General features: G+C 70.8%; 82 protein-coding genes and 2 pseudogenes (2 of these 84 cut by a window edge). 31 read left to right on the top strand and 53 right to left on the bottom strand.

The window, feature by feature from the left end:
• On the top strand, positions 1-69 hold the final stretch of the coding sequence (gene arsN2 / locus WMF44_RS04295) for an arsenic resistance N-acetyltransferase ArsN2 (protein ID WP_437297846.1). It extends 372 nt beyond the left edge of the window; 69 of the gene's 441 nt are visible here — the last part of the coding sequence; the start codon falls outside the window, past its left edge; the stop codon is at positions 67-69.
• Positions 70-205: 136 nt separating this feature from the next.
• Here arsN2 and WMF44_RS04290 read toward each other — a convergent pair.
• Positions 206-367: pseudogene (locus WMF44_RS04290) on the bottom strand (zinc-binding dehydrogenase); the annotation flags it as partial.
• Between the two features lie 65 nt (positions 368-432).
• Here WMF44_RS04290 and WMF44_RS04285 point away from each other — a divergent pair.
• Positions 433-1,608, top strand: a complete 1,176-nt coding sequence (locus WMF44_RS04285) for an STAS domain-containing protein (protein ID WP_437297845.1) — start codon at positions 433-435, stop codon at positions 1,606-1,608.
• Between the two features lie 12 nt (positions 1,609-1,620).
• On the opposite strand, the gene WMF44_RS04280 is transcribed toward WMF44_RS04285, so the two are convergent.
• Positions 1,621-3,870: a prolyl oligopeptidase family serine peptidase gene (locus tag WMF44_RS04280; RefSeq protein ID WP_437297844.1), complete on the bottom strand. Its 2,250-nt coding sequence runs from the start codon at positions 3,868-3,870 to the stop codon at positions 1,621-1,623.
• Positions 3,871-4,252: 382 nt separating this feature from the next.
• On the opposite strand from WMF44_RS04280, the gene WMF44_RS04275 reads away from it, so the two are divergent.
• Positions 4,253-4,519, top strand: a complete 267-nt coding sequence (locus tag WMF44_RS04275) for a hypothetical protein (RefSeq protein WP_437297843.1) — start codon at positions 4,253-4,255, stop codon at positions 4,517-4,519.
• Between the two features lie 77 nt (positions 4,520-4,596).
• On the opposite strand, the gene WMF44_RS04270 is transcribed toward WMF44_RS04275, so the two are convergent.
• Complete coding sequence (locus tag WMF44_RS04270; RefSeq protein ID WP_437297842.1) at positions 4,597-7,479, bottom strand: hypothetical protein; 2,883 nt, start codon at positions 7,477-7,479, stop codon at positions 4,597-4,599.
• Between the two features lie 1,047 nt (positions 7,480-8,526).
• Here WMF44_RS04270 and WMF44_RS04265 point away from each other — a divergent pair.
• Positions 8,527-9,504, top strand: coding sequence for a peptidase dimerization domain-containing protein (locus WMF44_RS04265; protein ID WP_437297841.1), 978 nt, complete (start codon positions 8,527-8,529; stop codon positions 9,502-9,504).
• Positions 9,505-9,527: 23 nt separating this feature from the next.
• Here WMF44_RS04265 and WMF44_RS04260 read toward each other — a convergent pair whose 3' ends face one another.
• Positions 9,528-10,163 carry an HD domain-containing protein gene (locus tag WMF44_RS04260; protein ID WP_437297840.1) on the bottom strand — a complete coding sequence of 212 codons (636 nt, stop codon included), beginning with the start codon at positions 10,161-10,163 and terminating at the stop codon, positions 9,528-9,530.
• Between the two features lie 329 nt (positions 10,164-10,492).
• Here WMF44_RS04260 and WMF44_RS04255 point away from each other — a divergent pair, with 329 nt between their 5' ends.
• Complete coding sequence (locus WMF44_RS04255; protein WP_012233393.1) at positions 10,493-10,936, top strand: helix-turn-helix transcriptional regulator; 444 nt, start codon at positions 10,493-10,495, stop codon at positions 10,934-10,936.
• Positions 10,937-10,989: 53 nt separating this feature from the next.
• Complete coding sequence (locus WMF44_RS04250) at positions 10,990-11,376, top strand: VOC family protein (protein WP_437297839.1); 387 nt, start codon at positions 10,990-10,992, stop codon at positions 11,374-11,376.
• 77 nt (positions 11,377-11,453) lie between these two features.
• Here the strand turns inward: WMF44_RS04250 and WMF44_RS04245 are convergent, their stop codons facing one another.
• From WMF44_RS04245 to WMF44_RS04235, 3 genes are all read right to left on the bottom strand, one after another.
• Positions 11,454-12,593: a hypothetical protein gene (locus tag WMF44_RS04245; protein WP_437297838.1), complete on the bottom strand. Its 1,140-nt coding sequence runs from the start codon at positions 12,591-12,593 to the stop codon at positions 11,454-11,456.
• An 80-nt stretch (positions 12,594-12,673) separates the two neighbouring features.
• On the bottom strand, positions 12,674-13,513 hold the full coding sequence (locus tag WMF44_RS04240) for a hypothetical protein (protein ID WP_437297837.1): 840 nt from the start codon (positions 13,511-13,513) through the stop codon (positions 12,674-12,676).
• Complete coding sequence (locus WMF44_RS04235; RefSeq protein WP_437297836.1) at positions 13,510-14,442, bottom strand: ABC transporter ATP-binding protein; 933 nt, start codon at positions 14,440-14,442, stop codon at positions 13,510-13,512. Before WMF44_RS04235 ends, WMF44_RS04240 begins: the two co-directional genes overlap by 4 nt.
• Positions 14,443-15,089: 647 nt before the next feature.
• On the opposite strand from WMF44_RS04235, the gene WMF44_RS04230 reads away from it, so the two are divergent.
• Positions 15,090-15,683, top strand: a complete 594-nt coding sequence (locus tag WMF44_RS04230; protein ID WP_272093450.1) for a hypothetical protein — start codon at positions 15,090-15,092, stop codon at positions 15,681-15,683.
• 70 nt (positions 15,684-15,753) lie between these two features.
• Here the strand turns inward: WMF44_RS04230 and WMF44_RS04225 are convergent, their stop codons facing one another.
• The 3 genes from WMF44_RS04225 to WMF44_RS04215 all read right to left on the bottom strand — a co-directional run bounded on the left by WMF44_RS04225 (position 15,754) and on the right by WMF44_RS04215 (position 18,905).
• Positions 15,754-17,112 (bottom strand): FAD-binding oxidoreductase, encoded by a 1,359-nt coding sequence (locus tag WMF44_RS04225; protein WP_437297835.1) that lies wholly within the window; start codon positions 17,110-17,112, stop codon positions 15,754-15,756.
• Positions 17,109-17,816, bottom strand: coding sequence for a FadR/GntR family transcriptional regulator (locus tag WMF44_RS04220; protein WP_437297834.1), 708 nt, complete (start codon positions 17,814-17,816; stop codon positions 17,109-17,111). The genes WMF44_RS04225 and WMF44_RS04220 overlap by 4 nt, the downstream gene beginning before the upstream one ends.
• Before the next feature lie 183 nt (positions 17,817-17,999).
• The gene (locus WMF44_RS04215; protein ID WP_437297833.1) at positions 18,000-18,905 is read right to left on the bottom strand and encodes a LysR family transcriptional regulator; all 906 of its coding nucleotides are present in this window, start codon (positions 18,903-18,905) and stop codon (positions 18,000-18,002) included.
• A 145-nt stretch (positions 18,906-19,050) separates the two neighbouring features.
• On the opposite strand from WMF44_RS04215, the gene WMF44_RS04210 reads away from it, so the two are divergent.
• Positions 19,051-19,830 (top strand): NAD(P)H-dependent oxidoreductase, encoded by a 780-nt coding sequence (locus tag WMF44_RS04210; protein ID WP_437297832.1) that lies wholly within the window; start codon positions 19,051-19,053, stop codon positions 19,828-19,830.
• 40 nt (positions 19,831-19,870) lie between these two features.
• Positions 19,871-20,163: pseudogene (locus WMF44_RS04205) on the top strand (glutathione S-transferase N-terminal domain-containing protein); the annotation flags it as partial.
• 102 nt (positions 20,164-20,265) lie between these two features.
• Here WMF44_RS04205 and WMF44_RS04200 read toward each other — a convergent pair.
• From WMF44_RS04200 to WMF44_RS04190, 3 genes are all read right to left on the bottom strand, one after another.
• A complete protein-coding gene (locus WMF44_RS04200; RefSeq protein ID WP_437297831.1) occupies positions 20,266-20,679 on the bottom strand; it encodes a hypothetical protein in 414 nt (137 codons plus the stop codon).
• A gap of 313 nt (positions 20,680-20,992) precedes the next feature.
• Positions 20,993-21,310 (bottom strand): hypothetical protein, encoded by a 318-nt coding sequence (locus WMF44_RS04195; protein WP_437297830.1) that lies wholly within the window; start codon positions 21,308-21,310, stop codon positions 20,993-20,995.
• 557 nt (positions 21,311-21,867) lie between these two features.
• A complete protein-coding gene (locus WMF44_RS04190; protein WP_437297829.1) occupies positions 21,868-23,277 on the bottom strand; it encodes an RICIN domain-containing protein in 1,410 nt (469 codons plus the stop codon).
• Positions 23,278-24,012: 735 nt separating this feature from the next.
• Here WMF44_RS04190 and WMF44_RS04185 point away from each other — a divergent pair.
• Complete coding sequence (locus WMF44_RS04185) at positions 24,013-25,194, top strand: hypothetical protein (RefSeq protein WP_437297828.1); 1,182 nt, start codon at positions 24,013-24,015, stop codon at positions 25,192-25,194.
• A 174-nt stretch (positions 25,195-25,368) separates the two neighbouring features.
• Here the strand turns inward: WMF44_RS04185 and WMF44_RS04180 are convergent, their stop codons facing one another.
• The 3 genes from WMF44_RS04180 to WMF44_RS04170 all read right to left on the bottom strand — a co-directional run bounded on the left by WMF44_RS04180 (position 25,369) and on the right by WMF44_RS04170 (position 28,176).
• Complete coding sequence (locus tag WMF44_RS04180; protein WP_437301527.1) at positions 25,369-25,914, bottom strand: DUF1003 domain-containing protein; 546 nt, start codon at positions 25,912-25,914, stop codon at positions 25,369-25,371.
• A 109-nt stretch (positions 25,915-26,023) separates the two neighbouring features.
• Positions 26,024-27,346: a hypothetical protein gene (locus WMF44_RS04175; RefSeq protein ID WP_437297827.1), complete on the bottom strand. Its 1,323-nt coding sequence runs from the start codon at positions 27,344-27,346 to the stop codon at positions 26,024-26,026.
• Positions 27,347-27,822: 476 nt separating this feature from the next.
• Positions 27,823-28,176 (bottom strand): hypothetical protein, encoded by a 354-nt coding sequence (locus WMF44_RS04170; protein WP_437297826.1) that lies wholly within the window; start codon positions 28,174-28,176, stop codon positions 27,823-27,825.
• Here WMF44_RS04170 and WMF44_RS04165 point away from each other — a divergent pair.
• Positions 28,157-28,852 (top strand): hypothetical protein, encoded by a 696-nt coding sequence (locus WMF44_RS04165; RefSeq protein ID WP_437297825.1) that lies wholly within the window; start codon positions 28,157-28,159, stop codon positions 28,850-28,852. The genes WMF44_RS04170 and WMF44_RS04165 overlap by 20 nt on opposite strands.
• Before the next feature lie 140 nt (positions 28,853-28,992).
• Here WMF44_RS04165 and WMF44_RS04160 read toward each other — a convergent pair whose 3' ends face one another.
• The 8 genes from WMF44_RS04160 to WMF44_RS04125 form a co-directional block, all read right to left on the bottom strand.
• Positions 28,993-32,886, bottom strand: a complete 3,894-nt coding sequence (locus WMF44_RS04160; protein WP_437297824.1) for a serine/threonine-protein kinase — start codon at positions 32,884-32,886, stop codon at positions 28,993-28,995.
• Between the two features lie 200 nt (positions 32,887-33,086).
• Entirely contained in the window at positions 33,087-34,085 is a 999-nt protein-coding gene (locus WMF44_RS04155) for a hypothetical protein (RefSeq protein WP_437297823.1), read from the bottom strand.
• A gap of 244 nt (positions 34,086-34,329) precedes the next feature.
• The gene (locus WMF44_RS04150; protein ID WP_437297822.1) at positions 34,330-35,397 is read right to left on the bottom strand and encodes a hypothetical protein; all 1,068 of its coding nucleotides are present in this window, start codon (positions 35,395-35,397) and stop codon (positions 34,330-34,332) included.
• Positions 35,398-35,610: 213 nt separating this feature from the next.
• Positions 35,611-36,105, bottom strand: coding sequence for a cupin domain-containing protein (locus tag WMF44_RS04145; protein WP_437297821.1), 495 nt, complete (start codon positions 36,103-36,105; stop codon positions 35,611-35,613).
• A 176-nt stretch (positions 36,106-36,281) separates the two neighbouring features.
• Positions 36,282-37,361 (bottom strand): STAS domain-containing protein, encoded by a 1,080-nt coding sequence (locus tag WMF44_RS04140; RefSeq protein ID WP_437297820.1) that lies wholly within the window; start codon positions 37,359-37,361, stop codon positions 36,282-36,284.
• A gap of 361 nt (positions 37,362-37,722) precedes the next feature.
• Entirely contained in the window at positions 37,723-39,012 is a 1,290-nt protein-coding gene (locus WMF44_RS04135) for a DUF1552 domain-containing protein (protein ID WP_437297819.1), read from the bottom strand.
• Positions 39,013-39,083: 71 nt separating this feature from the next.
• Positions 39,084-40,829, bottom strand: coding sequence for a DUF1592 domain-containing protein (locus tag WMF44_RS04130; protein ID WP_437297818.1), 1,746 nt, complete (start codon positions 40,827-40,829; stop codon positions 39,084-39,086).
• A gap of 400 nt (positions 40,830-41,229) precedes the next feature.
• Positions 41,230-42,036, bottom strand: a complete 807-nt coding sequence (locus WMF44_RS04125; RefSeq protein WP_437297817.1) for a hypothetical protein — start codon at positions 42,034-42,036, stop codon at positions 41,230-41,232.
• A gap of 805 nt (positions 42,037-42,841) precedes the next feature.
• Here WMF44_RS04125 and WMF44_RS04120 point away from each other — a divergent pair.
• Positions 42,842-43,333 (top strand): UPF0262 family protein, encoded by a 492-nt coding sequence (locus WMF44_RS04120; protein ID WP_437297816.1) that lies wholly within the window; start codon positions 42,842-42,844, stop codon positions 43,331-43,333.
• Between the two features lie 153 nt (positions 43,334-43,486).
• Here the strand turns inward: WMF44_RS04120 and WMF44_RS04115 are convergent, their stop codons facing one another.
• Complete coding sequence (locus tag WMF44_RS04115; protein ID WP_437297815.1) at positions 43,487-43,993, bottom strand: DUF1993 domain-containing protein; 507 nt, start codon at positions 43,991-43,993, stop codon at positions 43,487-43,489.
• Positions 43,994-44,395: 402 nt separating this feature from the next.
• Between WMF44_RS04115 and WMF44_RS04110 the strand changes: the two genes are divergently transcribed.
• Entirely contained in the window at positions 44,396-44,953 is a 558-nt protein-coding gene (locus tag WMF44_RS04110) for a hypothetical protein (protein WP_437297814.1), read from the top strand.
• A gap of 137 nt (positions 44,954-45,090) precedes the next feature.
• Here WMF44_RS04110 and WMF44_RS04105 read toward each other — a convergent pair whose 3' ends face one another.
• Positions 45,091-47,001 (bottom strand): response regulator, encoded by a 1,911-nt coding sequence (locus WMF44_RS04105; RefSeq protein WP_437297813.1) that lies wholly within the window; start codon positions 46,999-47,001, stop codon positions 45,091-45,093.
• Between the two features lie 350 nt (positions 47,002-47,351).
• On the opposite strand from WMF44_RS04105, the gene WMF44_RS04100 reads away from it, so the two are divergent.
• From WMF44_RS04100 to WMF44_RS04080, 5 genes are all read left to right on the top strand, one after another.
• Complete coding sequence (locus WMF44_RS04100) at positions 47,352-48,560, top strand: aminoglycoside phosphotransferase family protein (RefSeq protein WP_437297812.1); 1,209 nt, start codon at positions 47,352-47,354, stop codon at positions 48,558-48,560.
• 410 nt (positions 48,561-48,970) lie between these two features.
• A complete protein-coding gene (locus WMF44_RS04095; protein ID WP_437297811.1) occupies positions 48,971-49,210 on the top strand; it encodes a ComEA family DNA-binding protein in 240 nt (79 codons plus the stop codon).
• Positions 49,211-49,690: 480 nt separating this feature from the next.
• Positions 49,691-50,659: a lipase family protein gene (locus WMF44_RS04090; protein WP_437297810.1), complete on the top strand. Its 969-nt coding sequence runs from the start codon at positions 49,691-49,693 to the stop codon at positions 50,657-50,659.
• A 145-nt stretch (positions 50,660-50,804) separates the two neighbouring features.
• The gene (locus tag WMF44_RS04085; protein ID WP_437297809.1) at positions 50,805-56,432 is read left to right on the top strand and encodes an nSTAND1 domain-containing NTPase; all 5,628 of its coding nucleotides are present in this window, start codon (positions 50,805-50,807) and stop codon (positions 56,430-56,432) included.
• A gap of 795 nt (positions 56,433-57,227) precedes the next feature.
• A complete protein-coding gene (locus WMF44_RS04080) occupies positions 57,228-63,011 on the top strand; it encodes an nSTAND1 domain-containing NTPase (RefSeq protein WP_437297808.1) in 5,784 nt (1,927 codons plus the stop codon).
• 140 nt (positions 63,012-63,151) lie between these two features.
• Here WMF44_RS04080 and WMF44_RS04075 read toward each other — a convergent pair whose 3' ends face one another.
• The 6 genes from WMF44_RS04075 to WMF44_RS04050 form a co-directional block, all read right to left on the bottom strand.
• Complete coding sequence (locus WMF44_RS04075; RefSeq protein WP_437297807.1) at positions 63,152-63,952, bottom strand: matrixin family metalloprotease; 801 nt, start codon at positions 63,950-63,952, stop codon at positions 63,152-63,154.
• A gap of 53 nt (positions 63,953-64,005) precedes the next feature.
• On the bottom strand, positions 64,006-64,326 hold the full coding sequence (locus WMF44_RS04070) for a hypothetical protein (protein WP_437297806.1): 321 nt from the start codon (positions 64,324-64,326) through the stop codon (positions 64,006-64,008).
• Positions 64,323-66,047 (bottom strand): CHAT domain-containing protein, encoded by a 1,725-nt coding sequence (locus tag WMF44_RS04065; protein WP_437297805.1) that lies wholly within the window; start codon positions 66,045-66,047, stop codon positions 64,323-64,325. Before WMF44_RS04065 ends, WMF44_RS04070 begins: the two co-directional genes overlap by 4 nt.
• Positions 66,044-67,432 (bottom strand): hypothetical protein, encoded by a 1,389-nt coding sequence (locus WMF44_RS04060; RefSeq protein ID WP_437297804.1) that lies wholly within the window; start codon positions 67,430-67,432, stop codon positions 66,044-66,046. The genes WMF44_RS04065 and WMF44_RS04060 overlap by 4 nt, the downstream gene beginning before the upstream one ends.
• The gene (locus tag WMF44_RS04055; protein WP_437297803.1) at positions 67,429-68,808 is read right to left on the bottom strand and encodes a hypothetical protein; all 1,380 of its coding nucleotides are present in this window, start codon (positions 68,806-68,808) and stop codon (positions 67,429-67,431) included. Before WMF44_RS04055 ends, WMF44_RS04060 begins: the two co-directional genes overlap by 4 nt.
• A 104-nt stretch (positions 68,809-68,912) precedes the next feature.
• Positions 68,913-69,911, bottom strand: coding sequence for a hypothetical protein (locus tag WMF44_RS04050; protein WP_437297802.1), 999 nt, complete (start codon positions 69,909-69,911; stop codon positions 68,913-68,915).
• A gap of 491 nt (positions 69,912-70,402) precedes the next feature.
• Here WMF44_RS04050 and WMF44_RS04045 point away from each other — a divergent pair, with 491 nt between their 5' ends.
• Positions 70,403-71,971 carry a hypothetical protein gene (locus tag WMF44_RS04045; protein WP_437297801.1) on the top strand — a complete coding sequence of 523 codons (1,569 nt, stop codon included), beginning with the start codon at positions 70,403-70,405 and terminating at the stop codon, positions 71,969-71,971.
• A gap of 127 nt (positions 71,972-72,098) precedes the next feature.
• Here WMF44_RS04045 and WMF44_RS04040 read toward each other — a convergent pair whose 3' ends face one another.
• Positions 72,099-72,527: a hypothetical protein gene (locus WMF44_RS04040; protein WP_437297800.1), complete on the bottom strand. Its 429-nt coding sequence runs from the start codon at positions 72,525-72,527 to the stop codon at positions 72,099-72,101.
• Positions 72,528-72,824: 297 nt separating this feature from the next.
• Between WMF44_RS04040 and WMF44_RS04035 the strand changes: the two genes are divergently transcribed.
• On the top strand, positions 72,825-73,301 hold the full coding sequence (locus WMF44_RS04035; RefSeq protein ID WP_437297799.1) for a VOC family protein: 477 nt from the start codon (positions 72,825-72,827) through the stop codon (positions 73,299-73,301).
• Here the strand turns inward: WMF44_RS04035 and WMF44_RS04030 are convergent.
• From WMF44_RS04030 to WMF44_RS04000, 7 genes are all read right to left on the bottom strand, one after another.
• Positions 73,237-73,602 (bottom strand): aminotransferase class V-fold PLP-dependent enzyme, encoded by a 366-nt coding sequence (locus tag WMF44_RS04030; protein WP_437301526.1) that lies wholly within the window; start codon positions 73,600-73,602, stop codon positions 73,237-73,239. The genes WMF44_RS04035 and WMF44_RS04030 overlap by 65 nt on opposite strands.
• The gene (locus WMF44_RS04025) at positions 73,602-74,639 is read right to left on the bottom strand and encodes an aldo/keto reductase (RefSeq protein ID WP_437297798.1); all 1,038 of its coding nucleotides are present in this window, start codon (positions 74,637-74,639) and stop codon (positions 73,602-73,604) included. Before WMF44_RS04025 ends, WMF44_RS04030 begins: the two co-directional genes overlap by 1 nt.
• Positions 74,640-74,865: 226 nt before the next feature.
• Positions 74,866-78,777 (bottom strand): ATP-binding protein, encoded by a 3,912-nt coding sequence (locus WMF44_RS04020; RefSeq protein WP_437297797.1) that lies wholly within the window; start codon positions 78,775-78,777, stop codon positions 74,866-74,868.
• Between the two features lie 152 nt (positions 78,778-78,929).
• Positions 78,930-79,970, bottom strand: a complete 1,041-nt coding sequence (locus tag WMF44_RS04015; protein ID WP_437297796.1) for a metalloregulator ArsR/SmtB family transcription factor — start codon at positions 79,968-79,970, stop codon at positions 78,930-78,932.
• Between the two features lie 100 nt (positions 79,971-80,070).
• The gene (locus tag WMF44_RS04010) at positions 80,071-80,673 is read right to left on the bottom strand and encodes a glutathione S-transferase N-terminal domain-containing protein (RefSeq protein ID WP_437297795.1); all 603 of its coding nucleotides are present in this window, start codon (positions 80,671-80,673) and stop codon (positions 80,071-80,073) included.
• A gap of 95 nt (positions 80,674-80,768) precedes the next feature.
• Complete coding sequence (locus WMF44_RS04005) at positions 80,769-82,469, bottom strand: right-handed parallel beta-helix repeat-containing protein (protein ID WP_437297794.1); 1,701 nt, start codon at positions 82,467-82,469, stop codon at positions 80,769-80,771.
• A 133-nt stretch (positions 82,470-82,602) separates the two neighbouring features.
• A complete protein-coding gene (locus tag WMF44_RS04000; RefSeq protein WP_437297793.1) occupies positions 82,603-83,541 on the bottom strand; it encodes a helix-turn-helix domain-containing protein in 939 nt (312 codons plus the stop codon).
• A gap of 170 nt (positions 83,542-83,711) precedes the next feature.
• On the opposite strand from WMF44_RS04000, the gene WMF44_RS03995 reads away from it, so the two are divergent.
• The 4 genes from WMF44_RS03995 (at position 83,712) to WMF44_RS03980 (ending at position 86,099) form a co-directional block, all read left to right on the top strand.
• A complete protein-coding gene (locus WMF44_RS03995; protein ID WP_437297792.1) occupies positions 83,712-84,167 on the top strand; it encodes a nuclear transport factor 2 family protein in 456 nt (151 codons plus the stop codon).
• Positions 84,164-85,072, top strand: coding sequence for an NmrA family NAD(P)-binding protein (locus tag WMF44_RS03990; RefSeq protein WP_437297791.1), 909 nt, complete (start codon positions 84,164-84,166; stop codon positions 85,070-85,072). The genes WMF44_RS03995 and WMF44_RS03990 overlap by 4 nt, the downstream gene beginning before the upstream one ends.
• A gap of 153 nt (positions 85,073-85,225) precedes the next feature.
• Positions 85,226-85,453: a hypothetical protein gene (locus WMF44_RS03985; protein WP_437297790.1), complete on the top strand. Its 228-nt coding sequence runs from the start codon at positions 85,226-85,228 to the stop codon at positions 85,451-85,453.
• Complete coding sequence (locus WMF44_RS03980) at positions 85,407-86,099, top strand: STAS domain-containing protein (RefSeq protein ID WP_437297789.1); 693 nt, start codon at positions 85,407-85,409, stop codon at positions 86,097-86,099. The genes WMF44_RS03985 and WMF44_RS03980 overlap by 47 nt, the downstream gene beginning before the upstream one ends.
• Before the next feature lie 37 nt (positions 86,100-86,136).
• On the opposite strand, the gene WMF44_RS03975 is transcribed toward WMF44_RS03980, so the two are convergent.
• The 3 genes from WMF44_RS03975 to WMF44_RS03965 all read right to left on the bottom strand — a co-directional run bounded on the left by WMF44_RS03975 (position 86,137) and on the right by WMF44_RS03965 (position 90,783).
• Positions 86,137-86,769, bottom strand: coding sequence for a MarC family protein (locus WMF44_RS03975; protein WP_437297788.1), 633 nt, complete (start codon positions 86,767-86,769; stop codon positions 86,137-86,139).
• A gap of 119 nt (positions 86,770-86,888) precedes the next feature.
• Entirely contained in the window at positions 86,889-89,159 is a 2,271-nt protein-coding gene (locus WMF44_RS03970; protein ID WP_437297787.1) for a hypothetical protein, read from the bottom strand.
• Between the two features lie 52 nt (positions 89,160-89,211).
• Entirely contained in the window at positions 89,212-90,783 is a 1,572-nt protein-coding gene (locus tag WMF44_RS03965; RefSeq protein WP_437297786.1) for a dipeptidase, read from the bottom strand.
• 689 nt (positions 90,784-91,472) lie between these two features.
• Between WMF44_RS03965 and WMF44_RS03960 the strand changes: the two genes are divergently transcribed.
• Positions 91,473-92,759: a phenylacetate--CoA ligase family protein gene (locus WMF44_RS03960; protein WP_437297785.1), complete on the top strand. Its 1,287-nt coding sequence runs from the start codon at positions 91,473-91,475 to the stop codon at positions 92,757-92,759.
• Positions 92,760-92,855: 96 nt separating this feature from the next.
• On the opposite strand, the gene WMF44_RS03955 is transcribed toward WMF44_RS03960, so the two are convergent.
• Positions 92,856-94,061 (bottom strand): glycosyltransferase family 4 protein, encoded by a 1,206-nt coding sequence (locus WMF44_RS03955; protein WP_437297784.1) that lies wholly within the window; start codon positions 94,059-94,061, stop codon positions 92,856-92,858.
• A 768-nt stretch (positions 94,062-94,829) separates the two neighbouring features.
• Between WMF44_RS03955 and WMF44_RS03950 the strand changes: the two genes are divergently transcribed.
• Positions 94,830-95,276, top strand: a complete 447-nt coding sequence (locus tag WMF44_RS03950) for a hypothetical protein (protein WP_437297783.1) — start codon at positions 94,830-94,832, stop codon at positions 95,274-95,276.
• Between the two features lie 79 nt (positions 95,277-95,355).
• Positions 95,356-97,275 (top strand): DEAD/DEAH box helicase, encoded by a 1,920-nt coding sequence (locus tag WMF44_RS03945; protein ID WP_437297782.1) that lies wholly within the window; start codon positions 95,356-95,358, stop codon positions 97,273-97,275.
• A 49-nt stretch (positions 97,276-97,324) separates the two neighbouring features.
• On the opposite strand, the gene WMF44_RS03940 is transcribed toward WMF44_RS03945, so the two are convergent.
• The 3 genes from WMF44_RS03940 to WMF44_RS03930 all read right to left on the bottom strand — a co-directional run bounded on the left by WMF44_RS03940 (position 97,325) and on the right by WMF44_RS03930 (position 99,260).
• Positions 97,325-97,567: an anti-sigma factor family protein gene (locus tag WMF44_RS03940; RefSeq protein WP_437297781.1), complete on the bottom strand. Its 243-nt coding sequence runs from the start codon at positions 97,565-97,567 to the stop codon at positions 97,325-97,327.
• Positions 97,564-98,331: an RNA polymerase sigma factor gene (locus tag WMF44_RS03935; RefSeq protein ID WP_437297780.1), complete on the bottom strand. Its 768-nt coding sequence runs from the start codon at positions 98,329-98,331 to the stop codon at positions 97,564-97,566. The genes WMF44_RS03940 and WMF44_RS03935 overlap by 4 nt, the downstream gene beginning before the upstream one ends.
• Positions 98,332-98,411: 80 nt before the next feature.
• The gene (locus WMF44_RS03930; protein ID WP_437297779.1) at positions 98,412-99,260 is read right to left on the bottom strand and encodes an alpha/beta fold hydrolase; all 849 of its coding nucleotides are present in this window, start codon (positions 99,258-99,260) and stop codon (positions 98,412-98,414) included.
• Between the two features lie 294 nt (positions 99,261-99,554).
• On the opposite strand from WMF44_RS03930, the gene bioA reads away from it, so the two are divergent.
• Positions 99,555-100,856 carry an adenosylmethionine--8-amino-7-oxononanoate transaminase gene (gene bioA, locus WMF44_RS03925; protein WP_437297778.1) on the top strand — a complete coding sequence of 434 codons (1,302 nt, stop codon included), beginning with the start codon at positions 99,555-99,557 and terminating at the stop codon, positions 100,854-100,856.
• A 115-nt stretch (positions 100,857-100,971) separates the two neighbouring features.
• On the top strand, positions 100,972-101,817 hold the full coding sequence (locus WMF44_RS03920) for a GFA family protein (protein ID WP_437297777.1): 846 nt from the start codon (positions 100,972-100,974) through the stop codon (positions 101,815-101,817).
• Positions 101,818-102,003: 186 nt separating this feature from the next.
• Here the strand turns inward: WMF44_RS03920 and WMF44_RS03915 are convergent, their stop codons facing one another.
• The 3 genes from WMF44_RS03915 to WMF44_RS03905 all read right to left on the bottom strand — a co-directional run bounded on the left by WMF44_RS03915 (position 102,004) and on the right by WMF44_RS03905 (position 108,250).
• On the bottom strand, positions 102,004-106,056 hold the full coding sequence (locus tag WMF44_RS03915) for a serine/threonine-protein kinase (protein ID WP_437297776.1): 4,053 nt from the start codon (positions 106,054-106,056) through the stop codon (positions 102,004-102,006).
• A gap of 267 nt (positions 106,057-106,323) precedes the next feature.
• Positions 106,324-107,709, bottom strand: a complete 1,386-nt coding sequence (locus WMF44_RS03910) for a hypothetical protein (protein ID WP_437297775.1) — start codon at positions 107,707-107,709, stop codon at positions 106,324-106,326.
• Positions 107,594-108,250, bottom strand: a complete 657-nt coding sequence (locus WMF44_RS03905) for a hypothetical protein (protein WP_437297774.1) — start codon at positions 108,248-108,250, stop codon at positions 107,594-107,596. The genes WMF44_RS03910 and WMF44_RS03905 overlap by 116 nt, the downstream gene beginning before the upstream one ends.
• Here WMF44_RS03905 and WMF44_RS03900 point away from each other — a divergent pair.
• The gene (locus tag WMF44_RS03900) at positions 108,249-108,371 is read left to right on the top strand and encodes a hypothetical protein (RefSeq protein WP_437297773.1); all 123 of its coding nucleotides are present in this window, start codon (positions 108,249-108,251) and stop codon (positions 108,369-108,371) included. The two genes, WMF44_RS03905 and WMF44_RS03900, sit on opposite strands and share 2 nt — an antisense overlap.
• Before the next feature lie 458 nt (positions 108,372-108,829).
• Here WMF44_RS03900 and WMF44_RS03895 read toward each other — a convergent pair whose 3' ends face one another.
• From WMF44_RS03895 to WMF44_RS03885, 3 genes are all read right to left on the bottom strand, one after another.
• Entirely contained in the window at positions 108,830-109,255 is a 426-nt protein-coding gene (locus WMF44_RS03895; protein WP_437297772.1) for an STAS/SEC14 domain-containing protein, read from the bottom strand.
• Between the two features lie 167 nt (positions 109,256-109,422).
• The gene (locus WMF44_RS03890) at positions 109,423-109,848 is read right to left on the bottom strand and encodes an STAS/SEC14 domain-containing protein (protein WP_437297771.1); all 426 of its coding nucleotides are present in this window, start codon (positions 109,846-109,848) and stop codon (positions 109,423-109,425) included.
• 354 nt (positions 109,849-110,202) lie between these two features.
• Positions 110,203-111,696, bottom strand: a complete 1,494-nt coding sequence (locus tag WMF44_RS03885; RefSeq protein WP_437297770.1) for a B12-binding domain-containing radical SAM protein — start codon at positions 111,694-111,696, stop codon at positions 110,203-110,205.
• A gap of 757 nt (positions 111,697-112,453) precedes the next feature.
• On the opposite strand from WMF44_RS03885, the gene WMF44_RS03880 reads away from it, so the two are divergent.
• Positions 112,454-115,343: the 5' portion of a DNRLRE domain-containing protein gene (locus tag WMF44_RS03880; RefSeq protein ID WP_437297769.1), read on the top strand. The gene runs 548 nt beyond the window's last position; the window shows 2,890 of its 3,438 coding nt (coding positions 1-2,890); its start codon is at positions 112,454-112,456; the stop codon falls past the right edge of the window.

The following is a 115,343-nucleotide window of genomic DNA, read 5'->3' as shown; positions in this document are numbered from 1 at the left end:
CTCGCCGCCTCCCTGGAGTTCGCCGGCGCCTGCCCGGCCTCGGCGGCCTGCCTGGTGCTCCGCTTGTGAGGCCAGGAGGCCGCGCAGCTTCAACTCCGGGGTCCGCTCCTCGGGGCGGAGTCAGGCTCGGTCCTCGGACGCCACCGAGATGGCAACGCTCCCCCTCTTGCGCGCTCTGAAGAAGGATCGGCAGCGCGACCTGGGTCGAGAGAAACACGCCACCTTCCTTCAACGAGCCCTTGCAGCGCGAGAACGACGTCTTGCCCACGGCGTCGAAGAGGATGTCGTAGTCCTCGCCGCCCTTGGCGAAATCCTCCTTGGTATAATCGATGACGCTGTCTGCCCCCAGCGACTGCGCGACGTTCACCTGCTCGCCCGCTCGCCCGGTGCGGCGCTGGACAGCCCGGCGCCGCTCGGGGAACACTCGGGCATATGGGATACGAGGGGGACGACGATAGCGCTCAGCTGGCTCGCCGCCTGGAGGCGATGGAGCAGGAGATGGACTCGCTGCGGGCGGACGCACGCAGATGGCGCGCGCTGATGGCGGCGCGCTGCTTCAGCGTGTCGATCCACCACCCCGTCGGCAGGACCCACGCCGTCAATGCCGGCTGGGAAGCGCTCTGGCGGGCCCCAGCCGAGGCGTTCTTCCAGCTGAACTACAACATGCTGGAGGACCCGCAGCTCGTCGAGAACGGGATCATGCCGCACGTCGAGCGGTTCTTTCGCGGCGAGGAGGTCGCGATCCCGCCGATCAGCTACGACACCGACGCTGTCGAGGAGCTCACGGGCAAGGCGGGCGGCGCGGTGTGGGTCTGCTCCTTCGGCGTGCCGGTGCGCGACGCCGGGGACGGCTTCGAGGGCGTGCTGTTCCAGTTCGCCGTCCCGGAGGCGGCCGAGATCCAGCACAAATACGAGGCCCTGATCGAGGAGCAGCGGACGCTCCAGGCCTCGCTGGAGGCGCGGAACCGGGAGCTCGAAGAGACGGTGCGGGTGATCGCGGCGCAGCGGGACGCGATCCAGGCGATGAGCGTCCCGGTGATCCGCGTCGCGGACGGCGTGCTCTGCCTCCCCATCGTGGGCATGATCGACGACGCGCGGGCCAGCGCGCTCCTGGAGCGGCTGCTCGCGGCGATCGCCGCGCAGCAGGCGGCGCAGGTGCTGCTCGACATCACCGGCGTGCCGGCGCTCGACGCCCGGGCCGCCGCGCAGCTCGTCGGGGCGGCGTCCGCAGCGCGGCTGCTCGGCGCGTCCTGCACGCTGGTGGGCGTCTCGCCCGCGCTGGCGCAGACGCTTGTCGAGCTCGGCGTCGACCTCGGCGGCCTCGACACCGCGGCGACGCTGGCCGAGGGGCTGACCCGGGCCCTCGCCGCGCGCCGCGGGGCGGCGCAGCGGAGCGCGGCAGTCGCGGCGCAACGGAGCGCGGCGGTCGCGGCGCAGCGGAGCGCGGCGGTCGCGGCGCGCGCGCCCGAGCGAGGCGAACGGGGAGAGGCGCATCGGCCGGCGGCGCTGCCCCGTGGAGAGGCGCATCGGCCGGCGGCGCTGCCCCGCGGAGAGGCGCATCGGCCGGCGGCGCTGCCCCGTGGAGAGGCTCCGTCCCGCAAGCGGTGAGCGCTCGTCCTGCTACGGCGCCGCGTCGTCCTTGGCCGGCGGGGCGCCGAGCCCGAGCTCCTTGAAGAGGAACGCGAACACGTCGGCTTGCTCCTCGATCTCCTCGGAGAGCGGTGTCCCGGCCCCGTGGCCCGTCGAGCCGCTCGCCCGGAGCAGGATGGGCGCCGAGCCCGACGAGGCCGCTTGCATCCGCGCGGCCATCTTCCGCGAGTGCCATGGATCCACCCGCGGGTCGTTGGCGCCGGTCAGGAACAGGGTCGCCGGATAGGCGGTCCCGTCCTTGACGTGGTGATACGGCGAGTAGGCGTGAAGGGCCTTGAACTGCTCGGGGTCCTTCACCGTGCCGAACTCGGTCACGTTGAACGCCCCGTTCGGCGTGAGCTCCACCCGGAGCATGTCGTAGATACCGACGTGCGACACGACCGCCTTGACCATCTCCGGGTGCTGCGTGAGCTGCGCTCCCATCAGCAGACCGCCGTTCGAGCCGCCGCGGATGGCGAGCCGCGCCGGGCTCGTGAAGCGCCCGTCGACGAGGTGCTGCGCGCACGCCGCGAAGTCGTCGAAGACGTTCTGCTTCTTCGTCAGGTTGCCGCCGCGGTGCCACGCCTCCCCGAACTCGCCGCCGCCGCGCAGGTTGGCGATCGCGACCACCCCTCCTTGGTCGAACCACAGCCGGTAGAGCGGGTTGAACCCGGGCGCCATGCTCGTCCCGTAGCCGCCGTATCCCGTGAGCAGCGCCGGCGCGGTCCCGTCGAGCGGCGCGCCCTTCCGGCGCAGGATGTTGATGGGAACCTTGGTCCCGTCCTTCGAGGTGCACGCCTCCCGGGCGACCTCCACGTCGGCATAGGAGACAGGGGCCGTCATCGCGAGCGGCGTCTTCGTCACCTTGCCGTCCCTGGCCGAGTACGCGAACCAGGCCGCCGGCTCGGTGTAGCTCACGCCCCGAAAGAGCATGTCGTCGCCTTGCGTGCGCACGACCTGCCGCACCGAGGAGACCTGCGGGATCGGCACCGTCCCGAGCGCCTTGCCCTTCAGATCGAAGACGCGGACCTGCGACGGGCCGCCGAGCAGATCGCGGACGTAGAGCCGCCCTGTCGTGGGCAAGAAGTCCTGGATCACCGCCTCGCTCTCGGGCACGACGAGCTCCGCCCTGGCGAGGTCCAGCTTGCCCGGCGAGAGGCGCAGCACCTTGCCGCGCGGCGCGTCCTTGCGCGAAAGCAGGTAGAGCCGGTCGTCGGCGCCGAACACGACCCGGAGGATCTTGTCGGGCAGGTCGGCGAAGCGCGTCCACTTGCCCGAGGCGTCGAGGAGATAGTGCCAGTACTCGCCTCCATCACCGTTCTGCACGCTGGCGAGCACGAGCTTGCCGCTCTCGCTCGTCGTGAGCTCCACCTCGGCGATGCGGGGGAATTCCGTGCCGAGCGCGTACTTGTCGTCCTTGTCCGGCGTGCCGAGCTTGTGGAAGTAGATCTGCTGAAAGAAGCCCATGTCCTCTCGCGGGCGCTCCCCGGGCCGAGGGTGCCTTGTGTAGTAGAACCCCTTACCATCGCCGGTCCACGCCAGGCTGCCGCCCGCGGTGCCGCTGTTCGCGTAAGGGACTGTGTCGCCCGTCTCCTTGCCCGTCGCCACGTCGTAGACGCGCACGGTCCCGCTCTCGGTACCGCCTTCGGACAGGGAGACAGCCACCTTCTTGCCGTCGCGCGACGGGACGAACCAGTCGATGGTCGTGTGCCCTTTCGGGTCGATGGCCTCTGGATCGACGAGGGTCCGCGCGGAGGCGGGGTCGTTCACGGACCTCAGCACGACGAGGAAAGGCTGCTGCTTCGGCGGCTGGTCCTTGAGCGCGAAGATCTGCCCGCCGGCCTCGTCGAGCGCGTAGTGGTTCGCGGAGGTCGCCGACAGGATCTCCTGCACGCGCGCCCGGATGGCGCCGCGCGCCGGCACGGCGTCGAGGGTGGCGCGCGAGAGCTGGTTCTGCTCGGCGACCCAGCGCTCCACCTCGGGGGAGCTCCCGTCCTCCAGCCACTGGTAGTCGTCGACGACCCGGGTGCCATGGTACTCGCTCGCCACGGGCCGCTTCGCGGTCGCCGGATAAGGCAGCCGCCCCGGTCCGGAGGGCGCTGCCGGCGCGGCGTGCGGCGGCGGGGTCGCGGCGGCCGGGGACGCGGCCGGCTTGTCCAGCGGCCTCGACGCGGGGGCGCTGCACGCCGCGAGCAGCGGCAGCACCAGGGTGACGGCGGGGGTCGTACGCAGGCGGTTCATGTCGCAGACGCTAGCCGGCGACAGGGCGGTCACGGAAGAGGGCGAGCGCCGTCGCGATCCTGCAACCGTGCAAGCTGGCTCCTCGCAGAATCGAAACCCGCCCGATCGTCGCCCGAGACATAAGTAGGGGATTTTCCGAAGGGTGTACTTGGTACGGAGGATGCTTAGTCAGGGACCAGCTCCGCCGGCGGCCTCCGCCTAACACCCCGAGGCGCCCGGCGGCGCTGCTATTTTGTCCTCTTGATTTCGGGCGGCCGCTCTGGTCACGGCGCCTCGATGGTCGAGGCCGCGGGGCGCCGGCGTCCCTGCGTCGATGGCAGAGGTCGCCCGGGCACCCGGGCAGCGCGCGAGGCGCGGCGCCGTTCCTGCTACCGTGCGCCGCATGGCGACTCACGGGAACGAAGGGGCGGCTGCGAATGGCGAGGTCAGCGAGATCGACGAGAGCGTCCTGAGGGATCTCGAGTCGAGGTACGCCGACGTGGCTTGCCCGGTGCACGGCGGACCGCCGAGCTTCGAGCTCGCGCCCGACGGCTCCGTGATCGAGCGCTTCTGCTGTCCAGCGCTCCTCTCGATCGTCCGCGAGCTCCAGGTCGCCGCGGGCGAGCGCCCTCCGCCTCCAGAAGGCGAGGACGAAGAGGTCAGAGGCTAGCAGCTCCTCGTCCAGCGAAATTGCCGCGCGGAGCTCGTCGCACGTTCAACACCGGGCTTGGCGCGCAGCGGGTTCGCTCACCATTCTTGGTTCAGCTCGAACGGTGCGGCGTATTTTGAAACGCTGCATGTATATCCGTCGGGGCTACGACCATCGAGGACCAGCGCGCGCGCCGCCGGATCGAGGACACGGCGCCACGCGCTCAAATGAAGGTGCGCACAATCTGTCCCGGTGTCGCCCACCGCCACCGGAAGCTCGCCGGACGCAGCCACGGTCTGGCCGACCATCCCCGTGGCGTCGAACGGGGCTAGATGAGCGTAGCCCACAAAAAATCCGGGTATTCTGGAGCTCTCGATGATGAGCTGATACCCCCTCCCAGGATCGTTCGCGCTCTTGCCCGCGAATCGAATGATCCCGCTGATCGCAGAGCGCAAGCGCATAGGCCCCATCGTGATCTCCGTGTCGCAGCCGCCGAGCGTCGTGTTCCAGTCGTCCGCGGTCGCATCGGAGCACCCATGATAGGGGCTCCCCTCGACGCGCCTCCACGATTTTGATTCGAACGGCCAGGCAAGGATGCTCATGCCATCCTCCCGGATCGCCTCGCGGTCCGACGCCTGCACGGCCGCCGCCGGCCTGGCCTGCGCGGTGAACGTCACGCGATCGATGTTCACGTTGATGTGGTGGGCGCCGCCGGCCGCCTGGCATGCCCCCGGAGTCGGCTGATAGCCAAGAGGGTCATGGTCAGACACATGCACCTTGTACGACTGGCCCGACGTGAAATGGAACATCCCCAGAAGCGACGTGCGCGGCGTCAGCGTGGACGCCCACTGGTCGATGACCACCTCCGACGACTTGAAGTCGTCTTCCACGCCGTAGCGCACCGCGCGCGACTGGTCGCAGAAGGCGAAGTATTCGGCGTACACGGGCTGCTCGCCGCTCGATGGCGCCGAGATGGTGAACGTCGCCGTGCAGTCAGGAACGCTGACGCTATAGGTCCAGAACCAGCTGCCCTGAGGCCCCGCGTAGCACCCCACGAGGTCGGTGCCGCATGATTGCTTTGTGATCGACGCGTCGGACGTGCACGCGAACGACACCGACGGGAGCTCGTCGTCGACGGTCGTCTGCATCGGCTCGGTGTCGAGGTTGTATTTCATGCTCGCCAGCGCTCGCAGCCCTGCTTCAGCGGTGCTCGCCGCATCTCTCCAGAAGGAGATCGTCGCGTCCCGTTGGCCGCCGACAAAAGGATCCACGGCCAGGTAAACGAGCCAGTTGGTGAAGCCGAGCTCCTCTCCTTCGACGAACGACGACGCCGCGCGCGCGAGCTCCGCGAAGGCAATATACTTGAGCTCGGCCAGCTCCACGCCGTCGACCTTCACGTCTGCCCGCTCGAGGCCGTAGGCGTAGAGCGTCGACAGCGCGCACAGGGTGCTCGACCGCCGGTGCGCATCCCCATTCCCGAGGGCCAGATCGAGGGCGAGCCCTGCAGCTGCCGCCAGCTTGGTGCCCGCCGCCTGCGTGATGAGCTTCGCTTTCACGAGAGAATCGACGATCACGGCGGGCAGGCCGATCGTCACTCCAGCCTCCAGGAGCGTGTCGACGGTCACGACCCCGTGCTCAGCCGCCTTCGCCACCGCGACCACGAGCTCGTTCATCTGCGCGTCGTGACGAGCCGCAACGCGGCCTGCCGCCACCTCGAATCCGGCCACGACGGACGGATCGGTGCTCAGCCCTATCGAATCGAGGTAGGATCTCATCACCTCGATGCGCGTCAGGTCGGCGGCCTGCGAGAGGACCCAGAGCAGCTCCACCTGAGCGGCGCCCTCGTCGAGCTGCGCGCCGACGGCGACGAGCTGAAGCGCTGCGGATAGCTTGCTGAACCGCGCCTGAACGTTCGCGAAGGTCGTATGCTTGAAGGAGGCCGGCTGGTCGGCGTACCAGCCCCACAGCCCCCGCAGTCCCCGATTGACGTGCTTGCTGAGCAGAGCCTGTGAATAGAGGAGATCGGCGCTGGACGCGAGCTCGTTGCGCGCGGACGCGAGGATCTGAGCCGCGATGGCGTAATGCGCCCCGCCGTCGCCCACCGTCGGCCGGAGCAGGACCTGCTCGAACACGTCCGTGAAGACGCCGTGCCGGAAGATCGGGTCGCTATAGGCGGTGCGGAAGATATTATTGACTGGGGGGCCGTCCCACACGCCGAAATCGAAGTTGATAGGGCACACGTGAATCGCGCTTCGAACGGTGCCGATCTGGACGAGATCGAGCTCCGGCAGCTCGGGAAGGGCGACCGCATGAGACGAAAAGTGGTCCACGAGGAACGCGGCGTGGGCCCCATCCGACGTTACCATGGCGCTGGCGTACTCCCCCGTGGACATGAGGGAGCGCACCCACGCTCCCTGCACCGGGTCAAAATAAAGGGCTGTCAGGGGTCGCCCCGGCGTCAAGCGCCGCGTGAGCGGGACGAGGACGAGGGCGGGGGCATCGAAGACCGTCCCCTCCGGCAGGAGCTCCACGCCACCGACGAGGACCAGACCGTCGGGGAGAGGGCTGGCGGCCGCAGCGTCGCTCAACTTCGCTATCGTGATGTCCGTCGGCGCCGAGAGCGCGTCGCGGGGAATAGAAATGAGCCCTGGACCGCCGCTCGAGGATACAACGCCTCCCATGGGACCGACTGTGCCTGTCACCGGGTCGCCGCCCGTCTCGAGCTCGGCCGGGTCGACCAGGTCGACTATCTCGACGTCGACGAATGTTCCAGGCTTCGACGCGACTCGAACCTCGAGGCGGTGCTCTCCGTCGTACAATCCACGGACGAGCACGTTGAAGGCCGCGGGCCTGCCGTTGAAGTCGTCGGGCGAAGCGGCGCGCAGCGACGTATCCAAGGTGATCCACGCCGCGGCGGCCGCGTGGCCCTTCTCCCCGCCGGTCGAGACACGAAGGCAAATATCACCCGCTGCCGCAAACATGACCGCGCCGACATCTGGCGCCTTCTTCGCGCGATCGACCCGCACGTGAGCTAGGGCTGGCCCGTCGCATGGCCCTTGAAAGGATACATCCGGAATGGCAGCTGGTTGGGGAGCGTCGCCGCGCGGCGCTTTGCCGTCCAAGCAGCCGGCTGTGATCGCAACGAGAAGGCAGCAGATCACGCGAATGAGCGTGAACGATGGGTGACTCATGATTTCCCCCGCGCTCTGCGCTATTGGCCGGCAGATCGTATCGGCTCGAGATGGAAGAAAAAAGAATCAAAGCGATTCAGAAATGTCAAGAGCAGTTCACGTCGCTCACATGAGGCGACAGAGGGCTCCCTATGCGCCCGCTCTCCTCCTGAAGAGCGACACTGTGTCAACAACATACTCACCCGGGTTGCGGTACCTGAACCAGCATTTCTAGGTCACCGTCCTGAGCCGACGGGCATGACATGACGATGGACGACACGGCGCCCTCTCAAGAGCCCCTGTGTGTGTTGGCGCTCCATGTAATGTAGAGGATCGCTGTGGGCCGCCTTTCGCTCCAGCAGGACGACGGCTCGCTCACGCGCCCGATGCCCTGCCGAGGGGCCCTCGACACGCCCGAACACCGAGGCGCGCTCGGGTCGGTGATGGGCCGAGCATCACGCCCGTGGCGGAGGCCCGTTCGCCGGCGCGATGGCCATCAGCCGATCCGAGCAAGAGAGCATCGATTCCGCTGGATTCTCCGCTCCCCAGGCGAAGCCATCGACGAGGCTCTGCGCGCCTGCCCTCGCCTGCCGTACCGCCTCGGCCTTGCACCCAGGCGTGAACACCCTCCTCTTTCTCCGTTCGATCGATGCCTCCCGGTGACGTCGAGGTGTCCACGAAAGCAGGGGGAGGACCGTTCCTGCCCGGCGCGCTTTAAGCTGCGCGCCATGCTGGACATCGATCGCCGCACCTTCATCGCCGCCGCCGCGGCCTCCGGGCTGCTCGCCTCGTTCCCCCGCCTCGCCAGGGGCGCGGCTGGCAAGGCCGTCGACCTCTCTGAAGCTGCCGGTCAACCTGGTGGTGGTCGCCGAAGGGGAAGAGGAGCTCGGCTCTCCGCATTTCTCGCAGGTGGTGCGGAACGATGACGTGATGAAGGCGCTCGCGAGATGCCAGGGCGTGATGATGCCGGCGGCGGACCAATCGCTGTCGGGCACGGTCAACGTCGTCCTGGGCGCGAAGGGCATCGTCTACGTCGAGCTGGAGGCGAGCGGCGAGGCGTGGGGGCGCGGCCCCCGCGACGGGGAGATCCACTCCAGCATGAAGGTGGTCGTCGACAGCCCGGCCTGGCGGCTGGTGCAGGCGCTCGGCACGCTGGTCTCGGCGGACGGCAACGAGCCGATGATCGACGGCCTCACCGACGCCGTGCGCCCGGTCTCGAGCCAGCAGAAGAAGCTGCTCGACGACCTGTCGGCGCGCTGGGACGACGCCGACTGGAAGAAGGCCTTCGGGGTCGACAGGTGGGTGAACGACCTCGACGAGCGCGCCATGCTCGAGCGCTACGTCTCGCGCCCGTCGGTGAACATCGACGGCCTCTATGCCGGCTACATCGGCGAGGGCTCCAAGACCATTTTGCCGCACCGCGCCTTCGCCAAGATGGATATCCGCCTGGTGCCGGACATGACCGCATTGGACGTGCTCGCCAAGCTGCGCAAGCACCTCGACAGGCGCGGTTACAAGGACATCGCTATCAAGAACATCGGCAGCTACGACCCGACGGACACCGCGCTCGAGGCGCCGCCCATCCAGACCCAGCTGGCCGTCTACAAGGCCGCGGGCCTGGCCCCGGTGATCTGGCCGCGCCTCGCCGGCTCCTGGCCCGGCTACCTCTTCACGGGAAAGCCGCTCGAGCTCCCGGCCGGCCACGTCGGCCTCGGCCACGGCTCCGGCGCCCACGCCAAGGACGAATACCTCGTCATCGAGCCCGCCGCCGGCAAGAAGTACCTCGGCCTCGACGGCGCGACCCGCTCCTTCGTCGATTTTCTGTTCGCGCTCTGAAGCCCTCCGAGCTCCTGACAGCGCTACTCGTCGAACGCCGCGCCCGCGATGACGTCGCAGAAGTGGATGGGTCGAAACCCGTCGAGCCTGCGCTCGCCGACGTCGGCCACGACCGGCGAAGTGGCCGCGGCCGCCTCGTTTCGGCGGAGCAGCCCGCAGAACGCGGAGGTCATCGCCTCCTTGAAGCCGAGCCGCGGGTAGCGCCGGAGCGCCTCCTCGACGAGCCGATCGGGCAGGAGCGTCAAGGGCGCGTAGCCGACGTCGATGGCCGCGCCCATCTGGCAAAGGGCGATCTCGGGGCGCTTTCGCTGGGGTATCACCGTGGTGGTGTGCAGGGCGATCGCGTCCCAGACGATCTCCTGCTCGCGCGCGCCGACCCCGCGCGCGGCCAGGAAAGCCCTGGCCGCGTCGGCCCCCTCGACCTCGAAGCGCGTCTCGACGGGGGCCGAGTCGGTGAGGCCCAGATCGTGGAACACACACGCCAGATAGAGCAGCTCGCGGTCGTACGACAGGCCCATGTGCCGCCCCAGCGCGTCGCCGAAGACGTACGTGCGCGCCACATGGTTGAAGAGGAACGGGGCGCTGACGGCCCTGGCGTGCTCGGTCGCCTCGACACAAAGGGCGCTGTCCGGAATCTCGGGTAACTCGATCGCTTTCATTGGCTCCTCCCGGGTTTGCTTCGGACTGGCTCGGGACGTCATGAAGCGCCGTCACCGCGGCGCCGCGCCCGAGCTCGCCGGCGGGCTCGGGCGCGGCGCCGCGCCGCCGGCGCCCCGTCAGTGGGTACCAGACGGCGCGTCTGTCCCGAAAGACAATGAAGCTGCAAATTCGGCCACGGCCGACACACTCGCTCTGTCGCGCGCGCGGCCTGTCGACCTGGTTCCTCGCCTTCCCCGACCCCGAGCTGCTCGTCCGAGCGGCCCCTCGCGCGCCCCTCCGGTGGGTCGCTTGAGCCAGCCGCCGCCACGCTCTATCCTGGTCGCCGGCGATGCTGCTCGGACACGACGCGCTCAGGAACCTCTGCCGGGCGCGGGACCTGCTCTCCGAGGTGCGCGAGTCGAGGTTGTCGATCGAGGACGTGGCGCGGGAGGTGGCGATCTCGCCCTACCACTTCATCCGGCAGTTCGAGGCGGTGTTCGGCGTGACCCCGCACCAGTACCGCATCCGGCGGCGCCTTGATCTGGCCAAGCAGCTCCTGGCGGCCGGGCATCACTCGGTGACCGACGTGTGCATGGAGGTCGGGTTCTCCAGCCTCGGCAGCTTCAGCGCGCTGTTCGCGCAGCGGATCGGCGTGCCGCCGTCGGCGTACCGGCGCCGCGTGCGCGCGATGGTGCAGGTGCCGGGGAGGCTCCCGTGGGAGCTCGTCCCCGGCTGTCTCACCCTGATGGGCCGGCTGCCGCCGGGCGCGTTTCGCAGTTTTCGAGAAGCATGAGCCGGGCGGCCCTGGCAGAGTCGGCCCGAACCGTCAGCTCAGCGAGGCGATCGATGAGGATCAAGCTCAACAGCATCATGGTCGAGGACCAGACACGCGCGCTCACGTTCTACACGGAGGTGCTCGGCTTCAAGAAGAAGAACGATTTCCCGGTCGGCGAGTACCGGTGGATCACCGTGGTCTCGCCGGAGGGCCCCGACGACGTGGAGCTCGTGCTGGAGCCGAACGCCAACCCGGCAGCCAAGACGTTCCAGCAGGCGATGTTCGCGCAGGGCATCCCGCTCACCGCGTTCGAGGTGTCGGACCTCAAGGCCGAGTTCGCTCGCCTCAAGGAGCACCAGGTCGCGTTCACCCAGGAGCCCACCCCGATGGGCCCGGTCATGATCGCGGTGTTCTCGGACACCTGCGGGAACCTGATCCAGCTGTATCAGCCGCTCTGATACCCCATCGCCAGGGCCATCCCCGGCCCTGATAGGGTATCATCCAGGGACGCGCGGCTCGCGAGGCATTGCGCGCGTCACCGCGTCGGCGCTGGCTCGGGCTCGGGCACGGGCTTGATGTCGCGGTCCGGATCGCGGTCTCGACGACACGGGCCGAGGTTCTTCAGCAGCTCGACGGGCAGCGCCACGTCGACCGAGAAGCGCCCCTCCTCCGGCTTGCTCGCCCAGGGAGCGCGCCGCGCCTGCGTCTCCACCTTCGCGTGGTCGAGCAGCTCGGCGAGCTCGTCATTGTCTTCGCGCATCGCGTTGAGCCGCCCCATGGAGAGCGCGGCGCCGAACAGCTTCGACAGGTCCTCCATCTCCTGGCCAGGGGGGCCGGCGACCTCGGCGACGACGGCGACGTCCTCCGAGGCGTCGACGTGGATCTCCACCCGCTGGACGGTCTCCCGGATCCGCTCGGCGAGCTCGTCCTGCTCCGACGCCAGCATCTTCGAGAGATCGTCGGGCGACAGCACTCCATAAACGTCGCTGTAGGCCTGGTGTTCCTGGAGGATGGAGCCCTGCGCGGGATCGGTCGATTCGAGTCGATCGATCGCGTCCTCGACGAGATCGGGCTCGGCGCGCGGGTTCAAGAGCAGGACGTCAGGCCCCCACGTCGCGACGACCCTGCCCGTGTCCTTGTCCTCGTAGAGGATGCCTTTCTCCCCGTACGTCCGCGTGGTCCATCGCTCGCGCTCGAACGTTGCGCCCTCGAACGATCCCTGGAGCACCATGAGCCCCGCGCTCGACGAGGCGACGCGCTCCACGTCCTCCAGCACGTCGATCCCGAATCGGTCCTTCAGGCGCGCGACGCCGGCGCGCTCCTCGCCGCGCGACAGCATGCAATCGAGCCAGATCTGCATGATCGGCGACTCCTTGAGCGCCTCGATCTCGAACACCATGGCCGAGTGCTTCGGATCGGCGGGCAGGGCGGCGAGCACCGGGTCGCGCGTCCATTGCGGCGCTTCGACGCCAGGCGGCGGGGCAGACAGCGGCGGCAGGGTGCGGCGGCGGCTGGCGCGCTCCATCTCCGCCGGCTTCGGATAGCGCGGAAACTCGATCTTCCGGGGCCGGACCGTGGGCTTCTCCTTGTCACCGCGCGACATAAGCCACGCGGCGAGCGCGAGCAGGACCATCGCCGCCGCGAGCCACACGCCCCGCTTCTTCATCGGTCTCATCGGGTCGTCACCCCCACCCAGGCGCCGCGGAGCTGCCGATGTCGATCGCTTACCGCCTCGTCCAGCATCGCCGCTCCACCCTAGAAATCCTTCTCTTCGAACACGTGGATGCCCACCGCGAGCGCGGCCAGGCCGAAGATGAGCAGCCCCGCCACCTGGCTGGCGAGCACATCCGCCTTGATCGCCGTCGCCACCGCGATGTCCGCCGACGCGTCGGCGAGCGCCGACACCCGCGGCAGCACGAGCGTCGCCGCGCGGAAGGCCCCGCGGGCCAGGCCAGGCTCGAAGAACGAGTCGAGCTGCTCCCGGTACCCCGCGACGATGCCGAGGATGAACAGCGCGATCCCCACCGCCGCGGACAGGGCGGCGCTCCGCACCATCACCGCGGTCGTGAGCATCGCCCCGTAGATGCCGGCGAACGTCACGCTCGCGAGGAGCGCCGCCACGATCGGGCTCGCCATCCACACGCCCGCCCTCAGCCCGAAGATGACCGTGATCCCGAGGGCGCCGTACAGCGTGCTGAGGAGCGAGAGCGCGAGCACGCCGAGGAACGTGCCGAGCAGGAGCTCGAACCGCCGCACGGGCAGCGAGAGCAGGTGCTCGATGCGCCCCGGCGCCAGCAGGCTCGGGCCGAAATCGGCGCAGGAGACGATCCCGAACGCGAGCCCCCCGTAAAACAGCACGTACGAAAGCGCCCGGCTGACGTAGCGGAGCGCGACGTCGACCGAGCGGATCTCACCGCGGCCGAGCTCCTTGCCGAAGAGCCGCGTCGCCGCGAGCGCGCCGTCCACCACCTCGAGCTGCAGCGCGCCCCCGATCACCACGAGCGCCATCGTGACGCCGATCCCGAGGGCGAGGAACCACCGCCGCGACGAGGCCTCGCGCAGGAGGTCGCCGGCGACGCTCAGCGCCGCCCTCACGCCGCACCTCCGCGAGCGCCGCCCGCGCCCAGCGCCTCCGCCAGCACGTCCTCCAGGTCGCGCAGGTCCCGCGACAGCTCGACGAGCAAGGCGCCGGCGCGCCGCGCCTGGTCGAGCGCCTCGTTGAGCGCCGCGGGGCTCTCGGCCTCCAGGCGCCATGCCCCTTCCCCGTCGGCCGGGCGGAACCCGAGCGCGGCGAGCCTCGCCGCGTCGGCGCCGTCCGCGAACCGCGCGCGGTACGCCGTCTCGCTGCCGCACAGCGCGACGAGCGCGCCCTCGCGCACGAGCCGCCCGCCCGCGAGGATGCCGATGCGGTCGCAGATGCGCTCGGTCTCCGACAGGAGGTGCGAGTTCAGGAACAAGGTCGCCCCCCGCGCGCGCTCTTCGCCCAGGATCCTGCGGATCTCGGCCCGGCCGAGCGGGTCTACGCCGTCGGTGGGCTCGTCGAGCACGAGCAGCTCCGGCTGCCCGAGCAAGGCCGCGGCGAGCCCGAGGCGCTGCCGCATCCCCTTCGAGAACCCGCCGATCTTGCGGTCCGAGTCGACCCCGAGCCCTACCCTCTCGACCAGCGCGCGCAGCGCGCCCTCGCCCGGCGAGAGGCCCTTCATGCGGGCCACGCTCGCGAGGAACTGCCGCGGCGTGAACGCGCTGGGCAAGAAGAGCCGCTCCGGCAGGTACCCGATCCTGGCGCGCACGCCCGGGTCCTCCGGCTCGCCGCCGAGCACGCGCACGGCGCCGCTCGTGGGGCGCACAACGCCGAGCAGCGTCTTGATGAACGTCGTCTTGCCCGCGCCGTTCAGGCCGATGAGCCCGAACGCGGCGCCGCGCTGGATGGCGAGGTCGAGGCCCGCGAGCGCCGTCTGCCCGCCGCTCCGGCGGAAGAAGCCGCGGTAGACCTTCCTCACGGAGGACGCTTCGATGGCGAGCACGGCGGCGTAGTCTGGCCGGCCGACCGCCGCACGCAAGTGGAATGCCCGAGGAGAGAGAGTGGAGCTGGGATCCTCCAGCCGCGACGGCGCGACCAGGCCCGCGCCGAGTCGACCTCGAAACACGGGTCCAGAGCAGGACACATCGAGAGCGAGCGGGAAGTGAAGGCGCCCCGGAGGCGTTCCGGCCCCATCCTCCGCCCGCGGGCAGCGTCAAGCGCCAAGGAGCACGTGGTTATGACAGACCATGTCCGACCGGGTCCACGCCTCGATCACGCCCCGTCCTCTCCAGTTCTCCACAGGGGTTCTCCACAGGAGATCCCCTGGATAACAGCTGGATTCTGTCGATTACCTTTGCCGCGCGCGCCTCCTCTCGTCATGGCCACTCGCGCGGCCCGGAGGAGCCCGGCGCCTCCGGGTGAACCGCGCCCGATCACTCTCGTAAATATTCGTAATAACTACACTTTTTCGACCCACGGCGCATCCGTCCGCCCTCGACAGGCTGGGACAATGTCCGTCCGACCGATCCCTTTCCCGACGGGTCGAAGATGACTATCCATGGTAGACACCAAGGACGCGGCGCGACGGCGTGTCTCTCGTACGACGCGTGTCGATGGCGCGCCGGAATGCTTCGTTTTGCAGGAGACTTCATGGAAAAGATCTCGCTGACGTACTTTGTCGACTTCGTTCTCAAGGCCGGCACGCCCAAGCTGACCGGCGTCAGGGAGTTCAAGGAACGGAAGGACGAGCTCTACACGGACTTTTACAGGCAGGTGCGAGAGGCGATCGTCGACATGCACAGGAGCGGAAAGCCCACCAGCGTGCTCGACGGCTTCCTCGCCGCGCAGCACGACGAGCGGCGCCGCCGCATCTACCCGTCGGTGGTGAATGGATATCGCAAGTTCCTCGCCTCGACGAAGATGACGTGGTTCGAGCCGCCGGCGTCGACGTACCGCCTGGGCGATCTCGAGATCAACGTGAATCCGGAGCTCGGGCTCGTCATCGACGGGACGCCCCACGTCATCAAGATGTATTTCCGCGGCGAGCCGCTGTCGTCCAAGCGCGTCTCGGTCGTGCTGAACCTGCTGATGAACGGCCTCGCGGAGAGCACGCCGGGCGGCGCCTTCGCGGTGCTCGACGTGCGGAACGCCAAGATTCACACCTTCAAGGTGCCGAACCCGCGTCTCAGCCTGCTGCTCCGCGGCGAGGCGGCCTCCTTCGCCACCATCTACACCGGGCTGTGATGCTGTGATGGGCTGTGATCGCGGCGCCGCCGAGCGAGGCGGCGCCGCGCAGCGCGGACATCACGCCACGTCAGCTGTCGATCACCTTTCCGGGGTTGAGGATGCAGCCCGGGTCGAAGGCGTGTTTGATGCGGCGGTGCAGCGCGAGCGACGCCGCGCCGAGCTGGCGGGTGAGGAGGCCGCGCTTGAGCGTGCCGACCCCGTGCTCGCCGGTGATCGTGCCGCCGAGCTCGAGCGCCTGCGCCATCACCTCGTTGAAGGCCGCGACCGCGCGCGCCTCGGCCGCGGCGTCCTTTCCGTCGAACACGACCAGAGGGTGAAGGTTGCCGTCGCCCGCGTGCGCCACCGTCGCGATGGTGGTCTGCGTGGCGGCGGCGATCGCCTCGATTCGACGGAACATCTCCGGCAGCTGCGGCAGCGGCACGGCGACGTCGTCGACGAGCACCGTGCCCAGCTCCGCGAGCGCCGTGAGCGCGAGGCGGCGCGCGGTGAGCATCATCTGCCCCTCGCTCTCGTCCTCGGTGGTGGCGATCACCGCCCCGCCGGCGGCCTCGCAGGCCTCCTGCATGCAGGAGAGCTCGGCGGACCCGGGCGCGTCGCTCTGCGCAATCAGCATCGCGGCAGCCTCGGTATCGAGGCCGAGAGGGCGGTAGCGCTCGACGGCGCGGATGGCCGTGCGGTCCATGATCTCGAGCATCGACGCGTCGACCGACCGGACGATCGCCGCGACCGCCCGGCCCGAGGCCTCGAGCGAGGTGAACGTCGCGACGAGCGTGGTCGCCGGCGGGGGCCGCCGCCGCAGACGCAGCGTGATCTCGGTGATCAGCGCGAGGGTGCCCTCGGAGCCGACCAGGAGCCGCGTCAGATCGTAACCGGCAACGTCCTTGCGGCTCCGGCCGCCCGTGCGGAGCACCGTCCCGTCGGCGAGGACCGCCTCGAGGCCGAGCACGTAATCGGACGTGACACCGTATTTCACGCAGCACAGGCCGCCGGCATTGGTGGCGACGTTGCCGCCGAGGGTCGAGACGGCGTAGCTCGACGGGTCGGGCGGATACCACAACCCCCGATCGTGCACGGCGGCCTTGAGCTCGCCGTTGAGCACCCCCGGCTGGACGACGGCGAGCATCGCCGCCTCGTCGATCGCGAGGATGCGGTTCATGCGCTCGAAGCTCAGCACCACGCAACCGTCGCTGGCGGTCGCCCCGCCCGCCACCCCGGTCCCGGCGCCGCGCGGCACCAGCGCGGTGCGGTGCCGGGTCGCCCACTGCGCAAGCGCCTGCACCTCGGCGGTCGAGGCGGGCCGCGCCACCGCGACGGGCCAGCCGCCAGGCGCCCAGAGGGCCTGATCGCGGCGATAGCCCTCCAGGATGTCACGATCCGTCACCAGGCGGTCGCCCAGGATACGAGCAAGTTCGTCGAGCGGGCTCATGTGCCGTAGAACTCCGAGAGGTGCGCCCTGAGGAGCGTCGCCGCCGACTTCGCGTTACCGCGCTCGATCGCGCGCAAAAGCGCCCGGTGCTCCTCGACCACCCGCGGGCGGATCGCCGCGAACGAGCGCGGCCTCAGCGCCTCTTCGAGGTGGAGCCGGATGCTGTCCTTGACCGCGACCATCACGAGGGCGAGCGCCTGGTTGCCAGAGGCCGCGACCAGCGCGACGTGAAACGCGATATCGACGTCGTGAAACTCGGTGGGCGAGATCTGCTCCCGCTCCATCGCCTCGAGCGCGGCGCGCGCCTCGTCGAGGTGAGCGGCGACCGGCGCCGCCGCCGAGCGGGTCATCGCGGCGGTCTCGATCGCGACGCGCAGCTCGATGAGGTCCGGGAGCGACACGTTCCGGAGCTGGACCACGTGCGTGAGCGCCTCGCAGAAGCGGTCGACCGCCGCGTCAGGGCTCGCGGCCTGCATCGGCGAGGTCCGGCCGCGCGACGCGAGCAGCCCCTGCGCCTGGAGGTGGCGGAGCGCCTCGCGGATGGTCGCGCGGCTGACCCCGAACTGCTGAGCGAGCTCGCGCTCGGGCGGGAGGCGCTCGCCTGACGACAGCGAGCGACTGAGGATCGCGTCGCGGATCTGGTCGGCGACGTCGACGTAGATCGCCGAACGGGACACCGTCCGGAAGCGAGGGGTACTGGTCATGCTGTCCGTTGGTCAGACCAACGTACCGGCGGCAATGCTCGCCGTCAAGATAGAATCGGGAATCCATGCCGGTCAGGTGGGGGGCCCGGAGGGATGATACGCTCGCCCGGGAGTGGTCCGGTCGCGAGAACGGGGGACAGCCCGCGACCCGCCTCGCCGGCCTCGCCGCGGCGAGCGGCGCCATCATCGAACATCCCCCGCGAGCGCTCGCACCCGGTCCCGGAGCCAGGTGAGCGCCGGGTGCATGGCTGTCCTGTGGTGCCACGCCATGACGATGGCGAAGCCCGGCACGGGGACGGGGGGCGGAAGGAGCTCCAGCCGGTCGGCGCGGTCGCGCGCCAGGCGCTCGGGGACGAGCGCCGCCATGTCCGAGCGCGCCACGAGCTCTGGCACCATGAGGAACGAGGGCACGGACATGACCACCCGCCGCTCGCGCCCGAGCGCCGCGAGCGCGGCGTCGGTCGCGCCGGTGAAGCCGCCGCCGCGCGGGCTCACCACCACGTGGTCGAGCGCGCAGAGCTGGTCGAGGCTGATGGTGCGCGACACCAGCGGGTGATTGCGCCGGACGATGACGACGAAGCGCTCGTCGAGCACCTTCCTGCTCCGGAGGTGCTCGGGCGCGAGCTCGGGCGTCAGCACGGCGAGGTCCACCTCTCCGCGCTCCACCTGGCCCGCGAGCTGGGCGACGTCGAGGGCTCGCCACGCCAGCCGCACGCCCGGCGCCTCGCGCCGGAGCTGGAAGGCGAGCGGCATCAACAGCGCATATTGCACGTAGTCGGACGCGGCGATCGCGACCGTCAGCTCGGACGTCGCGGGATCGAAGCCCGCGCCGGCGGCGACCACGGCGCGCACGCCCTCCAGCGCCTCGTGCAGCGGCGCCTGCAGCTCCAGCGCGCGCCTCGTGGGCGTCATGCCGCGCTGCGCGGGGACCAGCAGCGGGTCGCCGAGGAGCTCGCGCAGCCGCTGGAGCTGCGCAGACAGCGCCGGCTGGCTGAGGTTCAGGCGCTTTGCAGCCCTCGTCACGTTGCGCTCGGCGAGCAGCGCGTCGAGCGCGACGAGCAGGTTCAGATCGAGGCGGCTGCTATCCACCGGGTCGATAGCAGCACAGAAGAACCGTGACTTCAACGATGCCGGGGAGAGACCTAGTTTCCTGGGCATCCACCCGGCCGCACCCGGGCCTATCCGCTGATTCACTGCAGGAGGAGACGAACACGCTCCTCGGAAAGGACATGCCATGAAGGTCCTCATCGTCTACGCGCATCCCGAGCCGCGCTCGTTGAACGGCGCGCTCCGCGACCGGATGGTCGCGACGCTCACCGCCGCCGGGCACGAGGTGCTCGTCTCCGACCTTTACGCGCAGGGCTGGAAGGCAGCGCTCGACGGCGTCGACTTCCCGGCCGAGCCGGCGGGCGCCCCCCTGCGCGTCATCGAGGCCTCCCACCGCGCGTTCGAGCATGGCACGCAGACGCCGGACGTGGCCGAGGAGCAGCGGCGCCTCCTCTGGGCCGACGCCGTCATCCTCCAGTTCCCGCTCTGGTGGTTTTCCATGCCGGCGATCCTGAAGGGCTGGGTCGAGCGCGTCTTCGCGCACGGCTTCGCCTACGGCGTCGGCGAGCACTCGGACCGGCGCTGGGGCGATCGTTACGGAGAGGGCGTGTTCGCCGGCAAGCGCGCCATGCTCGCGCTCACCGCCGGCGGCTGGGCCGACCACTACTCGGAGCGCGGCATCAACGGGCCGATGGACGACCTGCTGTTTCCGATCCAGCACGGCATCCTCTTCTATCCCGGCTTCTCGGTGCTGGATCCCTTCGTCGTCTACCGCGCCGAGCGGATGGACGAGGAGCGATTCCGGGCGATCGCGAACGATCTCGATCGGCGCCTCGAGCGGCTGTTCGTCGACAGGCCGATCGCCTACCGACCGCAGAACTACGGCGATTACGAGATCCCGTCAATGAAGCTGAGGGAGGGGCTCGGCAGCGCTGGGCAGCAGGGCTTGAGGCTGCACCGGTCATAGCTCTCGCCCGCAGGCTGTGGAGCGAAGAGGGAGCTGCTCGATGAAAATCTATGACATGGAAGCGACGCCGAACGCGGCCCGCATTCGTATCGTCCTCGCAGCCAAGGGCTTGAACGAAACGGTGAAATTCGAACGTGTGGACCTAATCTCCGCTGCACAGAAGCAGCCGCAACTCCTCGCCAAGAACCCGACCGGAAGACCCCGCTTCTCGCGCTGGACGACGGCTTGATCATCTCCGAGTCAACCGCGATCACGGAGCACCTGGACAACCTCGATGGAACCCCCTTGTTCACGGGGAGGACACCTCGAGAGAAAGGCGTCATCCACATGATGACGCTCGGCCCGTCCGCACACCAATGAGGCCCAGCTCGTTCAGCGTTCACCGACGTGCGGCTGAAGTACCAAGCCCATCATCGAGAGCCGCCGCGCGCCGTCTCAGAAGTCATACTGCCTGAAATAATCGACGTTAACGTAGGTCCCGCCGCTGACCGGCTCCTTCTGGTTCAGGACTTTCACCATGACAGTATGCACACCGGAGGGCATGTCATGCAGCGTGAGCTCACAATGATACACATTGCCTGGGTCATACAAGCTGATGGTGCCCAGACACTGTCCATCCCAGTACATCGCCGCCTTGCCGGCGTTCCTCATCTTGTGGTAGCCGTAGGTTATCGTCGATGACCATCCGCCCGTGGTGTTGAAGGTATGGGACACCTTGTTCCCGCCGATGTTGGTGATATGCTGTGTCGCCACATGGAGCCCGAGCCCGGGCGTCTCGGCCTTCCATGGGGACGAGTACACGACGTCAGAGCTCGTGTCATCGACGAAGGTGGACTCGGAGTCGTTCACGCTGCCGTTACACTCCGTGAAAGCCAGTGGGAGCCACGTGAGCTCCGCCCCATCGGAGCCCTCAGCAGCCTCCGAGAGCCCTCTCTACGGCGTCGTCAGCTCGGCCAGGCCGTCCTCGAAAGTGGCTTGACTCATGCAACCCGGCGCGATCAGCATAAGGGCTGCGAGGGCAGCCATACGAGTACCATCTGACAACATCACACACCTCCTTGAGAAGCGGACCTCATGGTGACGAAGAGGGTGGCCCCGAAGGATCCTGCCGGCGTCAGGCCATAGCCCTTCGGGCGCCGCGCTTGGATCATCGAACTTGGGCCTAAAGCTCGCACGCCAACTGGCACGAGCCGTAGGTGACCGTGCTGGGGCCCGCGCACATGTACATCCCCGTCCCAGGGAAGTACATCTTCGTCCAAGTCACGGTCTTTGCGCGGGACTTCCCTCCACCGCAACTCTCGCAGCTCCGCGCGGAGCAGTTCGAGTCCAAGGCCTCCGAGGCCTCCGCGATGTCCTCTGCCTCGGACTCGCTGGCCGTTTCGTTGACCTCCCCGCTTGCCTCGGGATCGGGGTCGGCCGCGACAGCGCAGCCTCCAACGACGATGCTGGCCAACAGGATCGTGATTGCAATGCTCTTCATGGAACCCTCTCCAGGAGGCAAGCCGAGGGCGGCTCCGACGATCCTGCGCGGTAGATCCGCGTCTCCTGGACCGAGAGCCGCCTGTCGCCAGCGGGTGCCTCATCCTCTCGCTGGCGTCGACCGCACCATTGACCATCGCAGCCTCCGTGCCAGCTTCACGGAAGACGTGGTCGGCGCCAGGGATCGAGCTCCGCGAGGCTGTCGGCAATTCGTGTCGCAGTCGACTGCCCGAGCCGGGCAACAACCCCGTCGCCGACGCAGCGAAGGCGCCCGCGCACCCGTCGCGGGGCCCCGCTGAACCGCTGAACCGCTCGAGCAACGATTGCCTACGTCAGCAAGACTTGCGTACGCCCCGCGCGCCAGGTGCGCAGGTCTTGCCGTTCCCAGGTGAGCCGCGTGGCGGGCGGCTCGGCCGAGCGCCCGCGACGTCCGCGGGCGCGCCTGCCGCGCCCGCGGCGGCGGCGAACCGTCGCGGTCCGTCGGGTCAAGCTCGCGGTCCGATCGGAGATCCACGTCTCCGTGCGGTCGTTCAGCCGCCGCGTCGGCGGGGCGGGAGGTCAGAACTGCGTGAAGAAGCTCCAGATGGACGAGCTCGCGAAGCTCGGCGTCTGGTGGTCACCGGGAAACTCGCAGCGGTGCACCGGGTACCCGTCCCGGCACCCTTGATAGGCGACGCACGAGTTGGAGCCCACGGGGCTCGTCTGGGTGCTGCAGCCGTTCTTGCGCACGAAGACGTCGAGCGCCGCCCTTCCGGCCGATACGGGGACGACGCTGTCGGACAGGCCGTGCGACATCCAGACGGCGACGGGCAGGGTGTTGGACTGGTTGCAGCCGCTGTAGAGGGCGCCGGACATCGGCGCGATGGCTCGGAAGACGTCGGGCATATCACAGCCGAGCGCGTTCGACATCATCCCCCCGTAGCTCCACCCGGTCGAGAAGACGCGGCTCGTGTCGACGCAGAGGTTGGCTTTGAGGGAGTCGACCATGGCGCGGGCGAAGGCGATGTCGCGCCCGCCCGAGTTGGCCCAGCCGTTGTCGATGCCGTTCGGCGAGACGAAGATGGCGCTGCCGTTCGCCAGCGCCTTGAGCCCATAGTACCCGTTGTTCACGACGTCGTTGGCCGACCCGCCGCGCCAGTGCCAGCCGAACACCAGCCGATACGCCCTGTTCGGGTCGTAGTTCGCCGGAATGTCGAGCACGTACTGGCGCGTGGTGCCGTTGACGTTGATGGTGCGGTTACCGCTGGTGAGGGAGGTGGGAATGCCGCAGCCGGCGCTGCGCGTGCCGGCGGAGCCGCCGCCACCACCACCACCGGAGCCGCCGGAGCCGCCGGAGCCGCCGGAGCCGCCGGTGCCGCCGGTGCCGCCGGTGCTGCCGGTGCTGCCGGTGCTGCCGGTTCCCGAGCCCACGGGCGTGAGGCGGAATTGCTGATTGGCGCCGCCGTTCGACGCCCATTGAATCACGGCGGTGCCGTCCGCGGTGCCGCGGCCGTAGACGTCCAGGGACTTGCCGCTGTGGCGCGCGGTGAGGCGCACGACGCCGCTGGCGACGTCCGTGAACGACCACTGCTGGTTTGACCCGCTCCAGCAGGAGTATTGCTGGATGGTGGCGCCGTCGCCGGTGGAGGCGCCCGCGACGTCCATGCAACGGTTGCTGTTGACGTTGCGGATGCGATAGTAGCCGCCGCCCGCCGATTCCATGCGGAACTGTTGCCGCGTCGAGCCGTTGCAGCTGGCGATCTGCATGGCCGCTGCATCAGCGGTGCTGCCTCCAGCCACCTGCACGCATTTTCCACTCTGGACGCCGACGATCGTGTAGACCGCGCTCGTGTCGATCGTGATGGCGCCCTCGAGCGAGCCTGCCTCCTCGATCTCGGCGTCGTACGCCTCCTCGGGGCCGATGACGCACGACACGGCGACGATGCCCGTCGCCACAGCAAGCAAGCTCTGCTGAATTCCGAATCTCATCTTGTCCTCCTCGTCAACTTAAGTAAGTAAAACTGGAATCATCCCACTGCTCAGCGCTGCCCTTGCGCAGGTCGGGGTCGCTCGCCGCGCGCTCAAGGCATCGAGCAGATGGCGTTGCCGTACAGCACAATCAGAATGTTCATGGTACAGCCCCCCGGAAAGCCTGCTGCTGGGCGGGATACGTCCGGTCGCTTCCGGGGTTCCCGTCGCTGCCGGCTGCGCCGGGGTCCCACCGCCGCTGGGATCGTTGCTGCAGCAACGGTCCCGACTGGCCAGGACCGCGATCCCAGCCGCGAGCGACATGACCGCTCGCTACTTCATGACCGTCTCCTGGATGCGCATGACGGCCCATCCGGAGCGAAGCAAAAGCATGACGACCGGCCGACAGTGTGAGCGTTCACATATCCGGTGTCAACTTCGATCGACAAGCCTGCCGCTCGGCTGGCGAGGTGCGCGCTGCTGTGAACATTCACAATTTCACAGCCAGCGCGCTCGCGGTTCCTCGCCAGGCGCGCCGCCCGGCTCGCCAGGAGCTCCAGCGGTAAGAACATCCCTGATGCGAAGGAGTGGAGGTGTGCCCCACACGTGACCACAACGAGATTCGTGAGCCGCGGCGCTCCGTCGGGCGCACTGCTGCAGGAAGTCGAGAGGATGCCACGACCGAGCCGGCGCTGGCCGGCGAGGCACAGGATGGCAACGGAGGAACCGATGATCCGTAGGACTCGAATTGCGCTGGTGTCTCTCACGCTCGCGCTCCTGCCCGCCTGCGGCGAGGCCACGGCGACGGCCAACGCGGAGATGGCGCTGAGCGAGGAGCTCGGCGCCGCGGCGCTGGTCGAGGAGCACGACGAGGGGAATGTCGCCTGGCGCATCGACGGCGACGGCCAGGTGAAGGCCGCGATCACCGCAAGCTCCGGTGTGCGCATCAAGGAGGACGTCGGCGGCACGCTCGTCTGGAAGCTGCCGTCCGGAGAGGCGCGGACGATCCCGCTCGCGATCGACGCGAGGACGGGGCTCCTCGTCGCGGCGGGGCCGAAGCTCGAGGCGGACCTGACGGAGATCAGCTACACGCTCACGATCTCGGGCAAGCCGTGGAGCGGCGTGCTGCACGTGCCCGCGGGCGGCACGGCGGAGCTCGTGGCGAGCGCCAGGGTGAGCGCGGAGAGCAAGGTGTCCGAGGTCACGGTGGGCCCCCACGGCGGCTCCGTCCAGGTGGTCGGCGACGACCGGCTCGAGATGGTCGCCAACGAGGCCACGGGAGAGGTGCGCGTCTATGTGCTCGATGCTCACCTCAAGCCGGTCGCCGTCGAGGGGCGAACGCTCAAGCTGGGTCTCGTGGCCGAGCGACCCGAGGTGCTCGTCCTCGCGCCGGCTTCTGCCGGATTCTACTTCGTGGGCAAGCTCGCGGCGGTGGTGAACCCGCTCCGACTGACGGTCGCGCTCGGATTCCGCGGCACGACGCGCGTGGCGCTCTGGGGCTACCGGCCCGGCGTGCGCGTGATCGCGACGGCCGCACGGGCGCCGCGGGTCAACATCCTCGTGAAGACCTTCGTCGATGGGCCTGACATCGACGTGCGCGCGGGCGCGCGCGCTGACGTGGATGTGAGGGTTCACGACCATGATCACGGCGGCGACAAGGTCAAGATCATGGTCCACGACAAGGACCATGGCGGCGGTGACAAGGTAAAAGTCATGATCCATGACAAGGACCATGGCGGCGGTAACACCAAGGTCATGATCCACGACAAGGAGCATGGCGGCGGCGGCACCAAGGTCATGATCCACGACAAGGACCGTGGCGGCGGCAACACCAAGGTCATGATCCACGACAAGGGCCATGGCGGCGGCGGCAAGGCGAACGCGCATGGGAGCAGCGGCGGCGCGGCCAAGGCAGGCGGCGCCAAGGGCAAGCGCTGAGCTGCGCCGAGCCCGCAGGCGCCGCCGTCGGGGCTTGACGTCCACGAGGCATTTGGACTTCCCTCCCCCGGCGCTGCCCGAGAACGATTCGATCGAGGTGACGCTGCACTTCGACATGCTCGGCTCGCCGCGCTGCGGGCTGGGCTCATCCAGGCCTCGCGCGCTCACGCGGCCTCACGTGCTGGGCCTGTCGCGCGCCGCCCGCTCGATCTCCTCGATGACCTCTTCGGGCCGGACATCCCTCTTCAATTCGTCCAGGGTTGCGCCCTCTCCGCTGGTGACACCGAGATGACGAGCGATGTCGTCCACGAGGCCGATCAACCGCGTGACCTCGTGCTCGGCGAGGAGGTTGATCTGGAGATCCAGATCAGCCCGTTTGTCCGCGAGCGCCTGCATCCGGTTCTGGCTGATGAGCACGAAGGTCGACAGGAAGATCGCCTCGACCGATGCGATCATCGCCAGCATCACGAAAGGGAATGGGTCGAAGGGCTGGATCCAGGGGACGACGCCCAGGTTCACCAGGATCCAGCCCCCGAACAGGAGAGCATGGATATAGACGAAAGGCATGCTCCCCGCGAAGCGGGTGATCGCGTCCGCCACCATCTCTTGGTGGGTCTTCCCACGTTCCATCTTCTCCCGTACGGCGATCAGGGTCTCTATGTTGCGCCGGACCAGGCTGTTCAGCTCGCTTGCGTTCTCGTGACGTCGATTCCGCTCCATCGGGGCCATGCGGGATGCAAGTTTCGCCCCCGCGGGGCGACCTGCGCCCTTCCCCGGCGTGGACCGTACCCGCAGGGACCTCGACCGTAGTCGCCGTGGTGTCGATCGCTCACGCGGCGACGAGCATCCGTTCCCCGTCGTGCCGCGCCGCCGCCCACGTCTCGTCCCAGGCGGCGTCGGCCTCGGCGCGCGGGAGCCGGCCGAAGGCCTGCACCTCCTTCCGCTCGCCCTCGATCTCGGCGTCGTCCGCCGGCGGCGCCGGCGCCGGTCCGGTCATCGCGTCGCCGACCGCCTCGCGCACCTCGCGCCCACCCTCGGCCAGGCAGTAGGCGAGCACGCGCCACCCGAGCTCGGCGTGCAGCGCCTCGTCGCGCGCGATCTCGCCGAGCGCCAGGCGCACGCCCTCGTCCCTCGCCCCCGCGAGCGACCGGCGCGCCCGGGCCGCCGCCGTGCCCTCGCCGAGACAGCCGTCGTGCCACGCCTCGAGCGCCATCCGCACGAGCGCCGCCTTCCGGTCCGCGTCGCGCGCCGCCGGAGGCGGGAGAAGCGCGGGCCTGAGGCGCCACCCCGCGAGCTCGCTCGCGATCTCGCTGCACCGCGCCGTGTGGCGCACCTCATCGCCGAGCGCGGCGAGCGCCCACGCCACGAGCGACGCGGGCGCGCCCACCGCCGCGAGGTCCCGCGCGAGGGCGAGGAACGCCGGGATCGAGCCGCACTCGGCCCGCGCGCTGTCCAGCCACGCTCCCGCGAGTGCCGCCCGGGTCGCGCGATCGAGCCGCGCCCGGCGCGGCGCGGCGGGGCCCAGCCCGAGCACCGGCGGGAGCACGACTCCATCGGCCGTGCGCCGCGGCCGGCCGTCGATGACATGGGACCGCTCTCCGAAAGGCCGATTGGCGCGGAGACCCATGCCCAACATCCCTTCGGGGACGAACAGCTCGCCCGACACCGGAATGACAGCGCGCGCCGAAAAATCGACGACCACCGGATCGAACAGGCTGGCCATCGCGCCGACGTGGAGGCCGTGCTGCGCCGGGAACTCGTCGCTGATGCGGGTGCGGTACGTCCAGCCGAGCTCACCGTCGACGCTGCAGGCGACGACCTGCTCGGAGTTGCCCGAGGTATCGCCGCCGCCGTGGCTGCCGACCGCGAAGCGGCCGGCAGAGAAATCGAGCCATGTCGCCTGCGCGAACGGACCGAATCCCATGTGACCCGAGTCGAACGCTCCGGCGAAGCTGCCCTCCATGAGGAACGTCGCCCGGAGGTCGGCGCCGAGACCGAAGGCGAGCCTCTGGCCGAAGGAGACCGACACGGAGAGCCCGACCGACATGGCAAAAGCATCGTCCTCGGCGCGCGCCTGGCCGGGCAGCGAGACGAGGGCGGCGACACCGAGGGCGGCGAGCGTGGGCGGGAGCGCGCGGGAACAAGAGGACATGGAGCCTCCGTAAGCCAAAAGGGGGACCAAGGATCGAACTTGGCTCCAAATTTACCAGAGGGCGCGAACCGGCACGACCGCGGTGGATGTCGGAAAGCGGCTCTGGAGGGCGCGAGCACGCGCCGCGCGCGGTCCGTTCGGAGCCCCATGTCGCCGTGCGACCGGCGACGAGCGAGCTCGCGGCGGAGAAGGCCCACGCGCAACAGAGCGCGACCTTCTGGGCGGAACATCCCATCCAGGAGCCCGCGAAAAAAGATTGACCCTCGATCCCGCGACGTCGCCACATATCCATCTGGGTGTTGCAAAAAGTTTGCCGAATTGAGAAATTCCCCTCGCCAGGCGGATGGGGCACCGGGCACCCTCGGCTGGGTTGTGGGCCCCCCGTCTCTCGCCTGCTCGACCTCGGGGGTGCGGCTGGCAGCAACGCTCCTGCTTAACACGAGAAAGGAAACGGAGACCATGACACGCACTTATCGTCACTTGATGCTGCCTCTGACCCTCGCGCTCTTCTCGCACGTGGTCGGCTGCGGTTCAGACACGGATGCGGACACCTCGAGCGACGGCTCGACCAGCGCCTCGTCCACCTCCGGCGGCAGCACCACCTCGTCCACCTCAGGCGGCGGCACCACCTCGTCCACCTCAGGCGGCGGCACCACCTCATCCACCTCAGGCGGCGACACCACCTCATCCACCTCAGGCGGCGACACCACCTCATCCACCTCGAGCGGCGACACCACCTCATCCACCTCGAGCGGCGACACCACCTCATCCACCTCGAGCGGCGGGACGACCGAAAAATTCAGCTTCTTCGTGACCAGCCTCGCCGCCATGCGGGAGCTGTCGGGCTCCCAGGACGGCTTCGGGGGCGACCTCCGCTTCGGGGAGACAGGGCCGGGCGCCGGTCTCCGCGGCGCGGACAAGATCTGCGCGACGATCGCCGAGAAGAGCCTCCCGGGCGCGGGAAGCAAGACGTGGCGCGCGTTCCTGAGCGCCACGGCAGGCGAGGACGGGAAGCAGGTCAACGCGATCGACCGGATCGGCGAGGGGCCCTGGTACGACCGGCTCGGCCGGCTGGTCGCGAACGAGAAGGCGGAGCTGCTCAACACGCGCCCCAGCGCGGCCGACGCGGCGATCAAGAACGATCTGCCGAACGAGGACGGCGTCCCCAACCACCAGCCCGACCCGGCCCAACCCGAGGTCGACAACCACGACACCCTGACGGGCTCCAACCCCCAGGGGCAGCTCCAGGGCGCCAACGCGACGTGCAAGGACTGGACGGCCAAGACGGGAGACAGGTCCGAGGGGACACCGCAGGTTGGACACTCGTGGCCAAGGGGAACCGGCGGCGGGGGCCTGAACTTTGCCCACTGGATAACGACCCACAATGCACCGGGGTGCGCGGCGGGGGTCAATCTCGTGGACGCGGGAGGCCCGGCGCCGGGCTCGAACACCGTCGGCGGCGGCGGCGGCTACGGCGGGATCTACTGCTTCGCCCTGACGCCCTGACGCCCTGACGCAGGCAACCCGGTGCGCGCCGCCTCCCGGCCGACAACGCCATGAGCCGCCCCGAGCTGCCGGCCGAACGACGAGCTCATCGAGCTCACCGCGGGGCCGTCGCGCTGGATCGGGCACCCCTCCTCCCGGCGTCAGCGACCGCCGAAGCCGGGAGCGAACAGGGCCGTCATCCGATCCGGACGGCTGGCGCCGAGGCGGACCATCACGTCGTCGGCCGTCCGGACGAGCGCGCGGCCCTCCTCGCCGCCAAGCACCTCCCCTAGCCGCCTGCGCGCCGCCGCGGCGCTCAGCGCGACCTCGCTCGCGTCGAACCCGGCGATCGCCGCCTCCAGGTGCGTGCGCGCGAGCGCCGCGTCGCCGCGCGTCCAGGCGACGGCGGCCAGCGTGAGCCACGCCTGGGCGCTCGCCCAGCCCACCCGCTCCCGCAGGAGCGCGCCGGCCACGCGCTCGGCGATGCGCAGCAGCGGGGCCGGCTCCGCCGCGCTCGCGACCGCGTCGAGCGCCGCCCGCCCGCGCAGCTCGATCGCGCCGATCCGCATCGGGCTCATGCGCAGGTACGTGGAGTCCTCGACCATCGGCCACGCCGCCGTCAGCCGGCGCCACGCGGCGCCCGGGTCCTCGCAGTACAGATCGATGAGCACGTCCGCGAAGAGCCCGAAGAAGTGCTGCAGCTGGAACCCCTGCTGCCGCCACGCCGCGAGGGCCTCCGCGAGATCCGCGCGCGCCCGCGCCGGATCGTCCGCGGCGAGCGCGACGAGGCTGTGGCCCCCCGTGACCGTGCGCAGCGACGTGACGGCATACCTGTCGCCGCGCGCCTCCGCTTCCTTGATCCACGTGGAGAGGCGCTGGGCGAGCCGCCTCAGATCGCCGAGCTTGCCGAGCCCGATCATGCAGATGGTCTGCGCCGTGCCGATCTCCCAGGCCACCCCGGTGCACCGCTCGCGGAAGATGCGCTCTGCCTCCTCTGCGTGCATCACCGTCTCTCGAAACGACGTCTCGTGAGCGGCGATCGCCCGCTGGATCCGGAGGACGCCCTCGACGCGCGCGTCGCCGGAGCGCTGGAGGAGCGGCGTCACCGCGGCGAGGGCGCGCTCCACGGAGCTGCCCGCCGGCTTGCCGATGATCGACGCGAACAGCGCCATGAACGCGAGCCCGAGCGCGACGCGCCCCGGCTCCCTCGCGGCCAGCGCGAGGAGGAGGTGCTGCGCGTGAAAGCCCACCGCGCGCACCGGATCGACCGCGCAGAGCCCGAGAAACGCAGAGAAGCAGACGTCGACGCGGCGAAGCTCGCCAGGATCGATCTGGCTCGCGTCGCGCTCCTTGAACCCGAAGCCGCGCAGGGCGAGCCGCGTCCGGTGGACGAGCGCCGCGGCGAGGGCGCGGCGCTTCGTCTCGGGGTAACGCAGGCCCGTCTCGGAGAGCACCTCCCGGAGCACCGCGACGCCCTCCTCCGTGTGACCGCTCGTCAGGAGCTGCTCGGCCGCGAGGCGCTTGCAGTCGAGGACGACAGAGGGCGCCGCGGCGCCTCCCGTGGCGTCCGCCGCGCCGAGGTAGGCGCGGGCGGCGTCGGCGCCGCGGCCCGCGTTCGCGAGCGCATGGCCGAGCTGCACGAGGAGCCCGTGCCGGCGGTCGCTGCCCGCGGGCGCGCAGTCGAGCGAGAGCTGGTAGAGCCGCGCCGCGTTCTCGAAGGCGAGCGCCGCGGCGGCCCTGTCCGCCGCCTCCGCAGCGTACGCGCCCGCCCTGTCGAGGTCGCCCGCGCCGTGGAAGTGACGCGCGATCTGCTCGGGATCAGCGCGCCCCAGGGCCACGAGCTCCTCGCCGAGGCGGCGGTGATGGTCCTTGAGCCGCGACGGCTCGATCTGGCCGGACGCCGCCTCGCGCACCCGATCGTGGTACGCCTCGACGGGATCGGCCTCCTCGAGCCCGCCGGTGCGGACCAGGTGCCATGTCCGCAGAGCGTGCAGCGCCGACGCGGCGTCCCCCTGCAATCCGGCGGCCCTGAGCGCGACGCGCTGCTCGATGGGGAGCCCCGCGACGGCGATCACCTCGAGCAGCCGCCGGGCGTCCGACGGCAGATCCGCGAACCTCGCCAGGAGCAGCGCCTCCAGCGACACCGGCGGCGCCGGGGAACAGGCGTCCTCGTGACCCGGGTGAACCGGCGCTGCGCGGCCCAGGTGGAGCGCGAGCTCCGCCAGGAAGAAGGGGTTGCCCTCGGACTCACGGGCGATCTCCGACGCCTTGTGCGAGGGCCCGTGGCCGCCCAGGAGCGAGCGAGCCAGCGACTCCGCTTCTTCAGGGACGAGCGGGCCGAGGCAGAGCCTCCGGTGCTCGGTGGCCCCCGTCCACCTGGGCGCCGGAGCGCCGGAGAGCTCCCGCAGGAAGGGACTCGATGCCTCGTCCTCGGACCGATACACGCCGAGCATGAGCATCGAGGGCGGATCGGGCGGGCCGAGGAGGTCGGCGAGGAGCAGCGCGCTGTCGCGGTCGCCCCACTGCAGATCGTCGATGGACACGACGAGCGGCCCCTTGTCGGCGAGCGCCGAAAGGAGCTCCTTGAGCGCTCGAAACGCGCGGAACCGGAGCTCCTGGGCGTCGTGGATCTCGAAGGCGCGCCGCGGGACGTCCTCGATGGCCGCGACGACGCGCAGGGCGGGGAACACGCGCACGAGCTCGTGGATCCCGCGCGGCAGGAGGCCCGCGGCCTCGGACCGCGGCAGCCGCTTGAGATGCCGGCTGAGGGCGTCCAGCACGCTGTCAAAGGCCTTGAACGGAACGGACTCGCGCTCATGACACCGGCCTGCCAGGACCACCGCGGCGCGGCGGCCGCGCAAGTCGTCGAGGAAATGCTGGACCAGCGCCGACTTGCCCATGCCGGAGCGGCCATGGACGTAGACCGCCACCGGGCGGCCAGCGCGCGCCTCGTCGAACGCTCCCTGGAGCGCTCGCAGCTGCTCGCCGCGCCCCATGAACGGCGCGCGGGGGAGCGGCGTCGGCGCCTCGGCGCCAGGCGGCGGAGCGGCGGGCCGGGGAGCGGCGACCGCCGCCTCGCGCAGGACGCGCAGCGCGTCCGCGCCCGTGGCCCGCGCGCGCGGGTCGCGCTGGAGGAGCCGCAGGCACAGATCGCTCAGCGGCCGAGGCGCGTCCGGCGCGATGAGGTGAGGCGGCGGCGGCTCGCCGAACGCCTTCGCCTCGACGATGTCGAAGAGGCTGCCGCTGAAAGGCGCGCGGCCGGTGAGCGATTCGTAAAGGATCACGCCGACCGCGTACCAGTCCGCGGCGGCGGACGGCTCTCCACGCATGTGCTCCGGCGCCATGTAGATGGGCGTCCCGGCGACCGGGGCGTCCGTCTCGGCGGTCGCGAGCGCCGTCCTGCGAGCCCCGGTGTCGCGGGCGATGCCGAAGTCGAGCACGACCACCCGCCCGCTCTGGTCCACGAGCACGTTCGAGGGCTTGAGATCCAGGTGCAGCTTGCCCGCGCCGTGCAGCGCCTCGACGGCGTGCACCAGCTGCTCGAGCGCCTGGCAGAGGCGCGCGACGTCGACCTTGGGCTGTGACGCGGGCTCGCCGCCGGAGGCCGCCGGCGCCGCGTCGCCGGCGCGGGGCGAGGGCGCGCGGCCGTGGAGGTTCGCCTGAGAGGTCGTGGCCGCCGCGGGGGACGTCCGCTCCGGGACATGCGCCGGCGAGCCCGGGGCGCCGAGCTCGCCCCCGCGGACGTACCTGGTGAAGCTCACGCCGGAGACGAGCTCCATCGTGAAGAACCAGCGCCCCTGCGCGGAGATGAGCTCGTAAAGCGTCACCAGGTTCGGATGGGCGATGTCCGCGATGGCGCGGAACTCGCTCTTGAGACGGAGGATGTCGGCGGCCTCCATCCGGAGCAGCGTCTTGAGCGCCACATCGGCGCAGCGAAGCCGATCGTGAGCGTGGTAAACGACCCCCATGCCGCCCGCACCGAGGCGGGCGCGGATCTCGAAGCGGTCCGTGCCGCCGAACCCCTCGGCGGCCGGACCGTCAGCGACGCTGTCCATCTGAGCTGTCCATCTGACCCGTCCCTGCCTCCGCGACGCGCCATCCTAACAGCGCGCCCGCCGCGCGCCAGAGCGCGCGCCGCGATGAAGGCAGACGACGCGGCGTGCGCCGTCGACTCAGCGCTCCGAACGGGCGGGCTGAATCAAGGAGAGAGGGGGAGACGCCGTCCGCTGGCGTCCCCGAGGAGCGGGCTCCGCGATCAGTTACACGGCCCGAGGTCGGCCCACTCGGCCGGGCACCAGGAGGTCGGGTTGCTTGGCGGGCAGCTCGGGTGCGACCACCAGATCTGCTGGGTCGCCGACCAGAGGTGGCCGCCGTCGGTCACCAGCGTGGAGGGCGTATACACCTGCGCCGACATCCATGCGGGCGCGCTGCTGCAGTCGTTCGCGGGCACGGTCGACGTGCAGGCCTCCCAGGTCGACGGCGACGCGCTGAGGTTCTTGTTCTGGTAGACGTAGGGCGCGGCGTCGTGGAACGACCAGGTGCTCGCGCCCGACATGTTCTGCCAGGCGCCCGTGGTCGTCTTCACCTGCTGGCGAAGCATCTTGATGGGCGCCTCGCAGGAGACCTGCGGCTCGGGGTACTGCGGGCCCACGTCGGCGAAATGCTCGATGTCGTGCGCATACATCTCGACGGTGCTGCGCGCGTCCTGGGCGAGGAACTGCCAGCCGGCGCCGTCCTTCATGTCGACATAGAGGCAGAGCTGGGCGCCGGTCACGCTCGCGACGCGCTCGGGCGTGCACCACTCGTACTTGAAGACGACCTGCTGCCCGGGCTGCAGGCCGCCGAGCGAGCCGCCGCAGGTGCCCCCCGAGCCCCACTGGGTGTTGCAGCTCGAATGATTCCCTGTGACACCGTTGTCATCTCCGAAATAGTAGACGAACCATCCATCGGGGCTGTGGTAAATGCCGGACTCCAGATTGTAGTACCACTGGCCCACCGCGGTCCAGGCCGTGGACGCGTTCAGAAGCGTGGGTACCTGCCACTCGATGAGCCAGCCGCGGGTGTCTCCGACGTTGCCCGTGTAGCTGCTCGTCAGATCGTAAGTTCCGCGCTGGCTCGCCACCCCGAGGCTCTCCTCTTCGTCCGCCCCGGCACCGGCGGTGCATGCGGCGGCGCCGAGGGCTCCGAGGAGCAGCAGCGCCGCGCCGATTCGCGGCAGGGCAGCGCGTGACGGACGGAGAGAACAGGGTTGCATCGACAGAGTGCTCTTCTCGATCATAAGGATTCTCCTGAGAGCGATGTTTTCCCCCGCGGCGCTGAATAGCGCGGACCGGGGCCGCCCACCGTTAAGTCGTGTTAAGGCGAACGACGTGATTCAGGGGTGGGGCGCTGAGCGCGCGGGGCCGTTCGCGTGGTAGTTCGCGGATAGGTCGATGCGCTGGTGGCGACGTGGAGAGCAGCTCAGCCCGCGACGGCGTCGATGATCTGACGCGCCCCGGTCACGGCAGCTCGAGGCCGAGGCCGAGATCGAGGATCGCCGACACCGGTGACGCACGGAAGACGTCGCGCCGCTCCCCCGCCTCGTCCGTGTAAAAATACACATCGCGCGCGAGCGGCACCGCGATCCCGAGCCCGACGGCCCCGAACAGCGGGCCCACGAAGCGCCGCCGCACGCGCGTGTCGAGGCTCAGATCGAACACGAGCCGCTCGTGGCGGAACCTGCTCTGCACCGCCGGTCCCTCGACGCGCAGCGATCCGACCATCGCGCCGGCGCAGCCCGAGAGGGCCGTCCCGCCGCGCGCGATCTCGACGGGGCACACGGACAGCCTCCCGTACGCGAGCGAGAACGAGGGCGATCCGGGCACCTCGCCCGCGACCGAGCTCTTCCACAGCGCGCCGCCCAGCTCGAACCCCGGCCCGCGCGGCGGCGTCGCGTGCGCGCGGACCCCGACCCCGACGTTCGCGGGCCCAGGCGTGAGCCCGAGCCCGCCCACCGCCTCCACCGCGCCTCCCACCCGCCAGGGAGCGCTCGGCGCCGCTGGCGCCGGCGGACACGCCGGGGGCACGGCAGCTCTCGTCGCGGTCGGGGGCCGCGGGGCAGGCCACGCCGCCGCGCCCGCGCCCGGCGCGCCCCCGGCGGCGGCCGCGGCTGGGCCGCCCGCGCCGCCGGGGGGCACGAGCGAGGCGTCCGGGTCGACGAGCAATGCGATCACGAGCTCGAGCTGCTCGTCGATCGCCCGACAATCGACCTGCTCGGCCTCGATCTCCCGCGACCCGATCGCCGCCCCGCCCGCGCCGAACACCCGGATCGTCGCACGCCAGACGCCGGCCTCCTGCGCGCGCTCGATCCGCCCCTCGATGGACACCTCGCCGCGGGTGGGCGGCACGAACGCCCCGCGCCCGAGCCGCCGCTCCACGGCCTGCGCGAGCGTCGGCGCGTCGATGCACGCCTCGGCCCCTGGCATCCTCACCCACGCGAGCGACGAGGCGCGCGGGGCGGCACCTGCGGGACGATCGAAGCTGCCCAGCGCGGCCCCGACGAGGAGCGCGAGCGCCGCGGATCTCATGCGGCAGCTTATCCAGGCGATCGCCGATGCCGTCAAGCGCCCGACGCATCGCGTTCGCGAGAGCAAGCGCCGCACGACATCGCTGTCACAAGACACCGAGGCAGCGGCTGCCCGGAGCTTGGATTGAAATACCCTCCGAAGCCGGCGTCGCCGAGCGCCCCAGCGGCCGATGCGGTCTACCCCCGGGAGACATCGATTCGGCCGCAAGCCCGCTCATCGGCGCGCCGTCTCCCATTCGGGGCTGCTCAGGAAGTACGTATCGTAGAGCTCCTGCACGTCGCGCAAGGTCTCGGGCGGCTCCTCGCCGTACGCGATGCGCGTCAGCTTGCGAAAGTAATCGAAGCGCTCGACCCCTGGCGTGATGACGACCAGGAGCTCTGCGCCCTTGCCGCGCGCGGCGGCGAACGCGTGGGCGACCCGCGGAGGGACCACGAGCAGGTCGCCCTTCTCGGCCGTCACGATGTCGCTCCCCGAGAGGACCTGCACGGCGCCGTCGAGCACATAGAACATCTCGGCCGAGGCGTCGTGACGGTGCGGCCGCGCGCCGTCCGCGTCCTTCGCGAGCGTCACGCGTACGGTGGAGAGGGCTCCGCCCGTCGCGCTGCTGTCCGCGAGGAGCTGGATCCGCGCGGCGGGCGAGCCGACGACCTCAGCGTCAGCGCCACGGACGACGACCGACCGATCGAAACAGGGCTGGATGATCGACATGCCGCCCAGTGAAGCACCCGTGGAGAGAGCGCTCACCTGGAAAAACGTACGGAGCGCTCCCGCGGCGTGTGGGAGGCGCTCGCCCCTTCGATGGCGGATGCTTGGTGGAGCTCGTGGAGGCGACGTCGCTGTTCCAGCAGGCGGACGGCGCGTCCGTCACCTGGGATGAGCGCGCTTCACGGGGCCTTCGGGCGGGGAGCAGCATCGGCGCCGGAGGCCATGCACACCTTGAGGCCCTCCTGAAGGTTGCGCAGCGTGATCATTCGATCGAGATCCATACCCACGGACACGACGGTCTGAGCCACCGCGGGCCGGATGCCGGTCACCACGACGCGGGCGCCGAGGAGCTCCACCGCGCGCACGATGCGGATCAGGTGATCGGCCGTGCTCGTGTCCACCGCCTCGACGGCGGTCAGATCCAGGATGACGTTGCGCGTCTGGCTGTCGACGATCGCGCCGAGCAGCCGCTCCATCAGCGCGGACGCGCGCTGGTTGTCGAGCCCTCCCATGACAGGGACGGTGAGCACGCCGTCCCACACCTGGATGATCGGCGCCACCATCGCGCTGAGCGCCGTCTCCTGCTGCTGGATGAGCTCCAGCTTCTCGCGCAGCGCGAGCTCGGTTTTCTCCCGCTCGGCCACCTCGTTCCTGAGCCGGGACAGCGCGACCGCGAGATCCGAGCTCGTGCCCCGATCGGCCTCGAGGAGCGCCGAAAGCCGCGCCTCGACGGTCTCGTCGGTCGGGCGGACCAGGAACTCGTCGTACGCCGCGCCCTGCGCCGCGAACACCGTCTGTTCGGCCCAGCAAGGGACCCCGAACAGGCGCTCGGTGATCCCGGCCAGCTTTCCGGCCAGCATCGCGCTCCCCCAGCTGACCCCCAGCGCGCGCTGGTAGATCGCTTCCCAGCTGTTGACGGCGCGATACCGGACCTCACGGCGCTCGCGGTCCACCGCGACGGCCTCCCACCGCCCCCACCCGGCCGGCCAGGCGATCTCGGACACCTGCCGTATGCCCTCCTCGAAGCCCGGATGCGCGCCGATGATGGCCCAGTCGCCATCGACGCTCTGCCGTCCCCCGAGCTGGAGACACAGGTTGAAGCGCTCGACCCCCACCATCGCCACCATGCCCGACATCAGACCGGCCACCGTGCTCGGGATCCACATGCTCAGGGTAGGCATCCCGGCCCACAGGTTGACGCCGTTCTTCAGGTCCCATTCGATGTCGAATCCAGAGATTGTTATACGGGAGGTAGTCATAAACTCATGTGGTGGCGTGATGGGGCGCGGACCCGGGGCGCCCCATGCGCTGCGTGCCGCTCCGCCGGCGCTCCTTGCCTGAAGCGCGCCGGAGCGGCAAGCCCCAGCGCCGGGGCGGCGGCACGGCCTGGGTCGTGGGTCGGGTCGCCGCGAGCGACGAGAGGCTCGCGCGGATGAACGCCGAGCGAGCGGCGCTGTCGGCTGCGGCCCGAGGCTTCGCTTGTCAGCTGCCACGCAAAGTTTCCATCGACGCTCGAGCGCGCGACGCTGGTTCACCCTGCCATGGAGTAGGCTTCGGTTCTCCTCCGGGGTTCTCTCCAGCGACGCGTGCTCGCGAGGAGGTCGAGCAGGCAGCGCCTGCTCAGGTGAGCGGCAGGGCGCCCCCGGTGTTCAGGACGCCCTCGCCGAAGCTCTTGACGTCCTCGAAGCCCATGTAATGGAAGCAGCTCACGAGCATGTCGGCGAAGGAGCGATCGCCGCGGAAATCCACCAGCCGCCCGCGCCGGAAGTAGTCGTGGGCCTTGCCCGCGAAGACGACCAGGCTGTCCTCGATGCTGTGGCTGTCGCCCTGCCCGAGCTCGTTCCAGTGCACGACGAGCGTATGATCCCAGAGCGTGCCGTCGCCGTCGCTCGTGTTCTTCAAGATCTCGTAGAGCTTCGTGTTCTGCTCCCAGAGGTGCCTGTGGATCTTGCGCACCTTGGCGAACGAGTCGTCGTCGCTGTTGTGCGAGATGTCGTGGTGCCCATCGCTGAGCCCCAGGTTCGCGTAGACGCGGTTGCTGGTGTTGCCGCTCCAGTTGAAGTGCACCACGCGCGTCAGATCGCAGGCGAACGCGAGGGCGCTGATCCTGAAGAACAGCTCGCCCATGATCGCGTGGTTCTCGTCGGCGTAGGGGTTGATCCGCTCGCCGAGCGGGGTCTTCACGCACGTGGCCGCGCCGTTGCCGGCCTGGAGCGCGCGCTCGACGTCGCGCATCGCGTCGAGGTGCTGCTGGATCTTGGCGCGATCCTCGGCGCCGACCCGGGTGAGGAGGGAATTGCCCTCTTCGCGCACCAGATCGATGGCCGACTGCTTCTTCGCCAGGCGCCTCAGCACCTCTTGCTGCGCGCCCCCGTCGTCGGGCGTGGAGGCGAAGATCCGGGCGTAGGCCTCGTACGGATCGGTCTCCGGCGGGATCGGGTTCTGGTCCCCCGCGGGCCCCGCGTGGGAGTGGGTGTTCCAGATGTCGTTCCACTTGTCCCCGACGCGGTACACGAGGTGCCGGTGCGCGATGCTCTCGCTCGCTTCCAGCACGCGACCGCCGATCGCATAGTCGGCGCTCGGCCCCTCCACGTAACCGATGGTGCTCTCGGTGCCGCCGATGGGGAACGACCCGGAGCCTGACTTCCACGGAGCGAGCGCGCTGCCGCCCTGCTGGTGGTTGTCGGCCCGCTCGGACTCCGGCAGATCGTAGAAGCGCTTGTGCAGGTTGTTGAGAAAGAGGAGATCCTCGCGGTAGGGCTCGAGCGGGGCGAGGAACTCGCCGAGCTGAAAGCTCGTCTCGCCGCGGGCGTCGAAGCGCCGATCCGTCTCGTCGCCGTTCGCCTGGAACACGAACATGATGCGGCGCGGGGACGGCGCCGTCTGGGCTCGCGCGCGGCTCGAACGCATCGCATCGAGGAACGGGAGCGCGAGCGCAACTCCGGATGCGCCACGCAGGAAGGTACGGCGGCTCAGAGGTTTCATTGTTTCTCCGGGACGATGACGGGGCGGTAGCGGAAGGCGTCGGTCTGCGTGAGCGCGACCACGAGCTCGGACAGGCTGTAACCGCTGTCCTTGAATGCGAGCGAGAGCGACGCCATCGAGCAGCGATCGGCGGCGGTCTTGTCGCGACCGTAGAAGAAGCGGAAGTTTTGCAGCACGTAGCAGGCGCGCGCCTCCTCGCTCTGCGCGAGGCGCTGGCCCAGCTCGGCGGCGTTCGCCACGGGGCCGTTGACGTCGCGCGTGCTCGAGATGGCGCTCGAGGTGTCGATCGGCCTGCCGGCCTCGTCCGTGGTGCGGGGGCGGCCCACGGCGTCGAACGACTCGAACACCACGCCGATGGGATCCATCAGCGCGTGGCACCCCGCGCAGCTCGGCTCGGTGCGGTGGAGCTCGAGGCGCTCGCGCTGCGAGAGCCCCTCTCCCAGGCCCTCGAGATCGAGCTTCACGTCGTTGGGCGGCGCGGGCACGATCTGGCACAGGAGATCGGTGCGCACCTTGAGGCCGCGGCGGACGATCGAGGTGCGCGTCGCCTTGTCGCGCGTGAGCATCATGCCCTGGGTCAGCACGCCCGAGCGGCCAGGCATGTCGACCTTGATGAAATCGTCGCCGCTCACCCCGCTCACGCCGTAGTGCTGCGCGAGCGCGCCGTTCACGAAGCTGTAGTCGGCGGCGAAGAGGTCGTCGAGCGAGCCGCTCGGGCTCGCGAAGAGGTCCTTCACGAACGTGCGCGTCTCCGCTCGCAGCAAGGCGGGCAGGTCGCGCGAGAGGTCCGGATACACCTCCGGATCGCGGTTCATGCTGCCCAGGATGTCGGTGTCGAGCCACTGGTCGAAGTACTCGAGCAAGCGCTCGGCCCTGGGATCGGCCAGCATGCGCCGCACCTGGGCTTCGAGCTGCTCTGGCGTGCCGAGCTCGTCCGCCTCCGCCGCCCGCGTGAGCTCCTCGTCCGGCTGCGACTGCCAGACCAGGTACGAGAGCCGCGAGGCCATCTCGTACGGCGTGGGCTCGGTGACGTCCCCCGAGCTCGCCTGGCCGAGCTCGACGCGATAGAGCACGTTCGGCGACTGCAGCATGCTGAAGACGACCCACTCGATGCCGTCGTCGAAGGTGTACCCGTCCGATCCTGCGGTGAAGCGCTCCTCGTAACTCTGGACCTCGGCCTCCGTCAGCGGCCGGCGGTACGCCCTGGCGCCGAAGGTGCGGATGAAGTCGCGCGCGCACTCGATCTCGCCGATCTCCTCCGGATCGCAGGAGACGAGGCCCGAGGCGTGGGCCGCGACAGCGGCGACCTCCTCCGCGGCGTCGAGGAACTTCTGCGCGACGAGCGAGCCGACGTTCAAGAAGCTCGCGTTGTTGCGGAAACCGAGCGACTCGGACTCGTTCGGAAATGTGGCGACGACCTTGTCGACGGCGGAGGCCACGCCCGGGACGCCGGAGAAGAGATCCTTCACCGTGTTGGCGTACTCGTAATTGCTGAGGCGGCGGAGCGGGGCCGTACCGGGCTGCGGCGTCTGGCAGAACGCCGAATCCAGCACGTCTTCCGGGGGCTGTACGATCCCAGTCTCGTCCCCGCCGGGGCCCGTGCCAGCCCCGGTGGACTGGCCGGACTCGCCGATTCGGCCGTTGCAAGCCGCGACGAGCGCGAGCAAGAGCGGCGCAGCGTACCTGAGTTGTGAGCCGAGAAGCTCGAGAGGCCAGCGATGCGTGTGTTGCTCGGGGTTCACCGTGTTCTCCACGCCGCGCCCGAAGAAAGGCACGAGTTGGTGCGAGCGCCGACCACATGGATCGGCGCCTGCACGGGTTCCCGACGCTGCGACTCAACAGCGCCGATTTGACATTATGTACCAGAACCTGTCCCGACCGGCTCACGGCAGAGGTCGATCACGAACACTTTTGTGCCCCAACGACCCACCAACCCACCCATTTTATCTGCCGCCGTCGCGTTTTTGAACCTCGACGGTATCTGCGCGCGGCGCCTGGCCGCACATCACTGCCGAGAGCAGATAGTTCAACTATCAACGATTTTGACGCCTGGACGACGGCGTGGTCCGGGATCATCTCGACGCGTCTCGCTGAGCGCCCGCGATCCGAGCGTCACGCCGCCGAGAGGCCCCCATCAGGCGATCACCTGTAGAAGCCGACGTCGTCGATATAGACGTCGAAGTCCTGCCCTTCCGTGAACCCGAACTCGATCGCGAAGAGCCCTGTGAGGTCGATGCCCTCGCCGGTCGGCTCGGCGTCCCCGCCGCCGCGCGCGAACTGCTCGAAGGAGATCACGACCGGCGCCCACGCCGTGCCGAGGCGCGCGATGGATGACCAGTCGTCGAAGCACGGATTGGCCACGTCCTCTCCCGATTCATCGCAGATCCCGCCCGCGGGGTCCGAGGTCTTGTCCGTGATGTTGACCTTCATCGTGGTCGCCGCGCCCGCGCCGCCGAGCTTGGCCCAGAACACGATACCGCTGTACGCCGACGCGTCGTAGGCGAGCAGGCCCCCGTCGGGGCCGTTCAGCGCGAAGCCGAACCCGGCGCCCCACTCCGTGAAGCCGGATCCGAACGTGTGCATCGCCATCGTGCTCTCGCCGCGCGGCTCGGCGAGCGCCTCCGGGATGAACCCGGCGGGGTTCTCGTCCGAGTAGATCGGGGGAGTCTGCGTGCCCGTCCCATCATTGAAGCTGTACCAGTAGCCGACCCTGCCAGCCGCCTCATCGATGGCGCTGTCGCCGTCTTCCATGTCGTCGATCAGCTCGACGTCGGCGGGGACGACCACCTCGCCCGCGCCCGCGCCGGCCTCGCCGCCCGCGCCTGCGCCGGCCTCGCCGCCCGCTCCGTCCACCAGGTGGTAGCCGTCGTCCAGCCCCACGAGCGTGGTGCATCCACCGGCTGTGAGCGTCCACGCCGCGCACATCCATGCTGCACGCCTCTTCGCCATATCTTCTCCTACCACCACCGCGTGGGCACGGTCCACCGCGCCCTCGGCCCCCCGGAGAAGCAGCGACGGGCACCGGCGTCGGACGGATCTGCCCTGCAGCGCTGGACGACACGCGGGACTTGCGGCGCAGCGCCAATCGGTGAAACCTTCTGTGCGTGAGTTCACCCAGAGCGCCTGGATCGACAGACCTTGTCCCGCGGCTTCGGTTGACCACGCGATTGCTCGTTGGGCGGAGAGGGAGAAGGAAAGATTCACAGGGAGGCGGGGAGGCGGGGAGACGAGAGATGGGAGTCCGTCGTGATGGTCCCCATCCCTTGCCTCTCCAGCCTGGCCTGCACACATATCTCTCCTCCCCGTCTCCCCGCCTCCCTGTGTACTCTCTCTTGCCCTGCCGCGCACGACAAGTGCATCTCGCTCGAGCGAGATCTCGCCCGCGCGACCGGGGAGGATCGACACTACTTGCTTGCCTTCCACGACGAGACATTCGAGTGCATCGCCCGGGGTCATTCACTCAAGCAGACGATGTCGTCATTCCCCGAAGCGCTCCACTCGTGCGCCAAGAGCCTCCTGACGTGACGCCGCCCAACAAGCTGTTGAAGCAAGCGGCCGCACGTCCGTCGTTGGGCATGACGAAGCAGAGATTGCCACGGAATTCCATCCAGGGCGTTCGAGGGTCCCGGAGGCGATCGTGCACCAAGCCAAAGGCGGACAATACGTAGTTTATGGAGTTCTGTTGATTTCTTCGCTGGCCGACGGTGAGCCGTTACAACCGTGAGGGCTGAGCGCTACACTGAGCTCAGCCCCTATGCCCGTCCATGCCATCCGAATCGAAGAGCGCCTCTGGTCGAGCGCGTCGCCGCTCCGCAGGCAGGAGTGGCGCACGCTCACGACCGATATCGTCTCCGGCGAGCCGCCCTGGCCCTCGCGCGAGCCCTGCACCCTCGTCGCCGGTTGCGACGACAGGGACCTCCACTTCGTCTTCACCGGGAGCGCCGTCTCGGCAGACACCCTCGCCCTTGCGCGGGCGGAGGTCGCGCCGCTCGTGGGCGAGTACGTGGGCCTCATCCAGAAGCTCTCCGGGGGCGACCTCTACCCCGCCCAGATCGAGCCCATCGATATGGCCAAGCGTGTCCTCCACGACGCCGGCGCGAGGCGGATAGGCGCCCTCCTCCCCGACCTGAGCCCGAGCTTCGAGACGCGCCGCCGCTTCTTCTCGCTCGTCGTCTCGCTCCTCGTCGACACGACGCAGCTCGGCCCGCTCCCCGCGCATCACCACGCTCGAAGGCGCATGCGGTAGCCGAGCGTCGGCCACGAACGACGACGAGCGGCGGTCACCCGCACAGGAGACGGGCCCAGATCGGCGTTTTCGGCGCGGAAGCGCACTCCCGTGCGCTGAGCACCGAAAACGTCGAGGTGGGCCCGTATCCGCAGCGGGTGACCGCCGCTCGGATCAGCGGGCGCCTAGGAAGTCTAGCTTGCCGATCTCGAGCCCGTTGTGGCGCAAGATCGCGTAGGCGGTCGTCACGTGGAAATAGAAGTTGGGCAGCACGAAGTTCAGCAGGTAAACGAGGCCCTTGAACTGCAGCGGCTGATCGCGCGTCGGGATGGTGACATCGCGGTCCTCGGAGCCGTCGATCTGCTCGGGCCGGAGGCTGTTCAGGAACGCGACGGTCTTGGCGATGCGGGCCTGTAGCTCGTCGAAGCTGGCCTCGTTGTCCTCGTACTTCGGCAGGTCCACGGCCGCCAGCCGCGCTCCACAGCCCTTGGCCGAGTCGGAGGCGATCTGCACCTGGCGCGTGAGCGAGAGCATGTCCGGGGCGAGGCGCGCGTCGAGCAGGACGCGCGGCTCGATCTTCTTCGCCTCGGCGTAGGCGGCGGCCTTGGTGAGGATCGCCGAGAGGTTGCCGAGCATCCTGACGAGCACCGGGACAGAGGCCTGATACATCGAGATCGTCATCTTCTCATCTCCTTGCTATCGCACGGTTCAGGCAGCGCGTTCCCCGCACGGCGCACGCGGCGCGGCGCCGGCGCACCCCCCGGCGGGGACGCGAGCAGGCGCGAACATAGGGCATCCTGCTCGCCAGGCAAGCACGCCCTCTCACGCAGGAGCCGCCCGCGCCCCCTCGGGCGCCCGAGCGCGGCGCTCGTTCGCCGCGATCCACGGACTCCAGCGCTGAGGACACGCCCGCGGGGCGCTCCGCGTCATGACGCGCTCGTGAAGTAATGTAAAGAGCATTGACGAACTAGATTCGATGACGGGGTGCCGCGGCGCGAGGCTCCGTGCCGGGGAGGGAGCGCGACGGCGCGCGCCGTGATGGCCCTCGACGGCCGCGGGGGCGGCACGCTATAGGGGGCGCCGATGCGACACATCCTTTTCCTCAGCTTGTTCACGGCTGCGCTGGCGACCGCATGCGGCTCCTCGACGACCGATCCGGATCCGACCGGGGGCGGCGGGTCGACCGCCAGCTCGACGAGCGAAAGCTCGGCGACCGCGAGCTCGACGACCGCGAGCTCGGCCACCGGCGCAACCTGCACTCCTGGCGAGACCATGTCCTGCACCTGTCACGCCATCGGCGAGCCGGGCGTCGCGACGTGCCTCGCCGACGGCAGCGGCTACGGGCCGTGCATGGAGCAAGGCGGCGGCGCCTGCCGCTGTCCCCTCGGGCGCAGCGACGGCTGCTGCCCTGGCGACGGCATCTGCTGCGCGTGCGTGCAAGGCTGCGATCCGAACACGGATCCCCTGCAAGATCCCGAGACGGACGCGCTCATCGCCTGCGTCTGCGCGGCGGGCGTGTGCGCCGACGAGTGCGAGAGGGAGTGCGCCGGCCAGGGCATCGCGGCGGACTGCAAGGCGTGCGTGCAGCAGGCGGGCGCGGACGCGTGCAAGGCGGAGTACGAGGCCTGCGGCGGGACGTGAGCCCGCATCGCGCATCGCGCATCGCGCATCGCGCATCGCGCATCGCGCGGCGCACGGCCAATGACGCGCAGGAGGCCGGCGCCGATTCCCCCTTCCTGACCGGCGCCGATTCCCCCCTTCCCCGCCCCGGCCCGCCGCTACATCCTCTCGGGCTCTGCCGCTCTCGCCTCCAGCAGCGCATCGATCCGCCGGAGCAGCTCCGCCGGGTCGATCGGCTTCGGCAGGACGCGTCCCCCGTGGGCCGAGAGGAACCGCCTGCTCACCTCGCTCGTGCCCCCTCCGGTCATGAACAGCACCCGGTCGACGAGCGCCGGCAGCTCCGCCTCGAGCCACTCGTGGAGGTCTATCCCCGTACCCTCCTGCATCACGATATCGCAGAGCACGACATCGAAGTTCGCGTCCAGCCGGAGCGCCCTCTGGGCCTCTCTGCCCGAGCGCGCGCAGACGACCTCGTGCGACGCCTCGAGGAGCCCGCGCAGCGCGCTCAGGAGGAGGGGCTCGTCGTCCACGAGGAGGATCCGGGCGCGCCGCGCCGGCTCCTCATCCCGCGCGGGCGCAGGCGGCGCGCGACGAGGGGTGAGCTCGGCGCTCGCCCAGGCGGGCAGCCGGACGCGGACGCAGGTGCCGACGCCGGCCTCGCTGCTGACGCCGATGGTGCCGCCGCACGACTCCACGATGTTGCGGCAGATCGCGAGTCCGAGCCCCGTCCCCTCCCCCGCGCGCTTCGTGGTGAAGAACGGCTCGAACAGCCTGTTCATGTGCTCTTCGGGCACGCCGCAGCCGGAGTCCACGATCTCCGCGACGACCTCCCGGCCCTGATCGCGGGTCCGCACCTCGACGACGTTGTCGGCGACGCGCCCCTCCCGGATCGACTGTGCCGCGTTGATGAGCAGGTTGACGAACACCTGCGTCAGGCGCCCCTCCGCGCCGCTCACGGGCGCGACCGAGGCGAGCTCGCGCACGACCCGCGCGCGGTGCTTCATCTGGGGATGCACGATGTTGAGCGCGCTCTCGATCACCGCGTTGACGTCGGTCGGCCCGATCGCCTCGTTCGCCTCCGCGCGCGCGAACACCCCGAGATCCCCGACGATGTCCACCACCCGCCGAGCGCCGTGGCGGGCGTCCGCGAGCGGCTGGGCGAGGAGCTCGGTGGCGACGCCCTTGTCGGCCAGCCGCCGCACCTCGCGGGCGAGCAGCTCGAGGTTGGCGACCACGTACGCGAGAGGGTTGTTGATCTCGTGGGCCACGCCCGCCGCGAGCTGGCCGACCGCGGCCAGCCGCTCGCTGCGCTCGAGCCGTGACCTCAGCTCCTCGGCCCGGCGCCGCCCGGTCACGTCGCGCAGGAGCGCCATGCGCGAGGGGCGCCCCTGCCAGTCCACGTCGACCCAGCGAACGTCGATGACGACCTGCTGCCCTCCGATCTCCAGGCTCGTCTCGCCGGCGCAGAGCGCCGCCGGGCAGCCCCGCCCGGCGACGGGGCGCCCGTCGCCCAGCAGCGACTCCGCGGCGGGGTTCGCGAAGAGCACCGTCCCGGAGGGATCCAGCACGATCACCCCATCGGCGCTCCGGGCGATGAGCTGGTGCAGGTTGGCCTCGTTCTCGCGGGCTTCGGCCATCGCCCGCGCGAGCTGCGTCAGGAGCTGCTGGCGGCTGACCGCATAGCGGATGGCTCGCCACAGCGTGTCCGCGTCGAGGCCCCGCTTCACGAGGTAATCCTGCACCGACGCGCCGAGCGCGCGCTCCGCGAGGCGGACGTCGTCGTGGCCCGTCAGCACGACGATGGGCACATGGGGGTCCACCGCCCGCACCCGCTCGACCACCTCGATGCCCTCGCCATCGGGCAAGGAGAGGTCGAGGAGGACGACATCCCACCCCTCGTTCACGCGCGCGAGCCCGGCGGCGAGCGTCTCCGCGTGCGCGAGCTCGGCGCGCTGCCACGGCACGGCGTCGAGGTGGCTTTGCACGACGGAGGCCGCGATGGCGCTGTCCTCGATGAGCAGGAGGCGAAAGCAAGGCGCAGGCGGCGCCCGGCTGGGTTCAGCGGACATGGTGACCCCCTGAGAGCTAAGGAACTCCAACGCTTTCCCGGAATCAAGCGCCTCGCGCCGTCGCCGCCCTCGCCGCGCCGGCGGCTCGCAGCGCGGGCGGAGCGGAGATAGCCGCGCGCCTCCGCCGCGGACGACGCAACGCACCATCCCGGCGTCGGTGGTGGTCCACTTTGCCCGAGAAAGATCCCAGGGAGACGGGGAGACGGGGAGATTTATTAAGTTTTTTCTCCCTGCCTCCCCGCCTCCCTGTCCCGATTGGACCAGCACGCGCCGTCGCGGCGGAGCGGCGCTGAGCCGCGGGGCCGGGCGTTCGAGCGGCGAACGAGGCCGGCGCTCGTTATCCTCACCCGATGCTGCCCCACCCGCCGCGCGTCGTCCGGCTCGTCCTCCTCACCACGAGCGGTGAGCTCCTTGGCGCGCTGCCGCCCTATCGAGCCGCGACGCCCTGGTGGCAGGACGCGCAAGCGGTCGTCCAGGGTGCCCGCGAGCGCTTCGGCCTCCAGGTGACGGTCCTCCGGATGCTCGCCGCCGAGCTCCCGGCCCCCCAAGGCGGGGCGGTCACCTACCTCGCGGAGGCGGAGCTCGACGCGCCGCCGCCCGGCGTCGAGCCCTGGCGCGGGGCGCTCGACGACCACCCGCTCCGGCAGCCGTGGGCGCGGCCGGGCGGGCCTGCCGACGACCTCGCGTGGGCGGACGCCGTCCTGCGCGATCGGGGCCTCGCGCGGACGGCGCCCGCCGAGCAGATGCGGTCGTGGAACCTGTCGAGCCTGTGGCGGCTCCGGGTTCGCGACGAGGTTGTCTGGCTGAAGCATGTCCCTCCGTTCTTCGGCCACGAGGGGGCGGTGATCGCGCGGCTCGCGGGGGGACCTGTACCGGCGCTCCTCGGCCACGACGGCCAGCGGATCCTGATGCGGGAGATCCCAGGCGAAGATCTCTACGAGGCCGAGCTACCCGTCCGGGAGCGGTTGGTCTCGCTGCTTGTCGGGCTGCAGCGCGACGCGAGCCGGCGGGTCGACGAGCTCCTTTCGCTGGGGCTGCCGGACTGGCGCGCGCCGGCCATGACCCGGCTCATCGCGGACGTGGTGACGCGGACGCCCGACCTGTCCGCCGGCGATCGGGCGACCCTCGACAGCTTCGTCGGCGGCCTGCCCGAGCGCTTCGCTCGACTCGCCGAGGCCGGCCTGCCCGACACGCTGGTTCACGGCGACTTCCACGTCGGCAACGCCCGCGGCGACGCGACGTCGGCCGTCCTGCTGGACTGGGGCGACAGCGGCGTCGGGCATCCGCTGCTCGACCAGCCAGCGTTCCTCGACGGCGCCCCGCCCGGCGCGGTCGAGCCGCTCCGGAGCTCCTGGAGCCGCGCGTGGCGCGCCGCGATCCCGGGCTCCGACCCCGAGCGCGCCGCCGAGCTGCTCGCGCCCGTCGCAGCGGCCCGCCAGGCGATCATCTACCGCAAGTTCCTCGACGACATCGAGCCGTCGGAGCACCCCTACCACGCGAGAGATCCCGTGGCGTGGCTCGCGAGGACAGCCGCGGTGGCGCGCTCTCGATCCTGCTAGTCTCGACGTGGGCACAGTGAAGGTCAACACGGTCAAGAAGCGAACTCACTCGCTCTACCGCCAAGACCTGCGCTGGTACCACTGCGCCCGATGTGCCCCGGCGACGTCGAGCACCAGGAGTTCGAGTACCTTCGGCGCGGGACCGTGAGCTTCGTGGCGTTCACGAGGCGTTCGGTCGGCCGCTCGGCCTTTCGCCAGCGTGGAACGTGCGAGCAAGCTCGGACCGATGGTCGACGCGCCGCTCGCCTGGAGTCGCCGCCGGCGCCTTGCAGCCCCCGCGCCGAGCGGCTGCTCGGTCCAATCTTGCTGTTCGACGCCGCGGGCCCCTCCCCATCGCAAGCAGGGTGCACCACGCTCCGGGTGGGCAAGGGACAAAGCACCGCAGTCATAGAGCTTGCCCGGGGGCGCGAATGGCTGACACGACCGACATCAACAAGGCGAGCGCGGATGAGTTTCAACGGGTGAGCCAGGTGAGCGAGCAAGGCGCGCAGCTCATCGTTCAGAAGCGCGAGGAGCTCGGGGGGTTCAGCAGCTGGGAGCAAATCCAACAGGTGACCGGCGTCAGCACGATGATGATAGAGAGCCTGAAGGACGCGGGCTTTTACGTGACGCACGCGAGCACGTCGGCGCGCCGTACACAGCCTCGGTGATGCAGCGAGCGAGCAGCCTGAGGCTGCTCTCGAGGCTCGGCGCGTCGAGACACCCTGCGAGGCCTTGAGCGGCATGGGCCGGCCCCGCCGGGGAGAGAGCGCGGCGGGGCTGTTGTTCGTCGCCGCGAAGCGGCTCCGTTCGACAAGGTCGTGAAGCGGCTTCGTCCATGCCGCCCCGTTCGCCCTGGTCGCTTGACGCGCAGGCGCAGGCGCGCAGGTTGGCATCGAGGATCTGCCGGCGGTCGGCTCGTCGAGCGCGCACACAGGATCCGTGGCAAGGTGCTTGCCTGTCCGACGCGCACCAAGCGGCGTCCTGGGAAGCCAGGCAGCTTGATGACGGGAGGGCTCATGACCGATTCCATCGTTGCAACACCGTGTCTGCCGATAGCGGGGCCGTCAGCGGCCCCCGGATCGGATGCGGAGGCCGAACCATCCGCCGAACAAGGCACGATCCAGCGGATGTTGCGGGTGGATCCGGCGATGCGCGAGCCCGACGCCGAGGCGACGCTCATCCTGTCGCTGGCATCGGCGTGGATGTACTCGGATCTGGACACGCTGGAGAAGGCGATGTCGGTCTACGGCGACTGGGACCTCGCGCGGATCAGCGTGCGGAACGACGCGCTCTTCCTGGCGAGCGACGTGTGCTTCATCCAGAGCAGGTGCAGGCGGCTCCTCATCCTGTGCGTCAAGGGGACCGAGCCGGGGAACCTCTTCAACTGGCTCACGGACGCGAGCGTCGCGTCGCAGCGATTTTGTTCGCTCGGGCACGTCCACGGCGGCTTCGCCCGCAACGTCGATGTGATGTGGTCGATCATCGACAAGCATCTCGCTGCGGCGCTGCGCGGCGAGCACATCCGTGATGTCCTCCCGGGCACCGAGATATCCCCGCGCCCCGACGTCGCGTCGACGCCTGCCGCCGGGCGTGCGCCCGAGGCGCAGGGCAAGCTGGAGGCGCTCTTCATCACCGGTCACAGCCTGGGCGCAGCGATGGCGGCCCTCATCGCCGCGCGCCTGTTCACGGACAGCAAGTACGGGGAGATCCGGCAGCGGCTCCGCGGGGTCTACACCTTCGGGCAGCCCATGATCGGCGACGCGGGCTTCGCCGCCAGGGCCGAAGAGCTGTTCGGGGACAGGCTGTTTCGATTCGTCTATGACAACGACATCGTTCCGCGCCTGCCGCCGCTCTCGACGGGGTACTTCGTGCACTTCGGGAGGGCGCACCGCTCGCGGGGGCAGGGGTGGACGTACGAGGGCAAGATCGCCGGGCAGACGCGCACGCTCCTCGTGAGCGCGGCGGTCGGTATCTTCGCCTGGGTGAAGGAGCAGCTGCCCATCCTCCGATGGGTGCCTGTGCCGTTCTCGTGGGGTGATCACTCGCCAGCCAACTACGTGGAGGCGTCGCAGCTAGGCACGGCCCAGCCAGCCATCTTCCGATTCAGGCTTGAGTAGACGGGGACCGCGCCCCCGCCCCTCGGCGCGGCGCCGGGCCGCCGTGGGCGTCCGGCTCCGCGCGCCACGTGACGCGTCAATCCGGCGGTGCGTGACCGCTCGCCCGAGGCTACCGCGCGAGGCCGCAGCGACCGGTGGGGCTTTGATGAACCAGGAGAACCTCGCTCCAAGGACGGTGTTCCAGGGCTGCTACGAGATCCTCTCCCTGCTCCGGGAGAGCAGGCTCGCTGTCGTCTACGAGGGGCGGCAGATCGCGAGCGGGCAGCCGGTCGTCCTCAAGATCATGCGCCTCCCGCGGGACCACGGCCCCGCGTATCTGGCGCGCCGTCGCAGCACGCGATTTCTGCGGGAGATGCGCCGCTGCGCGCGGCTCCACCATCCCGGCATCGTCCGGCCCATCGACGCGGGACAGACGGACGAGGGTCAGCTCTATGCTGTCTTCGAGCGCGTGCCCGGGCAGAGCCTGGCCGAGCTGCTGTCGGCCCAAGGCCCGCTCGAGCCGCCGGCGGCGCGGCGCCTGATGAGGCAGGTCCTCGACGCGCTGGGCTGCGCGCACCGGCAGGGCGTCGTCCACGGGGATCTCAGGCCGGCCCACGTGATGGTCGTGCCCTCGGAAGCACAGCGGAGCGCCCTGGTGCTCGGCTTTGGCTTCAGCGCGGTCGCCGCCGTCGCGCGAGCGGACCAGGAGGAAGCGCCCGTGTCCGGCCGCGAGCTCGTGGGCTCGCAGGCTTACCTGGCGCCCGAGCAGCGCCGGGGGTTCCCGCCGACGGCGCGCTCGGACCTGTATGCCTGGGGTCTCGTGTTCCTCGAGTGCCTCACGGGCAGGCGTGCAGGCCGCGGCGGGCCGCCGGAAGGAGCGGCTCTCCAGCGAGATGGCCGTGAGCCAGTGAGGATGCCTCGAGTGCTCCTTGATCACCCGCTCGGCACCCTCTTGCGACGGGCGACGGTCGAGGAGATGGCGGCGCGGGACGTCACGGCCGACGGCCTGCTGCGCGAGGTCGACGCCTGCGATGTGGGCGGGCTCCGCCGGGAAGACCTGGTGAAGCCGGACGAGCTGGCGATCGGAGCAGCGAGAAGCACAGAGGAGCGAGCGGGCAGCGCCGCGCTTCCACCGGGACTGACCGCGGCGTGGATGCCGGAGGAGCGAACAGACAACACTGAGCCCACCCAGGAGGAGGCGGCTGCGCCACCGTCCGCTAGGCCCGCAAGGGGCGTCATGCGTCTGGAGGCCGGCGACCACATCAAGCATTACGAGATCATTCGCAAGCTGGACCAGGGCGGCATGAGCGTCGTGTACCTGGCCCGCGACACGAAGCTCGGCCGACTTGTCGCGCTCAAGCTCCTGCTCAGGTACAGCGGGCACAGGATCGAGCGCTTCCTGGCCGAGGCGCGGGCCACGGCGCGCTGCAGGCACGACAACATCGTGGTCATCTACGAGGTCGATGAGATTCGTCAATATCCCTACCTCGTGCTCGAATACATCAAGGGTCGCACGCTGCGCGAGTGGATGACCCAGCGCGAGCACCCCGGCGCGTCCGGGTCGCCCGGCGCCCACACACCGCCCGGCCCGAGGGCGCCAAACGTCGTGATCGAGCTCATGACTCCGGTGGTTCGCGCGCTGGTGTGCGCGCACGAGCACGGGATCGTGCACCGCGATCTCAAGCCGGAGAACATCCTCCTGGATGACGGCGGATGCATCAAGGTGGTCGATTTCGGTATCGCCAAGCAGATCGATGCCAAGGTGGTCTCGACGATGACCAGCGCCAGGGCGGCGCTCGCCGGAGACGCTGGCCAGCGCCGGAGAAGCGCGGCTGTCGGCACGCCACGGTACATGTCCCCCGAGCAACTGCTGGGCGGGGACGTCGACCATCACGCTGACCTGTGGGCCGTGGGCATCATCCTGTACGAGCTGCTCACGGGGGAGCACCCGCTGGAGCCGTTCTCGCGCGCGCGGCTCTCGGACGTCGCGAGCTTCGATGTTCCGATGCCCCGCCTCGGCGAGAAGCGCCCGGATGTGGGTGCGCTTGGCGCCCTGGTCGACCGTTGCCTGAAGAAGAGCAAGGCCGAGCGCGTCGGCTCGGCCACGGAGCTCCTTGCCGAGCTCGAGGCGCTCTTGCCCGGTCGCAAGGCGCTCGACCTCGGCGAGGAGGAGAGCCCGTTTGCCGGCCTGTCCGCCTTCCAGGAGGCGGACGCGGCGCGGTTCTTCGGCCGCGATCGTGAGATCGCCGCCACGACGGCGCGGCTGCGCAACCAGCCGCTCCTGGCCGTCGCCGGGCCATCCGGGGCAGGCAAGTCGTCGTTCGTGCGCGCGGGGGTGATCCCGGCCTTGAAGGGATCCGAGGAGCGCTGGGAAGCGTTTGTTCTGCGCCCAGGGCGCCGTCCCCTGTCCTCGCTCATCGATGTGCTCGTGCAGGTCGCCGGGGCGGAGTCCACGAGCAGCGCAGCGACGGGTCCGCCCGAGCTCCCCGATCACGACGAGCTGCTCGCCACCCTGCGCTCCCAGCCGGGCTATCTGGGTGTTCGGCTGCGCGCGCGCTGTCGCCGTGCGGGACCCGGGGACCGTATCCTGATCTTCGTCGATCAGTTTGAAGAGCTCTACACGCTCGGCGCCGCGCCCGAGGAGCGGGCGGCGTTCGTCGCCTGCCTGGAAGCTGCGGCTGACGACGCCTCGTCGCCCCTGCGCGTCCTGCTCGCCGTCCGCTCGGACTTCCTCGATCGGATGGCCGAGGAACATCATTTCATGAACGACGTGACCCGCGGGCTCTGGTTCCTTCCGCCGATGGGGCGAGGCGGCCTGCGCGAAGCCTTGACGAGGCCGATCGAGGCGGCCGCTCATCGCTTCGAGACGGCGGAGATGGTCGAGCACATACTGAGCACGCTCGAGAGCACGCGGAGCGCCCTGCCGCTCCTGCAATTCACGGCCGGCAAGCTCTGGGACGCGCGGGATCGCGAGCGCCGGCTCCTGCCGCAGGCCAGCTGCGAGCAGCTCGGCGGCGTCGCCGGCGCCCTGTCGGCCCACGCGGACGCAGTGCTCTCCGCGCTTCCGCCGCGCGAGCAGCGGCTGGTCCGGGCGGTGCTCCTCCGCCTGGTCACGCCCGAGCGCACCCGCGCGGTGGTGAGCCTGGACGAGCTCCAGGAGCTCGCGCCGGGAGGCGAGGGCGACGGCGCCGAGGCGATCGTACAGGTCGTCCAGCGCCTGGCCGGCGCCCGGCTCCTGCTGCTCGGCGCGGGCGGCGACCCCCGCGGCGAGCGCGTGGGATCGACCGTGGAGCTGGTCCACGAGTCCTTGATCGAGCGGTGGCCGAAGCTCGGGCAGTGGCTCGCTGAGAGCGAGCAAGACGCGCAGTTCGTGGCCCGGCTGCGCATCGCCGCACAGCAGTGGGAGGCGAGCGGCGGGGCCGAGGGGCTGCTCTGGCGCGACCGCGCCGCGGAGGACGCCAGGGCCTGGTACGAGCGCCGCCGCGCCGAGCAGGGCGCCGCCTCCCGCGTCGAGCTGGGCAAGCGCGAGGAGCGCTATCTCCGGTCCGTGGTCGCGCTCGCCGAGCGCGCGCGGCGCCTGCGCCTGCGCCAGCGGCTCGCGATGCTCTTGATCCCCGCACTCAGCGTGGTGGCGCTCGTCGTGTCGTACCTGGCGATCGACGCCAACCAGCAAGCTGAGCGCGCCGATCAGGAAGCGGCTCGTGCGCAGGCCGAAGCCCGAGAAGCGCGCAATGCGACCCGCATGGCCACAGCGCGCGAGCTCCAGGCCGATCCCACAGCCGTGCTGGCGATCTTGCGCGAGGTTGAGCCGCCCAACGTGCCGCGAGGATGGGCTGTGCTCGCGCGCTGGGCGTTGCATAGCTGGACCGCTCGTGCGGTGCTCATCCATCCGGACGCGGCCCTGTCCGCGAGCTATAGCCCCGACGGCAAGCGCATCGTCACCGCGTCCGGGGACAAGACCGCGCGCGTGTGGAACGCCGACGGAATCGGCGAGCCCGTAATCCTGGACGGTCACCAGAATTATGTCTCCTCGGCGGTGTTCAGCCCCGACGGCAAGCGCATCGTCACCGCGTCCTACGACAGGACCGCGCGCGTGTGGAATGCCGATGGTACCGGCGAGCCCGTGGTCCTCCGCGGTCACGACGATCGGGTCACTTCAGCGACGTTCAGCCCCGACGGCAAGCGCATCGTCACCGCCTCATGGGACAGGACCGCGCGCGTCTGGAACGCCGACGGCTCCGGCGAGCTCCTGGTACTCCGCGGTCATGACGATCGGGTCACTTCAGCGACGTTCAGCCCCGACGGCAAGCGCATCGTCACCACATCGTGGGACAGGACCGCGCAGGTACGAAACGCCGATGGTACCGGCGAGCCCATCGTCCTGCGCGGTCACGAGAACTCTGTCTATTGGGCGGCGTTCAGCCCCGACGGCAAGCGCATCGTCACCGCCTCATGGGACAAGACCGCGCGCATCTGGAACGCCGACGGCAAGCGTGAGCCCGTCGTCCTTCACGGTCATGAGGAAGTACTCTATTCGGCAGCATTCAGCCCCGACGGCAAACGCGTCGTCACCGCCTCCTGGGACAACACCGCGCGCGTCTGGAACGCCGATGGCACCGGCACGCCTCTGGTCATTCCTTTTCACAACAGGGGAGTGTCTTCGGCGGCGTTCAGCCCCGACGGCAAGCACATCGTCACCGCCTCCTGGGACAACACCGCGCGCGTCTGGAACGCCGAGGAAGCACGCGAGCCCATGGGCCTCCGTGGTCACGACGATGTACTCCCTTCGGCGGCGTTCAGCCCCGACGGCAAGCACATCGTCACCGCCTCCTGGGACAAAACAGCGCGCGTCTGGAATGCCGATGGAACCGGCGAGCCCGTGGTCCTCCGCGGTCATGACGATCGGGTCACTTCAGCGACGTTCAGCCCCGACGGCGAGCGCATCGTCACCACATCGTGGGACAGGACCGCGCAGGTACGAAACGCCGATGGTACCGGCGAGCCCATCGTCCTGCGCGGTCACGAGAACTCTGTCGATTGGGCGGCATTCAGCCCCGATGGCAAGCGCATCGTCACCGCGTCCTGGGACAAGACCGCGCGCATCTGGAACGCCGACGGCTCTGGCAGGCCCGTGGTCCTGCGCGGCCACGAGGATCAGGTCTACTCGGCGGCGTTCAGCCCCGACGGCAAGCGCATCGTCACCACGTCCGGGGACAAAACAGCGCGCGTCTGGAACGCCGACGGCTCCGGTGAATCCGTCATTCTGCGCGGCCACGAGGATCAGGTCTACTCGGCGGCGTTCAGCCCCGACGGCAAGCGCATTGTAACCGCGTCCTATGACAAGACCGCGCGGGTATGGAACGCCGATGGCACGGGCGAGCCCACCGTCCTTCGCGGTCATGAGAACTGGGTCCAGGCGGCGAGGTTCAGCCCTGACGGCAAGCGCATAGTCACTGCGTCGCACGACATGACCACGCGGGTGTGGAACGCCGACGGCGCGGGCGAGCCCATGGTCCTTCGCGCCTCCGACGCCGCGGTGAATGACGCGTCGTTCAGCCCGGATGGCAGGCGGATCGTCACCGCGTCCGACGACAAGATCGCGCGGGTGTGGGCCGACATCGAGCCGCTCCGCGGCATCGACGATCCCAAGCTGTGGACCGCAACCACCTACTGTATGCCCGTCGAGCGGAGGATAGAGCTCCTTCGCGTGCCCGAGCCCATGGCCCGAACCGACCGGGAAGCCTGTCTGCGCCGCGTCGAGGAGGCCCGCGCGGCAGCCCGGGAGCAGCGGTGAGCTGTTTCCGCCCTTCGGTGGCCATCCATTCCGGTCTCGGATCCGCCGCCCCCCTCGCCATGCCACGCTGCCACGTCGCGACCTCGTAGCGCCCGCTCCGAGGCCACCCGTTGCGGTTTCGACCTGGCCCGCCCCCCGCGCGAGGCCGCTCCGCCACGTCGCGACCTCCCCGCCTCCCCCTCCGAGGCCGCCCGCTTCGGTTTCAGACCGACCCGACCCGCCCCGCGAGGCCGCTCCGCCACGTCGCGACCACCCCGCCTCCCCCTCCGAGGCCTCCCGTTTCGGTTTCCTCCCCGTCGTCTCCGCCGGAGCCCAGCACGTCCGGGGGACCGGGCAGGGCACGCCGGGCGGCCTGGTCCTGCGGCGGCTGACGCCACAAGGCCAGGCCGGAGCGCCCGCTGCGCTGCGCCGCGCCCGTGCTGTCCCAGGCGCGCTCTGCTCCAGAGCGCCCTCTGCATCCGCTCCCTTCGCCAGCTGGCTCGATGCCTCGCTCGTCCGGCAGGGCGGCCGGCGGCACGCGCGCCGTGAGGTGCGCTGGGTACACGCTTGTTCCGGACGAGGGGCGGAGAAGAGTCTATAGAAGATGCGATGGGCAGCGAGGTTGGCTGCCCGAAGAAGAAGCGATAGGGCAGCGCGGCTGGCTGCCCCAGAGTCGGGCCGGCCACCTCATCGAGCTCTCTCCGCGGGCGCGGGGCAAGCTCGACCGCCGGGCTCGCTGCGTCGGCGACATCGATCCGGATGAGGGCGTTTCGCCCGCAGCTGCCACGCGAGGCGGCCGCGACCGGAGAGACCAGGATGAACCAGGTGACCCTCGCTCCAAGGACGTTGTTCCAGGGCCGCTACGAGATCCTCTCCTCGCCCTGGGAGACCCCCCACGCCGCGATCTACCACGGGCGGCAGATCGCGGGTGGGCAGCCCGTCGTCCTCGAGGTCGTACACATCCTCCCGGAGGGGGTCTCCGGGGGCGTCGCGCGACGCCGCCGCGCGCGCTTCCTGCGGGAGATGGGCCGCTGCGCGCGGCTCCAACATCCCAACATCGTCCGGCTCATCGACGCGGGACAGACGGACGAGGGGCAGCTCTATACCGTGTTCGAGCGCTCGCCCGGGCAGAGCCTGGCCGAGCTGCTGTCGGTCCGCGGCGCGCTCGATCCGCAGGAGGCGCGACGCCTGATGAGGCAGGTCCTCGACGCGCTGGGCTGCGCGCACCGGCAGGGCATCGTCCACGGGGACGTCAGGCCGGCCCACGTGATGGTCGTGCCCTCGGGGGCAGAGCGGAGCGCGCTGCTGTTCGGCTTCGGCTTCGCCGCGGTCGCCGCCGGAGCGCGCGGCGGAGAGGGCGGAGAGGACGGAGCGCGCGTCTCCGGCACCGAGTTCGTCGGCGCGCAGGCCTACGCGGCGCCCGAGCAGCGCCGGGGGTTCGCGCCGATGGCGCGCTCGGACCTGTACGCGTGGGGGCTCGTGTTCCTCGAGTGCCTCACGGGCAGGCGGGCAGCCTGCGGAATGTCTCCAGATGGAGACGCTCTCACGCCGGAAGGCGGCGAGCCCGGCCGGATCCCGCGCGCGCTCCTCGATCACCCGCTCGGGGCCATCTTGCGACGGGCGACGATCGAGGATGTCGCGGCGCGGGCCGACACGGCGGACGGTCTGCTGTACGAGCTCGACGCCTGTGAGGTGGCCGGGCTCCGCCGGGAGGACCTGATCCCGGACGCCGCACCGAGCGGCGCCGGGGCGAGGCGAGAGGAGGCCGCCGGTCGCGCCCTGAGCGCCTCGGGACGGGACGCGGCGATCCACCCTGACGACCTGGGCGCGCCCGGGACCTCCGGCGAGGAGCCCTGGCGCACGCTCGCCGAGGTCCCGGACAGCCCGGCATCCAGCGGGCAAGCGCGCGACGCCGTGCCTCTCCGGACCGGTGATGCGGGGGCGCCGGCGGAGCCCATCGCGGGCCGCATGCACCTGAAGGCCGGCGACGTCCTCAAGCACTACGAGATCATTCGCAAGCTGGGCCGGGGCGGCATGGGGGTCGTGTACCTGGCCCGCGACACGAGGCTCGGCCGCCTGGTCGCGATCAAGCTCCTCCGCCGTTACACCGGGCAGACGGTCGAGCGCTTCCTGGACGAGGCGCGGGCCACAGCGCGCTGCAGGCACGAAAACATCGTCGTCATCCACGAGGTCGACGAGATCCTTGGATGTCCCTACCTCGTGCTCGAGTACATCAAGGGCCGCTCGCTGCGCGAATGGATGGCCCAGCTCGAGCAACCCAGCGCGCCCGGGTCGCCGGCCGCCCAGTTACCGCCTGGCCCGAGGGCGGCCAGCACCGTGATCAACGTCATGGTGCCTGTCGTTCGCGCGCTGGTCTGCGCGCACGACCTCGGGATCGTGCACCGCGATCTCAAGCCGGAGAACATCCGCATGGACGACGCCGGGTGCATCAAGGTGCTCGACTTCGGCCTCGCCAAGCGGATCGACGCGTGCGTGGTCGCCTCGGTCAGGAGCGCGCGGGTGGCGCTCGCCGGAGACGCCGGCGGGCACCGGAAGAGCGCGATCGTCGGCACGCCGGGGTACATGTCACCCGAGCAATTGCAGGGCAGCGACGTGGATTGTCGCACCGACCTCTGGGCCGTGGGCATCCTGCTCTACGAGCTGCTCACGGGGGAGCACCCGCTGCACCCGTTCTCGTACGCGCGGCTCTCGGCCGTCGTCGACGTCGATGTCCCCATGCCCAGCCTGAGCGGGAGGCGCCCGGACGTGGGCGCGCTCGGCGCCCTCGTGGACCGCTGCCTGAAGAAGCGCAAGGCCGAGCGCATCGGCTCGGCCAGGGAGCTCCTCGCCGAGCTCGAGGCGCTCCTGCCCGGCCGGAGGGCGCTCCAGCTGGGCGAGGACGAGAGCCCGTTCGCCGGCCTGTCCGCCTTCCAGGAGGCGGACGCCGCGCGCTTCTTCGGCCGCGATCGGGACATCGCCGCCATGACGAAGCGGGTGCGGAGCCAGCCGCTCCTCGTCATCGCCGGACCCTCCGGGGCGGGCAAGTCGTCGTTCGTGCGCGCGGGCGTGATCCCCGCCTTGAAGGGAGCCGAAGGCCACTGGGAGGCGTTCATCCTGCGGCCGGGGCTCCGTCCGCTGTCCGCGCTCGCCGATGTGCTCGTGCAGGTCGCCGAGGCCGAGTCCACGCCGTTGGCGACGGCGGGGAGAGGGGCAGCGACGGGCGCTCCCGAGCTCCCCGATCATGACGCGCTGGTCGCCACCTTGCGCACCCAGCCAGGCGTCCTTGGCGCCCGGCTGCGCGCGCGCTGTCGCCATGAAGGGAGGAGGCGCCGCATCGTGCTCTTCGTCGACCAGCTCGAGGAGCTCTATACGCTCGGCGCCCCCTCCGAGGAGCTGGCGGCGTTCGTCGCCTGTCTGGAGGGCGCGGCCGACGACGCGTCGTCGCCCCTGCGCGTCCTGCTCGCCGTCCGCTCGGACTTCCTCGAGCGCGTGGCCGAGGACCGCAACTTCATGACCGACGTCACCCACGGGCTCTGGTTCCTGCGGCCCATGGAGCGCGATGGCCTGCGCGAGGCCCTGACGCGGCCGCTCGAGGCGGCCGGGGTTCGCTTCGAGACCGCCGAGATGATCGAGCACATGCTGGGCACGCTGGAGGGCACGCGGAGCCCGCTCCCGCTCTTGCAGTTCACGGCCGCGAAGCTGTGGGAGGCGCGAGATCGCGAGCGCCGGCTGCTCACGCGGGACAGCTATGAGCGCCTCGGCGGCGTCGCCGGCGCGCTGTCCGCCCACGCGGACGCGGTGCTCTCGTCGCTGCCGTCGCGCGAGCAGCGGCTGGCCCGGGCGGTGCTCCTGCGCCTGGTCACGCCCGAGCGCACGCGCGCGGTGGTGAGCCTGGACGAGCTCCGCGAGGCAGCGCAGGACGGCGAGGGCGATGCCGGCGACGCGGTCGCGCAGGTGGTCCAGCGCCTTTCGGGCACGCGGCTCCTGCACATCGAGGCTGGCAGCGACGAGGCCGGAGGAGCGCGCGATCGCACGACGGTGGAGCTGGTCCACGAATCCTTGATCGACAGGTGGCCCAAGCTCGGCCAGTGGCTCGCCGAGAGCGAGCAAGACGCGCAGTTCCTGGCCCGGCTGCGCGCCGCGGCCCAGCAGTGGAAGGCGAGCGGTGAGGCCGAGGGGCTGCTCTGGCGCGACCGCGCGGCGGAGGATGCGAGGGCGTGGCACGAGCGCCGTCGCGCCGACCGGGGAGCCGATTGGCACGTCGGGCTCGGCAAGCGCGAGGAGCGATACCTGCTGGCCGTCGTGGGCCTGGTCGAGCACGCGCGGCGTCTGCGCCGGCGGCTCGCCGTCGGAACGGTCGTCGCGCTGAGCACGATCGCGGTCATCGTGTCGTGCCTGGCGATCCGTGCCAATCAGCAGGCAACGCGCGCCAATCAGCAGGCCATGCGCGCCGACCAGGAGGCGGCTCGCGCGCTGGTCGAAGCCCGGGAGGCGCGCAACGCGACCCGCATGGCCACAGCGCGCGAGCTGCAAGCCGATCCCACGACCGTGTTCGCGATCCTGCGCGAGGTCGAGCCGCCCAATGTGCCGCGAGGGTGGGACGTCCTGGAGTGGTCGGCGCTGCACACCGGGATCGCTCGCGCGGTGCTCAGCCATCCCGACTGGGTCACGAACGCGCGCTACAGCCCCGACGGCGAGCGCATCGTCACGGCCTGCTCCGATGGAGCCGCGCGCGTGTGGAACGCCGATGGCACGGGCGAGCCCATCGTCCTTCGTGGTCACGACGATCGGGTCGCTTCGGCCACGTTCAGCCCCGACGGCAAGCGCGTCGTCACCGGGTCGTACGACAGGACCGCGCGCGTGTGGAACGCCGATGGCACGGGCACGCCCGTCGTCCTCCGGGGTCACGACGACCGGCTCAATTCTGCAGCGTTCAGCCCCGACGGCAAGCGCGTCGTCACCGGGTCGTACGACAGGACCGCGCGCGTGTGGAACGCCGATGGCACGGGCACGCCCGTCGTCCTCCGGGGTCACGACGATCCGGTCACTTCGGTCGCGTTCAGCCCCGACGGCAAGCGCGTCGTCACCGCGTCGTACGACAGGACCGCGCGCGTGTGGAACGCCGATGGCACGGGCGCGCCCGTGGTCCTCCGGGGTCACGACGACTGGCTCAATTCTGCGGCGTTCAGCCCCGACGGCAAGCGCGTCGTCACCGCATCCTGGGACGAGACGGCGCGGGTGCAGAACGCCGACGGCACCGGCGCGCCGGTGGTCCTCCGGGGTCACGACGAGGTGATCTATTCGGCCGCGTTCAGCCCCGATGGCAAGCGCATCGTCACCGGGTCCTGGGACAAGACCGCGCGCGTGTGGAGCGCTGACGGCGCCGGTGCGCCCATCATCCTTCGGGGTCATGAGGAGGGTATCGCTTCCGCGGCGTTTGGCCCCGACGGCAAGCGCATCGTCACCGGGTCCTGGGACAAGACCGCGCGCGTGTGGAGCGCTGACGGCGCCGGTGCGCCCATCATCCTTCGGGGCCACGGGAAGGGGGTGCTGGGGGCGGCGTTCAGCCCTGACGGCAGGCGTATCGTGTCGGCGTCGTATGAAAAGACCGCGCGCGTGTGGAACGCCGACGGTACAGGCACGCCCGTGGTCCTCCGCGGTCACCTGCGCGATGTCCGTTCGGCGGCGTTCAGTCCCGACGGCAAGCGCGTCGTCACCGCGTCGTGGGACAAGACCGCGCGCGTGTGGAACGCCGACGGCACAGGCACGCCCGTGGTCCTCCGCGGTCACCAGAGCGAGGTCTACTCGGCGGCGTTCAGCCCCGACGGCAAGCGCATCGTCACCGCGTCCTGGGACAAGACCGCGCGCGTGTGGAACGCTGACGGCACAGGCGCGCCCATCATCCTTCGGGGCCACGAGAATCGGGTCGAAGCGGCGGCGTTCAGCCCCGACGGCAAGCGCATCGTCACCGCGTCCTGGGACAAGACCGCGCGGGTATGGAATGCCGATGGCACCGGCGCGCCCATCATTCTTCGGGGCCATGAGGGCCAGATCCGTTCGGCGGCGTTCAGTCCCGACGGCAAGCGCATCGTCACCGCGTCCTATGACAAGATCGCACGGGTATGGAATGCCGATGGCACGGGCGAGCCGCTGGTGCTTCATGGCCACGAGCATTGGGTCCTGGGGGCAGCGTTCAGCCCCGACGGGAGACGCATCGTCACTGGGTCCCAGGACAAGACCGTGCGGGTGTGGAACGCCGACGGCTCGGGCGAGCCACTGGTCCTGCGCGTCTCCGACTCTCCGGTCAACGCCGCGGCCTTCAGCCCGGATGGCAAGCGCATCGTCACCGCGTCCGACGACAAGCTCGTGCGGGTCTGGACCGACCTCGAGCCGCTCCGCGGCGTCGACGACCCGAAGCTGTGGACCGCGACCACCTACTGCATGCCCGTCGAGCGGAGGATAGAGCTCCTTCGCGTGCCCGAGCCCATGGCCCGAGCGAACCGGGACGCCTGCCTGCGCCGCGTCGAGGAGGCCCGCGCCGCTACCCCGGAGACCCGACCAGAACCAGCTGTCCGTCCGAGCGACTCAGCCGACCGGTGATGCCCAACCTGGGTCGGGTCGCCCCGCGCGATCGAGCCTGTGCCATCGAGAGCATCGCGGCCAGGAGGCTTGAGCCGCCAAGCCGCGATGCCCGAGGCGCCAGAGTAACCGCGCTACGCTGCGCGTGCGCGCCCCGGCCTTCAGGCCACCAGGCGGAAGCGGGAGAGCGGCATGCCGTACACCCGCTGCGACCCCTGCACGTCGACTTCCGTGATCTCGAGCTCGGGGTTCCCCACGCCGCCGCAGAAATAGTGCATCACCGACCTGGGGTCGTAGGCCGTGAGGTTGATGGTCTGCGACGTATCCTCCCGGAAGCATTCGGGCGGAGCGCCGCTCCGGATGTGCTCATGCCGGAAGCCGAGGACATGACCCAGCTCGTGCCGGAGCACGCCGACGGGGTTGAACCCGAGCGAGGGCGAGAAATAGGAGGGATTGATCAGGATCTGCCTTCTCCCGACCGGGTCGTTCGGGAAGAAGGCCGCGGCGATGAAATCCCCGCCGGAGAGGTTGAGCCGCACCGGGAACACGACCTCCGCGGGGCGGCTCGTGCTCCCGTCGAGCTCGGCCACGTGGTGGAACGACACGCCGCAAGTCTCCTCCCAGTCGCGCGTGGCCGTCAGCATGTTGGCGCGCACCGTCGCGTACTGGCTCTCGTCACGGAAGGTCGCCCTGAGCACGCAGTACGTGATCACGAACCCCGGACGCCAGCGCACCGGCCTGCCGTTCTGCAGGATGCCGACCAGCCCCTCCCCTCCGGGGCCGGCGTCCAGGTTCGGCGGCTCCACGTTGGCGGCGTGAGGCACGTAGTCGGCGAGCTGCTCCTCTTCGAGCAGGAGGTCGCCCTCCGCGACATACATCAGCTTCCCATCGAGCTCGAACGTGGGGAGCCTCGTCTTGAGCTCCCCTACCTTCTGCGCGATGGCCGGATCGGTGATGGCCATGGCGATTCTCCTTGGCCCGGAGCACCCGGGCTCTTGGGTGATGGTTCTGGTTCCTATCGCGTGAGACCGCGGATCACCTCCTGAAGGTGTCCGGGCAGCTCAAGGAAGAGCGCGCGGCTGAGCGGGTCGGCGCTCTCGGGCGCGGAGCCGCGGACGAGCGCGTCGATGAGCAGCTCCTCGCGCGAGCCGAGCGTGTCTCCCCGCACGAGGTAGAGCGTTTGACCTTCGATCTCGATGCGATAGCGCTCCTCGGTGAGGCGGAAGCGCTCGGACCGGTCGAGGAGCGCCCGCAGCTCGGGGTGAGCCTCCAGCAACGAGGGTTGCGGCGGCTCCCCGGCCAGATCGCTTTCATATCGACCCCGGCGCGGCCTCATGGCAGCGGCACCACGATCGCATTGTTCCAGCCGCACACGAACAACCTCGGTTCGAATGCGAGCGCGTCAACCCGCAGCTCGTACACGGCGGGGAACACGCCGGGCAGCGTCAGGTCGACCTCGAACAGCGGACCAGCGCCGAGCGTCACCGGCTCTCCGGAAGGGCTGGACGCGACGAACCGCACCTCGCCCGGTTGATCCAGGGCGAAGAACGCGCGCAGCCCCGCAACCTTGAGCGCCGACGCCGGCCGGGCTGCCCGCACCGTGATCGCCTCGGCGAAGGACAGCCGTCCTTCCAGGCGCGACACGGAGACCGACCCCATGTGCTGGACAGACACCTTCACGGTATCGCCGGGCTTCGCCTCGTTCCGCGCGGGCCACACCAGGGTGGCCCCCGCCTGCCGCCTGCGGTCGAGGAACGCCGATTCCACCGTATCGAGCAGGAAGCTCGAGAAATGTCGGGCCTCCGGGGACAGCGTGGCCGGCAGCTCGCTCCGCGCCTTCCAGGCCTTCTCTCGCAGCGCCTGGTCGTGCTCGTCGAGCGGGTCGAACGCGGTCGGCGCGGTGCACAGGAAGTCGAACAGCGGCTCCACGTTCGCCGCGCGGAAGAGGACGGGCGACGACCAGCTGGGCGGGTACGGCTTCTGCGCGAACATCTCCTCGCGTCCCGCCCGCACGGCCCGCTCGACGTCGCCCGGGCTCTGCTTGAGCAGGCTGAGGACGAACGCCTGGAGGAAGCGCTCGGCGTCCGCCACCTCCAGCCGGTGACGCATCCCGATCGCGCACTGGACGCCGGACTCGCCGTGGATCAGCGAGTGCGCCACGTTCTGGTTGCCGCGCATCCACTGCGGCAGCCGCTCGCGCAGCGCCTCGCCCGCCGCGGTCATGCAGCCCGCGAGCACCACGACCGGCACGGGCCGGTTCAGGAGCTCGCTCCGGAGCTGATCGGCGCGGATCGGGTTGGCGAAGTCGCTGCCGTCGAGCTCGAACAGGAGGACGCCGATCGGGGGGAACCCCTCGAACCCGACCTCCTGGAGGTCGCCGTGCCCCAGGTAAACGAGGAGATCGTAGCGCGCTTTGCGCAGCTCGGCGCGGAAGGCGTCGTAGGTGACGGGCCCGCCTGCGCCCGCCTCGCTGCTCAGCACCGTGACCTCCACGACGTCGGCGAGCCCGCACCCGCGCGCGATCGCGACGATGCGATCGCGGATGGGCAGCACGGGCGGCACGTCCCCGCCGAGGTCCTTCGGGTTCGTGCGGACGAGGAGCACGCGGAAAGGCCAGCTCCAGCGCAGCGCCTGCGGCGCGGCCACCCCGCGGTGGCGCTTGTACGAGTGGACGATCCCCCGTACAAAGGGGTGCAGCGCGAGCCGGTCGGCGTCGAGCTTGAGCAGCTCGAAGGGGACGTCGTGCAGGTACGGAAGCACCGCCGGGTGCGGCCGGAAGACGATCCGGAAGGGCTGAGTCGCCGCGTTCACCGCGGTGCCCAGGTGGCCGCGGAGATCGCTCTGGAGCAGCCAGCCGGTGACCTGCTCGGCCAGGGACTCGATCATCTGCTCCGACCCGTAGCCGCTCCGCAGCTCGTCGAGCTCCGCGGGCGGGAAGCTCGGAAAGGGCCGTTCGAGCTCGTCATCGATGGGCGCGAGGTGGAAGGCGTGGACGCACAGCCGCAGGTGCGAGCCCCCTCCAGGCTCGATGTCGACGACGAACTCGGGGTTTCTCATGGCTCCGTGTCCTCGGACAGCGATTGCTCGAGCGCCTCATCGAGGGCGGCCTGCCGCTGGCCCTCGCGCTCGATGAGACCCTTGCCCGGGAACTCGAGCCCGAGCGCCGCGTAGCGGGCCTCCAGCATCTTCGCCGCGTCGAGCAGGTCGCGGGAGCACGAGAGATCGGCGGTCACCTGCGCCGGCGTGAGCGGCACGTCGCCCTCCCGGATTTGCCCCGCGCTGAGCGTCGGCCACGTGGGAGAGCGCCGCGCGTCGTCGCCCTGCCGGGTGAACTGCCGGCCGAAGCGGTGCCGGAGGAACAGGACGACGGGCGTCAGGAGGGGGCGCTGCGACGCCGCCATCATCGCGTCCTCCACGTCGAGCGACGCCGCGAGCCGCTCGTAGAACGCGCGCCAGAACTCGCGGCACACGCGGGGATGCATGGGACCGAGCTGGGCGGCGATCGTGGGGCCATCGCCGCTCTGGTGGCCGAAGCGCGCGAACGCGTGGTACACGGTGGGCATGCCGCCGTAGCCCACGCGAGGCGTCTCCGGCGGGGTGAGCGAGAGGATCGTCGCGCTCGACCCGCGCAGCATGGCGGTGAGCTCCAGGGGCGAGAGCGTGTCGTCGTTGTCCCCCGAGAACTCGAGGAGGCCCTCCAGGCCGAGCGGCGCCACGCCGTCGGCCACCACGTGGATCACCTCGAATCCCGCCTGGATCGCCGCGGAGAGCGCGTTGCGCGCGTCGTCCTCCTCGATCCAGGAGACCTCGATGCTGGAGCCCAGGCCCTCCAGCGCCTCGGAGAGCGAGGCGGGCGCGCCGCCGGTCGGGTCGACCACGGCGACGCGCAGCGGCTGTCCCTCCCGCAGGGAGAGCGGCGGCACGACCCGTCCCGGGATCCCCCGCACGATCGAGAGAAACGGCGGGCGGCGCACGCCGAGGAAGAGGATCTCCCAGGGAAGCTCCTCGAGCTCGGGCGATTCGGCCGACCACCAGATGCGCAGCCGCCGGGGCGCGTGCGGCCGGAGCCGCAGGATCGCCCGGAGCCCGCGGGAGATCGACCTGATGAGGCGGCGACGCAGATCGAGCAGGCCCTCCTCGCCCCCGTAAAAGATGCTCAGATACTCGGCGTAGCTGAGCCAGGCGACGGAGATCTCTTCATGGCCGATGAGCGGCAGCCCCGCCATCTCGGGCGGCGGCGGCGCGCCGCCCGGCTCGACCGCGCCGGGGTCCCCGAGCAGCAGAGAGGAGATATCGAGCTTCGTGTAGATCCACGCGTGGTAGCGCCGGCACACGCGGCGGCCGGTCGCGCGCGGCGTGACCGGCTCCGCGGGGTAGAGCGGGGCGATGCGGACGAGGATCTCTGGATATCGAGAGAGCTGCGCGCTCGGCCTCGTGGTCATCCGCCATCTCCGGCGAAGTCGACCGACCGCGCGATCCGCGCATAGGACGCGGCGCGCTGCGGCGACAGCGACGCCGCGCCCGCCAGCATCGGCGGCCGCGGGATCGCGGCGAAGAACTCCATCGATCGCCGCTGGACGGCGCCGAGCTCGACCGGCGACGGCGCCGAGGCGACCACGAGCTGCGCCGCGACCGGCACGAGGCGGTAGGGGAAATACGAGGGTTTGTCCGGCGCCGGGCGGAGCTCACCGCTCCTGAGGAAGCGCGCGAGCGCGTCTGCCCGCCTCACGTCGGCCGAGACGTCCGGGTGGAGCTCCCTGAGCGCGCGACCGCCGAGCGCGTCCAGCTTCCTCTCCAGGAACGTGCCCGCGATCGCGCCGAGGTCTCCGAGGAACGGCGCGACCCAGGCCGGCGCGGGCAGCGCCCGCCAGTCCTGCTCCATCTGGTCGGCCGCGCCGGCGAGCGCCGCGACCCCGAGCCGCCGCAGCAGCGCACCGAGCAGCGGGACGCGGATCATCGGGTGCGGGTGAGGATCGTGCCGGTCAAGCTCGCGTTGCTGGCTGCCGGGCGCGAGCACGAGCTGCAGCGACGCGAGCGCCAGCGCGAAGCCGGCGTTGCCGAGGAGGACACCGATCGCGTCGGCGAGGATCTCCCGGGTCCAGCCGAACCAGATCTCCTGCCGGTCGGGCGGGATCTCCCCGTCGGTGCCGAGGAGCAGCGCCCTGGTCAGCTCGTTCGAGAGCGCCAGATCCTGATCGACGTTGTGGCCGACCTCGTGGCAGAGCGTGACCAGGAGCCAGGCGCACTCGGTCTGATCGGCCGGCAGGAGCACGATCGGTATCGGCAGCCGGAGGTCGCGGTAGCTCCGGAGCGAGCTGCGGAGGGCGCGAAGCGGGTTCTGGCGGCTCACGGCGACCGGCCCGTAGTGCGCCTCCAGGCAGACCAGCGGCGGCTCGCGCATCCCCTCGCGGGGGACGAGGCCCCAGTTGCGCGCCTTGTTCATGCACACCTGGTAACACTCGGCGGCCACGAGGTCGGCCGCGTCGAGCGGGGGGGCGAGCGCCGGCTGCTCCCGCTGCGCGAGCGTCTGAGAAAAGATGTTCCACACCCCGTGCGCGCCCGCAATCTCGACGAGGAGCTTGCCGAAGCCATCCGCGAAGTCGGCGTCGGACAGGTCCGCTCCGAGCCGCTCCAGAATGCCTCTCTGGCGCTGGATCAGCTCGTTCATGAGGATCTTCAGCGCCAGCACCTGGCTCGCGTGGATCCCGAAACCTCGCGTGTTCGCCGCGGCGGCCGACTCGTATCGCGCGACGTCGCGCGGGAGCACGTCGATCCGGCGCTGGAGCTCGGCGGTCGCCCTGGCACGCAGAGTGGACACGGCTCCTCCTCTCCAGGTCTGCTTAACGGCGCAGGGCAGGATGTAAAGCCTGCGCTTCCGTTCTCCGACTCTCCCGACGTTGCACGAGCTCGTCAGCATCGTCGTCAGATGAGGGCGCTCGACGCGGGCGGCGCCGGCGCGGGCAGACCGAAGAGCCCTGCGAAGAGCCTCGGTCCTGAATAGGCGATCAAGAACCCGACGGCGACACCGCCCCAGAAATCCTCGATCGCGAGGATGGGCTGCACGTCCCTCTTGCGCGCGAGCAGGACGACCGCCATCGTGACCAGGACGAGCGACACGGCGAGGCTCAAGCCGGCCTCCACGTCGAACGGCGCGGCGCCGCCCCGCGCGGCGAACCAGCCCCCGACGCCCCCGAGCACGGCGCCGCAGATCATGCTCGCCAGCGACGAGCTCACCTCGAGGACGTGCTCGATGGTGTCGACGTTGCTCGCGCCGTCGATCTCGTACTCGACCTCGATGAGCAGCCGGTACGACGCGGTGCGGAACCACAGCGTGCGCCGCGATCGCACGGTGAAGCTCCGCGCCGTCGAGTTCCCGGCCTGGAGCACCGTCGGAGGATCCGGGGCCCACGACGACAGGATCGCGCCCCGGACCGCGTCTGCGTCGTCGCCGCCGAGGAGCCCCTCGGGCGCGGCGCTCCCCTCCTCGCCGTCCTCGTTCCAGGCGCCCGCCGTGGGTCCCCGGCCCCGGAGGCCCGTGCTGTGCCGGAGCGGCGGGTGGAGCGCCGCGAGCCCGGCCTCGCCGCCAGCTCCGCGGAGATCGCGCGCGATCGCGGGCGCTCTCGGCGCCGCGCCGCGCCCGGGCGGGCGGCGCCGCAGCAGCCGCCGGACGGAGCGGAGCAGCCGCGAGCCGACGGAGTCGCCGCCCGGCGCGGGCGCCCGCGCGGCCCCCTCGATCCCGGCGAGTCGGTCCTCGAGCCTCTCGATCCGCTGCTCTGTCCACTGCCGGTCGATATCGATGAGCTCGGCGGGCAGGCTCGTGCTCACGCGGCACAGCGAGAGCGGCGCCTCGAACGGGTTCTGCACCGTGACGAAGAGGGAGAACTCCTGTCCTGCGACCAGCCCGTCCGTCGATGTCGACACCGAGGTCCGGATGGCTCCCCTGAACGGCTTCGCTGGCTCCGGTCCTGCCATGAGCTCGTTGGATGAGCGCACGTCAAGCGGCGTGCCGCGCGCCGCCTCCGATCTCCGACGATCACGCTGGATGACCTCGGCAGGCTGCAGCAGGAGCGCACGCTCCTCATGCTCGCTTCCAGCGGTCGTTCGGGTCCACAGGGCGAGTCGCGCGGGTGCTCACGCAGCGCTTGCAGGGCCTCCGCCTCGCGAGCGATCGGCCGGTGCAGTTCCGGCAAGTCACCATGTTCCGAGGCCCCGTGTCCCTCGATGTCGCCTGGGACGTCGAGGTTCAGGGGTCGAGCGCGTGAGGGACGCGCGGGAACGCAGGTGAGCTCGTGGGCGCGCTGCTACCCTGTCCTGCCGCGGTGGCGGAGAGGTTGAATGTGCCCCGTCAAGCCGGGACATGTCGCGCGGTCGGGGATTGACATCTCCGAGGCCTTCGGATCTCATCCTCGCGCATGATGCGCGAAAAATTCGGACACATCCGAGGATCGGGCGCCAGGCCCAAGCTGGGTTTCATTCTGGGGCTCCTCCTCGTCGCGGCCTGCGGACAGAAGGTGCGAACGTTCGAGTCGTCGTCGAGCTCCAGCGACGTGGGGAGCGGCGGAGGCGGCGGTCATGCGGGCAGCGTCGGCAGCGCGACAGGCGGCGACGAGACCGGAGGCGGCGGCGGGACAGGCGGCGACGGGACAGGCGGCGACGGGACAGGCGGCGACGGGACCGGAGGCGAAGCCCCCCCGCCCCACTGGGATACGTTCGAGCGCGTCGGTCATGACGATCTCGCCAATCAGATCTCGAATTTCCTTCCGCAGGTCGCGGTCTCGGCCAATGGCGATGCGCTGCTCGTGTTTTATGATCAGGACACCGTCTGGGCGCGCCGCTACGTCAAGGAGAGCGACAGCTGGGACCCGCTGCTGCAGGTCAACGACGCGGCCACGAGAGGCGTGAACGCCAGGGTCGCCATCGACGACGAGGGCAACGGGGTGGTCGTCTGGTATTCGTCCTCGGTGGGCGGCGCCGTGTTCGGCAAGCGGTTCACGGCATCGCTCGGATGGCCCGCCGGGTGGGGCACGGTCGAGACGATCGCCGTGGGCACCTCGGGGGTCTCGAAACATTCGACGACGGTCGCGATGACCCCCGCCGGCCATATCGCCGTGGGGATCGACGTGAACACCGTCGACACCTCGGCGCGTGAGGGATACCTGGCCATCTACGAGGGCGGGCAGGGCTGGCAGACACCGGTGAAGGTGTCGGGGAGCACGACCAGCTGCAACGGCACGGCTGTCGGCGTCTCGACCGTGGGCACGACGCTGCGCGCGGTGGCAGCGTGGTACCAGTCGGACGGCGGGCGTCTCAACGTGCTGGGCAACGTGGTCACGTACGATCTGACGACGCACAAGGGCAGCGCGGCAGGCCCGAAGCCGCTGGAAGCGGACGACACGCTCGATCATTTGAGCCCACGCGTCGTGATGGATGGCAACGGGAACGCGATGGTCGTCTTCCTCCAGCGCGACTCGACCTCCTCGGTGTCACACGTGATCGCCAATTCCTATTCAGGGGGCGTGTGGGCCGGAGCCACCGGCGTGGATACCGCGGGCCAGAGAGCGACCGACTACGCGGTCGCGATGAACGCGGAGGGTGACGGGGGCGTGGTGTTCCGTCAGTGCGGCGCCGGCTGCGCGATCTGGGCGCGGCGCTTCTCGGGGACGACGTTCCAGCCAGTCGACAAGCTCTCGGTCGAGGAAGATAGTGTGAGCGGTCCCGAGATCGCCGTGGATGGGGCCGGGCGGGCGCTCGCGGTGTGGACCCAGAAGGCCGCCGCCCTCCGATCGATCTTTGCCAGCGAGCTCTCCCCCGCGCAGGGATGGACGGAGGCCCACGCGCTGGAGGACGACAACGCCGCCGAACACTGGGAGCCGACGGTGGGCTTCGGCCCGAACGGGACCGGGATCGCCGCGTGGGTGCGCGAGACGACGACGAACGACCTCATGCGTCGCACCATCTTCGCCGATGTTTACAAATACTGAGGGCGGCGCTGGGCGACCGCTCCACGAACATCTGAGTCCAGGCGTCCACGGTCCTGGTGGGCCTTCAGCCGAGCTCTAAGAAAGAGCTCTTACGCGCTCATCCGCAGGACAGCGCACGCAGAGGGGCTCAGGACGGGGGCACGTTGATCAGGCGGGCCGCGCACCGGCCGCCCTGGCAGAGGCAGCCGCCGCCGCAATCCATCGTTCCGGGCCGGCACTCCTGCGTGCACATCAGGCCTCGATCACACATCGGCGCGGTCGCCTTCGCGATGCACGCGGCCGCGTGGCAGGCGCACACGGGCACACAGTCTGCGTCGCTCTTGCATGGATCGCTGCCCACGACGATCCGCTCACCCATCGGGGCGGCTTCCGGCGGCGTGGCGGGCTCTTCCGCCGGCGGCGCGTTCGCGCCGGGAAGCGTGTTCGTGCCGGGAGGCGCGTTCGCGCTGGGAGGCGCGTTCATGCCGGGGGGCTCGTGCGCGGGCGCCCTGCACCCAGCGCCGCAGAGCCCCGCGGCCAGGATGACCCCCATCGACCCATCGAGGATGTGTCTCATGTGCGTGCTCTCTCACGGATCGCCACGACGTTCCACCCGGCCCGCGAGCTCACCCTCGCCCGGCGCCGCCCTGGAGCGGCGGCCGGCGGACCACGACAGCCGCCCGGCGGGCTGCCGCCCCCCCCTCGGCCGCCCCGGCGACCCGGGACCCCGGCCGCCCCGGCGGGTCGAAAAAAAAATCGTCGGCCCCATGTCGAGCAAGCCCACCGTGCTCCGACATCCAGGCAAAGCGCGGTCGCGGTGACCGCGCCGCTCTCACCTCACCGCCGGGCCCGACCCCGGCCAGGAGCCCCGATCATGACCACCACGCAGAAGATCAAGACGTGCCTCTGGTTCAGCAACAACGCCGAGGAGGCGGTGCAGTACTACCTGTCCATCTTCAAGGGCTCACGGATCCTCTCCGAGCTCCGCTCGGGAGACGCGGGTCCAGGGCCCAAGGGCTCGCTCGTGATGGCCGAGTTCGAGCTGAACGGCCAGCGGCTCATGGCCCTGAACGGCGCCAACCAGAAGTTCAACGAGACGTTCTCGCTCGTCGTCACCTGCGAGACGCAGGAGGAGGTCGACGAGCTCTGGAGCAAGCTCACGGCCGACGGCGGCGCCGAGAGCCAGTGCGGGTGGCTCAAGGACAGGTTCGGCGTTTCCTGGCAGATCGTCCCGTCCGTCTTGATCCGGCTCATCCAGCACCCGGATCCGGCCAAGGCGGGGCGGGTCATGCAGGCGATGATGCAGATGAAGAAGATCGACATCGCGCGGATCGAAGAGGCCGCCCGATAGGCCCCCTCGTCCGGCCCACCCGAGGTCCGGCCATGGCTCGCCGGACCGGGCCCCTCACGCGAGCGCGCGGATCGCGCGCAGCACCGCCTCGACGTCCGCCTCGGAGTTGAGCAGGCTCGGCGCGACGCGGACGTACGAGGTCGCGTACGGCCCTTCCGAAGGGCGGGATGCTCGGGCGCAGCGTCGGCCAGAGCTCCCGCCTGCCCCAGAGCACGCCGGTGCCCCGCGGCCCGAACATCCATTTGTGACAGCCCGCTGCGAAGAAATCGCAGCCGAGCGGCGCCGCCGGGGCCGGCGAGATCAGGGCGCCGGGTTCGGGTACCGGGCGTGGATCTGCTCGATCTCTCCGAGAACCTCCGCGGCGAGCACCACGCCCGCGCTCTTCACGTTCTCCTCGAGCTGCTCGAGCGTCGTCGCCCCGAGGATGGTGCTCGCCACGAACCATCGGCTGCGCACGAAGGCGAGCGCGAGCGACGCCGGGCTCAGGCCGTGGGCGCGCGCGAGCTTGACGTAGGCCTGCACCGCCTCGTCCACGTTGGGCTTCCTGTAGCGCTGGCCGAAGGTCTCGAACCGGGCGAAGCGCGAGCCCGGCGGCGGCCCGCCCACGTGCTTGCCCGTGAGCAGGCCGAACGCGAGCGGGCTATAGGCGAGCAGCGGCACGTCCTCGCGGCGCGAGGCCTCCGCGAGCGCGGAGTCGAACGTGCGGTTGACGAGGCTGTAAGCGTTCTGGATCGACACCGGCCTGGGGAGCCCGAGCTGCGCCGCGACGCGGCTCCACTGCGCCACCCCCCAGGCGGTCTCGTTGCTGAGCCCGAAATACCGGACCTTGCCGTCGCGGATCACCTCCGCGAGCGCCGCGAGCTGCTCGGCGATCGGCGTGCTCGAGCGCTCGTTCGCCGGATCGTAGGCGCTCGCGCCGAACTGCGGCACGTACCGATCGGGCCAGTGGATCTGGTAGAGATCGATGGTATCGGTCCTGAGGCGCCGCAGGCTGTCCTCGACCGCGCGCCGGACGTTGGCGCGGTTGATCGCGAGGGAGCCGCCGCGGACCCACGGGATCGGGCGGCCCGGCCCCGCGATCTTCGTCGCGACGATCACCTTGTCGCGCGGCCGCTGGCTCAGCCACTCGCCCACGTAGCTCTCCGTGCGCCCCTGCGTCTCCGCGCGGGTCGGCACCGGATACATCTCGGCCGCGTCGATGAAGTTGATCCCCGCGTCGAACGCGTAGTCGAGCTGCGCTCTGGCGTCCTCGAGCGTGTTCTGCTCGCCGAACGTCATCGTCCCAAGGCAGAGCTCCGAGACCCGGAGCTCGCTGTCACCCAGCTGTCGGTAGTGCATGGCTGTCCCGTCCGTTGATTGCCAACTACCACGGGGCAGCGCCAATGTCCAACATAACGGACAACATGTCTTTTATAACGGACCAACCCCTCTCCGCGCTCGATGGCGCCCGGGGACCGGGAGCTCGCCTCCCGCGGCGCAGGGGTCCCCGGTCGCTGCCGCCTCGCAGAGGAGGCCCCTCCGGGCGCGGTCACGTCGTGTCGTCGTCGAGGATCTCGGACGTGGATCACTCGGCCCTGCGGGCCGGTGGCTCCTCGAGGAGGGACGTCAATCGATCGATCTGGATGGGCTTGACGAGGTGCGTCTCGAAGCCTGCCCCCTCGGAGCGCCGGAGATCCGCCTCCTGCCCGTAACCGGTGAGCGCGATCAGCCGAACACGCTCACCCGCCGGCTGCTCGCGGAGGCGCCGCGCGAGCTCGTAGCCGTCCATCACCGGCAGCCCGATGTCGAGCAGCGCGACGTCGGGCGCGAACTCCTCCGCGATCCGGAGCGCGGACGGGCCGTCGGAGGCGACGCGCGTCGTGTACCCCATCGCGCCCAGCGACTCGGCCAGGAGCTCGACCGCATCGAGGTTGTCGTCCACGAGCAGGATGCGGCGCCGGTCGACGAGAGATGGAGTCGCCTGCGTCCCGGCCATCCAGCGCGCCGGCGCGGCCTCGGGCGAGCGCGCGTCCGCCGCGGCCGGCAGCCGGATGGTGAACTCGCTCCCGCGCCCGCGGCCCTCGCTGTCCGCGCTCACGCGGCCGCCGTGCATCGCGACGAGGTTGTGGACGATGGCGAGGCCCAGGCCCAGGCCGCCCTGGGATCGGTCGAGCGCCTGGCGCTCCTGCACGAAGCGCTCGAAGACGCTCGGCAGCATCTCGGGGGCGATGCCGATGCCGTTGTCGCGCACGGAGAGGACGACCTCGCCCTCCACGCGCCCGGCCCGGACGGCGATCTCGCCGCCGCTCTCGGTGTACTTCGCGGCGTTCGTGAGCAGGTTCGAGACCACCTGGGCGAGCCTCATGACGTCGCCCTCCACGGCGAGGCCGCTCGAGGGGACCGCGACCGTGAGGTGGTGCCGGCGCTGCTCGAGCAGCGGGCTCACCAGCTCGACCGCCTTGGCCACGACCTCCGCGATCTCGATCCGCTGCTTCTTCAGCTCGACCTTGCCCCGCGTGATGCGGGAGACGTCGAGCAGGTCGTCGACGAGCGCCGTCAGGTGCTTGATCTGGCGCTCGATGACGAGCCGCTCGCGCTCGGCGTGCCCCCCGGCGCGGAGGCGCATCAGGTGGAGCGCCGTGACGATGGGGGCGAGCGGGTTCCGCAGCTCGTGGCCGAGCATCGCCAGGAACTCGTCCTTCGCGCGGTTCGCCCGCTCCGCGTCGCGCCGCGCGTCCTCCGCGCGGCGCAGCAGCTCCTCGCGCTCCCGCGCCGCCTCCTCGAGCTTCTTTCGCGCCCGCACGTACTCGGTGACGTCGAGCGCGACGACCAGGATCCGGGCGACGGCAGCGCCCGGCTCACGCATCGGGTGCAGATTGAAGCTCCAGTACAGTTCTTCTCGCACGCCACGCCCGCGATCGAGGTCGAAACGGTAGCCGTGGGTGACGAACGGCTCGCCGCTCGCGAAGACCCGGTGAAAGACATCGAGGAGCGGCGAGCCGACGATCTCCGGGAAGGCTTGCGCCAGCGTGCGTCCGATCACGTCGCGATGGCCCACCATGGCCACCAGGTAGGGGTTCGCCATCTCGATCACGTGCTCGGAGCCACGGTAGACGGCGATCCCGACAGGCGCCTGCTCGAACAGCGCGAACATCTTCCCGCGCTCCCGCTCCGCGGCCCGCCGGTGCTCGGCGAGCTGAAGGTGCGTCGCGACGCGCGCGATGAGCTCGCGCGCCGAGAACGGCTTCACGAGGTAATCGTCGGCGCCGGCCGCCAGCCCCTCGACGCGGGACTCCTCGCCCGCGCGCGCCGAGAGCATGATCACCGGCACGCACCGCGTCGCCGGATCGGCGCGCAGCCCCCGGAGCAGGCCGAAGCCGTCGAGGCCCGGCATCATCACGTCGGCGACGACGAGATCCGGCGGCGACCGCCGGGCGCTCTCGAGCGCGGCCGCGCCGTCGCTCACGGCCTCGACGGCCCACCGCGCATCGAGGATGCGCCGCACGTACAGGCGCATGTCGGCGTTGTCATCGGCGAGGAGGATGCGCGCGCTCGGGCCGAGCGGGGCCGCGCCGTGGTCGGGCTCGACGCGATCGCCCGAGGCGGGCGCCTCCGCGACGAGCTGCCACCGCAGCGCCTCCTCGACGTAGGGCGCGGCGCCGGTCGCCGCCGACGAGAGCGCCTTCTCGAGGCGGACGCGCTCCGCCGGCAGGTGCGCGGACCCGCGCGGGATCGCGATCGTGAACGCCGTCCCCTCGCCCAGGCGGCTCTCCGCCCGGATGCTGCCGCCGTGCAGGCGCACCAGCTCGTGCACCAGCGCGAGCCCGATCCCGGAGCCCTCGTGCGTGCGCGCGCGCGCCCCCTGGACGCGGTGGAAGCGCTCGAAGAGGTGCGGCAGCTCGTGCTCGGGGACGCCGGTGCCCGTATCGCGCACCACGAGCTCGACGTGGTCCCCGCACACGCGGAGCGCCATGGCGATCTCGCCCTCGAACGTGAACTTCAGGGCGTTGGACAGCAGGTTCAGCACGATCTTCTCCCACATGTCCCGGTCGACGAAGACCGGCTCCGGGAGCTCCGGGCAGTCCACCGTGAACGCGAGCCCGGCCCGCTCGCTCGCGGCGCGGAACGCGCTCGCGAGATCGGCGGTGAGGCAGGCGAGGTCCGTGGGCTCGTAGGACGCCTGAGCGCGGCCCATCTCGAGGCGGGAGAAGTCGAGCAGCGCGTTGACCAGCTTGAGCAGGCGCAGCGCGTTGCGGTAGGCGAGCGAGAGGTGCTCGCCCGAGAGCGCGCGCTCCGGCGACGCGAGCGCGTCCTCCATGGGGCCGAGCATCAGCGTCAGCGGCGTCCGGAGCTCGTGGCTCACGTTGCTGAAGAACAGCGTCTTCGCGCCGTCGATCGCGGCGAGCTCCTCGGCGCGCCTGCGCTCTTCCTCGTAGGCGCGCGCGTTCGCGACGGCGGTCACCACCTGATCGGTGATCAGCCGGAACAGCCCGCGGTACGACTCGTCGAGCAGGCGGCGCGGGCTGACGCCGCCGATGAGGAAGCCATACGGGCGAGGTTGGCCCGGCCGCGAGAGGGGCAGGACGAGCGCCTGCTCCGGCGCGCTGCCCCAGCGGCCGCCGGGCAAGGCGCCGAAGCGGGCCGCCAGATCGCCCACGAGGATCTCGCCGGAGGCGCGCGCCGCCTCCGCGAGCGGCCAGGTCGAGGTCCGCTCATCTCGCTCGTGGAGGGAGACGCGCGCCGGCTTCGCCGCTCCCTCGTACCCGTCGAGCCCGCTCGCGCCGACGAGGCGCGCCTCGCCCGTGTCGCCGTCCAGGAGGTAGAGCAGCGAGAACGGCAGATCGGCGTCGTTCGCCGCGAAGATCTCCACGGCTGTGCAGCACGCCTCCTCGGCGGACTTCGCCTGGGCGGAGCGCGTCGCGAGATCGCGCAGCATGTGGAGCTGGCGCGCGTCGAGCACTTGCTCCGTGGTCTCCTGCACCGTGACGAGGACGCCGGCGACCCGCTGGTCGTTGCCGGGTATCGGGCTGTAGGAGAACGTGAAGTACGTCTCCTCGACGAAGCCCCGCCGATTCACGGGGAGCATGAGGTGCTCGCTCCACGTCGCGGGCCCGCCGTCGAGCACGCTCTGCGTCATCGGGCCGATGACGTCCCAGATCTCGGCCCACACCTCGGCCGCCGGGGCGCCCATCGACGCAGGGTGTTTCATGCCCAGGATAGGCCGATAGCCATCGTTGTAGATGTGCAGCATCTCCGGCCCGAGCAGCGCGAGCATGGGGAACCGATTGCCCAGCACGAGGCCGACGACGGTCTTCACGCTTATCGGCCATGTCGCGACGGGGCCGAGCTTCGTCTTCGCCCAATCGATCGAGCGCATCAGGGCGCCCATCTCGCCGCCCCCGGCGAGGCAGTCCTCGTCGCTCGCGTCCAGGGCGCCGCCATCGGGCGAGGGCTCGACGACATCTGGAGACTTGTTCCGTATGCCGGCTGGCCGCATGCAGCGCCATGGTGGATGAAATCCACGGCTTTTGCCACCGGGACACGCGCGCGCGGCCCAGGCGCCGCCGGCCTCGAGCCGCCCCGGCGGCCAGGACGCGGGCGAGCGCGGCGGTCGCCAGGGACGCCGCCCCCTCGCGCCGCGACGTCGCCTCACTCGCGGAGCCGCGTATCCGTGTTGTAGCCGCGCGGCGCGAGGGGCGAGAGCCGCTCCAGCCAGATCTGCTCGAGCAGCGTGAGCTCGTCCGCCACGGAGATCCCCGGCTCGTCCTTCTGCTGCACGACCTCGAGCACCTCGAACGTGAAGGCGTCCGCGCCGTGCTGCTGCCAGTCCCGCTGGAGAGCCTGGTTCTGGTGCGCGCCGATGGACAGCGCGAAACGGTGCTTGTTGAGCGGCCCATGGAGGTTCGTGCTGCTGCCGAGCAGGACCTTGCCGTTCACCGTGTTCTTGACCTGGAAGATGCCCGCCTGCTTCGGGGTCTCGAGGTACTTCCGCTTCATCTCCTTGCGCGTTTCCATCGTGCTCCCTCTCGCCTTCTTCGTCCCTGACCCGGGCGTCTTGCTCTCCGCCTCGGGTGTCGTGTCCTTCGCCTCGGGTGTCCTGGTCTGTTCCGCGATCAGCTCGTAGTGCAGGCCGTCGCGCGTCATGTATCCCTCGTCGACGAGCATGCGCCGGATCGTGCAGTGGTCGGGATACAGGGTCTGGATGATCTCGTTCACCTCCTGCTCGCGGTAGCGCCGGCCCGCCTGGAACTTGCCCAGGAACTGCTCGAGCACGATGCGCCGCTTGCGCCATTGCTTCGGCATCTGGACCAGCACGCCCCCGCGGAAGAAGGCGCGCATCACCTGGCTCCGGGCTCGCTCCGCGCGCCGCCGCGCGGCGCCGTCGGCCGCGGAGGGCAGCGAGACGAGCTCCTTCAGCGTGAGGCGGAGCAGATCGTCGCGCAGCGCATAGACCAGGTAGTACTGGGTCTTCTGCTTCGTCACCAGCCCGGCCTCGTCGAGCTTCCGGAGGTGGAACGAGACAGTGGAAGGCGCGCGCCCCAGCCGCTCGGCCAGCTCCTCGGCGCAGTGCGGCCGCTCGATCAGGGCGTTCACCACCTGGAGCCGCGACGCGTCGGCGAGCGCCTTGAGCACGCCGATGCGCGCCTCGACGCCCAGATCGCGCGCCGGGGGATCTGATTCGACAGTCATCGAACCGAATCTAGGCGGCGCTGGGGCGCCGTCAATCTGTTTCGACAGCCATCGAACCGGAACCTCGCGGGACGGCCGCCTGAGCCCTGTCTCCAGGAGATCAAGGCGAGCGGTGCTGCGTGACGGTCATGGACGGGCGCTGGCCGACGACGTCGAACCACCGCGAAAGGCCGCTCCGGCCGCTCCGCCACGCCCGATCCGGCCAGCGGAAGTCGAGGTAGCCGAGCGCGCAGGCGACCGAGATCGCGCCGATGTCCGCGAGCGCTCCCGACAGCGTGCCGGCGTCGCGCTCCAGCCTGTCGAGGCTGGCCTCGATGGCAGCCGCCTGGCGCTGCATGACGCTGCTGGATCGCTCATTGGATGGGCGATGTTCGTCGGCGAAGAGGCGCCCGGCAGCAGCGCTGATACCGTCCGCGATGCCCTGGCGGAGCAGGGCGCTCCACCGCGCCTCTCCCGGCGCCGGATACAGCCCGCCGGCCGCGAGGTGATCCAGGTATTCGCAGAGGAGCGCCGACTCGAAGAGCACCTGCCCGTCCCCCAGGACCAGCGTCGGGACCTTGGCCAGCGGGTTCAGCGACCGCAGCGCCGCGTCCGACCAGGGATTGACCAGCACAAGGTCGATCCGGTCTCCCAGCTGCAGCTCGTGGGCGGCAACCCGCACCTTGCGAGCAAAGGGGGATGTGGGAGCGTAGAAGAGCTTCATGGAGAACAGCTCCCGACGAATCTCCTCATTTGTTGATATCTTTAGCAAAAAAAAACTGAACAGGGAGGCGGGGAGACGGGGAGATTGTTGGGATTTCAAGGCGGCGGCCAGCGGACGCCGAGCCCCTGGTGCGGCGAGTCGGCGCTCAAACGGACGTCGTCCGCAGGGGCCGGCAGCGCGCGCCACACGTCGGAGTGCTGATCGGGCTGCTTGCCCTGGCTCTCGGCGAGCGCCTCGTAGAGCGCGCCCTGGTGGAGGACGTAAGCGCCCTTGGGGTACGTCACGGCGCGCTCATCCGGGCTGAGCGTCGCGCGGTCGGTCCACCACTCCAGGCGCCGGTAGTCCTCGTCGAGGCCGCCCCCCATGAAGTCTCGGAAGCGGACCCGCTCCACCGCGACCGTCGGATTGTCCTCGGCCTGCACGCTGTCGAAGAGCCACTTGATGAACGGATAGGGCCCGTCCACCTGGTTGCCCTTCAGGATGTGCGGGTTCGGCGAGTTGCTGCCCACCGCGAAGACCTGCACCGGCTCGTCCACGTCGGGGTACACCTCGCCATAGTTGAAGTGGAACCCGAGGAAGACGTTGCGCTCGAAGCGTATCGTGGCGCCGGTGTCCACCGCGTGCGTGTACACCCCGCTCAGCGACGTGTCGGCGAAGTAGTTGTCCGTGAACGAGACCGTGTCCGACGGCGAGCGCGGATCGCCGTCCACGCGCGTCGGGAACAGCTCGACGAAGAGGTCGCCCGTCCCGATCACGACGTTGTGGTGGAAGCTCGAGCTGCCGTAACGCTGGCCGAACTGCACGTTGCCATCCTGGTAATGGTCGAACGCCGACCGCCACCGGACCGCGCCCGGCCCGATGACGTTGTGGTGGATCTCGCAGTCCGAGCCGAGCTGCCCGACCTGAAGCGCCTCGGTGCCCGTGCGCAGGAACCGGTTATCGTACACCTCGAGGCGCTCGAACGCGTGCTGCGGCTGCGCCTGGGTGCTGCCGAAGTAGATCCCCTCCGAGCCGACGTCGTGCACGTAGAGGTCGTGGATCTTCACGTTGCGCATCGTGGCCTGCCCGTCGTCGTCGGTCTTGGCGACGATGCCGGCGAACTCGGCGCGCGCGACCTCGAGGGTATCCAGCTCGAAATCCGACGCTCCTCCGCCGATGGCCAGCCCCGAGAGGCCCTCTTTGCTGAACGCGTCGTCGATGAAGATGCCGTACGTCCCCTGGGCATGGGCGAACGCGCCCTCGGCGTGCCCCCGGAACCCCTCATCGCCGGTCTTCGAGACAGGGTCGTGGCGGCCCGTCAAAATCCAGCCCTTTCCGCCCTTGATCACGAACACGTAGTTGGCGGCGTCGCCCCCGACCTCGACCTGTCCGCCGAGGTTCGTGATCACGAGCGGGCGCTCCGCGCTCCGCTCGGGCAGGCCGCCGAGCAGGATGCTCCGGTAGCGGCCAGCCGGAATGTAGAGCCGGTCGAGCGCGCTCCAGTCGACCTCCGGGAACGACCCGGCGAGATCGGGATAGGCGATCTCGGGGAGCTTCCCCTCCCTCGGGGCCGGCTCCGGCAGCGTGAAGGTCGTCGTGGGCTGGCCGAAACGGCCGTAGGCCGGGACGCCCGGCGTGGAGCCCCCCGCGCCAGGCGACGAACCACCGGCGGCGCCCGCGCCCGACGTGGAGCCGGAGGCGCCGCCCGCGCCCGGCGTGGAGCCGGAGGCGCCAGCGGTGGACTCCCCATCATCGCCATCGCCGCCGCACGCCGCCATCGCGACGAGCAGGACACCTATCCTCGCGCCTTGCCGCATTCGCAGGAGGATACGGCATCCGCCGGGCACACCGCGCCGAAAGCCGCGCACCGCGCGCCGGCGCGTGGGAGCTGGTGCTCAGATCCGGGTGGACATGATACGAGCTGCGCCGCCCAGCAGCGCTTCCCTCCCGTCAACCTACGCGTCCGGCGGTGTGCGCGCCGTCGTGCTCTCGCCGCCTCGCCTGCCGGTAGCCGAGGGGGCTCACGCCGTGGGCGCGCGCGAAGGCGCGCCCGAACGCGGGCTCGCTGTCGTAGCCGACGCGGGCGGCGACGAGCTTCACCGGGAGCGTCGTCTCGCCGAGCAGGACCGCGGCGCGCTCGAGGCGCAGCCGGCGCACGTGATGGCCGAGCGGCTCGCCGAGGAGCGCCGTCGCGCGCGCCGCGAACGCGGATCGCGAGAGCCCGGCCGCTCGCGCGAGGTCCCCGAGCTCCCACGCGCGCTCGGGCGAGGCGCGCACCCGCGCGAGCGCGGCCGCGATCGGCTCGTCCCGGAGCGCGTCCCGCCGCGGCAGCGACGCCGCGGGGTCGCGCAGCGCGCTCGCGAAGAGCGCGTGCGCCCACGCCTCGCCGACGGAGCGGCGCAGCGCCGCCGACAGGGCCGGGCCGGCGAGCAGCGCGAGCGTGTCGTTGAGCCAGCGCGCGAGCCCCGGCGTCGCGCCCGCGACGTGCACCGCCGGCGGCAGCAGGGCGACCCACGGGGCGCCCGCCGCGTCGACGTGCAGGTCGACGACCACGAGGCGCGTCTCCGGCGGGGCCTCCGTGGCCAAGGCGTCGTCGGCCACGGCGCGCATCCCGCGGCAGAGGGCCTCCGGGTGCGCGAGCGAGGTCGTCGGCCGATCGCGGATGGCGTGCTCCTCGGCGCGCGGCAGGAACACGAGCTCCCCCGCGCCGAGCGCGAGCCGCCGGCGCGCGACGTCGATCCACCCGCCGCCGCCGAGCGCCGCGTACACCCGGGCGGCGGCGCGCTGCGCCGGCTGCCGCTTGCCCCAGCGATCGCCGAGCGCGAAGCGCCTCACCTCGGCCTCGCGGAGCACGACGCTCCGGGCCAGCTCGTCGAACGCGGCGGACATGGCGCGATCGACTCTACAACACGCGGCGGGCCGCGCCACGCCGGCGCGCACGCCCCGCCGCGCGCGCGGCGCCGGCCGTGGACCGTGGACGCGCGGATCGGGGAGCCGGACGCGCGGCAATCGCGGCGCGCCTACGCTGGCCTCGTCGACACGAAAGGAAAGGACATCCCATGACGCACCCCCTGCCGCATTCCCGGCCGCTCGACGCCGCGCAGGCGCTCGACGCGCTCCTCGATCTCATCGGCCGTGACCTGGAGCGCTGGCTCGACCTCTTCGCCGACGACGCGACCGTCGAGTTCCCGTATGCGCCGGCGCTCGGCGCGCCTGCGCGCCTCGAGGGCAAGGCGGCCATCCGGCGCCATTTCGAGGGCATCCTCCAGAGCTTCCACGGGCTCGAGTTCAAGGACGTTCGACGGTATCCGACGACCGATCCCGACGTCGCGCTCGCCGAGGTGCACGGCTCGGCGACCATCGGGCCCGCGCGCAAACGCTACGAGCAGGACTATGTGATGATCGTCGCGACGAGGAACGGCCGAGTCGTGCGCTACCGCGAGTACTGGAATCCAGCGCCCGTCGTCGAGGCCTTCGGCGCCGAGCTCGACGCGCATCGCGAGGGGGCGTCATGAGGGCCCGCGCAGGCAGCGATGGGCCGCTCGTCCTGATCACCGGCGGGACGGGCACCACCGGGCGAGCCGTCGCCGCGCGGCTCGCGGCCGCCGGCGCGCGCGTCCGCACCGCGAGCCGGACGGCGCCCGCCGCTCACGACGGCGTGGAGCACGCCCGCTTCGACTGGGCCGACGCCGCGACGCACGAGGGCGCGCTCCGGGGCGCCGATCGCGTGTACCTCGTGGCGCCCGCGATGGTCGAGGATCCCTCGGCGCTCATGCTGCCCTTCGTCGAGCGCGCGCTCGCGAGCGGGGCTCGCCGCCTCGTCCTGCTCAGCGCGTCGCCCGTGGCGGAGGGGAGCCCCGGGCTCGGCCTCGTCCACCGCGCGCTCCGCGAGCGCGCTCCAGAGTGGACCGTCCTCCGGCCGTCGTGGTTCATGCAGAACTTCATCGACCCGCGCCACCCGCACGCGGCGGCGATCGCCGGGCGAGGCGAGCTCACGACCGCGACGGGCGGCGGCCGCGTCGGCTTCGTCGACGCCGACGATATCGCGGAGGTCGCCGCGCGCGCGCTCCTCGACGGCGCGCCGCACAACACATCTCACGTCATCACCGGCCCGGAGGCGCTCAGCTACGATGACGTGGCGGCCATCGTGTCCCGCATCGCCGGCCGGGCGATACGCCACGTCCGCGCCGGCGAGGAGGACGCTCGCGCGTACCTCGTCAGGGCGGGTATCCCATCGCCCTACGCCGCGTTCCTTGTGAGCCTCGACCTCGCCATCCGCGACGGGGCCGAGGACCGCGTCACCGACGTCGTTCAGCGCGTGACAGGCCGCGCGCCCCGCGCCTTCGCCGACCTCGCGCGCGCCCACGCGCACGTCTTCCGTGGAGAGCCGAGCGCGCGCCGCGGCGGCCCGTCCGCGTAGCGATATCGCGCCGCCGAGCCCGCTGCATCAAGCCGACAAGCGAGCTCCACGACAACGCACCTTCACGCTCTCCTGCCATGTGCCCGACCCCACCGCGGCGACGACATCCCTCGTCGCGCTCCCCGTTCTCCTGTAACCTGAGCAGCTGCGGGCATGCAGCGCCTTCGCGGACACCGCACCTCGGCGCTCGTCGGGCCGGACAAGTCAAGGTCGAAGCACGACCGGGGGAGAGTGGCGATGGGGACGAAGGACAGCGTGGAAGACTGGCATGACGTCCTGGACAACGAGTTCGTCCACACGCGCTGCTTCACGAGCTGTATCTCGGAGACGGGGTATGAGCAGCTCGAGAGCGAGATGCTCCGGGGGCGCCGTGCCGGGTGAGCGGGCGCAGGCGATCCTACGCTACATCGAGCAGCTCAAGGAGGGAGACGCGGACGCGGCGCTCGCCGAGGGAGCGGACCCTGGCGACGATCTCGGCGCGATCGCGGCGGCGCTGGGGGAGCTCGGGGATGCGCTGAGGGAGCGGGAGGAGCTCGTCCAGATCGCCCAGGCGGCCGCGGCGAGCAACCTGAGGCGGCTCGACGACCTCGCGCAGGAGCTCTCGCGCACGAGGGCCCTCAACGCGGAGCAGCAGGCGACGATCCGCACGCTGTCGACGCCGATCATCCAGGTCTGGGAGGGCGTGCTGATGATGCCGGTGCTCGGCGCGGTCGATGTCTGCCGGGCGGACCAGATGATGCAGGGGCTCCTCGGCGCGGTGTCGAACACCCATTGCAGGGTGGTGATCATCGATCTGACCGGCGTCGACTCCATCGACGCCTCGCTCGGGAACATCCTTCTGTCGCTGGTCCGCGCGGTGGAGCTCCTCGGGGCGCGAGGGATCATCGTGGGCATCCGGCCCGACGTGGCGCGCGGCCTCCTCGTGGACGGCGTGGACATGTCGCGGGTATCCACCTTCGCGCGGCTCCGCGACGCGCTCGTCCTCTGCATGAAGCAGGCGCCGCGGCGCGCGGGCCAGCTCAACTGACGCGGCGGGCGACGCGCCGGGCGACGCTGGACGCGCGTCACCCGTGCCAGAGCGCCTTCGCCCCGTCGGCCATGAACTGCACGGCGATGGCGGCCAGGATGAGGCCCATGACGCGCTCGAGCACGGCCATGCCGGACGCCTTGAGCGCCCGCTGCACGAGCCCCGCGCCGCGCAGCACGAAGTAGGAGGCCACGAAGGTGATGGCGACGCCGGCGAGCACCAGCCCCATGGCCACGGGGTCGTTGCCCTCGCGCGCCATCAGCACCATCACCGTGGCGAGGGCGCCCGGCCCGGCGAGGAGCGGCATGGCCAGGGGCACGAGCGCCACGTCCTCCTTCGCGATGCCCTCCTGCTCCTCGGACGGGGTGGTGCGCGTCGCCGAGGAGCGGGCGCGCAGCATGTCGAGCGCCGTGACGAGCAGCAGCAGCCCGCCCGCGACGCGGAACGCGGCCAGCGAGACGCCGAAGACCTTGAAGACGACGCCGCCGAAGAGGGCGAAGAACAGCATGAGCCCGCCGGCGACGGCGCACGCCCGCCGCGCCGTGCGCCGCACCTTCTCCGGCGGATCGCCCGCGGTCATCGTCAGGAACAGCGGCACGATGCCGAGCGGATCCACGACGAAGAAGATCGCCGACAGCGACACGAGGAAGACCGAGACGTAATGGGCCATGCTCATCGGATGCGTCGCGGCCCCCGCGGGCCAGGCCCATCTCCCACATCCCGGGCGGCCGCGCCAGAAATGCCAATAGCGAGGGATTTGCCAGCGTCTTCTCCTGATCTCCGCGCTGCTCAGTCGAGCGGTACAGGCGAGGACGCCGAGGCGACCAGGTAATCGCGCGCGAAGGCCCCGCGCTCCTTCGCGAGGGCGAGCGGGACAGGCCGGTAGAGCAGCGTGGCGGTGACGTTCGCTGTCGCCGAGCAGCCCGCGGGGATCGCGAAGCCGTGCGACGTCACCGCGACGCTCCCCGGCGCGACGCGGTTGTCGCTGGCGATATCGACGGCGCGGTGCTGCGGCGCGTGCCGCGCGCCCGCCGGATCGACGAGCACCTTGGCGAAGGTATAACCCGCGGCGCCGGCGAGCGCGGCCGCGGGCTGGCCGTCGGCGGGCGCCGCGGCGAGCGGCGCGCCGAGGTAGACGATATCGCCGTCCTGCGCGGGGAGCGCGCCGCTCAGGGTGATCGCGCCGCCGCCCGCGGCGACCACCCGCGCCTCGCCGACCGGCGCGCGGATCTCGAGGCCCTTGTCCGCGGCGTCGAGCGACGGGTCCGCGAAGCGGCCGATGCCGGTGTAATCGTCGTAGACGCCGGTCGGGCGGACGATCCGCACCACGTCGCCCGCCCTCGCGCGCGCCGCGCCCTCGTCCCAGGCGAGCTGGGCGCCCGTCAGGGCCGCGCCCTGGCCCACGCGCGCCTCCGCGAGCGCGCCGCCGGTGTCGTTCACCGTCATGCCGCGCGACGGCGAGAGGGGCGCGCCGCACGCCTCCGCCGCGACGAGGAGCACGAGCGCGCGCATCGGCTCCCCGGTCGGAACGGCGTGGCCCGCCGCGCCTCCGGCCAGGGAGACGGTGACCGCGAGCTCGCCCGGCGCCGCCGAGGCGTCGATGCGGACGTCGACCGCGCCCCGGATGAGCCGCGGGGACCCCTCCAGCGGGCCGCGGAAAATATGGGAGCGGACCGTCCCCGCCGGGCGGACGAAGCCGAGCGAGACGCTCGCGTTCGCCTCGTTCGTCACGTCGAGGCTGCTCTTCAGCGAGAGGATCCCCGGCATGTGGCAGGCCTGGCATTGCGTGGCCGGGCGGTTCCAGGAGCTCGCGGCCCACTCGGAGAACGTCTGATGGATCGGGAGCCCGTCGGGCCAGCGGACCGGATCGAGCGCCGCGCCCGGCAGGAGCGCCGCCTGCTTCTGCTCGTGGCAGCCGCCGCAGAGCTCCGAGGCCGAGAACTTCGGCTGGTAGCTGCCGCCCATGAACCTGTTCGGCACGTCCGGCCGCGGGCCGAACATCACCTCCAGGAGCCTCGACGAGGGATCGGAGGAGCTCCTCTCCTGCGGGCGCTGGACGATCAGGGCGCCGGCGACCCCGGGCGGCTTGCTCAGATCGACGTCGCGGATCTTGTGGCAAACGTCGCAGTGGTCGCCCTTCTCGAACGCGACGCCGGTGGCCTCGAGGAGGTCTCGCCCGCCCGCGGGGCCGTCGATCCCCGCAGCATGGCAGTCGGCGCACGCGCCGAACGCCGCAGGGCGCACGGCGTCGGGCAGCGCGGGATCGTCGCACGAAGGCTGCGCTCCCCCGCCACAGGACGGGTTGAGATCCGGCAGCACGCCGCTCCCGAGATAACACCGCATCGCGGCGCCGCCCTCGCTCCCCGGGACGCGTCCGGCCTTCCAGCGCCCGCCCGCGGCGCCGCACGAGGCCTCGTCCGTGTGGGCCATCGAGACCCCGGCGTAGATGGCCTGGAGGAGCGGGCTCCTGGCCGACCGCGCGTGCCCCGACTCGAGGAACTGGGCCACGAGCGTCGTGTGGCAGTGATCGCAGAACCGCGTCGAGTTGTGCGGGTCGCCGTCACCCGGATCGCCGTAGGTGTAGCCGAGCGCGTTGTCCGGCGGCGACGCGCGGCGAATACCGATCTCCACCGGCCCGTCGGGGACGACCTCGAGCTCGATGCCGTCCGTCCGGTATCCGATCTTCGCCGCGACAACGGTCGGCTGGCCCGGGATGTCCCGCGTGATCTCGATGGAGAACGCGCCGTCCGGTCCGGTCACGAGGGCCGGCTCCCCGCCGGCCTGCATCACGATGGCGCCCTCGAGCGGCGCCGCGCCGTCGATGACGACGCCGGTCACCGTGAACGCGTGCGGCAGCTCCTCCAGAGCGCCACCAAAACCCGTGGCCGCGCTCGCGTACGTGGTCGTCGTCACCGGGTGCGCGCCCGCGCCCTGGCCACCACCGCCGTGGCCGCCCGGCGGCGGCTCCCCCGCGCACGCGCCGCCGAGCACGCAGGCGGCGAGCGCCGCCGGAAGCGTGGATGTCCGCAGCCGGGTCAGGGGTCGTGCCGCCGTTCGCATCCCGGGGCTCGCCATCGTAAACCCGGCGCGACCGCCTGTCGACGGCGAGAGGCTACCGCGTCAGCCGGAGCTCCGAGAACGGAGACGCCGGCGCTCCGGCCTTCGAGGGCCGCGGGACCGTTCGCAGCGGCGGCAAGGGCAGCGGAACGACCTCCCACGATACCCGCCCCCGCGGCCCCGGGGGCAGCGGCGTCGGGGTCGGCGACAGCGGGGTCGGCGACAGCGGGGTCGGCGACGGCGGATCGCCCAGCTCGGCCGCGCTGAGCTGCTGCGTGCTGCCGTCGCCGGACAGCGTTGTCTCCGTCGCGGCCGCGTAGGCCTCGGCTTGCTCGAGGACCCGCACGAAGTTCCCGCCCAGCAGGCGGAGGATGTCCGCATCCGAGTACCCGCGGCGGATGAGCTCCAGCGTGAGGTTCGGGGCCCCGGCGCTGCCAGCGAGCCCCTCCTTGAGCGCCTCGCTCCCCTCGAAGACGGAGCCGAGGGCGACATGCTCGATCCCCGCGACCTTCACCACGTGGTCGATATGGTCGACGATCCGCCACAGCGGCGGCGTCTTCTCCCCCTCCTGGGCCCTGAGCTTCTCGATCTCCTCGCGGAGCGCCTTCGTGTCGCCCGGGAGCCTCTCGCCGAGCTCCTTGAGGTGCGCCCCGTACTTCTGCGCGAAGCGCGCCGACTGCTCGGCATACGCCTCGTCCAGGAAGAGCGCCCAGGAGTTCACCATGACGAGGCCGCCGTTCTCCGCGACCGCGCGCAGCATGTAATCGTCGAGGTTGCGGCGGCGGTGGCCGGCGGCGGGCATCGTGGACGAGGTGATGATCGGCGCCCTGGCCACCTTCATGACGCCCTGGAACGTGCTGTCCGATGCATGCGAGACGTCGACGAGCATGCCGATCCGCTGCATCTCGCGGATCACGGCCTCACCGAAGGGGGCGAGGCCGCGGTCGCGGACGTACCCGGCATCGAGCGCGCCTCCCGCGGAGCCTGCCCAGTCGTTCGTGCTCGTGTGCGTGATCGCCATGGTGCGGACGCCGAGGCGGTAGAACGAGCGCAGCGCAGGCAGGGAGTTCTCGATGGCGTGCCCGCCCTCGATGCCCATGATCACGGCGATCCTGCCGTCGCGCTCGGCGCGGCGCATGTCTTTCGCGTTGCGCACGAGCAGCAGCGCCTCGCGGTGGCGCTCGACCTGCCGGTGGGTCGCTTCGATGAGATCGAGCGCGCGGCGCGCGGCGCTGCCGCCGAGCCGCGAGGACACCGAGGGCGCGGACGCGCCGACGTGGATCGGGAAGAACGCGCCGGTGACGCCCGCCGCCTTGATCCTGGCGACCTCCGCGGCCATCAGCCCGTCGTCCGAGCTCACCTGAGCGAACGAGCCGCCGAGGAGCAGCGAGGGCACGCCGCCGTGGCCATCCACGAGGATCGCCTTGGCCTGCAGCCGCGCGGCCCGCTGCTCCGGCGCCTCGTTCCCCGGTGGGATCGCCGTGAGATCGGGCGGCGACGTGTACCAGGGCCCGACGTCGGCGGCGGACGGCGCGAAGACATCGGGCGCCGCCGCGGGCGCGGGGGAACGAACGCAGGCCGCGAGCGACGCGGCGGCGAGCAGCGCGAGCATGGGCGAAGTGCGCATGACCGGATCGTACCATGCGAGCTCGGCGGGAAAGCCAGCGATGAAGGCGGCAGGATCGTGCGCCGGAGCGGCGAGGCAGCACCGCCGCTGGGCGCCGACATATCGGCACAGGTGGCCCCCTGTGACGCGATGGCCCCCATGGGAAGCCACCGTGGCATGAAGACGGCGCCGCCGGCGGGCGTCGTCCTTGCTCTCTCTCGCCTCGTCGACGCGGGCGCCCCGCAGCTCGCCCCCCGACGGGAGCCCGGCCGGCGAAGACCGTCGCGCCGGCCTCCTCACGAGCTTACACGAACAGGCGGACTCGCTGTGCGATGAAGGCGGCCCCGATCGGCGACGAGAGTGCAACGCCGTTCCGGCCGAACGCGTGCGACGAGTCCGTCTCCAGCCACAGAATGCGCATGAAAGCACCTTTGTTGTGAGCTCTATCCATCGTGCGTCCGCCTCTGTGCCCAATCGGGATCTCGACATCGCGCCCAGACACGCTGCCGCGTCATCGCCGCGGCATGTCACTTGACAAGAAGAGGCCTCTTGTAATGCTAGAAAGCATGTATGGACCGCTATTTCGGCATGTTCTGTTCCCGTTGTACGAGACCCACATACGGAGACGGGCAACCCTGACGCGACTGCATGAGATCGAACAATCGCAGTGGCGCCCGGAGCGCGAAATTCGAGAGCTGTCCTTTCGAAGGATGCTCGACGCGCTCCGCTTCGCCGAGCAGAAGGTGCCTTTCTATCGGCGCCGCTTCGCCGAGCATGGGGTACGTGTAGCAGACGTGAAGGCGCCAGAGGACCTCGTGCGGTTCCCCGTTCTGACCAAGGCAGATATCCTCGCCCACGGGCGCGAGCTGCTCGCCGAGGGGTACACGGGCAAACTGATCGCGAGCGCGACGGGCGGCTCCACCGGGGAGTCGCTGCGGTTCTACCTGGACCACGGCACCTACGAGCATCGGATCGCCGCGGCGATGCGGTCGGACGGCTGGGCTGGAGCGAAGGTGGGGGAGAAGGAGCTCCACATCTGGGGGACACCCATCCTCAACGAGAGCCTCCTCAAGAAGAGGAAGCGCGAGCTGCACGAGGCCATTCTCCGCAAGAAGTACGTGAGCGCGTTCGACCTGTCCGAACAGCGGCTCGCCGCCGTCGTGGACGACATCGTACGCTACCGACCTAACCTGATCATCGGCTATACGAACCCGCTCTACCACACGGCGCGCTTCGCCCTCGAGACGGGCCGCGAGCTGCCGGCGCCCAGAGGCCTCGTGTGCTCCGCCGAGCGGCTCTTCGACCACCAGCGCTGGACCATCGAGCGCGCCTTCAACGCACCCCTGTTCAACCGATATGGATGCAGGGAGGTGATGCTGCTCGCCTCGGAGTGCGACCGGCACGAAGGGCTGCACATCAACATGGAGGGGGCCTACCTGGAGCTGGTGCACGATGGCCGGCACGCGACGCCCGGCGAGCCTGGCGAGGTGATCGTGAGCGACCTTATCTCCCGGTCGATGCCGCTGCTCCGCTACAAGAACGAGGACATCGCCATCGGGTCCGCGTCGGCGTGCTCGTGTGGGCGAGGTCTGCCGCTCCTCGCCTCGGTCGAAGGGCGGGTGCTCGACATGATCGTGGGACCGGACGGACGGCTCCTGGCGGGCGAGTTTTTCCCCCACCTGCTCAAGGACTACCCGTCGGTGAAGCGCTACCAGGTCCACCAGGATCGGAGCGGGGCCATCACGATCAAGATCGTCCCGGCGAAGGATTACCAGGACGAGCACGCGCGCCTCATCGAGCAGGCGCTCCGCAAGCAGCTCGGCGACCGAGCCGTCCTTCGGATTCGCGTGGTCGACGATATCGCGCTCACCCGCGGCGGCAAGCACCGCGTGACGATCTCCGACGTGCCGAGCAGGCTCGACGCGCGGAGGGATCCACCGCAGGCGAGCACGCTGGCGGCCTCCGCGGGGAGCGGCTTGGAACACCGCGCCAGCTGATCGACTGTCGAGATGGGGGCGCGGGGCGGGTCGTGAACGCGTCCCGCTGCCTCTCGGATCGCCGAGATCTCCCACGCCCCCTGCGACGAGCTTGCCTCAGGCCACGGCCCGCTCGCTGTCCCCGAATGCCGTGTGCGCGAGCAGCTGCAGCAGCTCGCCCGCGCTCTCCTCCCACGAGGGTGGCGCCGCCTCGGCGAACGCGCGCTCGTCCCAGGGCCGCGCAAGCGCCTCGCCGAGCGCCCTGGTGAGCGCCCTCACGTCGCGCGGCGGGACGAGCAGGCCTGTGCGACCGCCGGTGACCACGTCCGGGATGCCTCCGACGCTCGTAGCCACCACCGGGCGGCCGACGGCCAGCGCCTCGAGCACCACATTGGGAGTTCCTTCCGCCCAGCTCGGCAGCGTCAGCAAATCGCCGGCGGCCATGTAGCGCGCGACCGAGCGGAGCGGGAGCTCGCCAGTCGCGATGATCCGACCGCCCGCGCCCTGAGCGGCCTTGAGGCGCGCCGCGGCCTGGTCGACGGCTGTCCGGGCCGGTCCGGCGCCGACGAGCACGAGGTGGGTGGGCTCGCCCCCCTGCCGGGCGAGCGCCTCGAACGCCTCGAGCAGATCGAGGGTGCCCTTCGTCGGCTTGAGGTCACCGACGAAGGTGATGATGCGGCCGCGCTCCGGGAGGCCGAGCTCGCGCCGGGCGGCGAGCCGGTCGCTCGGGTGGAAGATCGCGCGGTCGACGCCATTGCGGACGACGACCGCGCGGCCCGGCGCCGCGCCGAACGCGGTGAGCAGCTCGGCCATCGGACGACTCACGGCGATCGCGTACGATGCGGACCGAACCGCGCTGGCGACGAGCGGGCGCACCGAGCGCCAGCCGGCCACGACGTTCACGTCCGTGCCGTGTGCTTTGACGACGTAAGGAAGGCCGAGCAGCCGCGCGAGCACCGCCGCCGCGCAGGCGTCCGGATACAGCCACGCGCCGACCACGACGTCGAACCGCCCGAGCAGCCGCGGGATGTGGGGCAGCAGCCCCGTGAGGTAGAGCGGCGCGTTCACGGGCGCGAGGAGGCTGCCCGCGCCGGGCAGATACGGCGCGCGCGGGTGCACCACCGAGATGCCGTCTATCACGTCGCGCTCTGGCACCTCCGCCAGTCGCCCCGTGCGCGTTCGCGCGCCCAGCAGCGAGATCCCCGGGTGGTAGGGGATCGCCGCGAACACCTCGACCGCGCAGCGGCGCGAGAGGGCCGCGAGCTGCTGGCGCTGGAAGGCACAGGCGAACGGCTCAACGCGGTTCGGAAAGAGGCGCGTCACCCAGAGGACACGCGGCCTTCTTGGTCGTCCCTCCCCTTTCAGCCTGGAGCTCGGGCTCACTCGGGGGCTCGCATTCGGACTGGGATCCGTGAACAACATATCCAGCATGATGCAACCTTCCTCCAGGGATCGGCGCGAGCTCCGTGGTGCGTTCTGCCGATCGACGTCGGCGCCCGTGCTGCGCGCGACCTTGCTTACCAGGCGCCTTGGCGCGCAGAACGACTCCCGTTCGCTGGCAGCGAGCGAGTCGTCCCCCTGCACGACTGATACCGCATACGAAGCTCGTGTCGAGTGGCTTTTTCCAGCGATGTGAGGTTTCAAGCATTGCTCGATGTGGGAGGAGCCGTGCGTCCTGCGTGCTCTCGTGGAGGGCGATCGAGCCTGGTTGGTGTCCCAGACACTCGGCTCAGGCGGCCCTCCTTGCGTCCAGACGGCAGGCGGCGTACCGCGGCGCCGGCGCGCGCCACGAAGGCCATCGGCGGTCGGATTCGAGCAGGAGACCTCATGTCGCTATCGAGCTTGGCACGATGGTCGTACCCCTGTGCGAGCCATCATGAACTCAATGCGCTCCTCGACCCTGGCCGCCGTCCTCTTTCCATACCTATCTTGCCGGACGAGGACGGGATTGCCGCTCGTTGCATTCATCGCTTGCGCTCTGGATCTCGGCACCAAGCTCGATCGACACGGCGGCCTCCTCCCGTTCGACGCGCGCGCGCGCCGGCACGCGCCACGGAGGCCGCGATCGGCTAGGCTCGCGCAGGAGACCCTATGTCGCTCAGACAGCGCGATTACATCCTCCGCATGATCGAGCAGCTCGCCGAGGCCATCGGCCGGATCGCCGGGCTCCGGCGCGCCGGCCAGCTCGACGAGGCGGAGCTGCTCGTCCGCACCACCGCCGACGGGCTCTTCGGCCCGATGCGGGACATGCTCGACCGGCTCGACGCCGCGGGCGCGGCCACCCTGCTCGGCGACCACGAGAAGATCGGCGCGTACGCGGCGCTCTGCGCGGAGCAGGCCGAGATCCTCGAGCTCCGGGGCCGGGCCGCGCAGGCGCTCGCGGAGCGCAGGCGCGCGCTCGAGCTCTACCTCGAGGCGGTGAGCCGCGCGCCCGAGGGCAGCCCCCGCGCGCAGGGGGCCGCGCGCGCGCTCCTCGGCCGGCTGGACGCCGCGCGCCTGCCGGAGCGGTACCGCGCCCTCGCCGCGAAGCTCGGCTGATCGGGGCAGCGGGGCTCGCCTGCCGCGCGCGCTGCGCCCCGCGCTGAATGCCGGGTTGCAACGGCGCTGGCGCGCGACCATGACATGGGGAGCCCCTGTGGAGACGACCCCCTCGTCCGCCAGCTTCGCCGCGCTCGGCATCGCACCTGCCCTCCTAAGCGTGCTCGCCGAGCTCGGTTACGAGGAGCCCACGCCGATCCAGCGCGAGGCGATCCCGCACCTCCTGACCGGGCGCGACCTGCTGGGGCAGGCCGCCACCGGGACCGGGAAGACGGCCGCGTTCGCGCTGCCGCTGCTCCAGCGCCTCGAGATCGGCGGCGAGCCGCCCCGCCTCCCCCAGGCGCTCGTGCTCGTGCCGACCCGCGAGCTGGCGATGCAGGTGGCCGAGGCGATGCACCGCTACGGCCGCCGGCTCGGCGTGCAGGTGCTGTCCGTGTACGGCGGCCAGCCCTTCGGGCAGCAGCTGCGCGCGCTCCGCCGCGGGGTCCACGTCATCGTGGCCACGCCGGGCCGGACGCTCGATCACATCGGGCGCGGCACGCTCGCGCTCGACGGCATCCGCACCGTCGTGCTCGACGAGGCCGACGAGATGCTCGACATGGGCTTCGCCGAGGCGCTCGAGGAGATCCTCTCGGCCACGCCGGGCGCGCGGCAGACCGTGCTCTTCTCCGCGACGCTGCCCCCGCGGATCGCCGCGATCGCCGGCCGGCACCTGCGCGAGCCGGTGCGGGTCAAGATCGCGGGCGAGAAGGCGGCCCCGGGCGAGCTCCCCCGCGTCCGCCAGACGGCGTACATCGTGCCGCGGGCGCACAAGTCCGCCGCGCTGACCCGGGTGCTCGACATGGAGGACCCGTCGTCGGCCATCCTCTTCTGCCGCACCCGCAACGAGGTCGACGAGCTGACCGAGGCGCTGCGCGCCCGCGGTTACGAGGCCCAGGCGCTCCACGGCGGGTTCTCGCAGGAGCACCGCGATCGCGTGATGGCCCGCTTCCGCGCCGGCACGGCCGAGCTGCTCGTCGCCACCGACGTCGCGGCGCGGGGGCTCGACATCGAGCATGTCTCGCACGTCATCAACTACGACGTCCCCTGCGCCCCCGAGGTGTACGTCCACCGCATCGGCCGCACGGGGCGCGCCGGCCGCGAGGGCGCGGCGATCACGCTGGTCGAGCCGCGCGAGCACTACCTGATCCGCAACGTCGAGCGGCTCACCGGGCAGCGCATCGAGGCCGCCACCCTCCCGACCGTGGCCGACCTGCGCGCGCGGCGCCTGGAGCTGACGCGCGCCTCGCTGCGGGAGGCGCTCATCGAGGGCGGCGCCGAGCGGTTCCGGGTCGTTGTCGAGGGGCTCGCCGACGAGTTCGACGTGATGGACATCGCGGCGGCGGCGGTGAAGCTCGCCCACGACGCGACGGAGGGGGACCGGGAGGAGGACGAGGCGGAGATCCCGTCGTTCCGGCCGCCTCCGCGCGGGCCGGAGCGCGCCCGCGACGATCGGGCGCCGCGCGGCCCCGCGGGCCCGCGCGGGCGCCCGGGCGAGGCGCAGGCGCGGCCGCGGCGGGAGACGCGAGAGGCGCGGGAGACCGACGGCAACGTCGCCCGGCTGTACGTCAGCGCGGGGCGCGCCGCGGGCATCCGCCCGGCCGATCTGGTCGGCGCCATCGCGAACGAGGCGTCGCTGAGCTCCCGCGACATCGGCGCCATCGAGATCGCCGACGGCTTCTCCACGGTGGAGGTCCCGGCCGACGCGGCCGACGCCGTCATCGAGGCGCTGCGCGCCACGCGGCTGAAGGGCCGCAAGGTCCAGGTCCGCCGGGACGACGCCGGGTCCCGCGAGCCGCGAGGCGGGGCGGCCGAGGCCCGCGGCAGCGTGCCTGGGGCACGCGGCGGCGTGGCTGAGGCTCGCGGCGAGGCGGCCGAGGCCGCGCCGCGCGCCGGCTCAGCCGAGACCCGGAACGGCGCGGCGGGCATGGCGCCCCCGCGGCGTCGCCCACGGGCCTGAGCTCCACGGAGATGGGGATTGGCGCGCCGCGCCGCCCGAGGCGCCAGGCTCAGTCGGCGGTGGTCTTCCGCCGCTGGAACTGGGCGAACAGCCCGGCGCGGACGTCGTCGTGCAGCGGCTCGCCCGGGAGCCCCTGGAGCGCGTCGATCGTCAGATCCATCTGCTTCAGGTAGGTGCGGCACCTGTCGCACCACGCGAGGTGCCGCGCGCAGCCCTCCTCCTGCTCGGAGGACAGCTTTCCCTCGCTCCTGTCCGTGATCATCTCGGTCAGCTGACAGCACGTGACGATCATGCGCGCTCACCCCTCGTCATGTAGCGCTCGAGCGCGGCCCTGAGCTTCGATCGGCCACGGTGCAAGAGGACCCGCTGGTTCGCCTCGCTGATACCCAGGATCTCGCAGACCTCGTCGGACGGACACCCCTCCACGTCGCGCAAGAGGACCACCGCGCGCTGTCCAGGCGCCAGCGTCTCGAGCTCGCGCTGCAGCACGGCGCCTGTCTCCTTGCGCAGCAAGAGCACCTCCGGGCTCTGCTCCGTCCACGGAACAGGCGGAGTCGCCCAGTCACCGGTGCTGTCGAATCGGGCCGGATCGACCGCCGGCTCGCCGCCGTGATCCCCGTCCTCCAGCCAGGAGACGGGGACCATGCGCTTCTCTCGAGTGCCCCACGTCCTGGCGCGGTTCGTCAGGATCCTGAACACCCATGTCTTCAGCGCGGAGCGCCCCTCGAAGCGCACGAGCCCATCGAAGACCGCCGCCCAGGTCTCCTGGACGACCTCCTGCGCGCCCGCGGGGCCGGCGACCGCACGGGCGAGCCGGAGCATGGGTGTGTGGAGCTGAGTCACGAGCTGCTCGAAGGCCTGCTCGTCCCCCGCGAGCAGCCGGCGGACGAGCGCGATGTCGTCCGCCGGCGCCGCGCAGGCGGGCGCAGCCGCGCTGTCCGGCGCGGCGGGCGCCGCGGGCGCGAGGAGCGGGCCTACCTCGGCCGATGCGCGCTGCGCCGTTGCGGCCTGTCTGCCGTCAGCGGCGGCCGAGGGGTCATGGGACACGCGGGGCACGGTATCACGCCGCCGAGCCCCGCTTCAATCGACGCGGCTCCGGGGCCGCGCCCCGCGGACGATGACGGACGCCGCCCCGGTCACAGCGACAGCAGCGCGTCCGCGACCTCTTTCGGCTTCGTCAAGAACGGGGCGTGGCCCGCGTCGATCGAGATGACCCGCTCGCAGGGCAAGGCGGTGTATTGCTGCTTCTGCTCTGCAGGGCTGATGGCGAGATCCTGGAGCGCCTCGATGTAGACCCGGGGGACCCTCCCCCACCGCTCCGCCGTCACATGGATCGGCTCGTCGAACGGCTTCGCGGGCTCCTCGCGCAGGTGGCTCTCGAGCCGCGCGACGTCCTCCGGAGAGCAATCCTGGCAGAAGGCGTTCGCGGCCCACCCCTCCTTGAAGGTCAGCGTCGTGCCGTCCTCCGAAGGGGCCGCGTACGCCTTGATCGCGGCCCCTTCGTCGTCGGCCCACTCCTGGCTCAGCGACTGGCCGTCTTTGAGCAGGAAGGCGGTCAGGTAGACGAGCTTCTTCACCTTGTCGGGCCGCTGCTCGGCGGCCTGGCTCACCACGGTGCCGCCCATGCTGTGGCCGACGAGGATCACGGGGCGCGAGGCGCTGTCGATGGCCTCCACCACGGCGTCGGTATAGGCCTCCAGGCCGGCGTCCGCGAGGGGCGTCTGGTCCTCGCCGTGAGCGGGGAGATCGAGGGCGATCACCTCGTTGCCGCCCGCCTCGAGGAGCGGCACCACCTTGTCCCATGCCCATGCGCCCACGAAGGCGCCGTGGACGAGGACATACGTGTTCTTGTCCGAGCCCTGGGCCCCGCCCCCCGTGCCCCCGTCCGTGTCGCTGCCGCCGCAGCCGGGCAGCGCGGACGACATGAGCGCAGCGGCCGAGATCATGGTGGCAGACCGCAGGACCTTGCGAAGCAGACCGTTCATGGATGTCTCCTCATCGTCGCGAGGCTCTCCTCGAGCGCGACGTCATCGGTATTTCGACGTGCGATGGATGCGCGCGCCCCTGCGCCCGGACGTGTCCCCGGCGCCGCGACGGCTATCCCGCTACCTGCACAGTCTCGGAGGGGGCCCGAACGTTACAGCCTGTTCAAGAAATCTTCCGGAGGGGGCCGGGGCCGCGTCCCGGCGGCGGGACGGCGCCGGGCGCGGAGGCGCGGTGACAACCGGCGCGCCCGGCGGACCTGGTGGCGATGGGCGTTCTGGGCTAGACGCGTCGCCATGCCACCGGAGAGCGCCCTGCCTGGCGGAGACGATCTCGTCGCGCGCGACCGCCGCTGCGTGATGCACCCCTACGCGGCGCCCATCTCGAGCGCGCCGCTCTTCGCGGTCGAGCGCGCGGAGGGCGTTCGCCTCACCCTGACCGACGGCCGCGAGCTCATCGACGGCATGGCGTCCTGGTGGGCCGCCATCCACGGCTACGCGCACCCGGCGCTGACGGCGGCGATCAGCGCCCAGCTCGGGCGGATGAGCCACGTGATGTTCGGGGGGCTCACCCACGCGCCCGCGGTCGAGCTGTGCGAGACGCTCGTGGCGCTCACGCCCGAGCCGCTGACGCGCGTCTTCCTCGCCGACTCCGGATCCGTGTCGGTCGAGGTGGCCATCAAGCTCGCTCTCCAGTTCTTCATCGCGCAGGGGCAGCCCGAGAAGCGCCGCCTGATCAGCGCGCTCGCCGGCTACCACGGCGACACGTTCGGCGCGATGGCGGCCACCGATCCCGTCAATGGCATGCACCACCTCTTCCGCGGCGCGCTCGCGCAGCACCTGTTCGCGGAGGCGCCCGGGCCGGCGTTCGACGCGCCCTGGTCGCCGGACGCCCTGAGCAGCATGGCCGCGCTGCTCGAGCGGCACGCGCACGAGGTCGCCGCCGTGATCCTCGAGCCGATCGCGCAGAACGCCGGCGGGATGCGCTTTTACCACCCGCAGTACCTGCGCGAGCTGCGCGCGCTCTGCGACCGCCACGGCGTGCTGCTCATCTTCGACGAGATCGCGACCAACTTCGGCCGCACCGGGGAGCTGTTCGGCTGCAACCACGCGGGCGTCGCGCCGGACATCATGTGCCTCGGCAAGGCCCTCACCGGCGGCATGATGACCCTGGCCGCCACGCTCTGCACGGAGCGCGTGGCCGCGACGATCGCGGGCAACGAGCCGCGCGTGTTCATGCACGGCCCGACGTACATGGGCAATCCGCTCGCCTGCAGCGCCGCGCTGGCCAGCGTCCGGCTCCTGCTCGCCTCGCCGTGGCGCGCGCGCGTCTCGGCCATCGAGGCGCAGCTCCGCCGCGAGCTCGCCCCTTGCCGCGCGCTCGACGCGGTGGCCGACGTGCGCGTGCTCGGCGCCATCGGCGTTGTCGAGCTCAAGCAGCCCGTCGACACGGCGCGCGTGCAGCCGGCGTTCGTGGAGCGCGGCGTCTGGTTACGGCCTTTCGGGAAGCTGGTCTATACCATGCCGCCTTACATCATCGAGCCAGCCGACCTGTCACGCATCAGCGAGGCGATCGTGGGTGTGGTGTCGGGGATCTGAGCCGCGGGACGGCGCGCCTCGGGTGAAGGGCGCCCTTGAATCGAACCTGGACGCCCGCCTGGACCCCCCGCCGTGCTAGCGTGCGCGCGCAAGCCATCCCACGGGAGATACGAACATGACCAAGGGCGCATGTCTTTGCGGAACGGTCCGCTTCGAGATCGGCGGTCCGTTCCAGACCATGCTGAACTGTCACTGCTCGATGTGCCGCAAGTTCAACGGCACGGCGTTCACCACGGCCGTCGTCGCGCCGCTGGCCGGCTTTCGCTGGCTCGCCGGCGAGGACGCCATCCGCCCCTCCTGCGCGAGCGACCGTCGCTCCTTCTGCGGCACCTGCGGCTCGGCCACGCCGATGCTCCTCCCCGAGAGGCAGCTCGCCGTGCTCCATGCCGGCAACCTGGAGGGCGATCTCGGGATCGAGCCGAAGTTCCACCAGTTCGTCGGCTCGAAGGCGCCCTGGTACACGATCACGGATTCCCTGCCGCAATTCGAGGAATGGCCGCCCCAGATACAGGCGCCGGTCGTCTCGCGCCCCGTGGCCCCGCCGAAAGAGGGCGTCACCCAGGGGAGCTGCCTGTGCGGCAGCGTCGCCTTCGAGTTCGACGGCACGCCCCTCCGCATGGTGAGCTGCCACTGCAAGCGCTGTCGCCTCGGGCGCAGCGCCGCGCACGCGACCAACGTCTTCGTCGCCCTGGACAGCTTCCGCTGGATCCACGGTGACGCGCAGATCGCGAGTTACAAGGTGCCCGACGCGCGGTTCTTCACCGTCGCGTTCTGCAAGCGCTGCGGCGGCGCGGCCCCGCGCCAGTCACCCGAGCGCGGCTTCGCCGTGGTGCCCGCGGGTACGCTCGACACCGATCCCGGCATCCGCCCCGCAGCCCACATCTTCGTCGACTCCAAGGCGAGCTGGTTCCCGATCACGGACGACCTGCCGCGGTTCGCCGAGTACCCGCCCCTGTCCTGACGCTGCGATCAGGCGATCTGCCACGGCACCGTCACCGTACCGGCTGTCATGGACCGGCCCTGCGCTCAGGGTGCGGTCACGAGGAGAGCAGCGCAAAGCGCTGTACCCAGCGCTGAGAGGGACACCCTCACCGAGGGAAGACACGAGATTTCGCAGCCGCGCGAGCCGCTGCGCCGATCCAGGGGATCACCCGCCTGCCAGGCCCCACACCTCCGCGAGCGCGAGGATGCGGGCATGCTCCGGCACCGCCTCGAGGAAACTGCGGCGCAGGTCGAGAGACTCGATGGCGTCCGCCTCGGCATGCAGCTGATCGCAGGCAGCGACGAGCGCTGCCCGGGCCGCGCCGACGTCACCGCAGGCGTGGAGCGTCTCGGCCCAGGCGAGGCGCACGAGCGCTTCGTCTTCATCGAGACCTCCGAGGCGCTCGACAAGCTCGATCGCCTCGCGTGCCGCGGCAAGCGCCTCCACGGCGCGCCCGGCTCGGAGCAGGGTTTGGGCGAGCGTGGCGTGCGCGATGGCCTGCAGCGCGGGGTACGCCTGGGTCTCGCCGATCGCAGTGGTCGCCTGCGCGAACGCCTGTACAAGCTCGCCTAGCGCGAGCAGAGCTTGCGCGAGCAGCACCCTGGCCTGGGCCATCTGCCTGCCATTGGCGAACGCTCGCGCCTCCTCGATGACCCCGGCCGCCAGCGTCATGACATCGGCTTTCTGGCCCCGTGCCATGCCGATGTGCCCCAGATAGATGCTGGCCGCATTCACCGCATAAAGCAGGTCGAGCTGAACCGCAACCCGCTTTGCCTCATGGAGCGTCGATTCTGCCAGCCCGTAAGCGCCGAGTCGCCTTTGCGTCACGCCCAAGTTCACGCACATCAGGCACGCGTCCCGCAGCGCGCCGCCGCGCTCGTAGGCATGAAAAGCAGCCTGAGTGAGGTGCAGCGACAACTCGAGTCGACGGGGCTTGAAGCACGCTGCAATGCTCCTCGTGGCGTGGAGATGCCCCGCTAGACCGGGCTCCAGATGCTCCGGCTGCACTCCGCCCATGACGCCCTCGAGCGCGTCGGCGGCGGCGTGGCGCCCGAGCTCTCGCAGCCATGTGGTGGCGCTGTACCAGGCGAGGAGGAATTCCCGGTCGAGCGCCGCGCCCTCCCGGTCGAGCGGCAGCGACGACGCCACCGCCTCGAGCTGCTCCGCCTTCCCGAGCGCCCCGCTCGCCCAGGCGAGCATCGCCAGCGCGGCATACGCCACCCTGCTCCCCGCGGGCGTCAGGCCAACCGCCGCCTTCGCCGCACGCTCCGCGTCCACGAACGCGCCCCGCCAGTTGTGCGCGGTCGCCGCGAGCGCGTGCAACCGTCCAGCGGCATCGTCCCCCGGCGCGCAGGCCAGCGCTCGGTCCACCCGAGCGAGCGCGCCTTCGAGGTCGCTCGCCTCCATCGCCTGCTCCGCCGCCCGCTCGTAGCACCGCGCCGCCGCCTCGATCGCCTCGCCGTGCTCATGGTGCTCAGCCAGCACCAGCGCGTCGCGCTCGCCGGCCTCCTCCAGCCACACGCCGGCGAGCCGGTGGCCGAGCCGCCGATCCACCTCGGTCAGCATGCTGTAGGCCGCCTCGCGCACGAGCCCGTGCCGGAAGGCGAACTCCGCCTCTCCGGCGAACCGTGGCTCGGGCTGCCGCACGATCCACTCGCGCCGCTCCAGATCCGCGAGGCGTGCGTCGAGCGCCGCGCTTCCCTCCTGCCGGAGCCCCAGGAGGCGCCCCGCCGCGCCGCGCCAGAACACCTCGCCGAGCACGCTCCCGGCGCGCAGCAGCCGCCGCGCCTCGGCGTCGAGGTCCTGGAGCCTCGCCTGCACCATCGCCAGCACCGTCTCCGGCGCCTCGCGCGCGTCCCGCCCCTCGGCCGCGGCGCGCACGAGCTCCTCCACGAAGAACGGGTTGCCCGCGGCGCGCCGCACGATCTCCGCCGCGTGCTCCGCGTCGGAGCGATCGCCCAGGGCCGCCTGCACCATCCGCTCGCAGGCCCGGCGGGGCAGCTCGCCGAGCCCGAGCTCCATCGTGCCCCGCCCGGCCCAGAGCGCAGGGAAGGTCGCCCGCACCTCCGGCCGCGCCAGGGCGAGCACCATGAGCGGCTGTTCCTCCAGGAGGCGCAGCGCCGCGCCCACGCACTCGACGGTCGGGAGGTCGCCCCAGTGCAGATCCTCCAGCACGAGCAGCACCGGGCGCTCGCGGCACTCGGCGCGGACGAAATCGACCCACGCCCGCCGGAGCTGGTCGCCCATGAGCAACGGATCGCGCCGGGCCGCGCGCAGCTGCACGCGCCCTTCGCCCGGGAACGGGGCGCCGATCATTTCTCCCAGGAACTCGGTCACCCGCTCCCGGAGCGCCGGGTCCACGTGCCGGGCCACGCGGGCCGCGAGCTGCTCCCGGCGGCGCTCGAGGGGCTCGCCGTCGACCAGGTGAACGGCGCGGCGCACCACCTGCCCGAGGAGATCGAGGGGCGCCCCCGCCCGCGCGGGATCCGCCTGCGCGATCCAGATCTCGGGCGGCTCGGCCCGCGCCCTGAGCCGCCGCACGAGCTCCAGGCGCAGGCGTGACTTGCCCATGCCCGCCGCCGCGATCACGAGCCCCGCGCGCGCGCAGGGCTCGCCTGAACACTCGTCGAACAGGTCTTCCAGGGCGCGCAGCTCCCGGTCGCGCCCCACGAACGGGGTGGGCCTGCCGAGCAGCGTGCGCGCCTCATCGAACGGATCACGCTCGCCGACGACCGCCTGGGCCCGGGGCCCATTCGCGATCTCGAAGCCCGGCCCGAGGAGGCTGGCCGTGATCGCGTCGACGAGCACCGGGGCCTGCGCTTCCGATGCACCGTCGCCCGGCGGCCTGGCGTCGCCGCCTACGAGCAGCGCGGAGGCGCGGTCGATGACCGGGCCGATGGGTTGCCCGCCACCGAGCGCGTCCCACCCGGTCGCGACCGCCAGCCGGGCGCCGGGCAGGAGCTTCCGCAGCGCGAGGCCGCAGCGAACGGCGCGCGCGGCCAGGTCGATCGGCGTCGCCGCGCCCGTGAGGACCGCGGCGACCCCGCCGTCCTGCAGCGGCTCGAGGCGGCCGCCGTGCTCGGCCGCCGCGCGGCGCAGGTCCACCAGGGACGACCCCGTCCTTGGCGGCGCCGTGATCTTCGCTCGCGCATCGATCGTGGAGGCCTCCGCGCACGGCGCCGTGGCGGCATCCGCATGCGGCGCCGTGCCGGCCTCGCCGCGCGGCCCCGTGGAGGAGGCCTCGCTGCCCACCCGCATGGCCTCCTTGGCCCACAGCGCGACGTGCGTGGCCGGGAGGAAAGGCACGCCCACCCTGGCCAGGATCACGCTGACGAGCCCCCGCTCGCGGCGCGTCAGCGCCGGCGCAAACAGCTCCGCGGCCGCATGCTTTGCCGAGCGCGCAGCGAGCAGGCTGGCCGCCGCGGCCGCGTCCTCGGGCCGGCCTTCGCGGTCCTTCGCCATGAGCCGCGCCGTGAGCAGGTCGACGGCCTCGGGCACCTCGCCCCGCAGCGCGCTCGGCCTGAGCGCGTCCTCGAAGAGCACCTTCACGAACACCGCGAACACGTGCTCGCCCAAGTAAGGCGGCTGGCCGGTGAGGCACTCGAACAGGATGCACCCGAGCGCGTACACGTCCGCGCGTGCGTCGATGTCCAGCTCGCCGCGGATCTGCTCCGGCGCCATGTAGGCGGGCGTTCCAATGGGCACGCCGGGCTCGGTCAGCCCGCCGGTCGCTGCGGCGTCGCGCGCAATCCCGAAATCGAGGAGCTTGACCCGATCGAGCCGACCGCCCTGCAGGAACAGGTTCGCCGGCTTGAGATCGCGGTGGATCACGCCGCGGCCGTGCACGAGCGACAGCGCCTCGGCCACGCGGTGGACCAGGGCGAGCCCCTCCTCGACGCCGAGCGGCCCGCGGGCGAGCCGCGACGCGAGGTCCTCGCCCTCGAGCCACTCCATGGCGAGGTAGTGCTGTCCCTGGTCAGAGACGCCGTGGGCGACGAGGCGCGCGATCGCCGGATGCCGGAGCTCAGCCAGGAGCCGCGCCTCCCGCTGGAACCGCGCGACGAGCTGCGCGTCCGAGCCTCTCAAGAGCTTGAGCGCGACCGGCTCACCATCCTGCCGATCGCGCGCGCGATAGACGTCGCCCATGCCTCCGATGCCGGCGACGCGCTCGAGCTCGAACCGACCGGCAAGGATCCTCGGCGACTCCCCCCTGTGCATCCCCTGATGATACCGCCCCAGTCGTCCGGTACGCGTGATGAGAATCGGAGGCGCCCGGCGATTACGACACGGCACATTCCTGGAAGGACAGAATGCGCTCGTCGCACGGGCATGCCGTCGCCGGCGAGCGCACGCTCGGGGGTCTCGCCAGCGGCGGACTCGAGCCCGAAGGAGCGGACCTTGACGACCTCGAGCTCGCCGATGTGCACCTCGAGGGCGCTTCCGCCGGAGGTCTGGACCAGGGGAGTGAGCCGTGATCCCGATGGCTCAGAGTCTGACCACCTCGGCGATGATCTCCACAGGATCTTCCTCGTCAGGAACGTGGAAGCGCACCTTGAAGATCGCTGCCTCGTCATCCTGCATGAACAGTACGGTCTCGCCCGGGGGAAGCCAGAATTTCTCGTGCATCTTGTCGCCGACGCCATCGATATCTTTCGTCGACACCTTGCTCTTCTCATCGAGCTCAGGGCTCGTGAAGAAGCCGGGGTTTCCATAAGTGTAGTCTCGGGGAACGGTCGGGCTCTGATCGGAGGGCCGGAGGTCGCTCTCGGCCACGAAGTACAGATGGGGAGTGGTGCCTGGAGCGCTGCGACTATAGAAGAAATCGAGCGCGGCGCTCCTCTCCCTGTGCCGGCCCACGACGTTCTCCGCGATCTCCCCGGCCCGGCTCTGCAAGGCCCGGCGAAATCCGGTCGTGACATCCTCGGCGGTGATACCGAGATCAACACCGTGGAGTGCGTAGACGGGCTGGGCGCCGCCCTCCGTGATCTCGGGGTTGCCATCTGCTGTCGGATCGTGGACAGCGACCTGTGCCACCTCGGTGATCAGCTCCCAGAGGAACTGAGCGTTCGGTACCCGAGGCGGCGGATCGGGCGGGAAGGAGAGGTCAAAGTTGAATACCGTCCAACCGCGAGGATCATCGCCTTGCCCGATGTTCACGCCCATCACGCATCCATCGCTCAATCGCCAGTAACACGACGTGAACTCGCGATCGCGATAGGCAAGGTAGGCCTTCGCCACGATGGGCTCGAGCAGAAACGGGGAAACCTTCCAGATCGTTCCATCCCCTACCGGCGCATCGGGGGAATTGCCCTGGCAAGCCGGCGTCTCGGTGCAAGACGGCACGCTGCTGGACAGCTCGCGCAGGGCGAGCCGGAGGTCGATTGTCGGGAACGCTGCGACACCAGCGATCTGAAGCTTCTCAGCGTCGCTGAAATCGAACCGGAGCGGCGCATCGCCCTCCTGGATGAACATAGCGCCACCGCCCTTCGACAGATCGACCCCCATGACCCGTCGGAGTCCGGACTCGGCGACCATGCGCATCTTGAAATCGGACTGGAGCAGATCGTTCGTCGCCGTGAACGTGCCATCGTCCCTGACAAGCACGCCCGGGTGATCACCAGAGGGGCCCAGCTTCTCGGAGAGCCGCGTGAGATTGTCCAGTGCTTCGTGAAGGGTGATGGGCAACTTCTGACCATCCATGTCAACAATGGCCGGATGCGTGCCAAGCAACTGCTGCTGGAGCGCCCGAATGAGCTCATCCGTCGGCAAGAGCGGATCGGTCCGCGAGGTGCCAAGAGCATCGGCGAGAATACTGGCAAAATCGTACGAGAAAGCCTCTCGGTTGCTGTCGAAAAAATTGCTTAAACTCATCGAGCGACGTCCCGGTGACGCCGGCGTTGGCGGGCGTCATGGTGAGCACGCGGAGGACCGCGAACTCCGGCGATGTCCGCCATTCCGCCCCGAAGCTCTCGCCCAGCGGCGTCAGCGAGCAATCGTAGCCGGGGTCCACGGCGTCATTCTGCCATGAGCTACCGCACGCGTTCTGGATCTGCTCGAGCGCGCTCCGGAGCAGCCACTCGGTATCGAGCTCAAGGAGCGTAAGCTGCGCTGCACCGTCCTCGCCCACCAGATCGAGTGTCTCCTCTTTGTCCAGCGTGAGCTCCGTGGCGGACACCGGCTCATCGTCGATGCGTATGCTGAAAAACCGAGGTTCTCCGAGCGTGGTGTCGCCGCCCTGGCCGCCTGAGCCGGATCCCCCCGCATCATCGCTAACACCGCCAGCACCGCCAGCACCGCCAGCACCGATTCTATAGCTGTCCCAGTCAGCCCCGAGGATCTGGGCGCACCCCGCCATTAACGTGATAGCCATGCCCAGTCCCATCACGCGATTCCTCAGGTACACCTCTACCATGAACCTCAACATCCTTACATTGGAGCACCATGTCAAGGGCTATCGGCAGCGCGCTCCAGCGAGGGACGACTATCCCAGCTTTGCAGCGCAGCGCGGCTTTGGGCAGCGTAGCTCGATTTGACCGAGCACGGCGCAACCTGGTGAAGACCGGCGGGAGCGCACCACCGAAAGGGGCAACTCCTCGAAATGCTTCACACCAACGAGGGCTGAGTGGGCGGCGGCAGCCGCGGAACTCGCGCGCGGCTCATCCGCCAGCCGGCGCTCGGGCCCGCGTGGCCTCGCGGCCATCCGGGCCCGGCTGGATGTCCGAGGCGAGCCCCACCGCCGCGAGCGCGCGGAGGAACAGGAACGCGACGTCGTGCTGCCCCAGTGCAATCCCCTGCCGAGCGGCGCGGGAAGGCGTCGTGGTTGTTGAGCCACCCTTCGCCAAACGTCACGACCGCCACCCCGCCCACGTTGCGGCGCCCGTGCGCGTTCCGCACGCGCTGCGGGAGCGTGGCGCCGCCCGAGCGCGGCTTTGCCGTGGTGCCCGCCAGCACGCTCGACACCAATCCCGGCGCCCGCCCACGGCGCGGTCGCTCAGGACCCCGGGCGCCGCCCGGCCCGGAGCGCGTCTCGCCGAGCGAGCAGCCACGCGTGCGCCTCGCCCTCCGTGTCGAAGAACTGCTGCGGGTAGGGCTGTCCTGTGAGCATTTGCACGCCCTTCGCGAGGAGCGCCACGATCACGCGCATGGAAAAGCTCGCTCCGATCATCGCGACCGCATCGACGCGCGTGCTCCGCACCTCTTCCGTGACTGCCTTACGCGCCGAAGCGGAGATAGGGCCCATGTGACGCGCGTCGGCGAGCACCAGGACGTCGCGGCCGCTCTCCGCCACGCGCCGGAGCGCGCCGAGGACAGCGCGCACTCGGTCTTCTGTGACCTCGCCGCGGATCGCCACCCGCACGATGCCGTCGGGGTCGTCACGAACATCGGGGCTCGCGTCCTTGGGGCCGAGATCGCTCATGCCAACCATACTAGCGCCTCGGCCGCGCGGCGGGGTGCGTACTCTCACGGCCCGCCGGGCCCAGCTGGAGGTCCGAGGCGAGCCCCACCGCCGCGATCACGCGATCTGCCACGGCACCGTCACCGTACGGGCTGCCCTGGAGCGCCCCCGAGCACACGCGCGATCGCTCAGGTGCCCGGGCGCCGCCCGGCCCGGAGCGCGTCTCGCCGAGCGAGCAGCCACGCGCGCGCCTCGCCCTCTGCGTCAAAGAACTGCTGTGGATAGGGCTGGCTCGTGAGCATCTGCACGCCCTTCGCGATGAGCGTCGCGATCACGCGCAGCGAAAAGCTCGCTCCGATGATCGCGACCGCACCGATGCGCGCGCGCTGCACCCCGTCCGCCGCCACCTTGCGCGCCGGAGCCAGGATAGAGCCCATGCGACGCACGTCGGCGAGCAGCAGGACGTCGCGGCCGCCCTCCGACACGCGCTGTAGCACGGCGACGAGAGCGCGCGCTCGGTCTTCCGTGAGCTCGCCATGGATCTCCAGCCGCACGACGCCATCGGGCTCCTCACGAACATCGAGGCTCGCGTCCTCGGGGCCGAGATCGCTCATGCTCCGCATGCTAGCGCCTCTGCGGAGAAGAGATCCAAACGTTTCGGACACGTCAGGCCCCAGCTGCGCAACCTGCCCCGGATGGACGGAGCATTCTCCTGTGCGTTCCGACCCCCTCCTGGGAAAGGCACCTTGTATCAACAGCTGACCCGCACGTCGAAGGGGCCGCCTTCACTCCGCGGCTCCGCCATCGCCCGGCGCTCTTCCGAGAAGGCCGGAGCCAGCGGTCGACACGAGGGGAGCCGCCGCTCGTGCCCGCGCGCCCTCACGTCCGTCCGGGCTCGGCTGGATGTCCGAAGCGAGCCCGACCGCCGCGGGGCCTGTTCGGCCCTTCATGGCGGATCCCCCATGCCCTCACGCGGCCGCGCTGGAGCGGCCCGCCCGGCGGGGCCGGATCCGCGCGAGGCCGCGCGGATCGGCTCTGCAGGACGACGCCTCGATGCGCTGCGGATCGAGGCCGAGCTCCCGCATCTTCTCCGCGTCCCAGGCCTCGATCGGATCGCGCCCGGCGATGTAGCTGCGTGATCGGTTGGCGAGCGGCGCGCGCAGGCTCATCACCTCGGGCGCCGACATGACGACGCACGCCTTGTAACGGGGCAGATCGCTCGTCATCAGCCGATTCCACACGTGGCGGCCCACGTTGTGGAGGCTCCCCAGCGCGCGGCTCAGGCGCTGGAAATGGTCGATCACCTCGGAGGGGTGCAGCCGAGGCGGGCGGTGGCAGAGGGTGTATCCATCGAGGTCCCGGCTGATCACCCCCGGAAGGAGCCGGCCCTCGGCCGCCACCTGCGCGAAGAAGGGCGTCTCCGGGTACGGGCAGACGATGCCCAGGAAGGTCGGGCAGTGATCGCCGAGATCATGCAGGTACTCGGGCACCCGCTCGAGGTAATCGTTGGTGTCCCCGTCCGCGCCCACGAGGAGCCCGAAGGAGAGGACGATCCCGCTCGCGAAGGCCCGCTGGATGACCTCCCGGACCTCGCTCAGCTTGTTCTGGCCCTTGTTCATCGAGCTGATCGACTCGGGGTTCAGCGACTCGAGCCCTGTGTAGACGTAGCGGCACCCTGCCCGCCCCATGAGGCGGACCAGCTCCGGGTCGCGCAGCACGTTGAACGTGAGCGCGCAGCCCCAGATCTTCTTGAGGGGCATCAGCGCCTCGCAGAGCTCGCGCAGGTAGCGGGGCGAGCCCCCCAGGTTGTTGTCGAGGAAGCTGAACACATTGTTGGTCACCCCCGGGATGCGCTGGTTGAAGATCATCCGGTCGCGGATGTCCCGGATCACGTGGTCGATGGGGCGATAGCGATACTGTTCGTGCCCGGTCAAAACGCAGAAATTGCAGGAGAAGGGGCACCCGCGCGATGCCTCGATGCCCGGCAGGCGGACGAGGTTGTTCCTGTAAACGACAAGGTCATAGCGGTAGGTGGGGATCTGCTCCGGGGGCACCGGCGGGAGCGCATAGGCGGGCTGGAGCTCGCCCCGCTGGAAGTCGGCGATCAGGGCCGGGAGGTTGGCCTCCGGGTCCTCCGCGACCACGGCGTCGAAGTACTGCAGCGCGTCCGCGCGGAAATGGCTCGCGTGCCGCCCGCCGGCCACCGTGGTCATGCCTTGCCGCCGGAACAGCGTGGAGAGGACCTTGGTGTGCTCGTAGTAGGCGTGCAGGTACGAGAAGAACACCAGGTCCCAGTGGCGGTCGAGCGGGATGTCCGTTTCCTTCTCGTTGTAGAGCTCGATCTCGGCGTCGGGCGGGCACAGGGCCGCGAGCAGCTCGGGCACGGACGATTGCATGATCGAGCGCTCCTTGCGGAGCAGTCGGCTCGGGTGCGTATAGGTCGAGATGATTGCGATGCGCATCGAGGACACTCCTGGTTCAGTTCAGGACGTATCACACCCTCGAGGCAAGGAGGACAGAGACGAGGAGGCGGGCAGGAGCGCCACAAATGCGCCCTACACTGGGCAGGGGTCAGCCCAGCGAGCACTCCACACGACATGAGGACACAAGAGGAACCTTGGTCGGCCCCCCGGATCCTCAGGCGCTAACCAGGCTCGTCCGGTCGCGCTCAGGGGCACGCCCCCCTCCGCCCCACCATCGGTCACCAACGTGGTCGTGAACGTGGTCGTGAACGGCAGGCCGTGAACGTGGTCGTGGTCGTGGTCGTCAACGGCAGGCCGTGAACGACCACGACCACGACCACGTAAACGTAAACGTAAACGTTCAGAGGCAGGAGAACGCGGCGCGAATCTTGGTTAACGCCCGGGCACGGGTCCCACCCCCGTCATGGTCGCGTAGACGAATCGCACGATTCAAATGTAATTAACATTACAATTACCAGCAAGATCATCATCGAATCGAAACATCTCCTCGCACAGCATCCCGAGCTCCGGGGGTCGGCCGGACTGGCCAGTTGCGATTTCATGGAGACGTGACATTCACAATGTGCGTTCCAGCGTAGCGTGAAAGTGGCCGCTGCTGTCTGCTCCGGCCATTCCTTGCAATCGCCTTCGAAGGCCAACAGGTGTCATCGTGCTAAAGCTATCCTCGTTCCCGCGCGCCCTCTCGCGCGCGGGGTATTCTCTTCTCCGGCGTGACCGCGTTCGATGGACGGCGGCCATGGCGCTCGCGACCGCCTCGGGCTGCGGCGGCTCGCCGGAGCCCGGCGATCTCGGGACCGCCGAGCTCGCCGCCTCCCTCCCGAGCGGGCGCGTGGTCATCAGCCAGGTGTACGGCGGCGGGGGCAACGCTGGGGCCGTCTACACGCACGACTTCGTCGAGCTGTTCAATCGGTCGAACGAGCCGGTGTCGCTCGCGGGGTGGTCCATCCAGTACGCGAGCGCCAGCGGCACGGGCGCCCTCGGGGCCACGACGACGCAGCTCACGGAGCTGCCCGCGATCACCCTGCAGCCCGGCCAGTACTTCCTCGTGCAGGAGGCCGGCGGCTCGGGCAACGGCGCGCCGCTCCCCGCCGCCGACCTCGTCGATGCGACCCCCATCAACATGAGCGGCTCGGCCGGCAAGGTCGCCCTCGTCCGGCAGGCCACGGGCCTCGGCTGCAACGGCGGCACCGCGCCCTGCTCGGCGGCCCAGGAGGCGCTCATCGAGGATCTGGTCGGCTTCGGCGGGGCGAGCTACTTCGAGGGCGCCGCGCCGGCGCCGGCGACCGCGAACGCGACGGCGTCGCTCCGGCAGGGCGCTGGCTGCCAGGACACGGGCAGCAACGCCGACGACCTCTCGACCGGGACGCCTACCCCCCGCAACACCTCGACCGCCGCGCTCGAATGCGGCGGCGACACCGCGCCGGCGGTGACCTCGACGGCGCCCGGCGACGGCGCGACGAGCGCCGACCCGACCGCGAGCCTGAGCGTGACGTTCAGCGAGGCGGTGGCCGTCGCGGATGCCTTCGAGCTCTCCTGCGAGGGCAGCCCGCGCCCGTTCGTGGCCAGCGGCGGCCCCCTCACCTTCACGCTCACGCCGGCCGAGCCGCTCCCCCCGAGCGCCGCGTGCCTCCTCGTCGTGCGGGCGAGCGGCGTGCAGGAACAGGACCCGGGGAGCAACGACACGATCGACCCGCTGCCCGCCGACGTGTCGGTCTCGTTCACCACGGCGCAGGCGGCGCAGGCGCTCGCGATCCACGACATCCAGGGGCGCGCGCACCTCTCGCCGCGCTCGGGCGCGGTCGTGAAGACGACAGGCCTCGTGGCGACCCTGCGCAGCAACGGCTTCACCGTGGAGTCGCCGGCGCCGGACGGCGATCCGGCCACCTCCGAGGGGCTGCTCGTCTTCACCGGCGCCGCGCCCTCGGTGAGGATCGGCGACCTCGTCGAGCTCACCGGCGAGGTCACGGAGTACCGCGCCGGCTGCGCGGACCCGTGCACGCCCTCCCGCGGCAGCGCGTACCACAACCTGACGGTCACCGAGCTCGCCCGCCCGCAGATCACCGTCCTCTCGAGCGGCCATGCGCTGCCGGCCCCGGTCTCGATCGGCTTCGCCCCCGGCGCGCGCCGCCCCCCGACGCAGATCATCGAGGACGACGCCAGCGGCAGCGTCGAGGCCGCGAACGGCTTCGACCCCGAGTCCGACGGCATCGACTTCTGGGAGAGCCTCGAGGGAATGCGGGTGAGCATCAACGCCCCGGCCGTCGTGGGACCCACCCGCGAGTTCCCGAGCTCCGGGACCACGGAGATCGCGCTGGTCCCGGGCGACCGCGACGCGGCCACGGGCGACGCGGCCGGCCTGCGCAGCGCGCGCGGGGCCGTCGTCGTCAGCCCCGGCGACTTCAACCCGGAGCGGATCCTGCTCCAGGTGCCCCTGCGCGCCTCGCCGCCCGCCCTCGACGTGGGCGCCACGTTCGCCGGGCCCATCGTGGGCACGGTCGACTACAACTTCGCCAACTACAAGCTCCTGCCGGTCGACGAGGCGCTCCCGGCGGCGACCTCGACGCTCTCGCGCGAGGTCACGTCGCTCGGACCGCGGACCGCCGACGACCTCGACGTGGCCGCGTTCAACGTCGAGAACCTCGATCCGGGCGACCCGCAGGACAAGTTCGATCGCCTCGCGCGGATCCTCGTCGAGAACCTCGGCAGCCCCGACCTCGTCGCGCTCGAAGAGGTCCAGGACAACAGCGGCCCGACCAACAATGGAGTGGTGGACGCCTCGACCACGTTCGCGCGGCTCATCGCCGCGATCGCGGCCGTGCCGGGCGGGCCCAGCACCTATCAATTCCGCAGCATCGATCCGACCGACGGCACGGACGGCGGGGAGCCCGGCGGCAACATCCGCGTGGGCTTCCTGTTCCGGACCGATCGCGGGCTCGAGTTCGTCGATCGCCCGGGCGCCGGCGCCCTGACGCCGAACGAGGTGCTCGGCGGCGCGGGCGGCGTGTCGCTGCGCTACAGCCCCGGCCGCATCGACCCGGGCAATCCGGCCTTCGCCAGCAGCCGCAAGCCGCTGGCGGGCGAGTTCCGCTGGAACGGCCAGCCGCTGTTCGTGGTGGCCAACCACTGGAACTCCAAGGGCGGCGACGAGCCGCTCTATGGGCGCTTCCAGCCCCCGACCCTCTCGAGCGAGGCCCAGCGGCGGCAGCAGGCCACCGTGGTGGCCGGCTTCGTGCGGCAGATCCTCGACAGCGATCCTTCCGCCAACGTCGTTGTCCTGGGCGACCTGAACGACTTCCAGTTCTCGGCGCCGCTCGGCATCCTCAAGGACGCCGGGCTGACGACGCTCATCGAGACGCTCCCGCCGGAGGAGCGCTACACGTACGTGTACGACGGCAATGGCCAGTCGCTCGACCACGTGCTTGTCAGCGCCAACCTGGCCGGGCCGAAGCTCGTGGGCTTCGACGTCGTCCACGTCAATGCGGAGTTCGCCGACCAGGCCAGCGACCATGACCCCGGCGTCGCGCGCTTCCGCGTCGCGCCCGCGCCGGACCTGGATGGCGACGGCGTTCCCGACGCGAGCGACAACTGCCCGGCCGAGCCCAACGCCGCTCAAGGCGACTCGGACG

The sequence above is a fragment of the Sorangium sp. So ce426 genome (assembly GCF_051475585.1).
In the GTDB taxonomy this organism is placed as follows: Bacteria; Myxococcota_A; Polyangia; order Polyangiales; family Polyangiaceae; genus Sorangium; species Sorangium cellulosum_B.
This window is presented reverse-complemented; position numbering and strand designations above follow the sequence as displayed.

Bases quoted from the DNA above. Each gene is read 5' to 3' on its own strand.
- WMF44_RS03885 (WP_437297770.1), bottom strand. From the start codon at position 111,696: ATGCGCATCGCAATCATCTCGACCTATACGCACCCGAGCCGACTGCTC.
- WMF44_RS04085 (WP_437297809.1), top strand. From the start codon at position 50,805: ATGAACCAGGAGAACCTCGCTCCAAGGACGGTGTTCCAGGGCTGCTAC.
- WMF44_RS04220 (WP_437297834.1), bottom strand. From the start codon at position 17,816: ATGACCAGTACCCCTCGCTTCCGGACGGTGTCCCGTTCGGCGATCTAC.
- WMF44_RS04250 (WP_437297839.1), top strand. From the start codon at position 10,990: ATGAGGATCAAGCTCAACAGCATCATGGTCGAGGACCAGACACGCGCG.
- WMF44_RS03995 (WP_437297792.1), top strand. From the start codon at position 83,712: ATGACGCACCCCCTGCCGCATTCCCGGCCGCTCGACGCCGCGCAGGCG.
- WMF44_RS04105 (WP_437297813.1), bottom strand. From the start codon at position 47,001: ATGTCCGCTGAACCCAGCCGGGCGCCGCCTGCGCCTTGCTTTCGCCTC.
- WMF44_RS04180 (WP_437301527.1), bottom strand. From the start codon at position 25,914: ATGGAGCGGAATCGACGTCACGAGAACGCAAGCGAGCTGAACAGCCTG.
- WMF44_RS04080 (WP_437297808.1), top strand. From the start codon at position 57,228: ATGAACCAGGTGACCCTCGCTCCAAGGACGTTGTTCCAGGGCCGCTAC.
- WMF44_RS04065 (WP_437297805.1), bottom strand. From the start codon at position 66,047: ATGAGAAACCCCGAGTTCGTCGTCGACATCGAGCCTGGAGGGGGCTCG.
- WMF44_RS04110 (WP_437297814.1), top strand. From the start codon at position 44,396: ATGCGACACATCCTTTTCCTCAGCTTGTTCACGGCTGCGCTGGCGACC.
- WMF44_RS03975 (WP_437297788.1), bottom strand. From the start codon at position 86,769: ATGGCCCATTACGTCTCGGTCTTCCTCGTGTCGCTGTCGGCGATCTTC.
- WMF44_RS04245 (WP_437297838.1), bottom strand. From the start codon at position 12,593: ATGAGACCGATGAAGAAGCGGGGCGTGTGGCTCGCGGCGGCGATGGTC.
- WMF44_RS04025 (WP_437297798.1), bottom strand. From the start codon at position 74,639: ATGCACTACCGACAGCTGGGTGACAGCGAGCTCCGGGTCTCGGAGCTC.
- WMF44_RS03905 (WP_437297774.1), bottom strand. From the start codon at position 108,250: ATGGTAGAGGTGTACCTGAGGAATCGCGTGATGGGACTGGGCATGGCT.
- WMF44_RS04275 (WP_437297843.1), top strand. From the start codon at position 4,253: ATGGCGACTCACGGGAACGAAGGGGCGGCTGCGAATGGCGAGGTCAGC.
- WMF44_RS04260 (WP_437297840.1), bottom strand. From the start codon at position 10,163: ATGAAAGCGATCGAGTTACCCGAGATTCCGGACAGCGCCCTTTGTGTC.
- WMF44_RS04230 (WP_272093450.1), top strand. From the start codon at position 15,090: ATGGAAAAGATCTCGCTGACGTACTTTGTCGACTTCGTTCTCAAGGCC.
- WMF44_RS04145 (WP_437297821.1), bottom strand. From the start codon at position 36,105: ATGTCGATCATCCAGCCCTGTTTCGATCGGTCGGTCGTCGTCCGTGGC.
- WMF44_RS04015 (WP_437297796.1), bottom strand. From the start codon at position 79,970: ATGACTGTCGAATCAGATCCCCCGGCGCGCGATCTGGGCGTCGAGGCG.
- WMF44_RS04255 (WP_012233393.1), top strand. From the start codon at position 10,493: ATGCTGCTCGGACACGACGCGCTCAGGAACCTCTGCCGGGCGCGGGAC.
- WMF44_RS04195 (WP_437297830.1), bottom strand. From the start codon at position 21,310: ATGAAGAGCATTGCAATCACGATCCTGTTGGCCAGCATCGTCGTTGGA.
- WMF44_RS04135 (WP_437297819.1), bottom strand. From the start codon at position 39,012: ATGCGTTCGAGCCGCGCGCGAGCCCAGACGGCGCCGTCCCCGCGCCGC.
- WMF44_RS04280 (WP_437297844.1), bottom strand. From the start codon at position 3,870: ATGAACCGCCTGCGTACGACCCCCGCCGTCACCCTGGTGCTGCCGCTG.
- WMF44_RS03965 (WP_437297786.1), bottom strand. From the start codon at position 90,783: ATGCGCACTTCGCCCATGCTCGCGCTGCTCGCCGCCGCGTCGCTCGCG.
- WMF44_RS03990 (WP_437297791.1), top strand. From the start codon at position 84,164: ATGAGGGCCCGCGCAGGCAGCGATGGGCCGCTCGTCCTGATCACCGGC.
- WMF44_RS03985 (WP_437297790.1), top strand. From the start codon at position 85,226: ATGCAGCGCCTTCGCGGACACCGCACCTCGGCGCTCGTCGGGCCGGAC.
- WMF44_RS03900 (WP_437297773.1), top strand. From the start codon at position 108,249: ATGAACCTCAACATCCTTACATTGGAGCACCATGTCAAGGGCTATCGG.
- WMF44_RS04000 (WP_437297793.1), bottom strand. From the start codon at position 83,541: ATGTCCGCCGCGTTCGACGAGCTGGCCCGGAGCGTCGTGCTCCGCGAG.
- WMF44_RS04270 (WP_437297842.1), bottom strand. From the start codon at position 7,479: ATGTTTGCGGCAGCGGGTGATATTTGCCTTCGTGTCTCGACCGGCGGG.
- WMF44_RS03980 (WP_437297789.1), top strand. From the start codon at position 85,407: ATGAGCAGCTCGAGAGCGAGATGCTCCGGGGGCGCCGTGCCGGGTGAG.
- WMF44_RS04035 (WP_437297799.1), top strand. From the start codon at position 72,825: ATGACCACCACGCAGAAGATCAAGACGTGCCTCTGGTTCAGCAACAAC.
- WMF44_RS03960 (WP_437297785.1), top strand. From the start codon at position 91,473: ATGCTCGACGCGCTCCGCTTCGCCGAGCAGAAGGTGCCTTTCTATCGG.
- WMF44_RS04075 (WP_437297807.1), bottom strand. From the start codon at position 63,952: ATGGCCATCACCGATCCGGCCATCGCGCAGAAGGTAGGGGAGCTCAAG.
- WMF44_RS04125 (WP_437297817.1), bottom strand. From the start codon at position 42,036: ATGGCGAAGAGGCGTGCAGCATGGATGTGCGCGGCGTGGACGCTCACA.
- WMF44_RS03930 (WP_437297779.1), bottom strand. From the start codon at position 99,260: ATGAACGGTCTGCTTCGCAAGGTCCTGCGGTCTGCCACCATGATCTCG.
- WMF44_RS04155 (WP_437297823.1), bottom strand. From the start codon at position 34,085: ATGCAACCCTGTTCTCTCCGTCCGTCACGCGCTGCCCTGCCGCGAATC.
- WMF44_RS04150 (WP_437297822.1), bottom strand. From the start codon at position 35,397: ATGAGATCCGCGGCGCTCGCGCTCCTCGTCGGGGCCGCGCTGGGCAGC.
- WMF44_RS04100 (WP_437297812.1), top strand. From the start codon at position 47,352: ATGCTGCCCCACCCGCCGCGCGTCGTCCGGCTCGTCCTCCTCACCACG.
- WMF44_RS04090 (WP_437297810.1), top strand. From the start codon at position 49,691: ATGCGCGAGCCCGACGCCGAGGCGACGCTCATCCTGTCGCTGGCATCG.
- WMF44_RS04040 (WP_437297800.1), bottom strand. From the start codon at position 72,527: ATGAGACACATCCTCGATGGGTCGATGGGGGTCATCCTGGCCGCGGGG.
- WMF44_RS04095 (WP_437297811.1), top strand. From the start codon at position 48,971: ATGGCTGACACGACCGACATCAACAAGGCGAGCGCGGATGAGTTTCAA.
- WMF44_RS04140 (WP_437297820.1), bottom strand. From the start codon at position 37,361: ATGACTACCTCCCGTATAACAATCTCTGGATTCGACATCGAATGGGAC.
- WMF44_RS03920 (WP_437297777.1), top strand. From the start codon at position 100,972: ATGACCAAGGGCGCATGTCTTTGCGGAACGGTCCGCTTCGAGATCGGC.
- WMF44_RS03950 (WP_437297783.1), top strand. From the start codon at position 94,830: ATGTCGCTCAGACAGCGCGATTACATCCTCCGCATGATCGAGCAGCTC.
- WMF44_RS04210 (WP_437297832.1), top strand. From the start codon at position 19,051: ATGAAGGTCCTCATCGTCTACGCGCATCCCGAGCCGCGCTCGTTGAAC.
- WMF44_RS04070 (WP_437297806.1), bottom strand. From the start codon at position 64,326: ATGAGGCCGCGCCGGGGTCGATATGAAAGCGATCTGGCCGGGGAGCCG.
- WMF44_RS04175 (WP_437297827.1), bottom strand. From the start codon at position 27,346: ATGTCCTCTTGTTCCCGCGCGCTCCCGCCCACGCTCGCCGCCCTCGGT.
- WMF44_RS04010 (WP_437297795.1), bottom strand. From the start codon at position 80,673: ATGAAGCTCTTCTACGCTCCCACATCCCCCTTTGCTCGCAAGGTGCGG.
- WMF44_RS04005 (WP_437297794.1), bottom strand. From the start codon at position 82,469: ATGCGGCAAGGCGCGAGGATAGGTGTCCTGCTCGTCGCGATGGCGGCG.
- WMF44_RS04285 (WP_437297845.1), top strand. From the start codon at position 433: ATGGGATACGAGGGGGACGACGATAGCGCTCAGCTGGCTCGCCGCCTG.
- bioA (WP_437297778.1), top strand. From the start codon at position 99,555: ATGCCACCGGAGAGCGCCCTGCCTGGCGGAGACGATCTCGTCGCGCGC.
- WMF44_RS04045 (WP_437297801.1), top strand. From the start codon at position 70,403: ATGATGCGCGAAAAATTCGGACACATCCGAGGATCGGGCGCCAGGCCC.
- WMF44_RS03940 (WP_437297781.1), bottom strand. From the start codon at position 97,567: ATGATCGTCACGTGCTGTCAGCTGACCGAGATGATCACGGACAGGAGC.
- WMF44_RS03895 (WP_437297772.1), bottom strand. From the start codon at position 109,255: ATGAGCGATCTCGGCCCCAAGGACGCGAGCCCCGATGTTCGTGACGAC.
- WMF44_RS04170 (WP_437297826.1), bottom strand. From the start codon at position 28,176: ATGGCGGCGAGGCTGGTCACGAAGAAGCTGAATTTTTCGGTCGTCCCG.
- WMF44_RS04160 (WP_437297824.1), bottom strand. From the start codon at position 32,886: ATGGACAGCGTCGCTGACGGTCCGGCCGCCGAGGGGTTCGGCGGCACG.
- WMF44_RS04060 (WP_437297804.1), bottom strand. From the start codon at position 67,432: ATGACCACGAGGCCGAGCGCGCAGCTCTCTCGATATCCAGAGATCCTC.
- WMF44_RS03945 (WP_437297782.1), top strand. From the start codon at position 95,356: ATGACATGGGGAGCCCCTGTGGAGACGACCCCCTCGTCCGCCAGCTTC.
- WMF44_RS04225 (WP_437297835.1), bottom strand. From the start codon at position 17,112: ATGAGCCCGCTCGACGAACTTGCTCGTATCCTGGGCGACCGCCTGGTG.
- WMF44_RS04115 (WP_437297815.1), bottom strand. From the start codon at position 43,993: ATGACGATCTCGATGTATCAGGCCTCTGTCCCGGTGCTCGTCAGGATG.
- WMF44_RS04020 (WP_437297797.1), bottom strand. From the start codon at position 78,777: ATGCGGCCAGCCGGCATACGGAACAAGTCTCCAGATGTCGTCGAGCCC.
- WMF44_RS03910 (WP_437297775.1), bottom strand. From the start codon at position 107,709: ATGAGTTTAAGCAATTTTTTCGACAGCAACCGAGAGGCTTTCTCGTAC.
- WMF44_RS04190 (WP_437297829.1), bottom strand. From the start codon at position 23,277: ATGAGATTCGGAATTCAGCAGAGCTTGCTTGCTGTGGCGACGGGCATC.
- WMF44_RS04120 (WP_437297816.1), top strand. From the start codon at position 42,842: ATGCCCGTCCATGCCATCCGAATCGAAGAGCGCCTCTGGTCGAGCGCG.
- WMF44_RS03915 (WP_437297776.1), bottom strand. From the start codon at position 106,056: ATGCACAGGGGGGAGTCGCCGAGGATCCTTGCCGGTCGGTTCGAGCTC.
- WMF44_RS03890 (WP_437297771.1), bottom strand. From the start codon at position 109,848: ATGAGCGATCTCGGCCCCGAGGACGCGAGCCTCGATGTTCGTGAGGAG.
- WMF44_RS03970 (WP_437297787.1), bottom strand. From the start codon at position 89,159: ATGCGAACGGCGGCACGACCCCTGACCCGGCTGCGGACATCCACGCTT.